At 57.7% G+C, this 115343-nt stretch carries 100 protein-coding genes; 34 read left to right on the forward strand and 66 right to left on the reverse strand.

What is annotated here, in order from left to right; genetic code table 11:
• Nucleotides 1–269 precede the first annotated feature (269 nt).
• From ACA074_RS19405 to ACA074_RS19430, 6 genes are all read left to right on the forward strand, one after another.
• Nucleotides 270–1463, forward strand: coding sequence for a DegT/DnrJ/EryC1/StrS family aminotransferase (locus ACA074_RS19405; RefSeq protein ID WP_497677620.1), 1194 nt, complete (start codon nt 270–272; stop codon nt 1461–1463).
• The gene (locus ACA074_RS19410) at nt 1460–2404 is read left to right on the forward strand and encodes a glycosyltransferase family 2 protein (RefSeq protein ID WP_497615084.1); all 945 of its coding nucleotides are present in this window, start codon (nt 1460–1462) and stop codon (nt 2402–2404) included. Before ACA074_RS19405 ends, ACA074_RS19410 begins: the two co-directional genes overlap by 4 nt.
• A complete protein-coding gene (locus ACA074_RS19415) occupies nt 2397–3353 on the forward strand; it encodes a WxcM-like domain-containing protein (protein ID WP_497615085.1) in 957 nt (318 codons plus the stop codon). Before ACA074_RS19410 ends, ACA074_RS19415 begins: the two co-directional genes overlap by 8 nt.
• Nucleotides 3350–3775, forward strand: coding sequence for a GtrA family protein (locus ACA074_RS19420; protein ID WP_497657855.1), 426 nt, complete (start codon nt 3350–3352; stop codon nt 3773–3775). Before ACA074_RS19415 ends, ACA074_RS19420 begins: the two co-directional genes overlap by 4 nt.
• Nucleotides 3772–5973 (forward strand): hypothetical protein, encoded by a 2202-nt coding sequence (locus ACA074_RS19425; protein ID WP_497677621.1) that lies wholly within the window; start codon nt 3772–3774, stop codon nt 5971–5973. The genes ACA074_RS19420 and ACA074_RS19425 overlap by 4 nt, the downstream gene beginning before the upstream one ends.
• 256 nt (nt 5974–6229) lie before the next feature.
• The gene (locus tag ACA074_RS19430) at nt 6230–8338 is read left to right on the forward strand and encodes a hypothetical protein (protein WP_497677622.1); all 2109 of its coding nucleotides are present in this window, start codon (nt 6230–6232) and stop codon (nt 8336–8338) included.
• Between the two features lie 132 nt (nt 8339–8470).
• Here ACA074_RS19430 and ACA074_RS19435 read toward each other — a convergent pair whose 3' ends face one another.
• The 5 genes from ACA074_RS19435 to gmd all read right to left on the reverse strand — a co-directional run bounded on the left by ACA074_RS19435 (nt 8471) and on the right by gmd (nt 14827).
• Nucleotides 8471–10495, reverse strand: a complete 2025-nt coding sequence (locus ACA074_RS19435) for an acyltransferase family protein (RefSeq protein ID WP_497657858.1) — start codon at nt 10493–10495, stop codon at nt 8471–8473.
• 143 nt (nt 10496–10638) lie between these two features.
• Nucleotides 10639–11757, reverse strand: coding sequence for a glycosyltransferase family 4 protein (locus ACA074_RS19440; RefSeq protein ID WP_497677623.1), 1119 nt, complete (start codon nt 11755–11757; stop codon nt 10639–10641).
• Nucleotides 11754–12899 (reverse strand): glycosyltransferase family 4 protein, encoded by a 1146-nt coding sequence (locus ACA074_RS19445; RefSeq protein ID WP_497677624.1) that lies wholly within the window; start codon nt 12897–12899, stop codon nt 11754–11756. Before ACA074_RS19445 ends, ACA074_RS19440 begins: the two co-directional genes overlap by 4 nt.
• Nucleotides 12900–13796 carry a GDP-mannose 4,6-dehydratase gene (locus ACA074_RS19450; RefSeq protein ID WP_497615088.1) on the reverse strand — a complete coding sequence of 299 codons (897 nt, stop codon included), beginning with the start codon at nt 13794–13796 and terminating at the stop codon, nt 12900–12902.
• Nucleotides 13796–14827: a GDP-mannose 4,6-dehydratase gene (gene gmd, locus ACA074_RS19455; RefSeq protein WP_489879058.1), complete on the reverse strand. Its 1032-nt coding sequence runs from the start codon at nt 14825–14827 to the stop codon at nt 13796–13798. The genes ACA074_RS19450 and gmd overlap by 1 nt, the downstream gene beginning before the upstream one ends.
• Nucleotides 14828–15149: 322 nt before the next feature.
• Here gmd and ACA074_RS19460 point away from each other — a divergent pair, with 322 nt between their 5' ends.
• From ACA074_RS19460 to ACA074_RS19495, 8 genes are read left to right on the forward strand one after another with little or no spacing between them, the layout of a single operon-like run.
• The gene (locus ACA074_RS19460; protein ID WP_497615089.1) at nt 15150–15974 is read left to right on the forward strand and encodes an ABC transporter permease; all 825 of its coding nucleotides are present in this window, start codon (nt 15150–15152) and stop codon (nt 15972–15974) included.
• 12 nt (nt 15975–15986) lie between these two features.
• Nucleotides 15987–16730 carry an ABC transporter ATP-binding protein gene (locus tag ACA074_RS19465; protein ID WP_489879056.1) on the forward strand — a complete coding sequence of 248 codons (744 nt, stop codon included), beginning with the start codon at nt 15987–15989 and terminating at the stop codon, nt 16728–16730.
• 5 nt (nt 16731–16735) lie between these two features.
• Nucleotides 16736–18034 carry an FkbM family methyltransferase gene (locus tag ACA074_RS19470; RefSeq protein ID WP_497677625.1) on the forward strand — a complete coding sequence of 433 codons (1299 nt, stop codon included), beginning with the start codon at nt 16736–16738 and terminating at the stop codon, nt 18032–18034.
• The gene (locus tag ACA074_RS19475) at nt 18031–18660 is read left to right on the forward strand and encodes an acetyltransferase (RefSeq protein ID WP_489879054.1); all 630 of its coding nucleotides are present in this window, start codon (nt 18031–18033) and stop codon (nt 18658–18660) included. The genes ACA074_RS19470 and ACA074_RS19475 overlap by 4 nt, the downstream gene beginning before the upstream one ends.
• Nucleotides 18661–18670: 10 nt before the next feature.
• On the forward strand, nt 18671–19774 hold the full coding sequence (locus ACA074_RS19480) for a DegT/DnrJ/EryC1/StrS family aminotransferase (RefSeq protein WP_497677626.1): 1104 nt from the start codon (nt 18671–18673) through the stop codon (nt 19772–19774).
• Entirely contained in the window at nt 19774–20808 is a 1035-nt protein-coding gene (locus ACA074_RS19485) for a glycosyltransferase family 4 protein (RefSeq protein ID WP_489879052.1), read from the forward strand. Before ACA074_RS19480 ends, ACA074_RS19485 begins: the two co-directional genes overlap by 1 nt.
• Entirely contained in the window at nt 20805–21842 is a 1038-nt protein-coding gene (locus ACA074_RS19490) for a glycosyltransferase family 4 protein (RefSeq protein WP_489879051.1), read from the forward strand. The genes ACA074_RS19485 and ACA074_RS19490 overlap by 4 nt, the downstream gene beginning before the upstream one ends.
• Nucleotides 21839–23140, forward strand: a complete 1302-nt coding sequence (locus ACA074_RS19495) for a glycosyltransferase (RefSeq protein WP_489879050.1) — start codon at nt 21839–21841, stop codon at nt 23138–23140. The genes ACA074_RS19490 and ACA074_RS19495 overlap by 4 nt, the downstream gene beginning before the upstream one ends.
• A gap of 58 nt (nt 23141–23198) precedes the next feature.
• Here ACA074_RS19495 and ACA074_RS19500 read toward each other — a convergent pair whose 3' ends face one another.
• The 18 genes from ACA074_RS19500 to mtnA all read right to left on the reverse strand — a co-directional run bounded on the left by ACA074_RS19500 (nt 23199) and on the right by mtnA (nt 45769).
• A complete protein-coding gene (locus ACA074_RS19500; protein ID WP_489879049.1) occupies nt 23199–24584 on the reverse strand; it encodes a glycosyltransferase family 4 protein in 1386 nt (461 codons plus the stop codon).
• Nucleotides 24581–25807 carry a glycosyltransferase family protein gene (locus ACA074_RS19505; protein WP_489879048.1) on the reverse strand — a complete coding sequence of 409 codons (1227 nt, stop codon included), beginning with the start codon at nt 25805–25807 and terminating at the stop codon, nt 24581–24583. Before ACA074_RS19505 ends, ACA074_RS19500 begins: the two co-directional genes overlap by 4 nt.
• Before the next feature lie 101 nt (nt 25808–25908).
• Nucleotides 25909–27273 (reverse strand): phosphohexomutase domain-containing protein, encoded by a 1365-nt coding sequence (locus tag ACA074_RS19510; RefSeq protein WP_489879047.1) that lies wholly within the window; start codon nt 27271–27273, stop codon nt 25909–25911.
• A 149-nt stretch (nt 27274–27422) separates the two neighbouring features.
• Complete coding sequence (locus ACA074_RS19515) at nt 27423–28865, reverse strand: mannose-1-phosphate guanylyltransferase/mannose-6-phosphate isomerase (protein ID WP_489879046.1); 1443 nt, start codon at nt 28863–28865, stop codon at nt 27423–27425.
• 183 nt (nt 28866–29048) lie between these two features.
• Entirely contained in the window at nt 29049–29939 is an 891-nt protein-coding gene (gene rfbA, locus ACA074_RS19520) for a glucose-1-phosphate thymidylyltransferase RfbA (RefSeq protein ID WP_489879045.1), read from the reverse strand.
• A complete protein-coding gene (rfbD, locus tag ACA074_RS19525) occupies nt 29936–30829 on the reverse strand; it encodes a dTDP-4-dehydrorhamnose reductase (protein WP_497615099.1) in 894 nt (297 codons plus the stop codon). The genes rfbA and rfbD overlap by 4 nt, the downstream gene beginning before the upstream one ends.
• Nucleotides 30826–31902, reverse strand: coding sequence for a dTDP-glucose 4,6-dehydratase (rfbB, locus tag ACA074_RS19530; RefSeq protein WP_489879043.1), 1077 nt, complete (start codon nt 31900–31902; stop codon nt 30826–30828). Before rfbB ends, rfbD begins: the two co-directional genes overlap by 4 nt.
• Before the next feature lie 227 nt (nt 31903–32129).
• Nucleotides 32130–32369: a LapA family protein gene (locus tag ACA074_RS19535; RefSeq protein WP_489879042.1), complete on the reverse strand. Its 240-nt coding sequence runs from the start codon at nt 32367–32369 to the stop codon at nt 32130–32132.
• A gap of 27 nt (nt 32370–32396) precedes the next feature.
• Entirely contained in the window at nt 32397–32693 is a 297-nt protein-coding gene (gene ihfB, locus ACA074_RS19540; protein WP_003189779.1) for an integration host factor subunit beta, read from the reverse strand.
• 142 nt (nt 32694–32835) lie between these two features.
• On the reverse strand, nt 32836–33114 hold the full coding sequence (locus ACA074_RS19545) for a hypothetical protein (protein ID WP_497615100.1): 279 nt from the start codon (nt 33112–33114) through the stop codon (nt 32836–32838).
• A gap of 204 nt (nt 33115–33318) precedes the next feature.
• A complete protein-coding gene (rpsA, locus tag ACA074_RS19550; RefSeq protein WP_100847732.1) occupies nt 33319–35004 on the reverse strand; it encodes a 30S ribosomal protein S1 in 1686 nt (561 codons plus the stop codon).
• 119 nt (nt 35005–35123) lie between these two features.
• A complete protein-coding gene (cmk, locus tag ACA074_RS19555) occupies nt 35124–35813 on the reverse strand; it encodes a (d)CMP kinase (protein WP_187677720.1) in 690 nt (229 codons plus the stop codon).
• Nucleotides 35810–38017 carry a bifunctional prephenate dehydrogenase/3-phosphoshikimate 1-carboxyvinyltransferase gene (locus ACA074_RS19560; RefSeq protein WP_497679338.1) on the reverse strand — a complete coding sequence of 736 codons (2208 nt, stop codon included), beginning with the start codon at nt 38015–38017 and terminating at the stop codon, nt 35810–35812. Before ACA074_RS19560 ends, cmk begins: the two co-directional genes overlap by 4 nt.
• A gap of 28 nt (nt 38018–38045) precedes the next feature.
• Nucleotides 38046–39158 carry a histidinol-phosphate transaminase gene (gene hisC / locus ACA074_RS19565; RefSeq protein ID WP_187677722.1) on the reverse strand — a complete coding sequence of 371 codons (1113 nt, stop codon included), beginning with the start codon at nt 39156–39158 and terminating at the stop codon, nt 38046–38048.
• Nucleotides 39159–39171: 13 nt separating this feature from the next.
• The gene (gene pheA / locus ACA074_RS19570) at nt 39172–40266 is read right to left on the reverse strand and encodes a prephenate dehydratase (protein WP_497677627.1); all 1095 of its coding nucleotides are present in this window, start codon (nt 40264–40266) and stop codon (nt 39172–39174) included.
• Nucleotides 40266–41351: a 3-phosphoserine/phosphohydroxythreonine transaminase gene (gene serC / locus ACA074_RS19575; protein WP_401272129.1), complete on the reverse strand. Its 1086-nt coding sequence runs from the start codon at nt 41349–41351 to the stop codon at nt 40266–40268. The genes pheA and serC overlap by 1 nt, the downstream gene beginning before the upstream one ends.
• Before the next feature lie 126 nt (nt 41352–41477).
• The gene (gyrA, locus tag ACA074_RS19580; protein ID WP_401272130.1) at nt 41478–44267 is read right to left on the reverse strand and encodes a DNA gyrase subunit A; all 2790 of its coding nucleotides are present in this window, start codon (nt 44265–44267) and stop codon (nt 41478–41480) included.
• A 425-nt stretch (nt 44268–44692) separates the two neighbouring features.
• A complete protein-coding gene (mtnA, locus tag ACA074_RS19585) occupies nt 44693–45769 on the reverse strand; it encodes an S-methyl-5-thioribose-1-phosphate isomerase (protein ID WP_016986961.1) in 1077 nt (358 codons plus the stop codon).
• Nucleotides 45770–45877: 108 nt separating this feature from the next.
• On the opposite strand from mtnA, the gene ACA074_RS19590 reads away from it, so the two are divergent.
• From ACA074_RS19590 to ACA074_RS19610, 5 genes are all read left to right on the forward strand, one after another.
• Nucleotides 45878–47212 (forward strand): TRZ/ATZ family hydrolase, encoded by a 1335-nt coding sequence (locus ACA074_RS19590; RefSeq protein ID WP_497677628.1) that lies wholly within the window; start codon nt 45878–45880, stop codon nt 47210–47212.
• A 58-nt stretch (nt 47213–47270) separates the two neighbouring features.
• A complete protein-coding gene (gene ubiG, locus ACA074_RS19595; RefSeq protein ID WP_093435309.1) occupies nt 47271–47969 on the forward strand; it encodes a bifunctional 2-polyprenyl-6-hydroxyphenol methylase/3-demethylubiquinol 3-O-methyltransferase UbiG in 699 nt (232 codons plus the stop codon).
• Between the two features lie 4 nt (nt 47970–47973).
• Nucleotides 47974–48645: an N-acetylmuramic acid 6-phosphate phosphatase MupP gene (gene mupP, locus ACA074_RS19600; protein ID WP_489879037.1), complete on the forward strand. Its 672-nt coding sequence runs from the start codon at nt 47974–47976 to the stop codon at nt 48643–48645.
• A 74-nt stretch (nt 48646–48719) separates the two neighbouring features.
• Nucleotides 48720–49460 carry a YciK family oxidoreductase gene (locus ACA074_RS19605; RefSeq protein ID WP_497677629.1) on the forward strand — a complete coding sequence of 247 codons (741 nt, stop codon included), beginning with the start codon at nt 48720–48722 and terminating at the stop codon, nt 49458–49460.
• Nucleotides 49461–49821: 361 nt separating this feature from the next.
• Nucleotides 49822–50748, forward strand: a complete 927-nt coding sequence (locus ACA074_RS19610) for a GGDEF domain-containing protein (RefSeq protein ID WP_489879036.1) — start codon at nt 49822–49824, stop codon at nt 50746–50748.
• Between the two features lie 62 nt (nt 50749–50810).
• On the opposite strand, the gene ACA074_RS19615 is transcribed toward ACA074_RS19610, so the two are convergent.
• The 7 genes from ACA074_RS19615 to ACA074_RS19645 all read right to left on the reverse strand — a co-directional run bounded on the left by ACA074_RS19615 (nt 50811) and on the right by ACA074_RS19645 (nt 58696).
• A complete protein-coding gene (locus ACA074_RS19615) occupies nt 50811–51572 on the reverse strand; it encodes an iron-containing redox enzyme family protein (RefSeq protein ID WP_497677630.1) in 762 nt (253 codons plus the stop codon).
• Between the two features lie 79 nt (nt 51573–51651).
• The gene (locus ACA074_RS19620) at nt 51652–54111 is read right to left on the reverse strand and encodes an EAL domain-containing protein (RefSeq protein WP_401270992.1); all 2460 of its coding nucleotides are present in this window, start codon (nt 54109–54111) and stop codon (nt 51652–51654) included.
• 201 nt (nt 54112–54312) lie between these two features.
• Entirely contained in the window at nt 54313–56139 is a 1827-nt protein-coding gene (locus ACA074_RS19625; RefSeq protein ID WP_497677631.1) for an ABC transporter ATP-binding protein, read from the reverse strand.
• The gene (locus ACA074_RS19630; protein ID WP_171061881.1) at nt 56132–56734 is read right to left on the reverse strand and encodes a DsbA family protein; all 603 of its coding nucleotides are present in this window, start codon (nt 56732–56734) and stop codon (nt 56132–56134) included. Before ACA074_RS19630 ends, ACA074_RS19625 begins: the two co-directional genes overlap by 8 nt.
• A 35-nt stretch (nt 56735–56769) precedes the next feature.
• On the reverse strand, nt 56770–57711 hold the full coding sequence (trhO, locus tag ACA074_RS19635) for an oxygen-dependent tRNA uridine(34) hydroxylase TrhO (RefSeq protein ID WP_497677632.1): 942 nt from the start codon (nt 57709–57711) through the stop codon (nt 56770–56772).
• Between the two features lie 151 nt (nt 57712–57862).
• Complete coding sequence (locus ACA074_RS19640) at nt 57863–58162, reverse strand: BolA family protein (RefSeq protein WP_064391455.1); 300 nt, start codon at nt 58160–58162, stop codon at nt 57863–57865.
• Nucleotides 58163–58174: 12 nt separating this feature from the next.
• Nucleotides 58175–58696 (reverse strand): DUF2059 domain-containing protein, encoded by a 522-nt coding sequence (locus ACA074_RS19645; protein WP_095189242.1) that lies wholly within the window; start codon nt 58694–58696, stop codon nt 58175–58177.
• A gap of 193 nt (nt 58697–58889) precedes the next feature.
• Here ACA074_RS19645 and ACA074_RS19650 point away from each other — a divergent pair, with 193 nt between their 5' ends.
• Nucleotides 58890–60284: a class II fumarate hydratase gene (locus ACA074_RS19650; protein WP_489879034.1), complete on the forward strand. Its 1395-nt coding sequence runs from the start codon at nt 58890–58892 to the stop codon at nt 60282–60284.
• Nucleotides 60285–60371: 87 nt separating this feature from the next.
• On the opposite strand, the gene ACA074_RS19655 is transcribed toward ACA074_RS19650, so the two are convergent.
• The gene (locus ACA074_RS19655) at nt 60372–61325 is read right to left on the reverse strand and encodes a DMT family transporter (RefSeq protein ID WP_497677633.1); all 954 of its coding nucleotides are present in this window, start codon (nt 61323–61325) and stop codon (nt 60372–60374) included.
• Between the two features lie 212 nt (nt 61326–61537).
• Here ACA074_RS19655 and ACA074_RS19660 point away from each other — a divergent pair, with 212 nt between their 5' ends.
• Entirely contained in the window at nt 61538–61732 is a 195-nt protein-coding gene (locus ACA074_RS19660; RefSeq protein ID WP_401270999.1) for a DUF6316 family protein, read from the forward strand.
• Nucleotides 61733–61844: 112 nt separating this feature from the next.
• Here the strand turns inward: ACA074_RS19660 and ACA074_RS19665 are convergent, their stop codons facing one another.
• Nucleotides 61845–63029, reverse strand: coding sequence for a thiolase family protein (locus tag ACA074_RS19665; protein WP_497677634.1), 1185 nt, complete (start codon nt 63027–63029; stop codon nt 61845–61847).
• A 102-nt stretch (nt 63030–63131) separates the two neighbouring features.
• The gene (pap, locus tag ACA074_RS19670; protein ID WP_187677744.1) at nt 63132–64646 is read right to left on the reverse strand and encodes a polyphosphate:AMP phosphotransferase; all 1515 of its coding nucleotides are present in this window, start codon (nt 64644–64646) and stop codon (nt 63132–63134) included.
• 172 nt (nt 64647–64818) lie between these two features.
• On the opposite strand from pap, the gene mnmC reads away from it, so the two are divergent.
• Nucleotides 64819–66798, forward strand: a complete 1980-nt coding sequence (gene mnmC / locus ACA074_RS19675; RefSeq protein ID WP_497677635.1) for a bifunctional tRNA (5-methylaminomethyl-2-thiouridine)(34)-methyltransferase MnmC2/FAD-dependent 5-carboxymethylaminomethyl-2-thiouridine(34) oxidoreductase MnmC1 — start codon at nt 64819–64821, stop codon at nt 66796–66798.
• Between the two features lie 4 nt (nt 66799–66802).
• Here the strand turns inward: mnmC and ACA074_RS19680 are convergent, their stop codons facing one another.
• Nucleotides 66803–71644: an NEL-type E3 ubiquitin ligase domain-containing protein gene (locus ACA074_RS19680; protein ID WP_497677636.1), complete on the reverse strand. Its 4842-nt coding sequence runs from the start codon at nt 71642–71644 to the stop codon at nt 66803–66805.
• Between the two features lie 250 nt (nt 71645–71894).
• Here ACA074_RS19680 and ACA074_RS19685 point away from each other — a divergent pair, with 250 nt between their 5' ends.
• The 5 genes from ACA074_RS19685 (at nt 71895) to ACA074_RS19705 (ending at nt 78779) form a co-directional block, all read left to right on the forward strand.
• Entirely contained in the window at nt 71895–73283 is a 1389-nt protein-coding gene (locus tag ACA074_RS19685; RefSeq protein ID WP_497677637.1) for a dermonecrotic toxin domain-containing protein, read from the forward strand.
• Nucleotides 73284–73503: 220 nt separating this feature from the next.
• Nucleotides 73504–75276, forward strand: a complete 1773-nt coding sequence (locus ACA074_RS19690; RefSeq protein WP_497677638.1) for an N-acetylglutaminylglutamine amidotransferase — start codon at nt 73504–73506, stop codon at nt 75274–75276.
• 3 nt (nt 75277–75279) lie between these two features.
• A complete protein-coding gene (gene ngg / locus ACA074_RS19695) occupies nt 75280–77028 on the forward strand; it encodes an N-acetylglutaminylglutamine synthetase (RefSeq protein ID WP_489879028.1) in 1749 nt (582 codons plus the stop codon).
• A 162-nt stretch (nt 77029–77190) separates the two neighbouring features.
• On the forward strand, nt 77191–78381 hold the full coding sequence (locus ACA074_RS19700; RefSeq protein ID WP_187677750.1) for an osmoprotectant NAGGN system M42 family peptidase: 1191 nt from the start codon (nt 77191–77193) through the stop codon (nt 78379–78381).
• 170 nt (nt 78382–78551) lie between these two features.
• Entirely contained in the window at nt 78552–78779 is a 228-nt protein-coding gene (locus tag ACA074_RS19705) for a YheU family protein (RefSeq protein WP_003192759.1), read from the forward strand.
• Nucleotides 78780–78784: 5 nt separating this feature from the next.
• Here the strand turns inward: ACA074_RS19705 and csrA are convergent, their stop codons facing one another.
• The 3 genes from csrA to ACA074_RS19720 form a co-directional block, all read right to left on the reverse strand.
• A complete protein-coding gene (gene csrA, locus ACA074_RS19710; protein ID WP_077574041.1) occupies nt 78785–78970 on the reverse strand; it encodes a carbon storage regulator CsrA in 186 nt (61 codons plus the stop codon).
• 147 nt (nt 78971–79117) lie between these two features.
• Nucleotides 79118–79450, reverse strand: a complete 333-nt coding sequence (locus tag ACA074_RS19715) for a YnfA family protein (protein ID WP_003226957.1) — start codon at nt 79448–79450, stop codon at nt 79118–79120.
• Between the two features lie 63 nt (nt 79451–79513).
• Entirely contained in the window at nt 79514–80329 is an 816-nt protein-coding gene (locus ACA074_RS19720; RefSeq protein ID WP_489879027.1) for an SDR family oxidoreductase, read from the reverse strand.
• 322 nt (nt 80330–80651) lie between these two features.
• Between ACA074_RS19720 and ACA074_RS19725 the strand changes: the two genes are divergently transcribed.
• Nucleotides 80652–80810 carry a DUF3309 family protein gene (locus ACA074_RS19725; RefSeq protein ID WP_169432680.1) on the forward strand — a complete coding sequence of 53 codons (159 nt, stop codon included), beginning with the start codon at nt 80652–80654 and terminating at the stop codon, nt 80808–80810.
• Between the two features lie 74 nt (nt 80811–80884).
• Here the strand turns inward: ACA074_RS19725 and ACA074_RS19730 are convergent, their stop codons facing one another.
• The 10 genes from ACA074_RS19730 to ACA074_RS19775 all read right to left on the reverse strand — a co-directional run bounded on the left by ACA074_RS19730 (nt 80885) and on the right by ACA074_RS19775 (nt 90320).
• The gene (locus ACA074_RS19730; RefSeq protein ID WP_497615109.1) at nt 80885–82978 is read right to left on the reverse strand and encodes an LTA synthase family protein; all 2094 of its coding nucleotides are present in this window, start codon (nt 82976–82978) and stop codon (nt 80885–80887) included.
• A gap of 316 nt (nt 82979–83294) precedes the next feature.
• On the reverse strand, nt 83295–83900 hold the full coding sequence (locus ACA074_RS19735; RefSeq protein WP_497677639.1) for an START domain-containing protein: 606 nt from the start codon (nt 83898–83900) through the stop codon (nt 83295–83297).
• Between the two features lie 41 nt (nt 83901–83941).
• Nucleotides 83942–84196 carry a YkgJ family cysteine cluster protein gene (locus ACA074_RS19740; protein ID WP_187677754.1) on the reverse strand — a complete coding sequence of 85 codons (255 nt, stop codon included), beginning with the start codon at nt 84194–84196 and terminating at the stop codon, nt 83942–83944.
• 166 nt (nt 84197–84362) lie between these two features.
• A complete protein-coding gene (locus tag ACA074_RS19745; RefSeq protein ID WP_489879025.1) occupies nt 84363–84842 on the reverse strand; it encodes a translation initiation factor 2 in 480 nt (159 codons plus the stop codon).
• Between the two features lie 78 nt (nt 84843–84920).
• The gene (locus ACA074_RS19750; protein WP_187677756.1) at nt 84921–86360 is read right to left on the reverse strand and encodes an aminotransferase-like domain-containing protein; all 1440 of its coding nucleotides are present in this window, start codon (nt 86358–86360) and stop codon (nt 84921–84923) included.
• Nucleotides 86361–86561: 201 nt separating this feature from the next.
• Complete coding sequence (locus ACA074_RS19755; protein WP_305439095.1) at nt 86562–87374, reverse strand: OmpA family protein; 813 nt, start codon at nt 87372–87374, stop codon at nt 86562–86564.
• Nucleotides 87371–87727: a DUF4398 domain-containing protein gene (locus ACA074_RS19760; protein WP_401272143.1), complete on the reverse strand. Its 357-nt coding sequence runs from the start codon at nt 87725–87727 to the stop codon at nt 87371–87373. Before ACA074_RS19760 ends, ACA074_RS19755 begins: the two co-directional genes overlap by 4 nt.
• Nucleotides 87728–87736: 9 nt before the next feature.
• Nucleotides 87737–88558 (reverse strand): substrate-binding periplasmic protein, encoded by an 822-nt coding sequence (locus tag ACA074_RS19765; RefSeq protein ID WP_497677640.1) that lies wholly within the window; start codon nt 88556–88558, stop codon nt 87737–87739.
• A gap of 80 nt (nt 88559–88638) precedes the next feature.
• Nucleotides 88639–89568, reverse strand: coding sequence for an electron transfer flavoprotein subunit alpha/FixB family protein (locus ACA074_RS19770; RefSeq protein WP_187677760.1), 930 nt, complete (start codon nt 89566–89568; stop codon nt 88639–88641).
• A 2-nt stretch (nt 89569–89570) separates the two neighbouring features.
• Entirely contained in the window at nt 89571–90320 is a 750-nt protein-coding gene (locus ACA074_RS19775; RefSeq protein ID WP_007908338.1) for an electron transfer flavoprotein subunit beta/FixA family protein, read from the reverse strand.
• A gap of 551 nt (nt 90321–90871) precedes the next feature.
• Here ACA074_RS19775 and ACA074_RS19780 point away from each other — a divergent pair.
• The gene (locus tag ACA074_RS19780) at nt 90872–92536 is read left to right on the forward strand and encodes an electron transfer flavoprotein-ubiquinone oxidoreductase (protein ID WP_497677641.1); all 1665 of its coding nucleotides are present in this window, start codon (nt 90872–90874) and stop codon (nt 92534–92536) included.
• Between the two features lie 182 nt (nt 92537–92718).
• Here the strand turns inward: ACA074_RS19780 and ACA074_RS19785 are convergent, their stop codons facing one another.
• Nucleotides 92719–93609: an AraC family transcriptional regulator gene (locus ACA074_RS19785; RefSeq protein ID WP_489879021.1), complete on the reverse strand. Its 891-nt coding sequence runs from the start codon at nt 93607–93609 to the stop codon at nt 92719–92721.
• 190 nt (nt 93610–93799) lie between these two features.
• Between ACA074_RS19785 and ACA074_RS19790 the strand changes: the two genes are divergently transcribed.
• On the forward strand, nt 93800–94852 hold the full coding sequence (locus tag ACA074_RS19790) for an NAD(P)-dependent alcohol dehydrogenase (RefSeq protein ID WP_305439102.1): 1053 nt from the start codon (nt 93800–93802) through the stop codon (nt 94850–94852).
• A 4-nt stretch (nt 94853–94856) separates the two neighbouring features.
• On the opposite strand, the gene ACA074_RS19795 is transcribed toward ACA074_RS19790, so the two are convergent.
• The 10 genes from ACA074_RS19795 to ACA074_RS19840 all read right to left on the reverse strand — a co-directional run bounded on the left by ACA074_RS19795 (nt 94857) and on the right by ACA074_RS19840 (nt 103300).
• The gene (locus ACA074_RS19795) at nt 94857–95660 is read right to left on the reverse strand and encodes an IclR family transcriptional regulator (RefSeq protein ID WP_187677764.1); all 804 of its coding nucleotides are present in this window, start codon (nt 95658–95660) and stop codon (nt 94857–94859) included.
• Between the two features lie 60 nt (nt 95661–95720).
• Entirely contained in the window at nt 95721–97031 is a 1311-nt protein-coding gene (locus tag ACA074_RS19800; protein ID WP_497677642.1) for an MFS transporter, read from the reverse strand.
• Nucleotides 97032–97127: 96 nt separating this feature from the next.
• Nucleotides 97128–98276 (reverse strand): galactonate dehydratase, encoded by a 1149-nt coding sequence (gene dgoD / locus ACA074_RS19805; protein ID WP_008085519.1) that lies wholly within the window; start codon nt 98274–98276, stop codon nt 97128–97130.
• 61 nt (nt 98277–98337) lie between these two features.
• Nucleotides 98338–98958 carry a 2-dehydro-3-deoxy-6-phosphogalactonate aldolase gene (locus ACA074_RS19810; protein ID WP_489879019.1) on the reverse strand — a complete coding sequence of 207 codons (621 nt, stop codon included), beginning with the start codon at nt 98956–98958 and terminating at the stop codon, nt 98338–98340.
• 19 nt (nt 98959–98977) lie between these two features.
• Nucleotides 98978–99967 (reverse strand): 2-dehydro-3-deoxygalactonokinase, encoded by a 990-nt coding sequence (locus tag ACA074_RS19815; protein WP_497615111.1) that lies wholly within the window; start codon nt 99965–99967, stop codon nt 98978–98980.
• A gap of 251 nt (nt 99968–100218) precedes the next feature.
• A complete protein-coding gene (locus tag ACA074_RS19820; RefSeq protein WP_401270820.1) occupies nt 100219–100776 on the reverse strand; it encodes a hypothetical protein in 558 nt (185 codons plus the stop codon).
• On the reverse strand, nt 100773–101501 hold the full coding sequence (locus ACA074_RS19825) for an alpha/beta hydrolase (RefSeq protein WP_401270822.1): 729 nt from the start codon (nt 101499–101501) through the stop codon (nt 100773–100775). Before ACA074_RS19825 ends, ACA074_RS19820 begins: the two co-directional genes overlap by 4 nt.
• A gap of 5 nt (nt 101502–101506) precedes the next feature.
• A complete protein-coding gene (locus ACA074_RS19830) occupies nt 101507–102001 on the reverse strand; it encodes a PAAR domain-containing protein (RefSeq protein WP_401270825.1) in 495 nt (164 codons plus the stop codon).
• Entirely contained in the window at nt 101998–102660 is a 663-nt protein-coding gene (locus ACA074_RS19835) for a hypothetical protein (RefSeq protein ID WP_497677643.1), read from the reverse strand. The genes ACA074_RS19830 and ACA074_RS19835 overlap by 4 nt, the downstream gene beginning before the upstream one ends.
• A gap of 160 nt (nt 102661–102820) precedes the next feature.
• On the reverse strand, nt 102821–103300 hold the full coding sequence (locus ACA074_RS19840) for a GNAT family N-acetyltransferase (protein ID WP_064588662.1): 480 nt from the start codon (nt 103298–103300) through the stop codon (nt 102821–102823).
• Nucleotides 103301–103409: 109 nt separating this feature from the next.
• Between ACA074_RS19840 and ACA074_RS19845 the strand changes: the two genes are divergently transcribed.
• From ACA074_RS19845 to ACA074_RS19860, 4 genes are all read left to right on the forward strand, one after another.
• Nucleotides 103410–104063, forward strand: a complete 654-nt coding sequence (locus ACA074_RS19845; protein WP_497677644.1) for an HD domain-containing protein — start codon at nt 103410–103412, stop codon at nt 104061–104063.
• A 110-nt stretch (nt 104064–104173) separates the two neighbouring features.
• A complete protein-coding gene (locus tag ACA074_RS19850) occupies nt 104174–105370 on the forward strand; it encodes an MFS transporter (RefSeq protein ID WP_489879015.1) in 1197 nt (398 codons plus the stop codon).
• 82 nt (nt 105371–105452) lie between these two features.
• The gene (locus tag ACA074_RS19855; protein WP_187677775.1) at nt 105453–105791 is read left to right on the forward strand and encodes a hypothetical protein; all 339 of its coding nucleotides are present in this window, start codon (nt 105453–105455) and stop codon (nt 105789–105791) included.
• A gap of 44 nt (nt 105792–105835) precedes the next feature.
• Nucleotides 105836–106090 (forward strand): hypothetical protein, encoded by a 255-nt coding sequence (locus ACA074_RS19860; RefSeq protein WP_123453211.1) that lies wholly within the window; start codon nt 105836–105838, stop codon nt 106088–106090.
• A gap of 101 nt (nt 106091–106191) precedes the next feature.
• On the opposite strand, the gene ACA074_RS19865 is transcribed toward ACA074_RS19860, so the two are convergent.
• From ACA074_RS19865 to ACA074_RS19900, 8 genes are all read right to left on the reverse strand, one after another.
• A complete protein-coding gene (locus ACA074_RS19865; RefSeq protein ID WP_497677645.1) occupies nt 106192–107121 on the reverse strand; it encodes a PfkB family carbohydrate kinase in 930 nt (309 codons plus the stop codon).
• Nucleotides 107114–108580, reverse strand: coding sequence for a purine-cytosine permease family protein (locus ACA074_RS19870; RefSeq protein ID WP_497677646.1), 1467 nt, complete (start codon nt 108578–108580; stop codon nt 107114–107116). Before ACA074_RS19870 ends, ACA074_RS19865 begins: the two co-directional genes overlap by 8 nt.
• Before the next feature lie 168 nt (nt 108581–108748).
• Nucleotides 108749–109747 carry an ADP-ribosylglycohydrolase family protein gene (locus tag ACA074_RS19875; protein WP_497615116.1) on the reverse strand — a complete coding sequence of 333 codons (999 nt, stop codon included), beginning with the start codon at nt 109745–109747 and terminating at the stop codon, nt 108749–108751.
• Complete coding sequence (locus ACA074_RS19880) at nt 109744–110457, reverse strand: GntR family transcriptional regulator (protein WP_187677779.1); 714 nt, start codon at nt 110455–110457, stop codon at nt 109744–109746. The genes ACA074_RS19875 and ACA074_RS19880 overlap by 4 nt, the downstream gene beginning before the upstream one ends.
• 246 nt (nt 110458–110703) lie before the next feature.
• Complete coding sequence (gene araH, locus ACA074_RS19885; RefSeq protein WP_103306713.1) at nt 110704–111672, reverse strand: L-arabinose ABC transporter permease AraH; 969 nt, start codon at nt 111670–111672, stop codon at nt 110704–110706.
• Nucleotides 111673–111684: 12 nt separating this feature from the next.
• Nucleotides 111685–113229, reverse strand: a complete 1545-nt coding sequence (araG, locus tag ACA074_RS19890; protein WP_401270846.1) for an L-arabinose ABC transporter ATP-binding protein AraG — start codon at nt 113227–113229, stop codon at nt 111685–111687.
• Between the two features lie 70 nt (nt 113230–113299).
• Nucleotides 113300–114304: a substrate-binding domain-containing protein gene (locus tag ACA074_RS19895; protein ID WP_187677781.1), complete on the reverse strand. Its 1005-nt coding sequence runs from the start codon at nt 114302–114304 to the stop codon at nt 113300–113302.
• 144 nt (nt 114305–114448) lie between these two features.
• Nucleotides 114449–115267 (reverse strand): SDR family oxidoreductase, encoded by an 819-nt coding sequence (locus tag ACA074_RS19900; RefSeq protein WP_489879011.1) that lies wholly within the window; start codon nt 115265–115267, stop codon nt 114449–114451.
• Nucleotides 115268–115343: the final 76 nt, after the last annotated feature.

The raw sequence follows: 115343 nt of genomic DNA on the forward strand, positions 1-115343 counted from the left end.
CAGACGGTCGACTGTGGTGAATCAGAAACACACCAGTGCAGACGGATTGGGGAAGCAGTTTATTGAATCGGCGTACGCTTGACCACTTTCAGCGAGCAGCGTTATTTCGCTGCCCAGCGCTTCGTTACTCAACTGGATATTCAGAGTCGTTTGTTTCGCGAAATCCACTCTGCCCGGTCAAACAAATTGCATAAAAGTATTTTGCTGGTTGGAGCTGGCTCAGGGTACGGATAGAATCCGTGCGGAAATGGAATGAAGGCTTTTCCTAAATGAAAAACAGCCTCTTCCCTTCCTACGCATCGAATTTCGGCCAACGCCGAAATAAAAAGCTATTGCACGCCTTTTGCTTCGAAATGGAGAGCCCCATGCAGCAAATCAACGACCTTGCAGCGAAGATAGAAAAGTTTCGATCGCAGATTAATTCTTCGGTCCAGCGGGTGGTCGCGAGCGGATGGGTGATCTTGGGGCCGGAAGTCAAACGCTTCGAAGCTGCTTTTGCACAGTATTTGAATGCCAGCCACTGCGTGACTGTTGCCAACGGTACCGATGCGATTGAACTGGCACTCAAGGCACTCGGCGTCGCGAAAGGTGATCAGGTCGCAACCGTTGCCAACGCAGGCATGTACACCACCACGTCGGTTCTGGCGATCGGAGCCGAACCGCTGTTCATGGATGTCGACGTGAACACCCAGGTGGTAACGCTCGACAGCGTGAAACATGCCGTGGATGCCGGGGCGAAGGCGGTTGTCGTCACCCATTTGTATGGTTTGGCAATCCCGGAGATCAAAGCCATCGCCCAATTCTGCGCCGAGCGCAATATCCCTCTACTCGAGGACTGTGCACAGGCACACGGTGCCGAACGTGACGGTCAACGGGTCGGCACATTCGGCGACGCGTCAAGCTTCAGCTTCTACCCGACTAAAAACCTCGGTGCATTGGGTGACGGCGGAGCGGTTGTGACCAACTCGACCAAAATTGCCCAACGCGTGGCACAACTACGCCAGTACGGTTGGTCCTCGAAATACTGCGTAGAGCTGGATGGCGCCCGCAATAGCCGCCTGGATGAAATGCAAGCGGCAATCCTGTCTGAGTTCCTGCCGTATCTCGATCAAGAAAACGCGCTCCGCCGCGCGATCGCAGCGCGCTACAGAAACGAAATCAACCACGCCGACGTCACTCATCCGCTAGATTACGACACGGCCTCAGTTGCACACTTGTATGTGATCAAGTCGTCGAAGCGTGACGCGTTGCAACAGCACTTGCGCACGGCGCAGATTGCTTCTGACGTCCACTATCCGATTCCGGACTACAAGCAGCCGGTCTTCGGCCAGCGGTTTGCCGACATGTCACTGCCAAACACCGAGCAACTTGCCAGCGAGATCCTCACGCTGCCGTGCTATCCGGGCATGCCAGATGAAGCGGTCAGCGCCGTGATCAAGGCCGTCAACGGATGGGCTGCATGAAATACTCCGTAATCGTCCCGGTCTATAAAAACGCCGACTCGATACCGCGGCTGCTTCAGGCTTTGACGGACATGAACAACACGCTCGAGAACCAGCTCGAAGTGGTTTTCGTGGTAGACGGCAGTCCCGACCAATCGTTTGCCATGCTTAAACAAGCGTTGAGCACACTGAGCTTCAGCGCACAACTGCTCGCTCACTCGCGCAACTTCGGCTCATTTCCTGCGATCCGCACCGGACTGATGGCGGCCAGAGGCGATTATTTCGGCGTGATGGCAGCCGACCTGCAAGAACCACCAGAACTGCTGATCAGCTTCTTCAAGTCGCTGTCCAACGACGAATGCGATGTCGCCATCGGCACACGCAATGCCAGGCAGGACCCGCTTTCCAGTCGCATGGCTTCATCGCTCTTCTGGGGCTTGTATCGCCGACTGGTTGTGCACGACATGCCCAAGGGCGGCGTGGACATCTTCGGCTGCAACAAGGCGTTTCGGGAACAGCTGTTGCAACTCAACGAATCCCGCTCGTCACTGATTGCCCTGATCTTCTGGCTGGGCTTTCGCCGCAAGTTCATCGAGTACGAGCGCCAGACCCGACTTGAGGGCAAGTCAGCCTGGACGTTCAAGAAAAAGCTCGAATACATGATGGATAGCGTGTTCGCCTTCACCGACTACCCGATCAGACTGCTGACCAGGATGGGCGCGATGGGCTCGCTCATTTCGCTGTTCATTGGCGCGATGGTGATCATGGCGCGGCTGTCCGGCGCGATTGAAGTTCCGGGCTACGCCGCGACAATGGTGGTGGTACTGCTGCTGGGAACATTAAATCTGCTCGGCCTCGGCCTGGTAGGCACCTATGCCTGGCGCGCCTACGAAAACAGTAAGCAGCGGCCATTGGCGATTGTCTGCATGAAGCTCGATAACCAGGAGAATCCAAGTGACTGAAGCCTTCATCCACGCGACGGCCGATGTGAAAAGCAAGAACATCGGCGAAAACACGCGAATCTGGCAATACGTGGTGGTGTTCGAGAACGCAGTAATCGGAAACGACGTCAATGTTTGCTCGCACTCCCTGATCGAGAACGATGTGGTCATCGGCGACCGTACGACCATCAAATCCGGCGTTTATGTGTGGGATGGCCTGCGAATCGGCGCCGACGTGTTCATCGGCCCGAATGCCACGTTCACCAACGACAAGTTCCCGCGCTCGAAAGTCTATCCGGAGTCTTTTTCCCAAACAGTAATTCAGGACGGCGCCTCGATCGGCGGCGGCGCAGTGATCCTGCCCGGCGTCACCATCGGCACCGGCGCCATGGTCGGCGCTGGCGCTGTGGTCACCAAGTCAGTACCGCCTTACGCCATCGTTACCGGCTCCCCCGCACGTATCACCGGATACGTGGAAAACTCAGCCTCGAGCGATGCTGCTATCCCCCCCGCACCAAAACCTGCACAGCAGGATGACGCGGTCGTACGTATTGGCGTGGGCGATGTCACGACTCATCGCTTCAAGCACGTTCCTGACATGCGCGGTGATCTTTCCGTCGGCGAGTTTGACCGAGAGATTCCTTTCACACCCAAGCGCTACTTCCTGGTATTCAACGTACCCAGCCAGAAAACCCGTGGCGAACACGCCCATCACAAGTGCCATCAGTTCCTGATTTGCGTCAAAGGCAGTTGTGCAGTAGTGGTCGATGACGGTACCAATCGTGCGGAAGTTCTTCTTGATGCACCGAACAAAGGCATTTACCTGCCACCGATGACTTGGGGCATTCAGTACAAATATTCTGAAGACGCAGTACTGCTGGTGTTCACCTCCGATTACTACGACAACGCCGACTACATTCGCGATTACTCGGAATTCACCAAACTTACTGCACAAAAATCTGCGCTGTGAGCGGACTGAAAGACAACCCGAACGTTCGTCGCTGGCTAAGCTTTCTTGCCGGCGGCGGACTTAATACCGGGCTCACGTATTGCCTGTACCTGATTTTGAGTCATTGGATCGACTATCAAGTCGCTTACGCAATTGCGTACGCGGCCGGGATAGTCTTTGCGTATTTCTTCAACTCCAAATTTGTATTCAAGGTAGAGCAGTCGCTGATTGGCATGGCCATCTACCCGACTATCTATCTGGTCCAATACATTTTCGGAGCGCTGTTGCTCAACCTCTTGGTGGAACACCTGAACCTGCACAAAGCCATCGCGCCAATACTGGTCATCTTGCTACTTCTGCCATCAAGTTACCTTTTAAACAAAGTCGTTCTGAAGGCAACTCATAAAACAAAGCCCTCGAAGGATCAACAAGGCAACCCATGACAGCGACTACACAACCGGCGATGACCAACCCGTCTTCGCTGGAAAAAACACAAGCGTTTACTTGGCTGGCCCACCTGGGACCGGCACTATTGACAGTAATTTTCATGTGGCTACCCTTTGGCTTTGCCATGACCGGGCTGCTCGAAGAATGGGGTGTAATCGGCCTATTCAGCAGGATAGGAGTGTTTTTCATCACAGACGTGAGCAGCGCGATGCCCGCCCACGCGCTGCGTCCGCTGACTATTTTCCCGCACGCTCTAGCTTATTATCTTGATCCGGATACGTTCAATTATTGGCACGTACTGCTGATCATCGCGCTGGTCATCAAGGGTTGGGCGCTCAGCGTCCTCACCACGCGGGTAACCGGCGCGGTGAAATGGGGAATGCTGGCTAGCGTCCTTGTCATCATTTTTCCTGCTGACACCATGCAGTTGTCTTTCCGCTCGATTCATATCAACTGGGCGTTGAGCCTGGCGTTGTTGGCGAGCGTCGTGTTTATGCATGCCCTGGATCAAAAAAACCGGGTTCGCTCGTTCATATTCAGTGTATTAGGCAGCCTGCTGATTGCTGCCGGATGTGCAATGTATGAAGTCTCACTGCTGCTGGCCGCCATTCCTGCGCTGGTGATCTTCATCCAGATCGGTTTCAAGGGCATCGCTGCACATGTCAAACGATATTATGGCCAGCATCTGGTGTGGGCAGCGGGTGTCCTTGCCTATGTAGCCTATGTCGTCCACACCGCCCCACTGGTACAGACTTATCAAGGGGCTGTCGTTGGTGACAATGCGCTCGCATCCCTGAAAGCCTACTATCCGAAAATTTTCACTCTTGGACTCGGACGCAGCATTTTTGGCGGCTGGGTCGATGCAATCAAGATCACACTCACGGAAATCAGCACTTACTGGTACCTGGCCCTGGCGACTCTCGCACTCCTTGCGCTGATCCAGTTTGTTGCGAGAATCTCTGCTAACTCTGCGCCTTTCTCAGATCCCAAGTCGCCAAGTCCGGTACTGCTCGCGCGCATGGTAATTGCCGGCGTGATATTGATCTGCCTCGGATACTTGCCCTTCATCTTCAACCTTGCGCACATGTCTGTGAGCCAGCGCACATTCCTGTACGCTGCCCCTGGTGCGACACTGCTCTTCGTAGCGCTGTGCGTCGCGATCAATCGTTATTCGAAAGTCGCCAGTACAGCAATCGCCGCGGGCATGATTTTCACTGGCCTTGCAGCGCAGATATTCCAGTTTCAGCACTACGTGGATATTTCGAAGAGACAACAAACTGTTCTTAAAGACATTGTTGAAAACTTCGATGGCAACGCAGTCAATAAGACCCTGGTGATACTCGACTACTCCAATGAGCTTAATCATGACTGGATGTTCCTGAATCCGAATCTGGCTTCTACCCTCTTCCATATTTACGGAAAACCTGTCGACACGCTGGAAGTTTGCTACATGCCGAGCGGTGAATGGCAGCAATCAGACTCGCTATTGCGCAAAGGCACCTGCGAGGAAACGGCTGATGGCTGGACATTCCACTACCCTACCCCGACAGGGGGCCCCGGTATGGAACGGACCGTCCAACAGCCAGATAAAAAGCTGTCCAAAGTCGAGGTTGTCACCGTTGCTGTGGGCAAGGGACTGATTACGCCGGCCAGCCCCGCGCTGGAAACATATCGGCGCAATCTCGCATCGGGAGCACTACCCATCACCGCCCGCTTGCATGGCCTCACCGAAACCGCCCCGTGGTTCGACTTTTTCAGGTTTCGCAGCCAGGAACACAAGGACGAATATTTCTGGGGTTTTGGTCGCTGGTGGAGCCTGGACTCACCGATTGCAGGCTCTGGATGGCGTAATACCGAGTGGGAAAGCAGTCGGTTTTCCCACATGTCTTCGGCCTGGAAAAATGCTCCGCGCGCCTCACTCATCTTTGACATGACGCCAACACCTGGGCCTTACAGCATCAGTGGACTGTTCAATGCTTTTGCCAACGATAAAATTCGTGGCGAGATGCAGGTACTGGTGAATGGCGCAGCGGTGCCCGTTCAATGGAGTGCAGACGGTAGCTTCGGCGGTGACCTGGACCCGCAACTGCTCAAGACCGGAAAAAACGTCATCGAGTTTGTCTCGGGAGTAGATGACAACTATTACGGACTATCGGCAAGACTGGACTGGGTCAGAATTGCCAAGCAGCACTGATAACCTGTCGAAACACTGACCAGGTGGAGTTACTCGTGAGGATCGATTGATTCTCACGAGCAACCTCTACCGCTCAAATCAACCTCCTCCGACGCATACGACACTTATGAATGCTCGGCGCGCGAACCAAGGCACACTGATGATTACAAGGCCTTCGACGGAAACGAGCCAGCCTTGTCCCGTCTCCAAAGAAACACGAACAACGCCAATACGTTCGTTGCCAGGCCACTGGCTTGCTCACATCGTTCCCGCAGCCATGGTTGTTCTGATCCTGTGGCTACCTTTCGGCTTTGCCTTGACCGGACTTCTCGAAGAATGGGTTGTTCTGGGACTCTTCATAAAAGAGGGTACGTTTTTCTTCACGGGCATAAACAGTCCGTTATCCCCTCACGCCCTGCGTCCGCTGACGATATTCCCTCAAGCCGCCGGGTATTGGCTGGACAGCAACTCGTTTAACTACTGGCACGTACTGCTGATAGTCGCTCTGATAATCAAAGGTTCTGCTCTGAGTTATCTGACCAGGAAGCTCACCGGAAGCCTGACGCTGGGAATGATTGCAAGCGTGCTGGTCATCATCTATCCAGCCGACACCATGCAGCTTTCGTTCAGGGCTATTCATATTAACTGGGCACTAAGCCTGGCGCTCTTGGGCAGCGCCATATTCCTTGGCGCGCTGGAGATGGAACGCAAGCTGGCCGCATACATGGTCAGTGCAATCGGTGCCGCACTGTTTGCATCGGCGTGCTTCATGTACGAAGCATCCTTGTTACTCGCCTGCATCCCTGCGCTGATCATTTTTTCGATGATCGGGTTCAAAGCCTTCTTGGCTCGGCTCAAGCACAAGGCAGTCGAACATAGCGTCTGGGTACTAGGTGTCCTCAGCTACGTCGCTTACGTTGCTTACACCGCTCCGCTAGTAAAAAGCTATCAAAGCAGCATCGCCGGCTCAAACATTATGAGCACCTTGCAGCTCAACATCTCGAAACTATTCAGCGTCGGATTTGTGCGAAGCACACTCGGGGGATGGTTCGACGCAGCTCAAATTACATTGCGCGAGTACGTGAATTACGGATACCTGATCGTCAGCAGTCTTTGCCTGATACTGATCATCGTTGCAATTGCCAAATTTACCTGCGCTCAACAATCAGACAAGCGACGATTCAGCGACTTGCCTCTGAATGCACGACTGGCACTGTCGGGCATTATTCTGCTGCTGCTTGGCTACGCGCCATTTCTCTTATCAGGAGCTCACGTAGCTATAAGCCAGAGAACATTCCTGTTCACAGCTCCTGGCGCAGTCCTGCTCTGGATAGCCGTGTTAAATACGGGCTACTCCCTGTCAAAAACCATCACCAATGTTTGTGTGGGTTTTTTCTTTGTCACTGGTCTGTCCTTCCAGCTCTATCAATTCCATCACTATATTGAAATCTCGAAGAAGCAAATGGCAGTTTTACAAGACATTGCCATGCAGTTCGATGGCAAGCTTGACGGTAAAACACTGCTGATTCTTGACTATGGCAACCAGCTCAACCATTCGTGGATGTTCATCGCCGACGGTCTGGTCGGATCACTGTCTTATCTATATGGAAAACCCGTCGCGAATATTCAGGTTTGTCACATGCCCAGCCGTGAGTGGCAGCAAGTCGACTCGGTACAACGTAAGGGCAAGTGCATCGAGAACGCACATGACTGGACGTTCCAGTACCCCACATCTGTGAGCGGACCAAGCCTTCCTGCCACGTCACCGGCCGACAGTATTGTGCTTGCGAAGTCAGATGTGATCGCGATAGCAATCGGCAGAGAAAACGGCGTCGGCACCATAAGCGGCGCACCGTCGGTGCTCGCCTCGAAAATCCCCGAAGGCGTGGTTGAGCAGCGCTATCGGAACGTCGTGAATGTGATCGACGAGAAAACGCGTTTCATCCGCTTCAGAGACGCTATGGTCACTGATGACTACAAATGGACTTTCGGGAAGTGGTGGAGCATGGAGATTCCAACCCAAGGTTCAGGCTGGCGGGAAGCAAGCTGGGATGTGGGGTATTTCCATCATCAGTCAACTGCTTGGAAAAGCGAGAAGCAATCCAGCCTGCTATTCAAGTTCCAGCCCAAACCCGGACGCACTTACGTACTTAAGGGCAAGTTTAGCCTGATCATCAATAACGCGGTCTTGGAGAGCATGGCAATATCGATCAATGGCTCTCCAGTTGCACTTCAGTGGGGAGCGCTTGGCAGCTTCAAAGCGACGATTAATGAAGGAGTACTGAAGGACGGCTCGAATATCATCGAGTTCGACTCAGTGACTGACGATAGTTACTTCGGTCTGTCCGCGATTTTTGAGGGCTTCCACATCTCGCGCCAGCCGTAACCGGATCGGGAGAGTCCAAGTCAGCCGCTCAAGGGCAAATCCCTTGAGCGGCTACCTCACCTACCCACAGCGCCTCAGGCTCTGAACACAGCAGAATGTGAACCACTGCCAGAACCTTTGGACTATGACCGCCTAGTGATCGGTAACTCCCAGTTCGGCTGCAATGGCCTTGACTGCGAACGCCGAACCGCGAGGAGTGAGGTGCACGATATCCAGATAGAACGCATCCCCGCTCGATGCCGACTCGCGCATCAGACATCCCTCTTTGTTGCACATCTTCTCGACTACCGAGATATAGATAGCGCCGGACTGCTGTGCGAGATTTCTCAAGTTCTGCTCCGCGACCTCAGTTCTGGTATGGGACTCAGAGCCGGACTCTTGCCCGTATTTCGAATAATCCAACCGCTCAGAGGGAACACGATGCAGCGGGTCACTGCTCCACAAGTTGAACGCGATACGCGAAGGAGTGTCTTTCCAAGCAGGAGTCGGACCCAAGAGAATAACCCTGCGAACACCAGCGGCCTGTATTTGTTTAATGGTTGCCGCTAGTAGGGACTTGTCGTATTCACCCCACATGGCAGCGAGAATCACCGTATCGGGCACCAATTCGCGAACCTTATCAATCGTCCACTGATTGTTGGACGCGCAGGCCGGATTTCCCCCATGAAACCCCACCATTGGCGCACAAGCGGAAGACGTGAATTGCGCCAGTCGGAACGCACCAGAACGATCGGCCAGCCCACGCAGCCCGGAGTAAACCGCTGCCGCACCAGAGTCGCCCCACAAGACCCAAAGAGGTTTGTCGCCTTTGTCGACGCACTCCGCAGCATACTGATTAGCGTCCTGACCAATATCCATGAAGCAAACATGGTTGCGCAAAGCTGCACGATAGCTGTCGAGATCGTACTCAGTAGCTCGCTGAATAATGTCCGGGTAGCGTGAAGCGAAGCCGCCCTGCTTGAAAATTACACCTGCGCTCAGGCCCGCCACACACATTGAGGCACAAAGTGCGAAAACCTTGATCCGGGTTCTGGAGCCTGAGCGAAACGGGCGCTCGATATAGAGATAGGTGAGAGTGGCGAGGATCGCACTCAATACCAACAACCCCAACCGCATAGACCAGCTCAACCCCTCCGGATAAGCCGTTCTGGCGAAAGTAAGGATTGGCCAGTGCCACAAATAAAGCGGGAAACTGATCAGTCCGATGGCGATCATCGGACGGCTGCTCAGCAAAACCCGATTTACCCATGCACTAGATCCCGCAGCAATGATCAATGCCGTGCCGATCGTGGGGATCAGTGCCCACTTCCCGGGGAAGGGCAAAGTATCCTTGATTCGAATAATTGCATAAGTGATGAACAGCATGCCGACAATCGACATAACCGTTCGCGCCTTCGGTCTGCCAAGAAAGCTCGCAACGACACTCAAAACCCGGTAGTGCGAAACAAATTTAAGCCCCGACGTGGTGCTCAAGCATGCCAAAAATGCACCGACAATCAATTCCCACCCGCGAGAAAGTGGCGAATAGAAAGTCGCCGTAGCATGCTCACGCACCTCAATCACGTTGAGGGCGAACGATGCAATACCGACAACGACGACGAGCAGCAACACTGGAGCACGCAGCCGCCAGGCAGCCCAAAGCAGGAGCGGCCAAACGACATAGAATTGCTCTTCGATTCCAAGAGACCAAAGATGCAATAGTGGTTTGAGTTCAGACGCCTTGTCGAAATAGCCAGCCTCGCTCCACAAAACAAAGTTTGAAACGAACGTAGCCCCACCCAAGACATGTTTCGCTAGCTGAGCCAGGTCATCAGCGAGCATCGTGTTCCAACCGAACGCCAGGCAAACCGCCAGTACTGTAAACAGTGCGGGAAAGATCCGTCGTATGCGTCGAGAGTAAAAATCAGCAATGCTGAAAGTACCCCGCTCCAGCGTCGTCAGAATAACCTTGGATATCAAGTAACCCGAGATGACGAAGAATACATCCACGCCCACAAATCCCCCGCGCAGCAGCGTGGGAAAGGCATGAAAAAACAACACGGCTAAAACGGCAATAGCCCTGAGTCCATCGATATCAGGTCGATAGCCGATGTGGCTTATGTGGTCACCGGAAATGCGCGGAGATAGCGGCAGGCTATGGGTCTCGCTTACAGTCATTGTTATTTACCAGCACCAGTTCTTATTTAAAGGAAGGCTCGGACCTAGTCCAGGTCCTGAGCAACAGAAGGATTTTTCCACCAATCAATACGTTCGAACCCCGGAGGAGCGGTCATGCCAATGCTGGTACCCGCCACAGAGCGCTAACTTCTACTGCACAGTTTCCGGTAAACCGCTGCATAGGCCGCAGCCATTTCACTCGACGAAAACACCTCTTGGTAACGCCGAAATGCCAGCCGTCCCATTTCACCGGCCTTCTCCACATCAATCCACAGGGTGCTCATTGCCGCGGCGAGCGCAACAGAATCTCGAGGTGGAACCACCAGCCCGGTCTCATTGGCAATATTGATGAAAGTCGTCCCTGAACCGATTTCACAGGAGATCAGCGGCTTCGCATACATCGCGGCCTCCAGCAAAGAAATACCGAAGGATTCCGAGCGCAGATGCGAAGGAAATACAAAACAATGGCACAACGTCAGCAAGGCGGCTTTGTCTACATCACCCAATCCGCCCAAAAAATGCACATTGGCCAGTCCTAGCCTGGAAGCCTGCTCCTTAAGCTCGTATTCCTGATGACCGCCCCCCAGAATCACTACCGGAAAACCTGTGATATGTGCGGCCTCAAGCAGAAAATCCAGACCTTTGTAGTACCGCAGAGCACCGACGAAGAGGAAAAATTTCGCGCCTACCTTCGCCCGCCATTCAGCGAGTTTCTCCGGAGAGACAATCGGATAAGTAGCCGCGTCCAGTCCGTACGGAATGATCTCGACTTTATCGCGGAACCGCGACAACACAGGACTGCTCTGCGCGTAGTTGGGCGACGACGCAACGATACAATCCACGCTGGAAAGGAAACGGTTCATCAGCGGCTGATACAACTTGAGCAGGGTCTTCTGCTTGACGATATCAGAGTGGTAACTGACCACCGAAGGCTTGCCGTGGCGTGTCGCGAAATGAACCAGATCCATGTATGGCCAAGGGAAGTGGTAATGCACTACATCGACTTCCTTTGCCAGCTCGGAAAAGTCCTTGAATGCCGACAGCGAGAAACCCGTCGAAGCCACGTGCAGATCCAGTTTCGAACGATGAGTGACGTGATTCCCGACTGTTTCATTGCGCGCCGCACCGCGCTCGCTGAGGTAGAGCACCTGCGACGAAAAGCCGTGTTCAGCACCGCCCTGGGCGATCTGGAAAATGACTTGTTCGATACCACCCATGGTTTCCGGGTAGTAGGTTTTGAAAAAATGCAGAACCTTGATCATTTTTCGCCTGATACCTTCCGGTAGACTTGCAGCGTTTCCAGAGCGCAACGCTCCCAGGAAAAACCTTGTGCATGGCGCAATCCCTTGACCACGGCGGACTCACGCCAGTCATCGTCAGTCAGCCCTCGCTCAATCAGCCTCGTCAGTTCCTCAACATCCATCGGTGCACACATCAGCGCGGCATCGCCGGCAACTTCAGGCAATGATGAGCTATTGGAGCAGACCACCGGCACGCCGGAATTCATGGCTTCGAGTACCGGCAGACCGAACCCTTCGTAGAGCGAAGGAAAGGCAAACAAACGGGCACCCGCAAAGAGCAACGGCAAGTCTTCGGCCGGCACAAACCCAAGGTAGTGGGCCCAGCCCTCACGTCTCGCGCTTTCGAGTTTCTGATGAATCACATCGTTGCGCCAGCCGTGGTAGCCGGTGAGGATCAGCGGCCACCGGGTACGCAGCGCCAGCGGCAGTCGTTCATAGGCGGCAAGCAATGTCTCGATATTCTTGCGCGGCTCAATGGTGCCGACAAACAGCGTATATCCGCTCGGCTGCAGCCCATGCCGAGCCAGCGTAACGACGAGCTCATCTGCAGGGCGCGGGTAGAACTCCGGAGAACTTGCCAGCGGCACGGCGTGGATCCGCTCAATAGGCCAGGAAAAGTAATCGGCGAGCTCACGGCGCGTGAATTCCGAATCGGTAATCAGCGCGTCAGCTCTTACCAAAGTCGTTCTCAGTTCTTTTTGCAGGTATCGAACCAGTTGAGGCGCGTGGCAGTGCGCCCAAGTGAAAGGCGACAGATCATGGAACGTCGCCACGCTGCGCCCAGGGAAGGGCGGCAGAAAATAATTGGGACTGTGATACAGAAAATCGCCATGCCCTTTCAGCGCGGCTTTGCGCAGCATCGGCATGAGCAGCCGATAGGCTTCCACGGCAAGGAAACTCTTCTGCACGGCACGCTTGAGCCCATAGCCACTGCCGGACTCGTTGGCAGCGGTGGGTAATTGCGGCAGGAAGCTGCGGCCTGCAAAGAACTGCAGGTCGCTAATATCTGGGTTTTGCTGAAGTTTCAGCGCAAGTTCGTAGGTATAGCGACCGATGCCAGTCAGCGGAAAGCGGATCGGCTCAACAGATAGCACTAGCTTCATTTAGTCCGCCGAAAGCATCCAGCTTAGAGTTTCTTCCAGTTTTGGAGTTTGCCAGCCGTTAACCAGCCCGCAAAGACGGGTGTTGTCACCGCACAGGATCTTCACTTCGTGAGTGCGCACGAATGCCGGATTCACTTCGACTTCCAGGTGATGACCAGTAAAGGCCGCGCACATGTCGATCACTTCACGCAACGAATGACTTTTGCCCGAACTGACGTTGACGGTCTGTCCCAAAGGCTTGGCCTCAATCAGGCCGCGATACGCTTTGACCACAGCCCGTACATCGCTGAAATCGCGAGATACATCGAGATTTCCGAGCTGAATCCTGCTTGCTCGCTGGCGAAAGTGAGAGACGATCTTGGGTAACAGGAAGCTTTCCGCCTGGCCAACACCGGTGTAGTTGAAAGGACGCGTGATCACGATCGGCAGACGGTCATGCCAAAGGCTGGCCATGTATTCCATGGCAAGCTTGCTGACTGCGTAATCATTGGCGGGCGCCGGCACAGTGGATTCACTCAGCAGGCCGGCCGAAGCATTGCCGTAGACGTTGGCACTGCTGGCGAGCAGCACGCAATCCGGAACCTTCCCGCAAGCGGCAATCGCTTCCAGCAAGTGACGGGTGCCGATCAGATTGACCTCGTAAAAGGGATCTGCAGCGCCGTGCCCAACGAATGCCAATGCCGCCAGATGAACCACGACATCAGGTTGAATTGTTGCCAGCAACTTGCGCAGAGCGGCACCGTCGGCCAGATCTGCCTGAAAATAGCCAGGCTCGTCCGAGGACTGAGAACCCAATCCTATCACTTCATAACCGTTGGCTTTGAGCTCAGCGGCCATGTAACGCCCAGTGAAACCTTGAATACCTGTGATCAGCGCTCGTTTACCGGCAATACTCATCAGAACGAAAACCCTTGCTCATTTCGACGAAGGTCGGCTTCGACCATCATTCGGCACAGCTCTTCAAGCGTCGTTTTCGGCTCCCAACCCAGTGCGGCCTTGGCCTTGGCCGGATCACCGATCAACAACTCGACTTCGGTCGGACGGTAGAATTTCGGATTGATGGTGACCAGAACCTTGCCGGTGGCCGCATCAGTACCTTGCTCGTCTTCTGCCGAACCGCTCCAGGTCAAAGCGATGCCGACAGCCTTGAAAGCCATGGTGACGAAATCACGCACGGTTTCAGTACGGTTGGTCGCCAGTACGAAAGTGTCCGGCTCATCAGCCTGCAGCATGCGCCACATGCCTTCGACGTACTCTTTGGCAAAACCCCAGTCACGCTTGGCGTCGAGGTTGCCCAACTCCATTTTGTCCAGCAGGCCCAACTTGATCTTGGCAACCGAGTCGGTAATCTTGCGGGTGACGAACTCACGACCGCGCAACGGCGATTCGTGGTTGAACAAAATCCCGCTGGTAGCAAAGATGCCATACGACTCGCGATAGTTGATGGTCATCCAGTGCGCATACAGCTTGGCGACACCGTAAGGGCTGCGCGGGTAAAACGGCGTGCTCTCGATCTGCGGGATCGCCTGCACCTTACCGAACATTTCCGATGTGGACGCCTGATAGAAGCGCACTTTCGGGTTGACGATACGAATGGCTTCCAGCAGGTTCACACAGCCCAGGCCGGTGATTTCCGCGGTAGTCAGAGGCTGTTCGAAAGACACGCCTACAAAACTCTGGGCAGCCAGGTTGTAAACCTCGGTTGCTTCTGTGGTTTGCAGCAGACGAATACTGGCCGACAGATCGGTCAGGTCATACTCGACCAGATGCAGGTTCGGGTTGTTCTGAATACCCAATTCCTCAATACGCCAGAAATTGACAGAACTGGTTCGACGGTAGGTGCCGTATACCGTGTAGCCCTTATCCAGCAGCAGTTCCGCCAGGTAGGCGCCGTCTTGTCCAGTAATGCCAGTAACGATAGCTTTCATGCGAATCCTCTGAACTCCATTTGAGTGCCTTTTACAGGCACTTTTGCGTTGTGTGCGCTATTGGGCTCCACGCGAGGAGCCACAAATTCTGGCAGATGATACAGAATGCGGCCCCGAACGACGATACCCAACCTGCTTGCAACACGTTTCAATACTCGTCGCGCCAGCTATTGAGGCCAGGCGGGGGTCAACGCGCAGCTGCCTTTATCGGGGTTCGTCAGCCGCAGGGCATCGGATCCCGACAGCGAGCGCCGCGCGCCGAAAGAAATCATCTAGTAATGAGTGACACTCCCCCCACCCCAGCCTAAAATGGCGTGTTTTTTTGACCAACAATCTGGTGCTTTTAATGCGCAATGGTTCAGTAAGTATCGCCGTGTCGGACATCATCGCTGCGACAAGACGGTACGCTTTGGTAGGGATGCTCGGCTGGCAAGACGTCCGGCAGCGCTATAGAAGGTCAGCATTGGGCCCTTTCTGGCTGACCATCAGCATGGGCGTCATGATTGGCACCATCGGCGTGGTATTCGGTCAGATCTTTAACTCGCCCATTCAGGAATTTCTTCCATTCCTCGCCATCGGCATGATCCTCTGGGGATTCATGTCCACAGTCATCAGTGAGGGCTGTACCGGATTTATTGCGGCCGAAAGCATCATCAAGCAACTGCCCATCCCGCTCTTCGCCCATATCATGCGCATGATATGGCGCAACATCCTCATTCTTGGCCACAACATCGTCATTTTTCCGCTGGTGTTGCTGGCGGTCGGCAAGCCCTTGAGCTTGATCGCGCTCATCAGCATTCCCGGGTTTTTCCTGGCCCTGCTCAATCTGACGTGGATTGCATTGCTGTTGGGCATCCTGTGTGCGCGCTACCGTGACCTGCCACAGATTGTCGCCAGTTTGTTACAGGTAGTGTTCTACCTCACGCCAATCATGTGGATGCCAAGCCTGCTGCCACAACGCGCCGGACTGTATCTGCTTGACCTCAACCCGGCCTATCACATCATTTCGGTGGTCCGCTCGCCGCTGATCGGCCAGATGCCGACCGCGACCAACTGGTGGGTTTCCCTGGGCATGGCCGTTGTCGGCTGGCTCGTTGCGCTGGTGGTCTATGGCCGTTACAAGCGCCGCATCGCCTACTGGCTCTGAGAAGAATTAATAATGTCCCTGATCGAATTCAATAACGTTTGTGTAGATTTCCCGATCTACAACGCCAACGGCCGCTCCCTGAAGAAGCGACTTATTCAGGTTGCCACCGGCGGGCAGCTGGGTTCAGACCAGCAAGGCCGCGTCATCGTAAGAGCCCTTGAAAACATTACCGTTACCTTGCGCAAAGGCGACCGGGTCGGACTGCTCGGCCACAACGGCGCTGGCAAGAGCACCATGCTGCGGCTGCTCAGCAAGGTTTACGAGCCGTCGTCAGGGACCGCCCGAATTGAGGGCGAAATCGGGTCGCTGATCGATCTTTCCCTTGGGACGGACCCAGAAGCTACCGGACGGGAAAACATTTACCTTCGGGGCGGTATTCTGGGCATGACCAAGGCGCAAATTACTGAGAAGATTGACGAGATCATCGACTTTACCGAGCTCGGCGACTTTATCGACATGCCAATTCGAACCTATTCGTCCGGCATGCACCTGCGCTTGGCATTTGCTGTTTCGACTACGGTATCTCCGAACATCCTGCTGATGGATGAGTGGCTCTCGGTCGGTGACGAAAACTTCAAGCACAAAGCCGAAGCCCGTATGGACGAACTGGTGAAGTCCACAGACATCCTGGTCATTGCCACGCATTCGCGTGAACTTGCCATGCACACCTGTAACCGGTTGCTGTGGCTGGAGCACGGAAAAATAAAAATGGATGGCGATCCGGCGACTGTCACCGCAGCTTATTTTGGAGCTTGAGGCTAATGAATAGCATCAAGCGCAATGGCGTGGATATCGAGGCGGCTTTCAACCTCGCCTCCAGACGTTCGATCGCGAAAACGGTTATTGATCCGGTGCCAAGCATTTCCATTGATGGAAAGGAATCCCAAACAACCGCCCAAGTGAGGACGAGCCTGATGCTGCGTCACTACATCAAGCAAATGTTGCGGCAGACAGCCCGAAGCGTGTTTTATGTAATGAGACCCTTTACCCGGCCTGTACTTTTTCGCCTGCGCAACTACTTGATATCCAGCCTTCGTCAGGAAATGCTGGAGGAATTTGGCAGGCTACAAGACCTGCAGCGCGAGCAAAACCAAATGATCACGCTGGAGTTTGAGCGTCAGGCAAATTCAGCAAAGATCCAGGCCTCAATGTCACAAAAGCTCTTCGCCCGATTATCAGCGCAGGAAAACCGCAATCAGGAACTCTCCAATAAAGCGCAACTTGATCGGATCGAGCAATACACGCTTCTGGATGTCAATCGCGTGGCCGTCAATGCAGGGCCGGACGAAACGCTCATCAAATCAACTGTGGGATACGTGCTGTGCGATGCCAGAGACCATGCATTGCTCAGCTGCCTGCTGCAGGCTGGCGAACTGGAGCCTGGTACACGTCAGGTGATTGAGCGGATCATCAAGCCTGGCGATGTCTACGTCGACGTTGGCGCGAATATCGGCCTGCACTCGATCGCCGCCGCTCGAGCCATGTCGGGACAGGGAAAAATCATCGCATTCGAGCCATTTGAACCGACCCGCAAGCTTCTCGAGAGAAACCTGTGGCTCAACGGCTTTTCAGCAATGAGTGAAGTGTCCCCTTTCGCCCTTTCGGACAGATCGGGAAGTCATAAGCTTCATTTGGGCGCCACGAGCGGCCATCACTCTCTTTATGAACTGGATAATCCGGCTTTTTCAACGTCGGCTTCAGTGGATATTAATACCACTACGCTGGACGATTTCTTGCCGCCAGATCAGGCTGTCAAATTGCTGAAGATCGACGCCGAGGGCGCGGAAATCGACGTAATCAGAGGCGCGCAAAAACTTCTTGCAAGCAACCCGAAAATGTTTTTGATCGTTGAGCTTGGCCTCTCGCACCTGAAAAGGAACGCGTTGTCGATCGAAGACTGGCTGCAACAATTCGCAACATTTGGGCTGACTTACCGTGTCATCAATGAACAGACAGGCGCGCTGGAAACGTGGTCGCTGTCGCAGATGGCGAACTCTGACTCGATTAACCTGTTGTTCTCATCGCCCGACTCGCTCGGCGAGGGAGGTACCGATGCATGAAGAGTGAAATCATCGTTATAGGCGCAGGCGGTCACGCGAAAGTCTGTATTGAACTACTTCTGGCACAGGGCGACAGAGTCGCCTGCTGCGTCGGCAATCCGGACAGCCCTGATACTTGCCTGGGCTTCACGGTATTCAAAAGCGACGAACACCTGGCGGTGTTGCGCAAAGACGGGTATGCAAAGGCGTTCATCGCCATCGGATCAAATACGGTGAGGAGCAAATTGGCCAGAAACGCCATCACCATGGGTTTTGAGCTGGTCAATGCAATCAGTCCGGCAGCCATTGTTTCGCCTTCAGCCACTTTGGGTACCGGCATCGCCGTGATGGCCGGTGCAGTGATCAATGCCGAGGCGAAGATATCCGATCTTTGCATCATCAACACCGGGGCCACCATCGACCACGACTGTGTGATCGGTCAGGCGGTTCACATCGCGCCTCAGTGCGCGCTGGCGGGCAATGTGCATGTAGGCGATCTCAGCTTCGTCGGCGTAGGCAGCAAGATCATTCCCGAAATCCACATCGGCGAGTCGGTCACGGTCGGCGCAGGTAGCGTCGTCATTTCGAACATTGAGTCGGCAACCACCGTCGTGGGCGTCCCGGCGAAAGCTTTAAACAAAATTTGAAGGAAGAGACATGAAACGTATTTCCGTTGCACAACCGAAGCTTGCTGGAAACGAACGCAAGTACGTACTTGATTGCCTGGATACCAACTGGATTTCCTCCGCGGGTAAATATATAGCTGCCTTCGAAGAAAGCTTCGCTGCCTTCTGTGGTGTCAAACACGCTATCGCAACCAACAATGGCACCACCGCGCTGCATCTGGCACTGGTCGGACTCGACCTGCAGCCAGGCGACGAAGTCATCATCCCGACCGTCACCTATATTGCTACCGCCAATGCCGTGAAGTATTGCGGTGCCACACCTGTTTTGGTCGACGTCTGCCCGGAGACGATGAATATCGATCCGCAGACCATCGAAAGCAAAATCACCGCGAAGACCAAAGGCATCATCCCGGTACACCTTTACGGTCACCCGGCACAGATGGACGTGGTCAACGACATCGCCCGCAAACACAACCTGTGGGTTGTCGAAGATGCGGCAGAAGCGCATGGCGCTGAAGTCCAAGGCAGCAAGGTTGGCAGTCTGGGGACATGTGCAACGTTCAGTTTCTTCGGCAACAAGATCATAACGACCGGTGAAGGCGGCATGATCACAACCAACGACGACGAACTGGCCGCCAAGCTGCGACTGTTTCGCGGCCAAGGCATGGATCCGAAGCGGCGCTACTGGTTCCCGGTGATCGGTTACAACTACCGTATGACCAACATCCAGGCGGCCATCGGCCTTGCCCAGATGGAAACGATAGATAAGTCCTTGGCTGATCGCGAACAGATCGCGGTCTGGTACAACGAGGCCTTGGCAGACCTTCAGGACAAGCTCGTCCTGCCAAGCGAAGCGTCTTGGGCAAAGCAGGTGTTCTGGATGTACAACATCTTTCTCGCTGACGGGGACGAACACAAGCGTGACGCGGTCATGCAGAAACTGGACGCGGCGGGTATCGAAACACGGCCAGTCTTCTATCCGATGCATGTGCTGCCACCTTACAAGGAAGACAAAACCTACCCCATCGCTGACTTGTGGTCTGGTCGCGGCATCAACCTGCCGACGCACCAGGATCTGACTCAGGAAGACATCATCAGAATTTCCGCAGCCTTGCGTGAGGTCTTGGCGGCCTGATGAAAATTGCACTGTGCTCCACATTTGTGCCTTTTGTCAGGGGAGGCGGAAGGAATATCGTCGATTGGCTGGCATCCATTCTGACTGCAGCCGGACATGAGGTCGAAGTGGTGTATCTGCCCGAACTGGATGCGCCGGAACTACTGTTCCAGCAGATGATGGCGTTGCGCTGGGTTGACCTTCAAGCAGCTGACCGGGTCATCTGCTTCAGGCCTCAGGCCCACCTCATTCCGCACCCGCACAAGATCTTGTGGTTCATACATCATATCCGTACGTTTTATGATTTGTGGGACAGCCCCTATCGGGATTTCGCGGATGACGCCAAGCATCGCGCGATCCGCGAAGCGCTGTTTGATGCGGACACCCGAGCACTGGGCGAAGCCAAGGCGATCTTCACCAACTCGAAAGTCGTGTCCGGCCGACTCAAGACCTACAACGATGTCGATAGTGAAGTGCTCTACCCTCCCGTGTTCGAGTCGGAGCGGTTCTTCAGTGCGGGTCACAACGACGAGATTGCATACATCTGCCGCCTCGAACACCACAAACGTCAGCATCTGCTGATCGAGGCGCTTAGCTATACGACCACCCCGGTTCGTCTGCGCCTGCTGGGAACCGGTGCTGGTCCCGACTATGCCATTGCCCTTCACCAGCAAATCGAAGAAAGCAATCTGGCAGATCGCGTAATCCTCGATGACCGCTGGATCACCGAAGAAGAAAAAGTCGCTTGTCTATCGACATGTCTCGCTGCTGCTTATCTGCCGGTCGACGAAGACTCCTATGGCTATCCAAGCCTGGAAGCCAGTCACGCCGAGAAACCGATCCTTACCACCACTGATTCGGGTGGCGTACTAGAGTTGGTTCAGGATGGCTACAACGGATACATCGCCGACCCTACCCCCGAGTCGTTGGCCACTGCAATGGACAAGCTCTTCACGGACAGAAACATGACGCAAGCCATGGGCAAGAATGCGAAACAGCGACTGGTCGACTTGAAAATTTCCTGGTCGCACGTTCTGGAGCGCCTGTTGGCATGAAAGTATTGATTGTAAACAACATGGCCCCATTCCTCTGGGGGGGGGCTGAAGAACTAGCGGTTAACCTGCAGAAAAACCTGATCGTCGCAGGTCATGATGCCGAAATCATGCGAATACCGTTTCAATGGGAGCCCGCATCGACAATTCCGTCGCAGATGCTGCTGGCGCGCACCCTGGAAGTATTCAACACCGATCACGTCATCGCCTTGAAATTTCCGGCGTACCTGGTTCGGCACCATAGAAAGTCATTGTGGTTACTTCACCAGTATCGCCAGGCCTATGACCTGTATGACGTCGGCCAGACGAATCTGCCGGCGGATCAGAGCGGCGCGGATATCCGTAACGCGATCATCAATGCTGACAACGAAAGCTTCGCTGAGAGCCGGCATATCTATACCAACTCCGAAATCACGCGCCAACGCCTGCTGAAGTACAACGGTTTTGACTCCAGTGTACTGCTGCCACCCGTCAACGATCCACAAGCGTTTATCGGCGGGGAATCAGGCGACTACATTTTTGCAGGTGGCCGGGTAAACGGCATGAAGCGCCAATACTTGCTTCTGCAGGCGCTGGCCAAAGCGGATAAACAAGTCAAACTGATCATCGCTGGGCCGCCGGAGTCTGCGGCCGACGCGCAAAAACTCCATGCAATTGTGGAAGAGTTCGGCCTGCAGGATCGCGTAAAACTTGATCTGCGGTTTTTACCGCGAGCGACCTACGTCGATTACGTGAATAATTCCCGGGCGGTGGCTTACATCCCGTTCGATGAGGATTCCTTGGGATATGTTGCCATGGAAGCCGCAACCGCTCGTAAAGCGTTGATTACCACCACAGATAGCGGTGGGATCCTCGGCCTTGTCAAGCCTATGGAAACCGGCTGGATAGCCGAGCCGACTGTAGAAGGCCTTGCGCAAGCGATGAACGCAGCGTTTGAGAGCCGAGTGCTAACCAAACAGTATGGCGAAGGTGCCCAGGCACTGTGGGACAGCCTGGGTATCAATTGGCCCGAGACTATCGAGGCGCTACTCAAATGAAACTTGTCATATTTGCACCAGGCATCAAATCATCGGCCATCGGCCGAATGACTCGCCTCGTGGTTCGCGCACTGCTGACTCAACGTCATGAGATTGTATTGATCCGGACCGAAGGTGCTCATTTACTGGGCAAAGAACCTCACGACTTTGGCTGCAACGTACTGTCTTGGACGGATGAAGCGCTGGTAACCTTGGAAGTTCAGAGCGCAGATTGCCTCATCTACCAGATCGGCGACAACTACGAGTTTCATGAGGGCGGCGTTGCATGGCTGCAGAAAGCTCCTGGAATTGTCTGCCTACATGATTTTTTTCTCGGCCATTTGTTCTGGGGCTGGGCGCAGCAGCGACGAGCACAAGCAAGCGACATGTTGACCCAGTGGTACGGGCCCAAGATTGCAGCCGAGTACTTCAACTTTAGCGACAGCGCGACTTTCATCGGTACGACACGGGAAACGGCACCGCTGACAGAGTGGATCAGCTCGATGGCCACTGGCGTAATCACCCACAGCACCTGGGGCTGCGACCGGGTCATGGCTGCCTGTGCAGGTCCCGTCTTTGTCACTCCGCTTGCTTATGATGCACCCGGAGCCATCGCCATTGAGAGAGAACGCAAATCCGGGGACAAGCTAAAACTGCTGACTATAGGCCATGTGAATCCCAATAAACGTGTCGAGAGCTGTATCAAGGCAATTGGCAGCAACGAATCGCTGCGCAAGGACGTCAGTTATCGACTTGTCGGAGCGATTCAGCCCGACGTTGAACAGCGCCTCAGCGAACTCGCGCATAAAAATGGCGTCGAGTTGATCATTTCAAACGAAGTAGATGATGCAGCGTTGTCAGAAGCCATCAGGGATGCCGACGTCATCACCTGCCTGCGCTGGCCAAGCCTGGAAGCAGCGTCAGCGTCCGCAATTGAAGCGATGCTATACGGCAAAGCCACGGTGGTTACAGACACTGGTTTTTACAAAGAATTGCCTAACCAGTATGTACTGAAGATCTCGGCTAACAACGAAATCGAGGATCTGAAAAGGACTTTTTTGTCGCTGCAAAGCAATCCTCCCGCCGCCGCCGCCATCGGCAAGCTTGCGCAAGCGTGGGCGAGTGAAACGTTCACGGCTGAAAACTATGTCCATATACTTGAACAGGCTATCCCTGTTGTGTTGCGAGCCCAGGTGATCATTTCAGCGGTCGATCATTTTGCGACTATCATCGGCAATTGGTCTGCCAATCCTGAATTGCTCGGAACTCCCGAAATTCTCAAGCCATTGAGTATCTTCAATACCAACACAATCGTATAACCGGAGCATGGGGTGGATCAGTCTTTGATCCACCCCATGCTCCGAGAAGGTCGTTGCGCTAGTTCAAACTTCCGAATACAAACTGCGCAGTCTCTGACCACGCAACTGGCTTGTATCCGCGCTTGATCGCTTCTTCCTTGGCCGACAGCGCCACTGGATCGAATGCATACTTCTCCAGCTCCGCCGCCCATGCCGAGACGTTCCACGGATCGAGATAATCCAGCAATTCACCCCCGACTTCCGGTATCGACGCCGCATTTGAGGCAAGACAGTACTTACCCGCTGCCAGACTCTCCGCAACCGGTAAGCCCCATCCTTCATACAGAGACGGGAACGCCGTCATCATGCAATGCCGATACAGATGCATCAGGTCGGAGTCAGAGACGTTGTTGAGGATGCGGATGTAATCCTTCGTCCGCGGATCCAGCTCAAGATCCTTCAGCAGATCGCCCACCCCCCAACCCGGCATACCTACAAACACCAGCTTGGGCAGGTCCTGCACTCCGTCATCGATCAGGCGCGTGTAGGCACGGTAAAGCACTTCATGGTTCTTGCGGCGCTCAATCGTCGAAACGAATAATACAAAGCGTTCGCTCAACAGTGCCTTGACGTCAGCGCTGATGCTGTCGCTGAGTACATGGGACAACTGACAGCCAAGCTTGACTACTTCCGTCTCGGGAATCGGTGCGCCCAGTTCACTCAGCAGCGAGACCAGATCTTTGCGGGTGCACTCGGAAATGCACAGAATCTTGTCCGCACACCAGGCGACATCGGCAAAATAGTTTGCAAACTTGGCAGCCACATCGCCCACACACAGGTGCGGAAGGCGCACAGGAATCACGTCGTAGCAGAAAAGTACAACCCGCAGACCGACCTGTTTTTTCAATTCATAAAGATGCGGCAGATCCTTGTTATCCCAATCCAGCCCAACGGAAATGTAGCTATCGCCTCGGGAGAACGGGTGGCCACTGGTACTGGCCTTGCGCAACGACGGGTTGAACACATGTCCGCGATTGGCAGGTTTGAGAAACGCCTTGGCCGCAGAGCGCAAATGGCGAACGCCAATGACTGCCTCAACGATCGAAACGCGCCGCTGCTGGAAAAACTGATAAATGCGTCCGCTGATACTGGTAGGCAGTCGGTTGAGCACTTTCATCGCTTTGCTTTTGAGGCGGGCTTCTATCGAGCTTTTGTTCGATCTGGCGCTGGCAGTCTTGCCGGAACTCGCAACATGCGCGCCCGAAATTCTCTTCAGCGTGGCGGCGACATCGCCAGCGGCGATAGCACTGTAGCCGGTAGCATGACTGAAGAAACAGAACTTGACGTCCTCACCGGCAGCGATAAGCTCAAGCGCATGGGCAGCCGCTTCTGCTTCGGTACGAATAATGCCTACAGCCGGTCGGTGCCAGCCCAGGATCGTTGTCACATCAAACCAGGTCGTCATACCTGTTGCGCCTTCTTTTCAATGACTTCTACCGCTGCACGGGGGATCGCTTCGAGACTGCGAGCCCACGTCAACGGCTCGCGGGACTCACGGTCCGGCCCTTGGCCATCTGTTGCTGCCCTCCCCGTCAGGCGATTGCGAATGGCTGCATGGAATTCGCCAGGCGTGCGTGCGACGCTGATCTCCGGCGAACTCAAATGCTGCTCGAAACCGCGAAAAGCCGACTCAGTGCCAATGACGTACTTACCCGAATAAATCGCTTCAGCGGTTTTGATGTTAGAACCACCGCCGTGTGGGATTGGCAGCAGGAAAGCATGGGCGAGGGTTTTCACCGCATCCAGATCATCATCCGGCAGCATGTACAGCAACTGCAGGCGCGACAGATTCAACTGGCCCCAACGACTGTTTCGCAGGGTCGTTTCAAGGTGCTCGCAGACACTTCCGACCACCACCAGCTTGCTATCGGGAGGGATACACGCCAAGGAACTCCCCAGGCACTCATTGAACCCCTTGAAGTTCGGCGGATGCGCACTGGCGACATAGAGAATCCACGGCGACTCGGGAAGACGTGCCTTCCAGGTCTCCAGAACTTCGGCCTTGGCCGTCCACGGCGCAATGCCATTGGGAGCGAGCAAAGGCAGTTTCGCGCCCCAAGCATTGAGTATGTCGTGATCAGCCTGAGTAACTGCCACGGCGATGTCGGCTTCGAGTGTTGCCTTGCGTTCCAGCGCTTCGATATCGGCAATCACTGAATCAGCGCCCGTAATGCCGTAGCTGTCGAGGATTTCCTGCTTCAACGGTGACTCGATATTCTGCGAACCATAAATCAAGCATGCATTACGATACTGAGGCATCTGCTGGATTTTCAGCACCAGAGGCCAGAGCCAGGGTTGCTCGACATGGATCACATCGATGACGGGTGGCAGCTTCTTGAGGATCTCGGCGAAACCGCCTTGATCCGATGCAGCGAACTCGCCCGAAAGCAGGTCGTTGATCAATGGCACATAAGTGCCCTTGTACTTTCGGAAGCGGCTGTCGACTGGAAACTTGACGTCATTGGCGCCCAATGTCGACGGCGGATACCCTTCTGGCTCGTAGACGGCCAGATGAGTGACGCTCCAACCGCTGTCTGTGAAGGTTTTAGCAATATTGGCGACCCTGACCTGACCACCGTGTCGGGGACTGGCAATAGGGTAGGTACTGAGCAGTAAAACCGTTTTCAAAATAAGAACCTATAAAATTGATACTTCACAACCCACGACCGCACCGCGATGTTTCAACTACCGAAGTACGGGCGCCGTTGGATACTAGAGAGTCGAAGCTCTCAAGCCTCTTGAATCAATGTTTCGATTTCCTTCAAGCGCATCCACATCAATGCCTGGTCGCCTTTGGCTTCAACATTGAGCCGCAACAACGGCTCGGTGTTGGACCCCCGCAGATTGAAGCGCCAATCGGCAAAAGAAACGCTGATGCCGTCGGTCTTATCCAGTTCAGGGCCTTGCGGAAGAAAATGCGTCAGTACCTTTTGCAGCATCGCGGGCACATCTTCAACGCGGTAATTGATCTCGCCAGTGCACGGATAGGCCGCGATACGCTCGTCCACCAGTTGCGCAAGTGTCTTGCCGCCGCTGGACATCAAGGCAGTCACCAATAACCATGGAATCATGCCACTGTCGCAATAGGCAAAATCGCGGAAATAGTGGTGGGCACTCATCTCACCGCCATAGATCGCATCTTCAAGACGCATACGCTCTTTGATAAATGCGTGACCAGTTTTGCACAGCACCGGTACGCCCCCCGCCTGTTCAACTTGATCGATTGTGTTCCAAGTCAGTCGCGGGTCATGAATGATCTTGCTGCCCGGGTGCTGCTTGAGCAGCATTTCGGCCAGCAGGCCCACCAGATAATAGCCTTCAATGAACCGACCTGTTTCGTCAAAGAAGAAACAGCGGTCAAAGTCGCCATCCCACGCCAGCCCGAGATCACAACCGTTATCGAGCAGCGCCTGACGTGTGAGCTCACGGTTTTCCGGCAGCAACGGGTTGGGCACGCCATTAGGGAAATTACCGTCGGGCTCGCCATTGATCAGCACCCATTCAAACGGCAGCTTGCCGATCAACGCCTGTAGAACCGGACCCGCCGCGCCGTTGCCAGGATCGGCCAGCACTTTCAACGGTTTGAGTTGCGCAGTGTCAACATAGGTCAACAGATGATTGATGTAACCAGCCTTGTCCTGCTCATGGCGAACATTGCCCGGCGTGTCCGCCAATGCGCCCAGGTCACCGCTTTCCACTCGGTCCCGGATTGCATTGAGGCCTGTATCGCCGCTGATCGGACGCGACTGCGATTTGACCAGCTTCATCCCGTTGTAGCCTTTGGGATTGTGGCTTGCAGTAATCATCACCCCACCGTCCGCATTGAACGCGCTGGTAGCGAAGTAGACCTCTTCAGTCCCGCACAGACCGATGTCAATGACGTCCGCGCCGCCCTCCAGCAAGCCACGGGTCATCGCATCCGCCAGCATCGGGCTCTCCAGCCGCATGTCCCGACCCAGTACGATGCTCTTGCCCTGCAGCTCGGTGACCATCGCGCGGCCAATCCGATAAGCCACATCTTCGTTCAGGTCGGACGGTACCTGGCCACGGATGTCATAAGCCTTGAAGCATCGGGTTTTGATAGGGGTATGCATTCTGGTCTCTTGGTTGGAAATCTGAAGACGAAACACCCGGAGCTGCCGTCGTGCGTCATCGATATTGAATGAGATGTGAGGTATATACATGCAAATAAGCCTGACCGGTCAATGAATCACCGATCAGGCTTATGACAGCCGACAGGCAATTACTGGTCGACGCGGCCGTAGATATCTTCGAAGCGCACGATATCGTCTTCACCCAGATATTCGCCGCTCTGCACTTCAATCATCACCAGGTCAATCACCCCGGGATTACTGAGACGATGTTGATGGCCTGCACGAATGAACGTGGACTCGTTGGTGTTCAACATCAGCTCCTGCTGGTCGTTGACCACCACAGCCATGCCCTTGACGACAATCCAGTGTTCACTGCGATGGTGATGCATCTGCAAGGACAGGGACGCCTTCGGTTTGACCACGATACGCTTGATCTTGAAACGCTCGCCCTCCTCCAGAGTGGTGTAGGTGCCCCATGGTCGATGGACCGTACGGTGCAGCAAGTGCACCGTATGACTGCAGGCCTTTAGCTGGTTGACGATATGTTTCACGTCCTGAGCATGATCCTTGTGGGCGATCATCACTGCATCAGGCGTGTCGATTACCAACAAGTCTTCGACACCCACCAGGGCCGTCAGGCGAGATTCGCTGTTCACATAATTGTTACGCGAACCATGGGAGAGGACTTCGCCTTCGAAACGGTTGCCGTTTTCGTCAGGCTCGGTCAGTTCACTCACGGCATTCCAGGAGCCGATATCGCTCCAGCCAATGTCACAAGGGATGGTCGCAACCTTGCTGGAACGCTCCATCAACGCATAGTCAATGGAGATATCCGGTACCTTGGCGAAGGCGTCGCTGTCCAGTGCCAGACACCGATACTTGTCGGAAGAAGTCAGGCGCGAAGCCTCGATTGTCCTGGCAACGGCTTCGACGACGTCGGGAGCATGCTGGCGAAGCTCTTCCAGAACCGTACCCACGCGGAAGCAGAACATGCCTGAGTTCCAGAAATAGTTACCGGCCTTGACATACCCCTGAGCAGTTTCCAGGTTCGGTTTCTCGACAAACCGCGCAACTTTCAGGCCACCCTCTAGCGGGGTGTCTTTTTGCGCTTCGATGTAACCGAAGCCGGTTTCCGGATAGGTCGGCTGAATACCGAACGTGACCAGCCAGCCCTCAGCGGCAAGCGCGCCTGCCTGGGCCACTGCGGCGGCAAACGCTTTTTCATCCTTGATCAGGTGATCGGCGGCCAGCACCAGCATTTGCGCATCAGCGCCATGGGTAGCTTCGAGCTGAAGGGCCGCCGCAGCGACTGCTGCCGCGGTATTACGTCCGAAAGGTTCAAGGATGAACCCTTGAGCGTGCTTGGCGGTGTTAACCACGCCGTACTCGTCTTCAGTCTTGAACAACAGTTCACGGTTGGTCACCGTGAGGACTTCGACAACGCCCTCCAGACGCGAAGCACGCAAGAACGTCTTCTGGATAAGATTCTGGCCGTCTGGCAAATCCATGAACGGCTTGGGGTGGGCTTCACGGGAAACAGGCCACAACCGGCTGCCCACTCCGCCAGACAAAATTACGGGAATCAGTTCCATGCTCGAAATCCTTAATCCCCTTTCCTGTTGATGTCATCAGAAAAGCGGGTTCAGTTATATTTTCAGTCGTTCCTGCACCGAACTCAGTGCAAAAGCATTGCTCTACCATCAAAACCTGTCAGCCATTCTACAGCGGGCTTGAATAGATAACTCGGCAAACTACCAGTCGGACGCCAACCGCCATCAAGCCGAAGGGTTATCCAGTAACTTCTGCAGGTATTGCCCGTAGCCGGTCTTTTTCAGACGCTCGGCCTGAGTTGCCACCTGCTCAGCGGCTATCCACCCATTGTTGTAGGCAATTTCCTCGAGACAAGCGACTTTCAGGCCCTGCCGGTGTTCGATTGTATGGACGAAGTGACTCGCTTCCAGCAGGGAGTCGTGCGTGCCAGTGTCCAGCCAGGCGAAACCGCGGCCCAGCATCTCGACGTTAAGCGTCTTCTGTTCCAGATAAGCTCGGTTGATATCGGTGATTTCCAGCTCGCCGCGCTCGGAAGGCTTGATGCTTTTAGCGATTTCAATCACGTCGTTGTCGTAGAAATACAGACCGGTAACAGCGTAGTTGGATTTCGGTTTCTGCGGCTTTTCTTCGATGCTCAGAGCCCTGCCTGCTGCGTCGAATTCCACGACCCCGAAGCGCTCCGGGTCGCTGACGTGATAACCGAATACGGTGGCACCCGCAGCCTGGGCACTGGCCGAAAGAAGATTGTGCGTGAAGTTCTGGCCGTAAAAGATGTTATCGCCAAGGATCAGGCAGCATGGATCTTTGCCAATGAACTCCTCGCCAATGATGAATGCCTGGGCCAGACCGTCAGGACTAGGCTGCTCGGCGTAACTCAGCTGGACACCGTAGAGGCTGCCATCACCCAACAGTTTGCGGAAATTGGGCAAGTCCTCAGGGGTGGAAATGATCAGGATTTCGCGCATGCCTGCCAGCATCAGCACCGACAACGGATAGAAAATCATCGGTTTGTCGTAAATCGGAAGCAGTTGTTTGGACACACCCAAAGTGACCGGATGCAACCGCGTACCTGAGCCACCGGCCAGAATGATGCCTTTACGGTTTGTCTTGATCATTTGTTCAGGGTTTCCCTAAGCATTCGGGTTACACCACTTTGCCAATCCGGCAAGTGCAGAGAAAAGTTGTCGCGCAGCTTCTGCGTATTCAAACGAGAGTTCAACGGCCGGCGTGCGGGTGTTGGAAAGGCCTCGGTGCTTATAGGATTGATGGCCTTGACCATGAGAGTCTCGCCAAGGCCGCGGGCGACATCAATCACAAAAGACGCATAGCCTTGCCGCGACACTTCACCGCTGGCGACCAAGTGATACACACCAGCCAGTTCGGGTCGCTGCAAAACCTGCAAGATAGCCAATGCCGTCACGTCGGCGATTAAATCCGCGCCCGTGGGTGCACCGATCTGATCCGCGACGATCTCCAGGGTTTCACGCTCGCGAGCCAGTTTGAGCATGATCTTGGCAAAGTTATCGTCGCGAGCGCCATAACACCAACTTGTACGAAAGATCAGGTATTTACAGCCGGAACCGATAATTGCCTGCTCACCTGCTGCCTTGCTCGCGCCGTACCGATTCAACGGAGCAACAGGGTCCGTTTCCAGCCAGGGCGTTGAGCCCTGACCGTTGAAAACGTAGTCCGTGGAGATATGAATCAACCATGCGCCCGTAGCCAGAGCTTCTTGCGCCATGAGCTGGCAGGCGCTGAAATTCACGAGATCCGCCAGGTCGCTCTCGACCTCCGCTTTGTCGACAGCCGTGTAGGCCGCCGCGTTGACGATGATGTCGGGACGCGTGCGCTGAATGGTGGAGCGCAATCCAGCAAGATCGGTAAGGTCGCCGCAAAGAAATTCTGTACCGTGGCGGTCCAGGGAAATCAACTCGCCAAGCGGAGCCAGAGAGCGCTGCAGCTCCCACCCAACCTGACCGTTTTTTCCCAGCAAGAGGATTTTCATGACTTGTCCGAACGGTCCGAATAATTCTGGTCTATCCACTGCTGGTAGCTACCGCTCTTCACGTGCGCGACCCAATCAGTATTATTCAGATACCACTCGACCGTCTTACGAATACCGGTTTCGAAGGTTTCTTGCGGCGTCCAGTTCAGCTCACGCTGAATCTTGCTGGCATCAATTGCATAGCGCTGATCGTGACCCGGACGATCCTGGACGTAAGTAATCAAGTCCGCATGAGGGCGATGAGCGGACTCTGGACGCAACTCATCGAGCAAGGTGCAGAGTGCATGCACCACTTCAATGTTCTGCTTTTCGTTATGGCCGCCGATGTTATAGGTCTCACCGATTACGCCTTCAGTCACAACCTTGTAAAGCGCACGCGCATGATCCTCGACGTAAAGCCAGTCCCGAACCTGATTGCCTTTGCCATACACCGGCAATGACTTGCCCTCCAAAGCATTCAGGATAATCAGCGGAATCAGCTTCTCGGGAAAATGACAGGGGCCGTAATTGTTCGAGCAATTGGTCACCAGTGTCGGCAGACCATAGGTACGGGCCCACGCGCGAACCAGGTGATCGGAACTGGCCTTGCTGGCCGAATACGGTGAACTTGGCTGATAGGGAGTGTTTTCGGTAAAGAGATCTTCCGGCCCCTCAAGATCGCCATAAACCTCGTCTGTCGAGATATGGTGAAAGCGAAAACCGTCCTTGCGAATATCATCCATATCCGACCAATAACGACGGGCCGCTTCTAGCAAGGTATAAGTGCCAATAATGTTGGTCTGGATAAATTCGGACGGACCAGAAATCGAGCGGTCTACGTGAGATTCTGCAGCAAGGTGCATGATTGCATCCGGCTGATGCTCGCGCAAAACACGGTCGACCTCATCGCGATCGCAGATGTCGACGCGCTCGAACGCATATCGCGAATCATTGCTGACTGTTGCCAACGACTCAAGATTACCGGCATAAGTAAGCTTATCGACATTGATCACTGCGTCGGTGGTACTGGAGATGATGTGACGAATGACTGCCGAGCCAATGAAACCCGCCCCGCCGGTTACTAGAATTTTCACGCGAAACCATACCCTCGAGTAGCTGACAGGGCCGCCAACCCAGCGCTGTCTAATCCATGAAAGCAAAAGCCCTTAGTTCAAATGGCTTCTGTCAAAGTCAGTCCTGAACGAAGTGCGAACATGCCACCATCAAATCAGGGCGGCATTTTACAGCTTAATGAACGATTTACGAATGGATATAGACAAGCCGTGGCGCAAATTCGCTCTCGCAGTTGCTTCCGATACAGTCAGGCAATGCGCTTGCGGGAAGCTCTCGACGAACGACCGAGAAGCCAACTGATCACTGGCCCTGCGAGCATGCCGATCAGCAGCGCCAGCATCAGTATCAACGAAACGGGTAATTGAGGGCTCGACCAACCGATGAACACAAGCGCTACCGACTGCTGATTTTCCAGCATGAAAGCCAGAACCAGCAATATAAGTAACAGAATGAAACCACAGAGAACGATGTGTTTGAATTTACGCATGCACGCTCCCTTGAGAGGCAATGGAAATCAAACCCCCTCCTCCTCTTCCTCATTCACCCGATCACGCAATTCCTTACCCGGCTTGAAATGCGGAACGAATTTACCGTCAAGGCTGACAGATTGACCGGTTTTAGGATTGCGACCAACACGTGGCGCACGATAGTGCAGGGAGAAGCTGCCGAATCCACGGATCTCGATACGATCACCGGTGGCCAGACATTGGGACATTTGTTCAAGCATGGTCTTGATGGCCAGCTCTACATCCTTGGATGAGAGCAGCCCTTGATGGGTGACAATTCGTTCGATCAACTCCGACTTCGTCATATTTTTCCCTTCTTTTTCAAGCAGCTAGATCAGCGCTTGAAAGGTTTTAGCACGCCCGGAAGATTTTGAACAGCCCAGGGATTGACATATCTTCCTCAGCGTCAAAACGCCCATTTTCAGGGCATAAAATCAACAAACAAGCTCAACGACAGATGACCAGCATGGTTCGCGTCACGTAGCCAGCTGGATTGAAGCCAAAAGGAAACTCATCTTCATCCTTGGCATCATCAGATCGGGTAATGACTTTATACCCAGCCCCTTTGCACTCCTTCGCCGCTCGCTTCTGGCACTTCTCCCAACTGGAGCCCAACCCAGAGCAGTCGACTTCGATACCGCTGACACCGCGCACCGCACGAGTCTTGGCGCTGGTGGTGCAGCCTGCCAAAACCAATACAGCCATGAGGACAATAAACTTGTTCATCCACTTCCTTATGCCAGGCGACGCCCGACTACCACACGCTTAAGACCAAGCTTAGTCGCGAATAGGCGATTGATCCGATTAAAGAAACAGACAACTCCGGAGTGAGATTGGTTTCACCACAACCCGCACAGCACACGCAACTCACCAAATCGCAGGCACAAAAAAGGGCGACCGAAGTCGCCCTTTTTAATGATCAAGCAGAACTTAGTTCTGTTTGGCCATTGCCTGGCGCAGCAGTGCCGCCATGGTGGTGTCGCCGGTAGCAGCTTCCGGAGTCTCTTTCAGGCTCTGGATAGCTTCTTTCTCTTCAGCATCATCTTTCGACTTGATGGAGAGTTGGATCACGCGGCTCTTGCGATCAACGCTGATGATCTTGGCTTCTACTTCCTGGCCTTCTTTCAGAACGTTGCGCGCGTCTTCAACGCGGTCACGGCTGATTTCGGAGGCTTTCAGAGTTGCTTCGATATCGTCGGCCAGAACGATGATGGCGCCTTTGGCGTCAACTTCTTTCACGGTGCCAGTAACGATTGCGCCTTTGTCGTTAACCGAGACGTACTCGGAGAACGGATCGCTTTCCAGTTGCTTGATACCCAGGGAGATACGCTCGCGCTCTGGGTCAACCGACAGGATAACGGTGTCCAGCTCGTCGCCCTTCTTGAAACGACGAACAGCTTCTTCGCCAACTTCGTTCCAGGAGATGTCGGACAGGTGAACCAGACCGTCGATGCCGCCGTCCAGACCAATGAAGATACCGAAATCGGTGATCGACTTGATGGTGCCGGAGATTTTATCGCCCTTGTTGAACTGGCCAGAGAAATCTTCCCATGGGTTAGATTTGCACTGCTTGATGCCCAGGGAGATACGACGACGCTCTTCGTCGATGTCCAGAACCATAACTTCCACTTCGTCGCCGACTTGTACGACTTTCGAAGGGTGGATGTTCTTGTTGGTCCAGTCCATTTCGGAAACGTGTACCAGACCTTCAACGCCTTCTTCCAGCTCAGCGAAGCAGCCGTAGTCGGTCAGGTTGGTTACACGAGCGGTAACGCGGGTGCTTTCTGGGTAACGAGCTTTGATAGCAACCCATGGATCTTCACCCAGTTGCTTCAGGCCCAGGGAAACACGGTTGCGTTCGCGATCGTATTTCAGAACCTTAACGTCGATTTCGTCACCAACGTTGACGATCTCGGAAGGATGCTTGATGCGCTTCCAGGCCATGTCGGTGATGTGCAGCAGGCCGTCCACGCCACCCAGATCGACGAATGCGCCGTAATCGGTGAGGTTTTTGACGATACCTTTGACTTGCTGGCCTTCCTGCAGGGATTCCAGCAGAGCTTCACGCTCGGCGGAGTTCTCGGCTTCCAGGACGCTGCGACGGGAAACGACAACGTTGTTGCGCTTCTGGTCCAGCTTGATGACCTTGAATTCCAGCTCTTTGCCTTCCAGGTGCGTGGTGTCGCGCACTGGACGGACGTCAACCAGGGAACCTGGCAGGAACGCACGGATGCCGTTAACGTCGACAGTGAAGCCGCCTTTAACCTTACCGTTGATAACGCCCTTGACCACTTCCTCGGCTGCGAAGGCAGCTTCCAGAACGATCCAGCACTCAGCGCGCTTGGCTTTTTCACGGGACAGCTTGGTTTCACCGAAACCATCTTCAACCGAGTCCAGAGCAACGTGAACTTCGTCACCGACATTGATAGTCAGATCGCCAGCGTCGTTGTAGAACTGCTCAAGCGGGATGAGTGCTTCAGACTTCAGGCCAGCGTGAACGGTTACCCAGCGAGCTTGGTAATCGATATCAACGATAACACCGGTGATGATGGAGCCTGCCTGAAGGTTCAGGGTTTTTAGGCTTTCTTCAAAGAGTTCCGCAAAGCTTTCGCTCATTTTAATTCCTGTAAATGAGGGCGAAGGATACGCCCATCTCCACACCCCAGACGGTGTGGGTTAGTTTCATATAGAAGAAGCGCCACAGGACTATGACTGGTCCCCTGCAACCTTCTTGGTCACCCGGCGATATCGCGAATGGCGATCTCGCTCATGATGCGTTCAAGCACCTGATCGATGGACAACTCCGTGGAATCCAGCTGTATGGCGTCAGCCGCCGGCTTAAGCGGGGCTACCGCTCGCTGGGTGTCACGCTCATCGCGTGCACGGATCTCATCTAGCAGACTCGACAGACTAACACCCTCGACTTTGCCCTTCAACTGCAAATATCGACGGCGCGCCCGCTCCTCGGCACTGGCGGTCAGGAAAATCTTCAGCGGCGCACTCGGGAAAACCACCGTACCCATGTCGCGACCATCGGCCACAAGACCCGGCGCTTCCTGGAAAGCACGCTGGCGCTGCAGCAGCGCCTCGCGCACGGCCGGCAATGCAGCCACTTGAGAAGCGCCGGAACCGACGCTTTCAGTACGAATGACATCGCTGACTTCGTCACCTTCCAGAATGATGCGCTGCAACTGACCGTCGGTCGCCGCAATGAATTGCACATCCAGATGAGCGGCAAGTGTCTTCAGCAACTCTTCATTGGTCAGGTCGACACCATGATTGTGTGCAGCGAACGCCAGCAACCGATAAAGCGCACCGGAATCCAGCAGATTCCAGCCAAGACGCTTGGCCAGAATCCCGGCTACCGTGCCTTTGCCCGAGCCACTTGGCCCATCAATGGTGATGACCGGTGCAATGTTCTTCACGACTGAGCCTCTTGTGCCACACGAATACCGACCTGCCCGCACAGCGCGAGGAAGTTCGGGAACGATGTCGCGACGTTAGCGCAATCATGGATGCGGATCGGTGCAGTGGCGCGCAGCGATGCCACGCTGAATGCCATGGCGATACGGTGATCGCCGTGACCATGCACTTCGCCGCCGCCAATCTGGCCGCCGTCGATGATGATGCCGTCCGGCGTCGGTTCGCATTTGACGCCCAGCGCCAGCAAACCGTCCGCCATGACCTGGATACGATCCGATTCCTTGACCCGCAGCTCTTCGGCGCCGGTCAGCACGGTGCGCCCTTCGGCACAGGCGGCGGCCACGAACAGCACCGGGAATTCATCGATGGCCAACGGAACCAGCTCTTCCGGAATCTCGATACCTTTGAGTTTAGCTGCCCGCACGCGCAGGTCAGCCACAGGCTCGCCGCCGACTTCACGCTGGTTCTCCAGAGTGATATCGGCACCCATCAGGCGCAGGATATCGATGACACCGGTACGGGTCGGGTTGATGCCAACGTGTTCCAGCACCAGCTCCGAGCCTTCAGCGATCGAAGCCGCGACCAGGAAGAACGCCGACGACGAGATGTCGCCCGGCACTTCGATATGGGTCGCCGTCAACTTGCCACCGGATTCGACCGATGCAGTCGCGCCATCAACGTTTACCGGATAGCCGAAGCCACGCAGCATGCGCTCGGTGTGGTCACGGGTCGGCGCAGGTTCGGTAACGGTGGTCTTGCCTTCAGCATACAGACCGGCCAGCAGCAGGCAGGATTTCACCTGAGCACTGGCCATCGGCATGGTGTAGGTCAGGCCTTTGAGCTTGTGGCCACCACGGATAGTCATCGGCGGACGACCTTCGGCAGCGGTTTCGATCACGGCGCCCATTTCACGCAGCGGATTGGCCACGCGATTCATCGGACGCTTGGACAGCGAAGCGTCGCCGGTAAGAGTGCTGTCGAAGTTCTGCGCGGCCAGCAGGCCGGACAGCAGACGCATGGACGTACCGGAGTTGCCCAGATAGATCGGGCCCGGCGCAGGCTTCAGACCGTGCAGGCCAACACCGTGAATGGTCACGCGGCCGTGGTGCGGACCTTCGATGACCACGCCCATGTCGCGGAATGCCTGCAAGGTCGCCAGGGCGTCTTCGCCCTCGAGGAAGCCTTCGACTTCGGTGACGCCTTCGGCCAGCGAGCCGAGCATGATCGAACGGTGGGAAATCGATTTGTCACCCGGTACGCGAATCCGACCGGACAGGCGGCCACCAGGTTGAGCCAGGAAGATCAGATCGTTGGAATTCATAGCGTCCACATAGGCCCTGCGGGCCAGGATTTTACTGAAATGCTCGCGGGCAACCCGGGCGCGAGTGAAAACGCCCAACAATTGGTGCCCATCCCCTGCATCGACCGCGTCGCGCAAGGCGTCGAGGTCGCTGCGAAATGTATCAAGTGTGCGCAGAACAGCCTCGCGGTTGGCGAGGAAGATGTCGTGCCACATCACCGGGTCGCTTCCGGCGATTCTTGTGAAATCGCGGAAACCACCGGCAGCGTAACGGAAGATCTCAAGGTTTTCATTGCGTTTGGCCAACGAGTCGACCAGACCGAAGGCCAGCAGGTGCGGCAGATGGCTGGTCGCAGCCAGCACTTCATCGTGACGCTCGACCTGCATATGCTCCACATCAGCACCCAGTTCACGCCACAGACGATCGACCACAGCGAGTGCCGCCGGATCGGTTTGCTCAAGCGGCGTCAGGATCACTTTGTGTCGACGGAACAGCTCGGCATTTGAGGCTTCTACCCCACTCTGCTCGGATCCAGCAATCGGATGCCCGGGCACGAAGCGCGCCGGCATACCGCCAAAAGCCTCGGTCGCCGCGCGCACCACATTGCCTTTGGCGCTGCCGACATCGGTCAGAATCGCCTGCCCCAGATCCATGCTCGCCAAACGCGCGAGCACTTTCTCCATGGCCAGAATCGGCACCGCCAACTGAATCACGTCCGCGCCTTGGCATGCAGCTGCCAGGTCATCCTCACAGCGATCCACCACGCCCAACTCGACCGCCAGCTTGCGCGATTGCGGGTCGAGATCGACGCCGACCACTTCGCGGCACACGCCGCTTTCACGCAAGCCTTTGGCAAACGAACCACCGATCAATCCCAGACCGACCACCACCAGGCGACCGATCATAGGTGCAGCAGATTGCAGTGCAGTGACATCACCCACGAGCCAGAACCTTACGCAGCGCGTCGAGGAAGCGGCTGTTTTCCGCCGGCAGACCGATCGTCACCCGCAGGTGGTTCGGCATGCCGTAATTGGCCACGGGACGCACGATCACGCCTTCGCGCAGCAAGCCCTGGAACACCGGAGCCGCCACCTGACCGAGATCGACGCAAATGAAGTTGCCCTTGGACTCGATCCAGCCCAAATCCAGCTCCCGGAAACCGGCTTGCAGTTGCTGCATGCCTGACTCGTTGAGCTGACGGCTTTGCGCCAGATACTCTTCGTCTTTCAACGCCGCACAAGCCGCAGCCAACGCCAGGCTGTTGACGTTGAACGGCTGGCGAACACGGTTCAGCACATCCGCCACTACCGGAGTGGACAGGCCATAGCCAACGCGCAACGCCGCCAGACCGTAAGCTTTGGAGAAGGTGCGCGAGACCAGCAGGTTCGGATACGCCGCAAGGAAATCCAGACCATCCGGCAAGTCGCTGCCTTCGGCATACTCGATGTACGCCTCGTCCAGCACTACCAGTACATGCTCCGGAACATCCTGCAGGAACTCGTCCAGCGCTTCGGCGCCGAACCAGGTACCGGTCGGGTTGTTCGGGTTGGCGATGAACACCACGCGGGTGTTGGCGTCGATAGCCGCGAGCATGGCAGGCAGGTCGTGCCCCCAATCCTTGGCCGGCACCACTTTAGCCTGCGCACCGACTGCCTGGGTGGCGATCGGATACACCGCGAACGCGTGCTCACTGAACACGGCATTAAGGCCCGGCGCCAGATAGGCGCGCGCGACCAGTTCGAGAATGTCGTTGGAGCCGTTGCCAAGGGTGACTTGGTTCAGCTCAACGCGGCACTGTTCAGCCAGCAAAGACTTAAGCGCAAAGCCGTTGCCGTCAGGATAACGGGTCAGCTCGGCCAGCTCTTCGCGGATCGCCGCCAAGGCTTTTGGACTGGCGCCCAGCGGGTTTTCGTTGCTGGCCAGTTTGACGATTTTCGCCGGATCCAGATCCAGCTCGCGCGCCAGTTCGTCCACAGGCTTGCCCGGAACGTACGGCGAAAGTTGTTGCACGCCCGGCTGTGCCAGAGCGAGGAAATTGCCACTCATTTACTACCGCCCCTTACAGAACTGCTTTCGGGTAGGAACCCAGCACTTTGAGTGCTACTGCTTCCTGACTGATCTTTTCCAACACACCTTTGATCAACGGATCACGGTGGTGGCCGACGAAGTCGATGAAGAACACGTAGGTCCACTTGCCGCTGCGCGACGGACGGGTTTCGATGCGGGTCAGGTCGATACCGTTGTCATGGAACGGCACCAACAGCTCATGAAGCGCGCCGGGCTTGTTGCTCATGGAAACGATGATCGACGTCTTGTCGTCGCCGGTCGGCGGCACTTCCTGGTTGCCGATCATCAGGAAGCGCGTGGAGTTGTCCGGGCGATCTTCGATCTTCTCGGCCAGACGGGTCAGACCATAGAGGCCAGCCGCCATGTCACCGGCAATCGCCGCCGAATTCCACTCGCCTTTAACCCGCTTGGCCGCTTCGGCATTGCTCGACACCGCGACGCGCTCGACATTCGGGTAATGCGCGTCCAGCCACTTGCGGCACTGAGCCAGCGACTGCGCGTGGGAGTAGATGCGGCTGATGCTGTCGGTCTTGGTGTTTTCACCGACCAACAGGTGATGGTGGATGCGCAGCTCGACTTCGCCACAGATCACCATGTCGTGTTCGAGGAAACTGTCCAGCGTGTGGTTGACCGCGCCTTCAGTGGAGTTCTCCACTGGCACCACGCCAAAGTTCACCGCACCGGCGGCCACTTCACGGAACACTTCGTCGATCGCCGCCATCGGCTTGCTGATCACCGCGTGACCGAAGTGCTTCATGGCCGCCGCTTGGGTAAAGGTGCCTTCAGGGCCGAGGTAAGCCACTTTCAGCGACTGCTCCAGCGCCAGGCACGAAGACATGATTTCGCGGAACAACCGCGCCATCTCTTCGTTGCCCAGCGGCCCCTGGTTACGCTCCATCACCCGCTTGAGCACCTGAGCTTCACGCTCGGGACGATAGAACACCGGCACTTCGCCTTCGGCCAGCGAGGCCATCTTTACTCGCGCGACTTCCTGGGCGCAACGCGCACGCTCACTGATCAGCTCCATGACCTTGGTGTCCAGAGCGTCAATGCGAACGCGCAGTGCCTTGAGTTCTTGCTCGGACATCAGCCGTGTTCCTTCTCGAATTCAGCCATGTACGCCACCAGCGCATTGACGGCGGTGATGTCGACGGCGTTGTAGATGGAGGCGCGCATGCCGCCCACGGAGCGGTGGCCCTTGAGGTTGAGCAGACCGCGCTCCTCGGCACCGACCAGGAATGGCTTGTCCAGACGATCATCGGCGAGGCGGAACGGCACGTTCATCCACGAGCGATCCGACTTGTTGATTGGGTTGCTGTAGAGGCCGCTGGCATCGATGAAGTCATAAAGCGTGCGCTGTTTGACGTCATTAAGTCTGGCAATCGCTTCGACGCCGCCCTGCTCTTTCAGCCACTGGAACACCAGACCGGACAAGTACCAGGCCAACGTCGGCGGGGTGTTGTACATCGAGCCGTTATCGGCCGCGACTTTGTAGTTGAGCATGGTCGGGCACAGCGAACGCGCCTTGCCCAACAGGTCTTCGCGGATGATGTTGACCACGATGCCGCTCGGGCCGATGTTCTTCTGCGCGCCCGCGTAGATCATGCCGAAACGCGAAATGTCGACTGGACGCGAGAGGATGTCCGAAGACATGTCAGCAACCAATGGCACGTCGCCGGTTTCCGGGATCCACTGGAATTCCAGACCGCCGATGGTTTCGTTCGGTGCGTAGTGAACGTAAGCGGCATCCTTGGACAGGTTCCACTCGTTCTGACCCGGGATGGCGAAATAGTCATAAGGCTTGGCGGTAGCGGCAACGTTGACGTGACCGTAACGCGAAGCTTCTTCGATGGCTTTCTGCGACCAGATACCGGTGTCGATATAGTCAGCCGAGCCGCCTTCAGGCAACAGATTCAGCGGGATCTGCGCAAACTGCTGGCTGGCGCCACCCTGCAGAAACAGCACTTTATAGTTCGAAGGGATATTCAGCAGGTCACGCAGATCCTGCTCGGCCTGATTGGCAATGGACACGAACTCATCGCTGCGATGGCTCATTTCCATAACCGACAGACCCTTGCCGTGCCAGTCAAGGAGTTCACCTTGGGCGCGTTGCAGGACAGCTTCGGGAAGCGCCGCAGGGCCGGCGCAGAAGTTATAGGCTCGCTTGCTCACATCCAATCTCGCTCTGACTTGGTGATACACAATAAATCTGTAATTCGGTAACTCTGCACTTCAGAAACTTTCATACCGGACAAATAACAAGGGGGCGAATTCTCATCCGCCCCCTCGCTTGTCCGCTTATTCCTGCGGTTCTTCGTCAGCTGCGGCGTCAAGTTGCTGGTCTTCGGCAACGTCGTCAATCACGACCTCCGCGCCAGACACCAACCCTTCTTCACCTTCGAGCTCTTCGCCCTCGACTTCCGACGGCTCCTGAACCCGCTCCAGACCGACCAGCGTTTCATCAGTGGCCAGCTTGATCAGGGTCACACCCTGGGTGTTGCGACCCAGGCTGGACACTTCATCAACACGAGTCCGCACCAGTGTGCCCTGGTCGGAAATCAGCATGATTTCCTCGCCTTCCTGCACCTGGATCGCACCGACGAGTTTGCCGTTGCGCTCTTTGGTGACCATGGCAATCACACCCTGACCACCGCGACCGCGGCGAGGGAATTTGCTCAGGGCGGTGCGCTTGCCGAAACCACGCTCGGAAGCGGTCAGAATCTGCGCGCCCGACTCAGGAATCAGCATGGAGATCAGCTTCTGATCCTTGAGGATCCGCATGCCGCGAATACCGCGTGCACCACGACCCATTTCACGCACTGCGGCTTCAGCGAAACGAATCACCTTGCCAGCGTCGGAGAACAGCATGATTTCTTTCGCGCCATCAGTGATGGCAGCCGCGATCAACGTGTCGCCTTCCTTCAACTTCAAGGCGATCAAGCCATTGGAGCGCGGACGGGCGAAGCGTGCCAGCGGGGTCTTCTTGACGGTACCGGAAGCCGTGGCCATGAAGATGAATTCGCCGGTCGGCTCAGCCACCAGTTCGGCTGTTTCGCCGTCGATCTCTTCCAGCTCGGCAGCTTCTTCAGCTTCGACTACTTCGCCTTCGATGATCACATCGTCAGCATCATCCTCATCGTCAGCACCGGCACGTTTTTGCAGGGCCTCGAGATCGATCTGCAGCATGGTGGTGATGGTTTCATCGGCTTCCAGCGGCAGCAGATTGACCAGCGGACGACCACGTGCAGCACGCGATGCTTCAGGGATTTCGTAAGTCTTCAGCCAGTAAACCTTGCCTTTGCTGGAGAACAGCAACAGCGTGGAGTGACTGTTGGCAACCAGCAGGTGAGCAATGTAGTCCTCATCCTTGACGCCGGTCGCCGACTTGCCTTTACCGCCACGACGCTGAGCCTGGTACGCAGCCAGCGGCTGGGTCTTGGCGTAGCCACCGTGGGAGATGGTCACGACGCGCTCTTCTTCCGGGATCATGTCGCCCAGAGTCAGGTCGAGGCGTGCATCGAGAATCTCGGTGCGACGCTGATCGCCGTATTCGGCGCGGATCACTTCCAGCTCTTCGCGGATCACTTCCATCAGGCGCACGGCACTGTTGAGGATGCGGATCAGCTCGCCGATCTGGTTGAGGATCTCTTGATACTCGGCCAGCAGCTTCTCGTGCTCCAGACCGGTCAGACGGTGCAGACGCAGTTCCAGGATGGCTTGCGCCTGCTCTGGCGACAGGAAGTACTTGCCTTCGCGCAGACCGTATTGCGGATCGAGGTTTTCCGGACGGCACGAATCGGCACCGGCACGTTCAACCATCGCCACTACCGCCGAGGATTCCCAAGGGGTGCTGATCAGCGCTTCCTTGGCTTCCGATGGGGTTGGCGAAGCTTTGATCAGGGCGATCACCGGGTCGATGTTCGACAGGGCAACGGCCTGGCCTTCAAGGATGTGACCACGCTCGCGCGCCTTGCGCAGTTCGAACACGGTACGGCGGGTAACGACTTCGCGACGGTGACGAACGAAGGCTTCCAGCAGATCCTTGAGATTCAGAATCCGCGGACGGCCGTCGATCAGCGCAACGATGTTGATACCGAATACCGATTGCAGCTGGGTCTGGGCGTAGAGGTTGTTGAGGATCACCTCGGGCACTTCGCCGCGACGCAGCTCGATCACGACGCGCATACCGTCCTTGTCGGACTCGTCGCGCAGTTCAGTGATGCCTTCAAGCTTCTTCTCTTTTACCAGCTCGGCGATCTTCTCGATCAGACGCGCCTTGTTCAACTGGTAAGGGAGTTCGGTGATGACGATCTGCTGACGACCGCCGACCTTGTCGATGTCTTCAACGATCGAACGCGCACGCATGTAAATGCGCCCACGACCGGTGCGGTAGGCTTCGATGATACCGGCGCGACCGTTGATGATCGCGGCGGTCGGGAAGTCCGGACCGGGGATGTATTGCATCAGCTCGTCGACAGTCAGCTCGGGATTGTCGATGAGCGCCAGGCAACCGTCGATGACTTCACCGAGGTTGTGCGGCGGGATGTTGGTTGCCATGCCCACAGCGATACCGCTGGAACCGTTGACCAGCAGGTTGGGAATACGGGTCGGCATGACCGCCGGGATCATTTCCGTGCCGTCGTAGTTCGGCACCCAATCCACGGTTTCCTTGTGCAAGTCAGCCAGCAGCTCGTGAGCCAGCTTGGTCATGCGCACTTCGGTGTATCGCATGGCTGCAGCGTTGTCGCCGTCCACCGAACCGAAGTTGCCCTGACCGTCGACCAACAGGTAGCGCAGGGAGAAAGGCTGAGCCATACGTACGATGGTGTCGTAGACGGCAGTGTCACCGTGCGGGTGATATTTACCGATCACGTCACCGACAACACGGGCAGATTTCTTGTACGGCTTGTTGAAGTCGTTGCCCAGCTCGCTCATCGCGAACAGCACGCGGCGGTGCACGGGCTTCAAGCCATCGCGCGCATCCGGCAGTGCACGGCCGACGATCACGCTCATCGCGTAATCGAGGTAGGACTGTTTCAGCTCGTCTTCGATATTGACCGGGAGGATTTCTTTGGCCAGTTCGCCCATGAGAAGCCTGATTCCTTTTTCTGGTGAAACCTCGTCATATCCATAGGGATCACGAAGCTCGTCGATGCAGACTGAGTGCCATACGCCGACTTACGACAAATCAACAAGTTGAACCCTGGATTTGCGCAGTGAAGACAACCCTGTGGGACTGCCTCGGAAAACGCCGGATGCTACCACAATCGCCGCCACGCACCTATCCCCCACAAGCGCATGGAGCATAGTTAGTTGACCGGTAATCGCCTGAAAGGGGGACGAGAGAGGCTTAGAGAGTTATTGAATAGAGATTTCGAGCTGGGTTTACGCTTGTTTATTGACTTATAGCGCCTCATTGCCAGCAGCTTGGTTTGCACATTGATTTGGGTCGATCACAAATCCTGTGGGGGCCAGCCTGCTGGCGATGCCGTCTTTTCAGGCGCCAGTGACAATTAATGCAGGCGCTTGCGGCACATCAACTGCGCCATTTTCGCGGTGTCCGGACGCTCGACGATGCCCTTCTCGGTAACAATCGCATCGATCAAGTCTGCCGGCGTCACGTCAAACACTGGGTTGAACGCTTCAACGTCCGCCCCGACACGCTTGCCACCGACTTCCAGCAGCTCGGCGCCGTCACGCTCTTCGATCGGAATGTCATCACCACTGGCCAGATTCATGTCGATGGTCGAACTCGGCGCCACCACCATGAAACGCACACCGTGGTGCATGGCGTTGACCGCCAGTTGATAGGTGCCGATCTTGTTGGCCACATCACCATTGGCGGTAATGCGGTCAGCGCCGACGATCACCCAGGTCACACCTTTGGTTTTCATGATGTGCGCGGCGGCGGAGTCAGCATTGAGGGTCACAGGAATGCCTTCGTTGGCCAGTTCCCACGCGGTCAGGCGCGAGCCTTGCAGCCAAGGCCGGGTTTCGTCGGCATAAACGCGTTCAACCATCCCCTCAAGGAAAGCCGCTCGAATGACCCCCAGCGCCGTGCCGAAACCGCCGGTGGCAAGGGCACCGGTGTTGCAGTGGGTGAGAATCGCCTGCGCGTTGCCCTGATGCTTGCGGATCAGATCGACACCCAACTGCGCCATCGTCAGGTTTGCTTCGCGGTCACTTTCATGTATGGCGATAGCTTCGGCTTCCAGAGCCGCAAGAGGATCGGCATTTTCTTTCAGACGATCCAGCCGATCGTGCATGCGACCCAGCGCCCAGAACAGATTGACTGCGGTCGGACGGGAATCGGCCAACAGGGCGAAATCCTCTTCCAGCGCCGCATACCAGTCGCCACCTTCGGCAATCCGTGCGCGGGCCGCGAGCACGATGCCATAAGCCGCGCTGATACCGATGGCCGGCGCACCACGCACCACCATCGAGCGAATCGCCTCGGCCACGCCGGCGGCGCTGGTGTAGGCGATCCAGGTTTCCTCGAACGGCAAAATACGCTGATCCAGCAGGTGGAGCGCGCCATCTCGCCAATCGATGGCCTTTACTTTCTCCGCAGCCAACAGTCGATCGCGCATCCCTCACCCCGCACTCATGAACAAAAGCCGCCGATTATAGCGATCCCCCCGCGAAGACGCTCGGGTATACTTCGCCATCCTTTACAAAAGCACTGGAACCGACCCTCGATGCCGAAACCTGCCATTGCGCTCGACTTATTATTGCTGCCGACCTGGCTGGTACCCGTCGAACCCGCAGGCGTTGTGCTCAAGGAGCATGGCCTGGGCATCCGCGACGGTCGCATCGTGTTTATCGGCCCACGCGCCGAAGCGTTGAAGTGTAATGCCACGCAAGTGCGCGAATTGCCGGATGTTCTGCTCAGCCCCGGTCTGATCAACGCCCATGGCCACGCCGCAATGACGTTGTTCCGCGGCCTGGCCGATGATCTGCCGCTGATGACCTGGCTGGAAAACCACATTTGGCCGGCCGAAGCCAAATGGGTCGATGAAGACTTCGTCCGTGATGGCACCGACCTCGCAATCGCCGAGCAGATCAAGGGCGGCATCACCTGCTTTTCGGACATGTACTTCTTCCCGAAAGTTGCCAGCGAGCGCGTGCACAACAGCGGCATCCGCGCACAGATCGCCATTCCGATCCTCGACTTCCCGATTCCTGGCGCCAGCAACGCGGATGAGGCCATTCGTCAGGGCGTCGAGTTGTTCGGCGATCTGAAGCATCACGAACGGATCAAGATCACCTTCGGCCCTCATGCACCCTACACCGTCGGCGACGAGAACCTTGAGAAAATCCGCGTGATTGCCGAGGAGCTGGACGCGTCGATCCACATGCACGTCCACGAAACCGCCTTCGAAGTGCAGCAAGCGGTTGAACAGCACAGCGAACGGCCACTCGCCCGCCTCGGCCGTCTGGGCCTGCTCGGCCCGCGCTTCCAGGCCGTGCACATGACCCAGATCAGCGATGAAGACCTGGCGTTGCTGGTAGAAAGCAACACCAACATCATCCATTGCCCGGAATCGAACCTGAAACTCGCCAGCGGCTTCTGTCCCGTCGAGCGTCTGTGGCAAGCCGGGGTCAACGTTGCGGTCGGCACTGATGGCGCGGCCAGCAACAATGATCTGGATCTGCTCGGCGAGACCCGCACCGCTGCCTTGCTGGCCAAAGCCGTCGCCGGCTCGGCTACCGCGCTCGATGCCCATCGCGCCCTGCGCATGGCCACACTGAACGGCGCACGCGCCTTGGGGATCGAAAGCGAAACGGGCTCGCTGGAAATCGGCAAAGCCGCGGACATTGTCGCCTTCGACCTGTCTGGCCTGGCGCAGCAACCGGTGTACGACCCGGTTTCACAGCTTATATACGCCACCGGTCGCGATTGCGTGAAACACCTGTGGGTCGCCGGCAAACAATTGCTTGACGAACGGCGCCTGACCCGCATGGATGAAGAACAGCTTGGCGCTACTGCGCGAGCCTGGGGCCAGCGCATCAGCGGCCACACCGAATCGTAAACATCCCGGCACACACGCCAGGGCTACAGCCTTTTTCAAGTTTTTCGAGGAATTGAACATGAGCAACGTCGACCACGCTGAAATCGCCAAATTCGAAGCCCTGGCCCATCGTTGGTGGGATCGCGAAAGCGAATTCAAACCGCTGCACGACATCAACCCGCTGCGGGTCAACTGGATTGACGAACGGGTCAATCTGGCCGGCAAGAAAGTCCTCGACGTTGGCTGCGGTGGCGGCATCTTGAGCGAAGCCATGGCGCAACGTGGTGCCACCGTGATGGGTATCGACATGGGCGAAGCGCCACTGGCAGTTGCGCAACTGCATCAGTTGGAATCCGGCGTCAGCGTCGAGTACCGCCAGATCACCGCCGAAGCCCTGGCCGAAGAGATGCCTGAGCAGTTCGACGTGGTGACCTGCCTGGAAATGCTTGAGCACGTACCGGACCCTTCTTCGGTCATCCGCGCCTGCTTCCGCATGGTCAAGCCGGGCGGCCAAGTGTTCTTCTCGACCATCAACCGCAACCCGAAGGCCTACCTGTTCGCCATCATCGGCGCCGAATACATCATGAAGCTGTTGCCGCGCGGCACCCACGACTTCAAGAAATTTATTCGTCCATCCGAGCTGGGCGCCTGGAGTCGCATGGCCGGCCTGACCGTCAAGGACATCATCGGCCTGACCTACAACCCGCTGACCAAGCACTACAAACTGGCCAGCGACGTTGACGTCAACTACATGATCCAGACCCTGCGCGAGGAGTAAGCCGATGGCCATCAGAGCAGTTCTTTTCGACATGGACGGCACCCTGCTCGACACCGCGCCGGATTTCATCGCCATCTGCCAGGCGATGCGCGCGGATCGTGGTTTGCCGCCGATCAACGACAAGCACATCCGCGACGAGATTTCCGGCGGTGCGATGTCCATGGTTGCGGTGACATTCTCGATGGACCCGGAATCACCGGGCTTCGAAGATCTGCGCCAGGAGTTTCTCAGCCGCTACCTCGTAGGCTGCGCTGTGCACAGCAAGCTGTTCGACGGCATGGAAGAACTGCTGGCCGACATTGAAAAAGCCAACCTGATCTGGGGCGTGGTCACCAATAAGCCATTGCGCTTCGCCGAGCCGATCATGCAACAGCTGGGGCTGGCCGAGCGTTCGGCGCTGCTGATCTGCCCGGATCACGTGAAGAACAGCAAACCGGACCCGGAGCCGCTGATCCTTGCGTGCAAGATGCTTGATCTGGATCCGTCGACGGTTCTGTTTGTGGGCGATGATCTGCGCGATATCGAGTCGGGGCGTGATGCCGGGACCAAAACGGCCGCAGTGACCTATGGCTACATTCACCCGGACGACAACCCGCGGCATTGGGGTGCGGATGTGGTGGTGGATCATCCGCTGGAGTTGCGCAAGGTGCTTGATAGCGCGCTTTGCAGCTGCTGAGACCTGACGCAGAGCGTCATTGGCTGCATTCCTTTGCTGCGCATGGGAACGATCTGACTGTTGATGAGGTGTTTATGTTTGATTACTCCGCTCGTCCCGAATTGCTCAAGGATCGGGTCATTCTGGTCACCGGTGCCGGTCGCGGTATCGGCGCGGCTGCCGCGAAAACCTACGCGGCTCACGGCGCGACAGTCCTGCTGCTGGGCAAGACCGAAGCCAATCTGACACAGGTCTACGACGAGATCGAAGCTGCGGGCCATCCGCAACCGGCAGTGATTCCCTTCAACCTCGAGACCGCCCTGCCCCATCAGTACGATGAGCTGGCAGCGATGATCGAGACCGAGTTCGGCCACCTCGACGGCCTGCTGCACAACGCCTCGATCATTGGCCCGCGCACGCCGATCGAGCAACTGTCGGGCGAAAACTTCATGCGCGTCATGCAGGTCAACGTCAATGCGATGTTCATGCTGACCAGCACGTTGTTGCCGCTGCTCAAGCTGTCGCAGGATGCTTCGGTGGTGTTCACCTCCAGCAGCGTCGGCCGCAAGGGTCGCGCTTACTGGGGCGCTTACGGTGTGTCGAAGTTCGCCACCGAAGGCCTGATGCAAACCCTGGCCGACGAAGTCGACGGCGTTGCTCCGGTACGCTCCAACAGCATCAACCCGGGCGGTACTCGCACCAGCATGCGTGCGCAGGCTTATCCGGGGGAAAACCCGCTGAACAACCCGACGCCGAAGGAGATCATGCCGGTCTACCTCTACCTGATGGGTCCGGACAGCACCGGGATCAACGGCCAGGCATTCAACGCGCAGTAATGCCATACGTCGCATTTGTTGCCGTGGCGGATTCCCGTCGCGGCAGTCATTTAACGCAATTAGCCGTCACAATATAGTCAAATATCCAGCACCGCTCTCTCTCATTTACGTTCAACCCTTTGATTCATAACGGGTTAAATAAAAACGAACCGAATGGCACGACTTTCGCTCTAAATTTCCTCAAAGCATGCCGTGTGAAGGCAATGGGGCAAGGCTTGGTTCGATAGCTTACTAATCGTCATCAGGCAGACTAGACTTACGTCAAATGTCCTACGGGACTGATGGATCAGTACGACACGCAGCCCAAAGCCGCTCTCACCCAGCCTGTAAGACAGACTTACTGCTTAGGGGCTCACGCCATATGAAATCACCTTCCCAGACCAATGCAATTGACTTTGACAGCGCCAAATTGCAACGCCTGGGTTTCGGTCAGCAGCCGCCTCTTCTGGAGCGGCCCGCCAGTCTCGCGCAATTGCGCCAGCAACTGAGCCTGCAACTGCAAACCAGTCTTGAACCACAACGCATCCTCGGTCTGTTTTTCCGTGAAGTTCAGCGTCTCGTGCCGCTGGATGCCTTGAGTTACGTGCACCAAGGCAGTGACCTGCGCCTGGAGTTCGGCGCTCGCGGCCATCATTCGGTCAGCTACACCTTGAGCCACGAAGGTGAGCATATGGGCGAACTGATGTTTCGCCGCAACCAACGTTTCAACGAGCAGGAACAGGGCAATCTAGAATCGCTGCTGTCGTCACTGCTGTATCCGATGCGCAACGCTCTGCTGTACCGCGCCGCCACCCAAAGCGCCCTGCGCGATCCACTGACCGGCGCCGGCAACCGCATCGCGATGGAGCAGACACTGCAACGCGAGATCGAGATGTCCCGCCGACACCTGCAGCCGTTGTCGGTGTTGATGCTGGACATCGACCACTTCAAACGGGTCAACGACAGTCATGGTCACAGCACTGGCGATGACGTGCTTAAAGCCGTGGCCGCGTCGATCAAGGGTCAGTTGCGCAACGTCGACATGGTGTTTCGCTATGGCGGGGAAGAGTTTCTGATCCTGCTGTCCAATACCAGCCGGGAAGCGGCGGCGATGGTTGGCGAGCGTCTGCGTTATGCGGCGCAGGCGGCGGAGTATTACGCCGATGGAAAGTTGATAGAGCTGACGGTCAGCCTGGGCTGCTCGACCCTGCTGCCGGGTGAGTCGGCAGAAAGCCTGTTGCGCCGCGCTGACAGCGCGCTTTACGTGGCCAAGCGCGAGGGGCGGAATCGATTGGCGATGGCGGGCTGAGTTTCAAAAATCAATGTGGGAGCAGGCTCGCTCCCACATTTTTTTGCGCAGTGTTGTCAGGTTCAGCTCTCGACCACAGTCCTGCGCTCACGGGTTACCAGCAAACGCTCGGAAGTCTCAAGCTGCATGCACCGCTCCAGGAACAGGTACATGTAGTCGTAGCTCTTGCAGATCGCTTGGCGCAACTCGGCCTGCAAGACCTTGCTCGGGTTCATGCCCGCCAGGGTGCAGATGATTTCCAGCGCTTCCCACGGATGAGCATCGTCATACTGGGCATGCATTTTCAGCCATTTCATCGCACGCTTGCGGTCTTCTTCGGGGAACGCTGCGGCGTACACCCCGGTAGAACAGACGACCGCCGACCACTCCCCGGTCGCACCCTCGATGGCATAGTTGGTGGCGGCAATGGCCACAATCAGTGAGTCGGCGGAGCTGGTGTGCCAGCACCAATGACTCAAGGCATGCAACTCAGGCGGTACGTGCTGGGCCTGGAGATCTTCCAGACTCACACCGTGTGCGCGACTCCAGTGCACCCAGTAGTCAGCGTGATTGAGTTCAACGCGAATGTTGCGCATCAGCCAACGCCGCGCCATGTCTTCACCGGGGTGACGGGCGAATTTGGTTTTGGTCAGGTTCTGCGCCATGTACAACGCGAACTGCTCAACTACCGGCCAGCCCCCGATCAGGTACTGGCGCATGGTTTTGGCGCTGAGTTTGTTATCACGCATGCGCAGGTAAAGTTCATGTTCGACAACCCGGCGCTTGCTCTCGCTGCAATCCTCAATGAGCTGTTGTGCCCAGACAGGATAACTTGCAGCTTCCATGAGTGGTCCGGTTCGGTTGAATGTGTCGATCACTGTTCGGCTCCTTTTGATTTGTGATTGTAAGGATCGGCGAGAGACTTCAACGGAACGTGCCAGGCGCTTTGAATAACAGCGGCTGCGGCCTGGCGGGCCGACTTTGCAAACTGTCGCAGGTAAACAATTGCGGGCGTTCGATAACGTAACCCTGAGCGTAATCCACACCAATTTCAAGCAGTGCCTGCTCGATCTGGGTTGTTTCAACAAACTCGGCAATTGTCTGCTTACCCATGACATGCCCGATGTGATTGATCACTTCGACCATTGCGCGGTTAATCGGATCGTCCAGCATATCCTTTACGAAACTCCCGTCGATCTTCAGGAAGTCTACAGGCAAATGTTTCAGATAAGCGAATGAAGACATTCCGGCACAAAAGTCATCTAACGAAAAATAACAACCTAAGCCTTTGAGTTCATTAATAAATCTAATTGCACTGCCCAAGTTTGAAATTGCACTGGTTTCAGTAATTTCAAAACAAATCATTTCAGGCGGTATCGAATAGTTAACAAACTGTTCGCGCAGAAAGTGCAAAAACGCGTCATCTCCTATAGTAATGCCTGACAGATTAATCGCACACATCGCTAATGGCCCTTCATGTTCTTGCGCAATACATTGAGCAATAACCTTGAATACGTTTTGCACTACCCAACGATCCAGTTGACTCATCAAGCCATAGCGTTCGGCGGCAGGAATAAAACTGTTCGGCAGAATCATCCGACCGGCTTCATCGTGCAGACGCAGCAGGATTTCAATGTGTCCTCTGTCGCCGCCACCCTGTTTCAACGGCGCGATTTCCTGGGCATAAAGGCAGAAGCGATTCTCTTCCAGCGCCATATGCAAACGTTGCACCCAGGCCATTTCACCAAAGCGCAGCGAGAGTTCGGAGTCGTCAGGGTGGTAAACCTGGACCCTGTTGCGGCCTTTTTCCTTGGCCATGTAGCAGGCCATATCGGCAGCACGCAGCGAGGCTTCAAGCGTCGTCGGGTTTTGTGCAACATGCACCAGACCTATACTCACCGTGGTCAGGAATGGCCGCCCTTTCCAGACAAAGTGCAGGTTCTGCACGGTCTGGCGCAGTGCCTCGGCGATCTTCTCCGCCGCTTCCGGCGCGCAGTTTTCCAGCAGAATGCCAAATTCGTCACCGCCAAGCCGCGCCAGCGTATCGCCTTCGCGCAGCCCCGATTGCAGCAAGGTGCAGATGTGCCGCAACAGCTCATCGCCCGCAGCATGGCCGCAGGTATCGTTGACCAGTTTGAACTGATCCAGATCCAGGAACATCAGCGCATGCCGCCCGGACTGGCGCGTGAGGTTGTGCAGCGCCTGCTCAAGGCGATATTCAAACTCACGACGATTCGCCAATCCGGTCAACGCATCATGGGTGGCCTGCCAGGAAAGGTTGGCGATGTATTGCCGCTCCTGGGTCATGTCGTGCAGCACCAGCACCGTGCCACTGACCTTGCCGGCATTGCGGATCGGCGCTCCGACCAGCGTCACCGAAAGCGTGCTGCCATCCAGGCGCTGAATCAGCTTGGAGTGCTCGCTGCCGCCGCTGAGCTGGCCGCTGAGAATGTGCTCGATCAGGGTCAGGCCTTCGGCCTGGGCGTTGTCGTCGAGCAAATTGAACAGCGCCGCCAAGGGCAAACCGGCGGCCTGCTCGGCCTTCCAGTGAGTCATGGCTTCAGCGGCGGGGTTCATGTAGTCAATGGCGCCGGTCACGTCGGTGGTGATGACACCATCACCAATTGATTGCAACGTCACATGTGCACGATCTTTTTCCATCTGCAACGCCTCGGCAAAGGCATGGCGCTGCTTGAGCAATTTGTGGGTACGCCACAAGGCCAGCACGATCAGCCCAAGCGCCGTGGCAAGGTTGGTGAACAGCAGCAGCCGCAGGATCATCCGCGAGCCTTCGCCCAGGGCATCGCTGAACGCTTTCGCGGCCGGGGTCACGCCATCGTTGATCGCAAAGATCCGCGCCTTCCAGCGCTGGATATCAGCCTCGGTAGCAGCATTGTCGACGATACGTTGATGCATCTCGCGCGCCACGTCATGAAGTTCGATCAGATAAGCATCACCGACCGTCCAGCGATCAATAGCGGTTTCCAGGTAACTGAAGTGACGGAAGTTGAGGTACAGCCAGATCACGCTGGAGACGTCGTCAGGATGGTTGCCGCCCTTGAGAATGCCGTCACGCGCCGATTGCAGGTCCGGCGGCTGACGGTCCAGCGCCACGCGCAACTGATGACCGCCCTGGGGCACGGCAATCGCACTTTGGTATTTGAGAAAAATCGCCTCGTCACGACTGTCGGCGTACAGATTGAGGTAGTAAATGGCGTCTTTCTGGCCCTTGGACCAGAGACTTTCCCCCGCCACGTAACCGCGAACGGCCGAGAGCACGTAAAGACTCACCCCGCCCAACAACGCCTGAAACAACACGACGGCAATAAATGGCCAGACGATGCCCAACAACCGTGGCGTTCCGAGAGTCCGCTTTTGCTTCATGAGATCCCTTGCGCAAGCACTGCCAGATGAGCACCGGAAAATACCGCTCCTGACAGCTCAGCCTAGGCTAATTTTCGACATGTCCAAGGGACAGCTGTGCCGTCCTCTATGCCGATCATGCAACCTGGCTGTACGGGGAGGTAATCCGGGTGTTTTTATTCGAAGCAATTCAAGCACTAAGCACAGAAACGCGGACAAAACTCAAGGGCGCTGGATTTGTTGCAAGTGACCGTAGAGTTTCGCGTACAGCCCGCCGTCGGCAATCAACTGCTGATGATCGCCGTCTTCGGCCACTTGCCCGCCGTCGAACACCAAGACCCGATCCGCTTGCTTCACCGCCGACAAGCGGTGGGCGATGATCAGCGTGGTGCGACCATTGAGGAACCGCGCCATGGCCTGATGCAGGTTGTATTCGGTGGCGGCATCAAGGGCTGAGGTGGCTTCGTCGAGGATTACCACTTTCGGCTCGGCGAGGATCATCCGTGCAATCGCCAGACGCTGGCGCTGACCGCCAGACAAGCGCACGCCGGAACGCCCGACGATGCTGTCCAGGCCATCCGGCAAGGCGCGGATGGTGGGTTCGAGCTGAGCGATTTCCAGTGCCTGCCAGCAGGCTTCGTCACTGCGCGTGCGGCCCATGGTCAGGTTGGCGCGCACGGTATCGTTGAACAGCGCAGGGTGTTGCAATACCACCGCGACGTTTTCCCGAACGGTCTCCAGCCCGATTTCCTGCTGGGTCGAACCGCCGAAACGGATGGTGCCCGCCAGCGGCGTGTACAACCCAAGCAGCAATTGCACCAGGGTACTTTTGCCGCCGCCGCTGGCGCCGACAATCGCCACTTTCTCCCCCGGGGCGATGGACAGGTTCAACTGATCCAGTACCAGTTCATCGCCGTAACCGAAGCTCAGGCCTTGCACCTGAATGCCCACGGTGTCGCGGCCCTTGAACGGATCAACACCACCCGGATATTGCGGCTCATCAGCCCGGGCCAGCAATTCATTGATCCGTGCCAGCGCGCCGCCGGCCGCGTAGTAGGCGTATTGCAGATTCAGCAGTTGCTCCACGGGGCCGATCATGAACCACAGGTAACTGAATACCGCGAGCATCTGACCGATCGACAGGTCGGAGAACAACACGGTGAGCATCGCCGCTGCGCGGAAAATGTCGATGCCGAACTGGAACAGCAGCCCGCTGGCGCGGTTGGAGGCATCGGTTTTCCACTGCGAGTTGACCGCGTAGTTACGCACCTCTTGCGCTCGCAGGCCGAGCCGGCCAAGGAAGTAACCCTGACGGTTGCCCGCGCGCACTTCCTGAATCGAATCGAGGGTTTCGCTCAGCGCCTGAGTGAAGCGCGCCGTACTGTCGTTCTCCAGTTTCTTGAGGTGTTTGACCCGTTTGCCCAACTGCACCGTGGCGTAGATCACCAGCGGATTGAACAGCAAAATCAGCAACGCCAGTTTCCAGTGCATCCACATCAGGATGCTCGCAGTGCCGACCAGCGTCAGCATCGCCACCAGAAAACGGCTTAGGGTTTCGCCGACAAACTTGTCGAGGGTGTCCAGATCGGTAACCAGGTGCGTGGTCACCGTGCCGCTGCCGAGACTCTCGTATTCGCCGAGGGAAATGCGTTTGAGCCGTTCGATCAGGCGCACGCGAATGCGATAGACGATGTCCTTGGCCAGGCGGGCGAACAGGCGCGACTGCAACACACCAAAGCACAACGCGCTGCAACGCAGAGTCAGGGTGAGCACCAGCATCAAGCCGATATAACCCGCTGCTTGCTGCCACATGCTCGGCAGTACATGGTTCATGATTTTCAGCGCGGCGTCGCCGTGACCGAGCAGGACTTCGTCCACCAGCAATGGCAGCAGCAACGGAATCGGCACGCTGCACAGCGTCGCCAGCACAGCCACGCCGTTGGCGATCCACAGGGATTTTTTGTGATGGAGTGCCAGTCGCCGGACTTCTGCCCAGCTCAGCCGGTCGACACGCTTTACGGCTGGCGTGTCATCGGCTCGGTCAGGCACAGGCTGCGCGCTCCAGCCAACGACCGAGCAGTGGCGACAATTCGCTGAGCGGTTGATAACCGTTGGTCAGCAACGCCAGTTGGCCGTTGCGTTCGGCGAGCAAGGTCGGGAAACCGGCGATGCCCAGATCCTGCACCCAACTGAAATCAGCCTGAGTCGCTTTGTGTTGATCGGCATGATCGAACAACGCAGCAAATTCGATACGCGGCACACCGGCCTGCTCTGCCAGTTCGACCAGCACGCTGGCCTGGGTGACATCGCGACCTTCAGCGTAAAACGCCTGCTGGATCAGTCCGACCAGTGTCCACGCGCAATCCGGCGCCAGGCTACGTGCCGTGACAATCGCCCGGCAAGCAGGCTCGGTGTCGTAGACAAAACCATCGGGCAGCGCGCCGTCGAACTTGAACGGCTGGCCGGTGGCCTCGGTGACGGCCTGCCAGTGTTCAAGAATGTAGCGTCGGGTGGTCGGCTCCAGCGCCGCACCGCTGCCCGTGCGCAATCCGCCAACGACAAGATGCAACTCGACCCCGGCTGCCTGCGCCTGTTCGACCAGTGCCTTGGCCACCGGAGCGAACCCCCAGCACCAGGAACACATCGGGTCCATTACATAGAGCAGGCGCGCAGACATGGTTAAGCCTCGGTGGATGCTTGCTTATAGTTGTAGCCGATCGGGTGCGGCTGGTTGCGGGCCTTGGCCAGTTCAATCTGCTTCTGCCGATCGATGGCGCTGCGGCGGGTTTTCTCGCTCAGGGTGTCCCAGCAGTGCGGGCAACTGACGCCGGCCACGTAATGCTCGGAGGCACGATCCTCAACGCTGACCGGTGTGCGGCAGGCATGACATTGATCGTAGTCGCCTTCGCTGAGGTCGTGTCGCACGGTCACACGGTTGTCGAACACAAAGCAGTCGCCCTGCCACTTGGTTTCTTCCTGCGGCACCTCTTCGAGGTACTTCAGAATGCCGCCCTTGAGGTGATAAACCTCTTCGAAACCCTCGCCCAGCATGTAGCTCGAGGCCTTCTCGCAGCGAATGCCGCCCGTGCAGAACATCGCGACCTTCTTGTGCACGGCCGGATCGAAGTGTTCTTTGATGTAGTCGGGGAATTCGCGAAAACTGGTGGTTTTCGGATCGATGGCGCCTTCGAAGGTGCCGATCGACACTTCGTAATCGTTGCGGGTATCGATCAACAGCACTTCAGGGTCGCTGATCAACGCGTTCCAGTCTTGCGGATCAACGTAGGTGCCGACCTTCTTGTTCGGGTCGACGCCTTCGACACCGAGGGTGACGATCTCTTTCTTGAGCTTGACCTTGGTGCGGTAGAACGGCTGCTCGTCGCAATACGATTCCTTGTGATCGATGTCGATCATGCGCGGGTCGTTCTTGAGCCAGGCGAGCAGGCCGTCGATGCCTTCACGCGTGCCGGAAACCGTGCCGTTGATGCCTTCTTCGGCGATCAGCAGGGTGCCTTTGATGGCATTGTCGACCATCGCTTGCAGCAGTGGCTCGCGCAGGTTGACGTAATCTTCGAGGGTGACGAACTTATACAGTGCCGCCACGACAATCGGTTGTGTCATGGGTATTTCTCCAGGTGGCTACCCTCGCAAAGGGTGAACCGGATACGAAAAAAAACGCGCCGGGTGAGCGGCGCGTTGCGGATTCTAGCAAAAACATCACCCTCTGCGGCAGCCACCTGTAGGAGCTGCCGCAGGCTGCGATCTTTTGATCTTAATGTTTGCTACCGCCGGCACAGGTCGGCGACGCCGGGGCGGCGCCGATCTCTGCCCATTCCTGCGGGGTGTAGGTGTGCAGCGCCAACGCATGGAACTCGCCCATCAGCTCGCCGAGCGTGCCATAGACTTTCTGGTGGCGCTTGACCCGGTTCAGGCCGTCGAACTGCGCGCTGACCACCACAGCCTTGTAGTGGGTCTGCAACCCGCGACTGTGCATGTGGCTTTCATCCAGCACTTGCAGATGCTCAGGCTGAAGCAGGGCCAGCGTCGATTCGATGCGTTGTTGCATGGTCATCACGAACTCCGCTTATGGCTTTTTCTTGGCCGGAGCAGCGCCTTTCGGTGCCAGCTCGTTGGTCATGTCTTCGAGCAACTTGTTAACGACAGGAACGGCGCTTTCCAGCTTGGCCTGGGTCATCTGGGCCGATTGCTGGGTCAGCTGCGGCATTTTTTCCAGGACTTTCTTGCCCAGTGGCGACTTGTAGAAAGCGACCAGGTCTTTGAGCTCGGATTCGCTGAAGTTGCTGGTGTAGAGCTTGACCATGTCGGGCTTCAGCTTGTTCCAGCCAATGGCCTGATCCAGGGCAGCGTTGGCTTTGGCCTGGTAGGTTTCCAGCGTGGCTTTCTTGGATTCCGGGGCCTTGGTCTGTTCAAAACGCTGGGCGAACATTTGCTGCACTTGCATGTACACCGGAGTGCCCAGTTTGTCAGCGTGCGCCAGGGTCAGGAAAGCTTCGGCACTGGCGTTGTGGCTGGCGGTATCGGCAAGCACCTGGCCGCTGGCGCAAACCAGTGCAACCGCGGTACAGATGGCACGAAGACGAGTCATCGAGTTTCCTTTTCTAGCTAACGAGGTAAAACCCCAAGGGCGACCATTCTGCGCCTAAAAAACGCTATGGCTCAACCCCCGCGCCTTGCCGCGCTTGATTGGCGGGGTTTTACCGGTCAACAATCGGATTGATGGAACCACCTGGGCCGACGCCGGCCTAATCAGCGCAAACAGACCAACAGGAGTGTGCACGATGAGCCGTATCGAAACCGACAGCCTGGGCCAGATCGAAGTCCCGGACGACGCCTACTGGGGTGCTCAGACGCAACGCTCGCTGATCAACTTCGCCATTGGCCAGGAGCGCATGCCACTGCCGGTGCTGCACGCTCTGGCCCTGATCAAGAAAGCCGCCGCCCGGGTCAACGACCGTAATGGCGACCTGCCCGCCGACATCGCGCGCCTGATCGAACAAGCCGCCGACGAAGTGCTCGACGGCCAGCACGACGATCAGTTTCCGCTGGTGGTCTGGCAGACCGGCAGCGGCACCCAGAGCAACATGAACGTCAACGAAGTGATCGCCGGTCGCGCCAATGAACTGGCCGGCAACCCGCGCGGCGGCAAAATCCCGGTACACCCGAACGACCACGTCAACCGCTCGCAAAGCTCCAACGACTGCTTCCCCACCGCCATGAGCATCGCCACAGCGAAAGCTGTACAGGAACAACTGTTGCCAGCGATCGCCGAGCTGTCCGGCGGCTTGGCCGAACTCGCTGCGCGGCACATGAAGCTGGTGAAAACCGGCCGCACGCACATGATGGATGCGACGCCAATCACCTTCGGCCAGGAACTGTCCGGCTTCATCGCGCAACTGGATTACGCCGAACGAGCGATCCGCGCGGCACTGCCGGCAGTCTGTGAACTGGCACAGGGCGGCACCGCCGTCGGCACCGGACTGAACTCGCCGCACGGTTTTGGCGAGGCCATTGCCGCAGAACTGGCGGCATTGTCCGGTTTGCCCTTCGTCACCGCACCGAACAAGTTCGCGGCGCTGGCCGGGCACGAGCCGCTGACCAGCCTGTCCGGCGCCTTGAAAACCCTCGCCGTGGCACTGATGAAAATCGCCAATGATCTGCGTCTGCTCGGTTCCGGTCCACGCGCAGGCTTTGCTGAAGTGCGGCTGCCGGCCAACGAACCGGGCAGTTCGATCATGCCCGGCAAGGTCAACCCGACCCAGTGCGAAGCGCTATCGATGCTCGCCTGCCAGGTGCTGGGCAACGACGTGACGATCGGCATTGCCGCGAGCCAGGGCCACTTGCAGTTGAACGTGTTCAAACCGGTGATCATCCACAATCTGCTGCAATCGATCCGCCTGCTCGGCGATGGTTGCAGCAACTTCCAGCAGCACTGCATTGCCGGGCTCGAACCGGATGCCGACGTCATGGCCAAACATCTGGAACGTGGGCTGATGCTGGTGACGGCGTTGAATCCGCACATCGGTTACGACAAGTCGGCGGAAATCGCCAAGAAGGCTTACAGCGAAGGAAAGACTTTGCGTGAGGCGGCGCTTGAGTTGGGTTATCTGACCGATGAACAATTCGATGCGTGGGTGCGTCCGGAGAACATGATCGAGGCCGGGGCCAAGGGCTAACAGCAAAAAGATCGCAGCGTGCCGCAGCTCCTACAGGGAAACGCATTCCAAATGTAGGAGCTGCGGCACGCTGCGATCCTTTGATCTTCAAGCCATGCGCAGCCGCCGCGCCTTCAGCCCGGCGATCAACGAAGGCCCCAACGCCACCAGCGCCGAGCCCAACACCACCAGTACCGCCCCGCCATAACCCAGGCCGTTGATCTGCTCGGCATGCACATAGTCCGGCCATATCCACGCCGCAATCGCCACTGCACCGAACGTCACCAACGGCGTTATCGCCAACGTCGCACTGACCCGCGATGCCTCCCAATGCGCCAGCGCTTCGGCAAACGCGCCATAAGCGATCAGCGTATTCATGCAGCATGCCAGCAGCAGCCAGCCTTGCAGCGGACTCAATTGCAGCGCTTCGAGCGGATGCACCCACGGCGTCAGCAACAACGCGCAGAACAGGTAGATCACCATCATCACCTGCAGCGAATTCCACACCGTCAGCAATTGCTTCTGGCCCAGCGCATAGAAGGTCCAGACCGTCGACGCCAATAACACCAGCAACACCCCGGCGGTGTAATCCGACAGCGAAGTCAGCAACTCCGCGAGACGCTGATTGAAGAACAACACAAAACCGATCAGCAACACTGCCAGACCGACGCCCTGACCGATACTGAATCGCTCCTTGAACACGAACAGACTGGCGATCAGCAACATGATCGGCCCCATCTGCACCACCAGTTGCGCGGTGCCGGGGCTGAGCAGATTGAGGCCCATCAGGTACAAAACGTAGTTGCCGACCAGCCCGAGCACCGCCATCAGCACCAGCCAGCCGCCCTTGGGGCCGAGCACTTTACGACTCGGCAGGCGTCTGGTCGAAGCCAGATAGATGAACAGGCAACCGCCGGACACCAGCAAGCGAAACCACGTCACGGTGACCGGGTCCATCACCAGCAGTACCTGTTTGAGTTTGATCGGCAGGATGCCCCACAAAAATGCGGTCAGCAGCGCCAGGCACAAGCCATATACCCAGCGCCCCGATGAAATGTGCATGCGAACTCCGACGGCTGCTGACAAGAGCCGTCATTCTAGGCGCAGTGCCGAACGCGACACAGGGACAGTTGGAGACACGCCGCGAATGAAACTGTGCAGGTCGCAGCATTAAATTGACGAGGCGCCGTTGATCGGCTGGGCAGGCAAGGTAAGTGCTTCAGGCATAAGCTCATTGGATCCACTCGCAATCAATGCACGTCAGGAGACCCGTCATGTTAGGCATGCGCGCCCAAGACCCTGCCCCCGCCACACAGTTTCGCAGCGACCGCGTATGCCGGGTGAATGGCGAACTGTTTTTCAGCACTCGGGAAAACACCCTGGAAGGGCCTTTCGACAGTCACGAGAGCGCCGAGCGGGGGATAAAGGCTTATATCGCGCGGATGCAGGTTATGGATTCCAACAGATAAACTGCGGTGCTTCCTTCGCGAGCAGGCTCGCTCCCACAGTTGAAATGCATTCCAAATGTGGGAGCGAGCCTGCTCGCGAAAGCGCTAGAACGAACAACAAACTCTTTGGAGCCTAGCGCACAGCCTCAAACAACCCCGTAGCACCCATCCCGCCGCCAACACACATGGTGACGACGCCGTAACGCAGATTGCGCCGCTGCAACTCCCTCACCAGATGCCCGACCTGCCGCGACCCGGTCATGCCGAACGGGTGGCCAATGGAAATCGACCCGCCATTGACGTTGTATTTGTCATTTTCGATCTCCAGCCGATCCCGGGCGTACAGGCACTGCGAAGCAAAGGCCTCGTTCAGTTCCCACAAATCGATGTCCGCCACTTGCAAACCCTTGACCTTGAGCAGTTTCGGCACCGAGAACACCGGACCGATGCCCATTTCGTCCGGCTCGCAACCGGCGACGGTGAAACCACGGAAAAACGCTTTCGGCTTGAGCCCCAGTTGCAGGGCCTTTTCCAGGCTCATGACCAAGGTCATCGATGCACCGTCGGACAGTTGCGACGAGTTGCCCGCCGTTACCGAACCGTCGTCAGCAAACACCGGCTTCAATCCGGCGAGGCTTTCGTAAGTGGTGTCCGGACGGTTGCAGTCGTCGCGCTCGACGATGCCATCGAGGATCTGCACTTCGCCGCTGTTCTTGTCCTCGACCCGGTACTTCACCGCCATCGGCACGATTTCATCATCAAACAACCCAGCCGCCTGCGCCTGCGCGGTGCGCAGCTGACTTTGCAGCGAATAGCGATCCTGGGCTTCGCGGCTGACGCCATAACGCCGTGCCACCACTTCAGCGGTCTGGCCCATCGTGTAGTAGATGCCCGGTGTCTGCTGCTTGAGCAACGGGTTGATCAAGTGATCGGTGTTGACGCTTTTCAGGGTCAGGCTGATCGACTCGACGCCGCCGGCGACGATGATGTCGCTGCAACCCGAAGCGATCTGGTTGGCGGCGATCGCAATCGCCTGCAAACCGGAAGAACAGAAACGGTTGAGGGTCATCCCGGCGACGCCGGTGCCCAATTGCGAGAGCACCGCGACGTTGCGGCCGATGTTGTAGCCCTGCGCGCCCTCGTTGGAACCGGCACCGACGATGCAGTCCTCGACGCTGGCCGGGTCGATGTCGTTGCGCTCAAGCAGCGCATTGACGCAATGCGCTGCCATGTCATCGGGACGGGTCTGGTTGAACTTGCCGCGAAAGGACTTGGCCAGCCCGGTTCGTACGCTGTCGACGATCACCACTTCACGCATGGCATACCTCATTGTTGTTGTCGGTTGAGAGTGGCTCGAGCATAAGCCCACCAAATGACCGACCGCGACAATCATTCACCCCGCGTATGCGTGCCCATCGCTTCAGTCCTTGTGCTTTTTGGCCTTCTTGTCGGACTTCTCGAAAGCCTCTTCCAGCGCGAGGTTGATCGTGCGCAACACCTTGACCCGCGCCCAGCGTTTGTCGTTGGCCTCGACCAATGTCCACGGAGAAATCTCGGTGCTCGTGCGGTCGACCATGTCGCCCACGGCAGCACGGTAGGCGTCCCACTTGTCGCGGTTGCGCCAGTCGTCTTCGGTGATTTTGAAGCGTTTGAACGGAATTTCTTCGCGCGCCTGAAAGCGCTCCATCTGCGTGTCCTTGTCGATGGCCAGCCAGAACTTGACCACGATCACCCCGGCGTCAGCGATCTGCTCTTCATAATCATTGATTTCACTGTAGGCGCGCAGCCAGTCGGCCGGGCTGCAAAAGCCTTCGATGCGCTCCACCAGCACCCGGCCATACCACGAGCGGTCGAACACGGTGAACTTGCCCCGCGCCGGCAGATGCCGCCAGAAGCGCCACAAATACGGCTGCGCCCGCTCCTCTTCGGTCGGCGCGGCAATCGGCACGATGCTGTACTGGCGTGGATCAAGCGCCGCCGCCACCCGGCGAATCGCCCCGCCCTTGCCCGCCGCATCATTGCCCTCAAACACGGCAACCAAGGCGTGGCGGCGCATGCGTTTATCGCGCATCAACCCCGACAGTCGCGCCTGCTCGGTGATCAGTTGCTCTTCGTAGTCTTTCTTCTCCAGGCGCTGAGTCAGGTCGAGGCTGTCAAGCAGGTTCAACTGATCGACCGCCGTGCCCAACGGTGCGGCGTTGACTTCCTCGGCGTGCACATCCGGGCGCTTCAGGGCGTTTTGCAGGCCCTCAAGGAGAATCTTGCCGACCGCCAGACTGCGGTAGTTGGCGTCCATGCCTTCAATGACATGCCACGGTGCGTAGTCGCGACTGGTGCGGCGCAGCACGCGCTCGCCGTATTTGACGAACTTGTCGTAGGTTTGCGATTGCTGCCAGTCCAGCGGGCTGATGCGCCAGCTGTGCAGCGGGTCATCGGCGAGAGACTTGAGCCGCGCTTTCATCTGCTTCTTGGACAGGTGAAACCAGAACTTGAAGATCAGCGCGCCTTCATCGCAGAGCATTTTTTCCAGGCGTTCGGCGGCGTTGATCGCCTGATCCAGGCGCGGATCCTTGAATAAACCGTGCACCCGCCCCTGCAGCATCTGGCTGTACCAGTTACCGAAGAAAACCCCCATACGCCCCTTGGCCGGCAGCATCCGCCAATAGCGCCACGCCGGTGGGTGCGCCAGCTCTTCATCAGTCTGCTGGTCGAAGGTGCGCACCTCAATCAGGCGCGGGTCCATCCACTCGTTGAGCAGCTTGACCGTCTCGCCCTTGCCCGCACCTTCGATGCCGTTGATCAAAATGATCACCGGGAAACGCTTTTGCTGCTGCAATTCGAACTGGGCTTCCAGCAACGCCTCACGCAGCGCCGGGACAGCGGCCTCGTAAGTGTCTTTGTCGATGGCGTGACCGATTTCAGCGGATTCAAACATTGGACGGCTCCTTCCAGGGTTCAGCAAGACTAGCGGATTGGGCACGGACGAGGCACAGAAATTCCCGCGGGTGGCGGATTGTCCTCGGGTCATCGCGAGCAAGCCTTGCCATGGATCAAGCAGCGCCTGCGCGATCGGCTAGAATGGCCGCCTTGTCGTTGCCGAGCCTGCCATGAAACCTGTAATGCCCCACGCCCAACTCGACTGGGATGATCAGGGACGCCCGCGTTCGCGAGTGTTCGATGACGTGTATTTTTCCGACAAGTCGGGGCTGGATGAAACCCGTTATGTGTTCCTTGAACAGAACCGTTTGGCCGAGCGTTTTGCCGCGTTGCCGGAGAATGGGCGCCTGGTCATCGGTGAAACCGGGTTCGGCACCGGGCTGAATTTTCTCTGCGCCTGGCAACTGTTCGAGCAACACGCGGTGGCGGGTTCCAGGCTGCATTTTGTCAGTGTCGAAAAGTACCCATTGAGCCCGGCCGACCTGCAACGCGCGTTGGCCTTGTGGCCAGAACTCAAACCGCTGGCCGATCAGTTGCTCAATCATTACGTGGCCATTCATCAAGGCTTCCAACGCGTCACGCTGGCCGACGGTCGGGTGACGTTGACGCTGCTGATCGGCGATGCCCTGGAACAATTGCCACAGCTGGATGCACAGATCGATGCGTGGTTCCTCGACGGTTTTGCCCCGGCAAAAAACCCGGACATGTGGACCGCCGAGCTGTTCGTCGAACTGGCCCGACTGGCGGCCCCCGGCTCGACCATCAGTACCTTCACCAGCACCGGTTGGGTGCGGCGCTTGCTTAACGCTGCCGGGTTCAAGATGAAACGCACGCCGGGCATCGGCCACAAGTGGGAAATCCTGCGTGGCGAGTTCCTCGGCTGGCCACCGGAAGTGCCACCACCAGCCCCCGAGAAACCCTGGTTCGCGCGCCCTGCCCCTCTGACCGGTGAGCGCCGGGCGCTGGTGATTGGCGCAGGTCTGGCGGGCTGCGCCACGGCGGCCAGCCTTGCAGCCCGCGGCTGGCAGGTGAGTTTGCTCGAACGCCACGACGCCGTGGCGCAAGAAGCCTCGGGCAACCCGCAAGGTGTGCTGTATCTGAAACTGTCGGCCCATGGCACCGCACTATCGCAACTGATCGTCAGCGGCTTCGGTTACACCCGCCGCCTGCTCGAAAGTCTGCAACGCGGTACCGACTGGGACGATTGCGGCGTGCTGCAACTGGCGTTCAATGCCAAGGAAGCCGAACGCCACGCTCAACTGGCAGAAGCCTTCCCGACAGACCTGTTGCAGTGGCTCGACCAGCCTCAAGCGCAGGCCCGCGCCGGCGTGGGTCTGGAGCATGGTGGTTTGTACTATCCCGAAGGGGGTTGGGTGCATCCACCCGCGCTGTGTCAGGCACAGGCCATGCAACCGAACATCGAATTGCTCAGCCATCGCGAAGTGCTGGAACTGCGCAAGGTGGATGATCAATGGCAAGCCTTCGACGGTGACCGTTTGCTCGCCAGCGCTCCCGTCGTGGTGCTGGCCGGTGCTGCCGAGATCAAACGTTTCGCGCAAAGCGCCGAGTTACCGCTCAAGCGTATTCGCGGACAAATCACACGCCTGGCGCAGACGGAACAAAGCCAGGCACTGGCCACAGTGGTGTGCGCTGAAGGCTACGTCGCACCCGCACGACTGGGTGAACACACCCTCGGCGCCAGTTTCGATTTCAACAGCGACGACCTGACCCCGACCACCGCCGAACACCTGGGTAATCTGGCGATGCTCGAAGAGATTTCCAGCGACCTCGTCTCACGCCTGATCATTAGTGAACAGGATGTTGAGAGCCTGCTGGGCCGCGCGGCTTTCCGCTGCACAAGCCCGGACTACCTGCCGATCGTCGGCCCCCTCGCCGACCGTGCTGCGTTCACTCACGCGTACGCGGCGCTGAGCAAGGATGCCCGACAAGTGCCGGACATCGCCTGCCCTTGGCTCGACGGTCTATACGTCAACAGCGGCCATGGCTCGCGCGGGCTGATCACCGCGCCACTGTCCGGCGAACTGCTCGCGGCCTGGTTGAACGATGAGCCGTTGCCACTACCAAGAAGCGTTGCCGAGGCCTGTCACCCCAATCGTTTCGCCTTACGTCAGCTGATACGCGGCAAGTAAAGCTTCAATCACCGGGCATCGCACAGATGCCCAGGTCCATCAGCCGTATCGCATCGTTGGTCAGGCGGGTGACCACTGTTCCTTCGGCCTCCTCGCGTTTGAGTTTGATCGCATCCATCTGGTTCAGGTAATCCCCGGTGGTCAGCTTGGTTGCCTGATCAAAAACGGCATCGATTTGCGATGCGAACGTTTGCTCAATGCTGTTGAACGATCGCGGAAACGTGCGCTTGAGGTACTCGCACCAGAATGGCTGACGCAGCATGAATGTCAGCCATTCGGAGGACAGTTCAGCGGTATTGACCGCATTTTTTGCCGTAGCCAGATCCGCTTCGGTCACCCCGCCCAACACGGCAAACCGCATATGCCGAGGCTGCCCCGGCAGATCAAGGTCATCGGCAAGGCCCGTACGATACGCAAGGCTCACCTCAAGCGGATCGGCAGTCGGGTTCTTGCGCACATGCTCTTGGGCGATGTGGTCCAGTTTGTCCAGCCGGAACAGGCCCCTGCCCAGTTGGAGCAAAGGCTTCGCACTGGTGGTTCGGCCGCCGGCGAGGCTGGTCACCCTGTCGACTTCCACGGCGACTTCAATATGGCTGAAATTCATCGCCGCCGTATCCGTACAGTTGATCGGGTTGGCGGCCAGATTGAGCACTTGCTCGCATAACTCTGCGTCGGATTCCGCGGCTTCAAGGATCGCCCAAACCCGGCGATGCATGTCATCGCTGACCTTTTCAGAGTCGGCCGTATTGCCGACCTCCGCCAGCAAATGAAACAGGCCCTCGGCCCGTGGATCGTCCTTGAAGGCTGTCCAGATCCGGTTACGCCGGCCCCAGTCCTCTCCGGCTCCGTCCTTAAACCACAGTGAGCGCGCCTGCTGTTCATCGAGTCGAGCGATATCGTCTTCCAGATAGCCCATGCCGATACCGACGTTGTTTCGATAATCGGCCAGATGAGTGGCGCTGGTGCTCGACAAGGGATTACCGCGCAGGTTGACGGCCTGACTGAAACGTTTCGATGTTTTGAACAGCCAGTTCGGCAGCTCCTTGATGTCGTTGTTGCGCAGATCCACCCAGTCCAGATAAGGCAGGCGTGCAAGGCCTTTGGGTAATTCGGTGGCACCCGTCTCACGCAAGGACAGGGAGTGCAGGTCAAACATCTTGCTCACGTCCGGGGTCGCGCCCAACGGGTTACTGCTCAGGTTCAAGTTGCACATTGTGCGTATGTTGCTCAGCTTCACCAGAGACTGTTCGGTCAGCTTGATCTGGTTACCCGCCAGACTCAACCGGGCGAGATTGGGCATGTGCGACAGAATCTCGGGCAGCCGCGTGAGTTTATTGTTGTCGAGTTGCAGGGACTCGACCTTTTTGAATGACTTGAGGAAATAAACGAGATCATCGCCCTGCGCCATGTTTTTCATCGACAACTGTTGAATATGATCGAAGTTCAACTCCGGCGGTAACGTGGGCAATGCCCCCACCCGCATTCCGTCGAGATTCAGCACACAGACCGATTGGCCACTTTCATCGGTCGCCAGAAACAGCCGCCGAAACCCGTCTTCAATCAGCCCTGCCGTCAACTTGCGGCTGTACCACTCTTCACGCAAGTCACCGCCCAGCGCCCTCATCGCAGCTATGTCCTCACTCCAGACGTCCAGCACCTCACGCAATTGCAGCAGTTCATGGCGCAGACCTTTGACCCGGGCCGCGCGTGTCAACGGGTCGTCGCCCAACTGATCGATAAGCTCGATGGCCTGCGCTTGGGAGAAACGTGGATAGAGTTTTCTCACCTTGCGGATCAGTGCTCGCGGATGCGTGGTCGCCGTCGCTGCATGGTCATGGTCAGCTTGAAAACAGCCGAGTTCAGCGCTCAGCGGTGCAAACTCGCCGCCGGCCAATAGCTGGGCACTGGTCTCACGCTCATCCAGCGCAACGTTGAGTAATTTGCTGCGCAGCCGCGCACTGTCGGCGTCCACAGGATCGGCGAAGCCGGCGGCGATGCGCTGGCGCGGAGGGAGTGCCTTGAGGATCGCGGCATAAAGGCTGTCGGGACCTGCTGCGGTAATCCCGAGGGATTTACCGTCCCCGCCAAACGCTTCGTAGCCGTTGCTGGATTTGACCAGCGTGCAGGTGTTCAGGGGTGTCGCCGATTCATTACCGATGGCTTCCAATATCGGCCCGGTCAGTGTCTTGTCACGCACCGACAGGCGCAGTTCAGCGTCCCATCCACTCAAACGAGGCAGCAACTGGATGGCCAGTTTTTCACAGTCGGCATTGGCGATCTGCGGTACGTGAAACCCGCTTAGCGCGCGATCGAGTCGCACTTGGGCGCTAGCTTCGCGGGCTTTTTGCGCCAGCCGCAAGGGCACCCGCCCGGTGGAGCGCAAATGCAAACGATCAACACTCGACGCCTGATCAATCAGGCGTTGCGCATAGCGCGCGGGGATATCGGCGAACACGCTACGCAGCTTCTTCACCTCGTCCGCATCACTCTGGTCATGTCGCTGGTACATTCGCTCAAAAACCGCGCGACGATCAGCCTTGAACGCCGCCCCCAGTTTTTTCGCCAACGCTGGCCTTTGCGACTCAGGGCTGACCCTGGCTCCCAGCAACGTATCGACCTCGTGCTGAAACAGGCCATCGATTACCGTCTGGAGCAACTGCCCCTCCTCCAGTTGATCCTGGCTGACAGCCACGCTGAGTTCTTCATCGAGGAGGGTGGTCGTAGGATAGGTTGCAGTGATTGTGCCTTCGGGATCACTGACTGCGATGTAGCGATCAGTAGGCCAGCCCGGCAGTTTCGGCAGGCCGTGCAACTGCTCCGGCAGTGGCTGGCCAGCGTGGGTTTCGCCGCTTTGCAGTTCGATGATGAATTGGCGTAACTGACGCTCGATCCGCAAGCGCTCCACGGTGTCGCGTAACCGGGCAGGCAAGACCAGGTTGTCAGTAAAGGCGCGCTGCAATTCATCGTGCGGGATGTTGCTGATTCGGCGAATCATCTCCAGATCCGTATCCCCGAACTCGCTCAGATGCGGATCAATGCGTTTGAGGGTATAGGGCGCGCTTTTCCACTTTTCGACATCTTCAGCCGCCAGGCGCCAGCCACCCTCGATGTGCCGTTCAAGCTCGGCGGCATAGGCTTGAGGGCGCTCAGGATGGTCAAGACGCCAGACCCGACTGACTGGATCGATGCTTCCGGAAAATATCCGATGGTCAACCCGAGCCACGGTTTTGTCCCGGATCTGATAGAGCTCCTCAGAGCCATCCGCCACCGTAAATCCCGATGGAAGCTGATGCTCATACGTCCTCAGATCGGGCTTCCACAGGCGTGGTTTGCCGGTCGGGTCGAGAATCGCGGTGAACTGGTCGAAAAACTCCGGATGGGCACGAACCAGTTTGCTTCCCAACGCACCGACCGCCTTCTGCGCACCGGCGAAAACGCCCATCAGCAGAATATTTTCGACCACGCTGAGCACATGTGACAAAGCCTCCTGCTGATCGCCCCGACGCCAGTCTTCGACCCCTTCGTACACCTCCGCCAACAGTTGCCCGAGCGCGACCCCCATCATCAATTGGCCGACTACCGGAACGAAAAAACCTGCCACCGTCGCAATCGTCACACCCAGTTCGAGAAAATCGAGAAAGCGTTTCTGACGCACCTCTTCATCAACATCGGCGGTCGGCACGGCGAGCTTGCGAGCGTCGATCTGCATCTTGCCGACGTGACTTTGCACCATGAACTCGAACAGTGGCACGGTGATCGGCAACTGCCGGATGTGGCCCAGATCAGCTTTATCGGCGAAGGTTTTGAAGAAGTCGGCCTTGTCATCTTCGTCAAGACTGTTGGCGAAATAGTCCTTGTAGCTTTTCACATTCAATTTCTGCGTGAGGTACTGCTTGAATGCGTTGAAACTGGCGTACTCGTACAAAGGCCTTTGCGGCTCGTTGGCCATGTACACCAGGCACCATTCGTCCGGGTACAACTCGAACGACCGGACGGAAAACACCACAACACCCCAGACGCAACTGTCGAGCACCTCAATGCCCTGCATGAGCAATGCACGCTTCTTGTAATGCAGGGTTTTCGACGAGACCTCGCCATCAGCGGCAATCAGCCTCTGGATCGTTTGCAGGCCTTGCGGCGTGATGTGCTGCCTTAGCCCGGCCAAATGCATATCCAGTTGCAGCAGGTGCTTTTTCAGCGTCGCGATATCGCGAGTCATCGGGCTGGTCGCAACCACTTTGCCGTCGCTGTCGGCCAGGCCGAACACCTGCTGGAAATGTTCCTGGTAGCGTTTACCCAGATCCAGTTCGCGACAGAATCTGGCGAACGATGCAGGGGTCAACCCGGCCACGCCTGAGGGTGCGCCATGCACCTGGATCAAACTGCCGACAGGATAATTGTCGGCCTCTTCGTCCTCGCTGAAGTTCTGCATCGCCGCGTGCAGCAATGTTTGTGAAGCGTGCGCAAAGGTTTCAATACCTTGGGCGTCGGTTGAGGTCGGCAGGCAACCGCAATCGATCCCCGGCAGACTCAACAGATCCTTCTCGACATTGAAGCTCGCCGACCACTTGCGACTCAACGCCTTGGTCAATTCGGCAATGCAGAAGCTTTTCAGGGGTTTGAGCAGCAGTAGATCCTTCTCGACCTTGAGCTGAGCGGCGTGCAGGTCGCGCGCGGTCTGGTCGAGTGCGGCCAAAGTGGCGACCGAACTCTTGAGCAGCATATCGGGCAGGTTTTTTTGCAGCGCCTCGGCGCTGTCCAGGTCGCCTGTGGCTTCGAACAAGGCGCTGAGTACTTCATTTTGAGTCAATGCGCGCGGTGCGGATTTATCCTGTGTGGTGTTCATCGGCAATAGTCCTTTATTGCAGGATTGAACTTCAACCTTATCCACACTCACTACAAATTAAAACATATAACCCTAACTCATTTAAATTACATTACAGCAAACACACCTCACCAAAGACCGTGCGGTATATATTTATATTAAACATTCAAATACTAAAGCAAAGCACACAAGAAACCATTCAATAAAAGAACTTTTTTATCACGACAGCCGAACATAACATGGCATCTCATATAAAAAAGAGACTTCCATCATGACTTCACCTACAAATAACCCGCCCGCCACGATATCGGACGCTGACGCCATCGGGAACATCTTCGATGTCGTCAAAGATCAGGACAAGGCAACTGCCGTGCAACGATTCATCACCCACGGCATGGCAAAAGACGACCCCACGAGGCTGGGCGGTTTTCGCGCAACGCTCGATGAAGCGCTGCCCTATCAGGATTATATTGATGAGTTGGCAGGCAAACTGGAAACACTGGAGAATTTCTGCAGACGCGAACTTCGCCATGAACTCAAGCAAACCTATGGGACACGCTTCAGCGTCAACGACAGCATCAGGCTCAAGCCTGAAAACACTACGGATGTTGCGTCCTATACCTACACCCTGCTGCAGGCGGCGATGTTGAATTTCACCGACGAAGAAGCGGCTCCCGGTTATTTCTCGAACGACAGCGAGATTTTGGACATTCTTGGCCAGGCAACAGGCGACGCCCCTGACGCGATCAAGGTATCCGCACAAGAGTTTGCTACTCTGAGTCGCAAACTGGATCTGGGAGGTCAATACCAGAAACACATCGCCAGAACGTTTAAAGTTTCAACTATTGAATTGATCGGCACGCGCCTGCACAAATTCAACATGAAACTCAGCGGCTATGAAAAGTACTTCAAAAATCCCGATTTTCCTCTGCACCGGCTTTTCACCCTGTTGGATCTGACCAATGGAAACGGAGATATTTTCTATGGTGCCAATTTTAATAACGGCAAAATAGAACTGCAGTCGATACAGTTATTTGGCAAGTACACCACCGATGCAATTCTGATCACATGCCGGACTGACCAATCGCCAAAAGACCATCACATCGTATACATCCCCAACGACACGGGTGACGGCTTCTACACAGACGATAGCGAAGACCAGTCAAAATATCGATTCGCCATCAACTTCCTTGCAAATAACGAATTCCAAACACTCATCTTCTCCCAACTTACCAATACCGAACAAAATGAAATAAAGGCAAAGGACCTGACTAACATTTCGGCTGTCAACGACATAACGTTTATCCCGCTAAAGAAAGGGCTGTGCAAACATCTCTTCGACCGCTATCTGGATAAGTTGTCCGCAGATGCCAGGGACATTGCCGTGCCACTCGCCAATGTCAACGAGCCCGCCTACGCCAACAGGCGCGACGTTCATACCTTGGGTAAGAGCGAGCGACTTTCCACCAGCCCGACCCATAATTTCAGCAGCCGCTTGCGCACTTACGCCACAGATGAATTGCTGGGCTCCGTGTTCGCCGGTCTGGGCAGTTGGACCGCCATCGAGAAGTACAATGCCCTGTCACGCCTGCTGGATCTGAAAAAACGATTGTCCTCGTCTGATACCGATCTCGAGGGTTTGCAGGTAGACGCCGACTGATAACCCGCTACAAAACCATCGTCGATCAAACCCTTCAGTTATCAGCAAACAGCGAAGGGTCAACGCCCGCTTATTCCGAAGCGCGGATAGATACAACATTGGCCTTATAACTTATCGTTCTAAAACTCCACTTACCGGGGCGGGTCAGTTTCTGAGTGCCTGCCCTTTTGGCGAGGCATGGCTTGACCCCCTCCCCAACGGAAAAACCGGTAAGGATTTTATGTGCGGATTAGCTGGCGAGTTACGTTTTGATCAACAACCTGCAGACCTTGCAGCCATTGAGCGAATCACCCATCACCTGGCCCCTCGCGGCCCTGACGCGTGGGGCTTCCACGCCCAAGGGCCGATTGCCCTGGGCCATCGTCGCCTGAAAATCATGGACCTGTCGGACGGCTCGGCGCAGCCGATGATCGACAGTCAATTGGGCCTGTCACTGGCCTTCAACGGCGCGATCTACAACTTCCCGGAGCTGCGTGCCGAACTTGAAGCGCTGGGCTACGCCTTCTATTCCGGTGGCGACACCGAAGTGCTGCTCAAGGGTTATCACGCCTGGGGCGAAGCGCTGCTGCCAAAACTCAACGGCATGTTTGCATTCGCCATCTGGGAGCGCGATGCGCAGCGTCTGTTCATCGCCCGTGACCGTCTCGGCGTGAAGCCGCTGTACCTGTCACGTACCGGCCAGCGTTTGCGTTTTGCCTCGGCCCTGCCGGCGCTGCTCAAGGGTGGCGACATCAACCCGATCCTCGATCCCGTCGCGCTCAACCATTACCTGAACTTCCACGCCGTGGTGCCTGCGCCACGCACGCTGTTGGCTGGCATCGAGAAACTGCCGCCAGCGACCTGGATGCGCGTTGAAGCGGACGGCACCACCGAGCAGAAAACCTGGTGGACCCTGCCCTACGGCCCACACGAGGACGAGAAAAACCTGCAGCTCGAAGACTGGGTCGACCGCGTACTCGACAGCACCCGCGAAGCCGTGGCAATTCGTCAACGTGCGGCAGTGGATGTTGGCGTGCTGCTGTCGGGCGGTGTCGACTCGAGCATGCTCGTCGGTCTGTTGCGTGAAGTCGGTGTAGAAAATCTGTCGACCTTCTCTATCGGTTTCCAGGATGCCGGTGGCGAGCGCGGCGACGAATTTCAGTATTCCGACCTGATCGCCAAACACTACGGCACTCAGCATCACCAACTGCGTATCGACGAGAAAGAGATCATCGAACAACTGCCCGCCGCATTCCGCGCGATGAGCGAGCCGATGGTCAGCCACGACTGCATCGCTTTCTATCTTTTGTCTCGCGAAGTGGCCAAGCATTGCAAAGTGGTGCAGAGCGGCCAAGGCGCAGATGAACTGTTCGCCGGTTATCACTGGTACCCGCAAGTGGACGGCGCGGCCAATCCTTACGCGGCCTACCGCGAAGCGTTTTTCGACCGCAGCTATGACGACTACGCCGCCACCGTGCAACCGAAATGGCTGACCGCCAATGACGCCGCCGGTGACTACGTGAAAGAGCATTTCGCCCAACCCGGCGCCGATGCCGCGGTGGACAAGGCCCTGCGTCTGGACAGCACCGTGATGCTGGTAGACGACCCGGTCAAACGCGTCGACAACATGACCATGGCCTGGGGCCTGGAGGCGCGCACGCCGTTTCTCGACTATCGACTGGTCGAACTGTCGGCGCGGGTTCCCGGCAAATTCAAGCTGCCCGATGGCGGCAAACAAGTGCTGAAAGAAGCGGCGCGACGGGTCATTCCAAGCGAAGTGATCGACCGCAAGAAAGGCTACTTCCCGGTGCCCGGCCTCAAACATTTGCAAGGCGACACCTTGAACTGGGTGCGCGAACTGCTGCTCGATCCAAGCCAGGATCGCGGCCTGTTCAACCCGGCCATGCTCGACAAATTACTGACTGATCCGCAAGGCCAACTGACGCCGTTGCGCGGTTCGAAACTGTGGCAACTCGCGGCCCTGAACCTGTGGCTCAGTGAACAAGGAATCTGATTGATGAAACCCCACGCCACGGCCATTAACCAACGCCTGATACGCGGCCAGACGCCGTCGTATGAGCGTTTGCAGGCGCGCCTGGCCGAAGACGGCAGCGAACTCGCAACTGCGCCGATTGCAGTGCATTGCGGCTGGGGCCGGTTGCTGATCGGCCACACTTTTCCCGACCCGGCAACACTGGCCCGAGAGCTGCTCAACGAGCAGCCCGGCGAGCGTGACATTGCCCTGTACGTCGCCGCACCGCAGCAGATTCTCGGCCTCGAACCGACGCAACTGTTTCTCGACCCGTCCGACACCCTGCGCCTGTGGTTCAGCGACTATCGCCAGGCCACCCGCGTGTTTCGCGGCTTTCGTATTCGTCGTGCACAAAGCGAAGCAGACTGGCAGGCAATCAATCACCTGTATCAGGCGCGCGGCATGCTGCCGATCGATCCGGCGCTGCTCACCCCGCATCATCAGGGCGGCCCGGTTTACTGGCTGGCCGAGGATGAAGACAGCGGCGCGGTGATCGGCAGCGTCATGGGCCTGAATCACCACAAGGCCTTCAACGATCCGGAAAACGGCAGCAGCCTCTGGTGCCTTGCGGTGGACCCGCAGTGCTCGCGCCCCGGTGTCGGCGAAGTGCTGGTGCGCCACTTGATCGAGCACTTCATGAGTCGCGGCTTGAGCTATCTCGATCTGTCGGTGTTGCACGACAACCGTCAGGCGAAAAACCTCTACGCCAAACTCGGTTTCCGCAACCTCTCGACCTTCGCGATCAAGCGCAAGAATGGCATCAACCAGACGCTGTTCCTGGGTCCCGGGCCGGAAGCCAATTTCAATCCCTATGCGCGAATCATCGTCGAAGAAGCCCATCGCCGTGGTATCGACGTGCAAGTGGATGACGCCGAGGCCGGACTGTTCACCCTCAGCCATGGCGGGCGCCGCGTGCGTTGCCGCGAATCGTTGAGCGATCTGACCAGCGCGATCAGCATGAGTCTGTGTCAGGACAAAAGCCTGACCCACAAAGTGTTGAAGGCTGCCGGACTGAAGCTGCCCTCGCAGCAATTGGCGGGCAACGCCGATGACAATTTAGAGTTTCTCGATGAGCATCAGCGGGTGGTGGTCAAGCCGCTCGATGGTGAACAGGGTCAAGGCGTGGCAGTGGATTTGCAGAGCATCGAGGAGGTGCAGCAGGCCATCGAAGCGGCCAAGCAATTCGATAGCCGAGTGCTGTTGGAAAGTTTCCACGAAGGTCTGGATCTGCGGATTCTGGTGATCGGTTTTGAAGTGGTGGCGGCGGCGATTCGTCGTCCGGCGGAAGTGATCGGTGATGGTCAGCATTCGATTGGTGCGCTGATCGAAGCCCAGAGCCGACGCCGGCAAGCGGCCACGGGCGGCGAGAGCAAAATCCCGCTGGATCACGAAACCCAGCGCACCTTGCATGCGGCCGGTTACGACTACAGCAGCATTTTGCCGGCGGGCGAGCATTTGTTCGTGCGGCGCACGGCGAATCTGCACACCGGTGGCACGTTGGAGGATGTCACGGCGATTCTGCATCCGACCCTGATCGATGCCGCCGTGCGGGCGGCGCGGGCGCTGGATATTCCGATGGTCGGCCTCGACCTGATGGTGCCGGCGGCAGATCAACCGGAGTACGTGTTTATCGAAGCCAACGAGCGGGCCGGTCTGGCCAACCATGAACCGCAACCGACAGCCGAGCGGTTTGTCGATTTGTTGTTTCCGCACAGCAAGCCGGCAGTTTCTTGATCATGTGGTGCATCTACTGACGCCTTCGCGAGCAGGCTCGCTCCCACATTTGAAATGCGGTCCCCTGTGGGAGCGAGCCTGCTCGCGAAGGGGCCGCCTCAGGCGCTACAAATTTTTCTCCTCATCGAAACCATCGATGTGCTCAACCCATCAGGAGTTTCCATGACCACGCAAATCCCCGAACCGGATCTCAACTACCTGCAAAAAGTCCTGCTGGAAATGCTCGCCATTCCCAGCCCCACCGGGTTCACCGACACCATCGTGCGCTACGTCGCCGAGCGTCTGGAAGAACTCGGCATCCCTTTCGAAATGACCCGGCGCGGTACCATTCGCGCGACGCTCAAGGGTCGAAAAAACAGCCCCGACCGCGCCGTTTCCGCGCATCTGGACACCATTGGCGCTGCTGTCCGGGCGGTCAAAGACAACGGTCGCCTGACCCTTGCACCGGTCGGCTGCTGGTCGAGCCGTTTTGCCGAGGGCAGTCGCGTCAGCCTGTTCACCGACAACGGCGTGATTCGCGGCAGTGTGTTGCCCCTCATGGCTTCCGGGCATGCGTTCAATACCGCGGTGGACGAGATGCCGATCAGTTGGGATCACGTCGAACTGCGCCTGGACGCCTACTGCGCAACCAAGGCCGATTGCGACTCGCTGGGTATCAGCGTCGGTGATGTGGTGGCGTTTGATCCGCTGCCGGAATTCACCGAAAGCGGCCATATCAGCGCCCGTCACCTCGATGACAAGGCTGGCGTCGCCGCGTTGCTGGCGGCACTCAAAGCCATCGTCGATAGCGGTCAGGAACTGATGATCGACTGCCACCCGCTGTTCACCATCACCGAGGAAACCGGCAGCGGTGCGGCGGCGGCTTTGCCGTGGGACGTCAGCGAGTTCGTTGGCATCGACATTGCGCCGGTCGCGCCGGGGCAGCATTCCAGTGAACACGCGGTGAGTGTGGCGATGCAGGATTCCGGCGGCCCATACGACTATCACCTGTCGCGCCACCTGCTGCGTCTGGCCGGTGAAAACGAACTGCCGGTGCGCCGCGACCTGTTCCGCTACTACTTCAGCGACGCGCACTCGGCGGTGACTGCCGGCCACGACATCCGCACTGCCCTGCTCGCCTTTGGCTGCGATGCGACCCATGGTTATGAGCGCACGCACATCGACAGTCTGGCGGCGCTCAGTCGCTTGCTCGGGGCTTACATCCTGAGTCCGCCGGTATTTGCCAGCGACGCGGCGCCGGCCAATGCATCGCTGGACCGCTTCAGCCATCAGATCGAGCACGACACGCAGATGGAGAGCGAAACGCGAGTGCCGCCAGTGGACAGTCTGGTGGGGCAGCGTTCCGACAGTTAAATCATTGTTGGCAGAACCATCGCCTTCGCGAGCAGGCTCGCTCCTACAGGGAAACGCATTCCAAATGTGGGAGCGAGCCTGCTCGCGAAGGGGCCAGATCAGGCAACACAAAACTGGCAGGCAACCATCAATCGCCGTAGCATCCCGCCATTGATTCAGCCGAGGTGCCCATGCTCATCCCTTACGACGCTCTTGAAGTCGACACCCTCACCCGCCTCATCGAAGATTTCGTCACACGCGACGGCACCGATAACGGCGACGACACGCCGCTGGAAACCCGCGTATTGCGCGTACGCCAGGCTCTGACCAAGGGCCAGGCGCTGATTGTCTTCGACCCGGAAAGCGAACAGTGCCAGTTGATGCTCAAGCACGACGTGCCCAAGCATCTGTTTGACTGAAAACCTCAGCGGACCTTTTGCGTAGCCTGTTTGCGCTGGATCCGCTCGTAGACCTCCGCACGATGCACATTGACTTTCTGTGGCGCCTCGACGCCGAAGCGCACGCTGGAGCCGTTCACTGACAGAACGCGCAAGGTGATGTCATCACCGATTGAAATCAACTCACCAACGACACGGCTGAGTACAAGCATGAGATTCGTCCTTCAGGGTTAGCGAACCCTGAAGATGCGCGGCTTGCGGCGGCTCTACAATGCGTTGCGGGCAAATCAGTAATGCCCTACAGCGTCAGGCGCGCTGACCTTCAGACATTTCCCGCAAATCGTTAAACAGCCTTCCCCTCAAGCGGCGGAAAAGCGTGGGCCGAACAGAATCACGCTGGCACCGATCACGCACAACGCCACGCCGATCCAGTCCGAACCCAATGGACGAACTCGCTCGACCACGGCCAGCCAGCCAATCGAAGCCACGATGTAGATCCCGCCATAAGCGGCATAGGCGCGACCGGCGTAGGCCGCTTCGACGCGCGTCAACAACAGCGCGAACAGGGTCAGACTGAGCAGCGCCGGGATCACCCACAGGGCACTTTTGCCCTGACGCAGCCACATGAAGAAAGCAAAACAACCGGCGATTTCAAACAGCGCCGCAAGGAAGAACCACAAATAATTGAGCATTGACACGTCTCGACAGGGTGACCATTGCGGCCACCCTAACCACGCCGCACTTCAGGGGCAAGTTCAGCCGTTGCTCTGTTTGGCCTTGGCGCGCATTTTCTCGGCCATTGACGTCATTTCGTTGTAAAGCAGTTGCGGGTTCTTCTGCTTGATCGCCCAAGCCATACGGCCCTGTTCGTGAGGCAGGATCATGAATTCGCCAGCAGCGACTTGCTGATAGATGTAGTCGGCTATGTCGGCTGCACTGATCGGTGAACTCTCCAGCAACTTGCCAACCTGGGCTTTCATCGCCGGAGTCGGGCCACGGAAAGAATCAAGCAGATTGGTCTGGAAGAATGACGGGCACACCACATGCACGCCGACTTCCTGCTGCGCGAGTTCGATCAACAGACTCTCCGACAAGGCCACCACGCCCGCCTTGGCCACGTTGTAGTTGCTCATCGCCGGGCCCTGCATCAACGCGGCCATGGAGGCGATGTTGATAATCTTGCCTTTGCTTTGTTCAAGCAATGGCAGGAACGCTTTGCAGCCCTTGACCACGCCCATCAGGTTGATCGCGATCTGCCAGTCCCAGTCTTCCAGCGACAGTTCGCTGAAGAACCCGCCAGAGGCCACGCCAGCATTGTTGACGATGATGTCGATGCCGCCGAGTTTCTCTTCGCAGGCCTGGGCGAACGCAGTGAGCTGGCTGTAATCACGCACATCGCAACGCTGAATAAACCCGTCGCCGCCCGCCTCGCGCACCATTTTCAGGGTTTCTTGGAGGCCGGGCTCGCTGACGTCGGACAAGGCCAGTTGCCAGCCTTCACGCGCCCAGCGCAGCGCGATTTCGCGACCTAAACCTGAGCCCGCGCCAGTGATCATCATGCGATTTTGCATAGCAGACAGCCTTGTTGTTCCGGGGAAGATGCGCGGAGTGTAGCGAAGGTTCGGCGCGCGCCCACGCTCCATCAAGTTGCTGAATGGAGGATCAAAAGATCGCAACCTTCGGCAGCTCCTGGACTGATTTCTGTAGGAGCTGCGCAAGGCTGCGAGCTTTTGATCTTTTGCTTTAAAGGAAATAAGGACGCAATCCAAATACATTAAAAAAACATTGAATTTTCTTTCATTCGCACCGGTCGGAATTTATAAGCTGCCTGGAATTACTTAGTCTCCAGTCGCCCTTGAACACCAAGACTTCTCGAACACTTTCAACAAGGAAATAGACATGGGCACAATTCTTATCATTATCCTGATCCTGTTGCTGATCGGTGGTCTGCCAGTCTTCCCACACTCCAGAAGTTGGGGTTACGGTCCATCGGGCATTATCGGCGTGGTGTTGGTCGTGCTGCTGGTGCTATTGCTACTCGGTCGGATATAACGATTCAAGCGTAAAAAAAGAGGCCCTTTTCAGGGCCTCTTTTTTATTGCGCGCAGCTTTCTTTTACAGATCGATCAGTCCGGCTTGCCGTGGATCACACCAGCGGTGTTATCCATCAGGCTCTTGGTCGCCGTTTGCAGGAACGCCTCGAGTTTGAGTTTCAACTCGGCAGTGCGCGGTGCATTCGGAACGACCTCGGCGTGCGGATTGGCTCCCAGTTGGTACTGCCACATCTTCGGACCCATGTCCTTGTCTCTCGGCAGCACCAGAATCTGGTCGGCAGTAACGATCGCGGTGGTCTGCTCGCTGCCCGACGGCTTGATCACACCAAAACCGGTGTCGCCTTCCGGCAGGTTGAGCAGGTCACGACCCCAGCACTGATGGCGCACTTCACCACCCAGACGCCCCATGATGGTCGGCACGATGTCGATCTGCGTGCCCACGGTGTGGTCACGGGTACCGAACTTCTCCTGGATGCCCGGTGCGATCATCAGCATCGGCACGTTGAAGCGGCCCAGGTCCATTTCAGTGATCTGACGCTCGTTACCGAAACCGTGGTCGCCGACGACTACGAACAGGGTCTCTTTGAAGTACGGCTCCTTGCGGGCCTTCTCGAAGAACTGACCCAACGCCCAGTCGGCGTAACGCATGGCGGTCAAATGCTCGTTGAGCGAGCCACGATCGGTCACGCGCTCGACCGGCAATGGCGTCGGCAAGGCGTACGGCGTGTGGTTGGACAGGGTTTGCAGCAGCGCGTAGAACGGCTTGCCGTTTTCCCGCGCCTTGAGCTCCTGCAGACCACGGTCGAACATGTCCTGGTCGGACACGCCCCAGGTCGGATCGGAGAACACCGGGTTGACGAAGTCATTACGGCCAACGAAGTTGGTCATGCCCTGGTTGCTGAAGAAGCCCGACTGGTTGTCCCAGGCGAAGTCGCCGTTGTAGACGTACACATCGTCGTAATTACGGGCGCTGAGCACCTGCGGCAGGCCAGACAGCTTGTGGCTGCCTTCCGGCGTCTGCATCAGGTATTCGAAGCCCGGCAGGTTCGGGAAGCAGGCCATGGTCGCGAACATGCCCTGGTGGGTATGCGTACCGTTGGAGAAGAAACGGTCGAACAGCAGGCCTTCCTTGGACAGCTTGTCCAGGTAAGGCGTGATGTTGCCCGGAGCGCCCAAGGCGCCAACCGAGTGACCGGCCATGCTTTCCATCAGGATCACAACGACGTTCTTGATCGGCAGGGTCTTGTCGGTCGGCGGCGTGTAATCACGGCGCACGGCGGCAATATCGGCTTCGACCAGTTTTTCGTCCGGCATCACCAGCATGTCGCGTACGATTTTCTGAGCTTGCTCCTGCGGCAGCGTGGCTTTCCAGATGTTGTCGCGATCCTCGCCCATGCGGGACTTGGCGGCCTCGATCAGCGACAGCGTGGCGTTAAGGCCGAGCTGGTTGGCGAAGTTGGAATCGGTGGTGTAGACATCACCCCAGCGCATCGGCGGACCTTGGCGCAGAGTGCCACGGGCCGCGACAACGCAGATCAGCAGGCAAACCACGAACACCGCAAGGCGCGTATACCACGGCGCCACTTGGCGAGTGCTGACGCTGCCACCGCTGAATGGCCCGCGTGGACGCGTTGCACGGTCGGCGCCTTTGAACGCCAGAGTCAGGATCACCGTGCCGATGACCCAGGCCAGCAGATAGCGCACCACCGGGAAACCGTACCAGAGCATGCTCATCACGGTTTTCGGGTCTTCCTTCACGTACTGGAACACCAGGCCGTTGAGGCGCTGGTGAAACTCGCGGTAGAAGTCCATCTCCATCAGGCCGAGGAACAGCGCGATGCTCGAGGCAACGGTCAGCCACAGACGGAAGAAACCGCGCGCTGCCATGGCCCGCGCACTGAACAGTGACAGCACCAGCGGAATGCACAGGTAGACCACCAGGCGCAGGTCGAAACGCAGGCCGTTGGCGAAGGCTTCGAGGAACGTCGAAGCCGGGGTATCGAGGATCATCTCGCGGTTGTAGACCAGCAGCGCGAGGCGCAGCACGGAAAACATCACCATCATGACCAGCGCACAAAGCAGCGTGTAGGCCAGATGCGATTTGACGGTCGGTTGCAGCAGGCGACTGGAAGATCGCTGCTGATTCAGGGCGTCCGGGTTTGCCATGTCGTTTTAGGACCCATTGGAAGTTGAAGTTGCAAAAATACAGCGGCGCCATGCCCTCTATTGGTCATTCCCGACCCTGGGGCGTGCGCGGTGCGCAAATGTTGCACGATCACCCGCGCCATTGCCATTGATTACTACCACGCCGCCGGACACTCTCATTTAATGCCGCAGCAGACAGGTACAGCATGCAAACAGCGCGGGCGAATTGTCTTGAACGCATTGTGAAAATTTCGTTCAACGCATATCTGGAAACACAATAAAGCTCTAAAACAAAACGCCCCGAATTGTTCGGGGCGTTTTACTGCAAGCGCGGCGATTACTTCTCGGCACGTTCTTTCAGAGCTTTAAGGGTGTTGAACGGGGCGTCGACGACAAACTTGTTGGCAATCATCGACGGCACACTGCCGCCTGGCTCGGTGTGCACCTGGTAGGTCACTTCGACCTGATCGCCCTTGGGCACGAACTTCCAGAAACCCTCGACCTTGACCACGCGGACAAAACCTTTCTCTTCAGGAATGTACTTCGGTACGCCTTCAAGCTTGCGGGTCAAGCTGCCATCGGCGCCCTCAACAGTGGTGATGCGCAGCACCGAATCACGCGGGGTGACTGGCCAAGGCGTGTTGAACTGGCTGTAAGTCCAGCTCTGATCGCCCTCGTGCTTGAGCAGTTTCTGGGTCTTGCACTCGTGAATCCAAGCGCAGGCACCGGAGACGTCTTCCTGCAGTGCGCGCAGTTTGGCGATGGTGGTCTTCATCAGGGCGACGCCCTGATAGGACTTGTAGTCCGAACCCGGCACTTCACTCAGGGAAACCTTGATGCCGTCCTCGTTCTTGGCGACCTTCCAGTCTTCAGCCTGAGCGGCCGAAGTCGCCAGCACGGCAGTCAAACCACACAACACAGCGATACGGTGCAGCGAACCCATAGTCTTATTCCTTATTGTTGAAGTTCCGTTCGTTTGACACATCACGCCGCCGTCATTTGCTCCCACCAGCCGATCAACCTGATCGCTTCTTCCGAACTGCTGCCACACACCTCGACATCGGCAGCGAAGCCGGAACAGACTGCCGGGCGCTCCGGGCGGCCGAAAATGCTGCACAGGTTTTCGACCGAGAGTTGCACGCAACGTTCGCCGGCAGGTTTGCCATCAGGCATGCCGGGAATCGCCGAGCTGATGGAAGGGGCAATGCAGCAAGCGCCACAGCCTTCACGGCATTTCATGACGAACAAGTCCTCGCAACGGGTAATGTGTAAAAAGAGACGCGGACAGGGTAACCGCTAAAACGGCTGTTTCAAATTCCCTGAACCGGGGTTTTTACGGATAAGTGAAAATGACTGACCAGTCTCCGACAAAGCGTCTGCTTCGCGGGTCACAGATGGGTGGCTTTTACTGTTTGAATTCGAAATCCAGCGCCGCGCCTTCCACGTCCCGGCGCTCATCGTTGCGCAACTGCAGCTGCATTTCGTTGCTGAGCAAACGGCCGTTGAGCTGGAATCCGCTGTTTTTCTCGCCAAACATCTGCGGCAGGATCGCTTCACGTTTGGGCAGCGGGACAGTGCCTTCAGGTTTCAATTCCTGGACCATGTCCCTGGGCAGACTCAGATCCAGTTTGGCTGGCGGCAACTTGGACTTTGCTATTTCACTGGCGGGTTTGGACTTGGAAGCCACCGGCTTGCGTTTCTTCACCGGCGCGGCTTTCTTGGGTTGCGCTTTTTTTACCGGGACGGCTTTTTTGTTCGCCGCCGGCTTTTGCGCCGGGGTCGTCGCTGCCGGTTTATCCTGAACCGCAGCCGCCATGACCTCTGGCGCATGACTGATCATCAGCGAAAAAATCACAATCCCGGCGGCAGAAAAAATCGCTTTCATGGACCCAACGACACTAACGGCAGAGGGCCATATGCTCGCTTGTTGAGCGCCACAAGACAAGCATCACCGGCCACTCGTTCAGAATCCGCCAGCCGTTTCCTGGCACAGTTGGGTTGCCAGCAGGCCCAGCGTCATCAACGCCCTCTCCGCTTCGCGGTTCCACGGAATGCCGCAGTTCAGGCGGATACAGTGGTTGAACTGCTCGGTATTACTGAAGATCAGGCCCGGTGCGATGCTGATGCCCTGCTGCAATGCGCGGACATGCAATTCCTGAGTATTGACCCGTCCCGGCAGACTCACCCACAGGATGAAACCGCCCGTGGGCCGGGACATCTGCGTGCCTTCGGGGAAGTACTGCTGCACCGCCAGCTGGAAAGCGCTGAGGTTTTTTCGGTATTCCTGGCGGATGTACCGTAAATGCCGGTCATAACCGCCGTTTTCCAGATAAGCGGCAATCGCCATCTGCGTCACGCTGCACGCCGAATGCGTGCTGAAGGTCTGCAAGCGCTGAATTTCCTGCTGATACTTGCCGGCGATCATCCAGCCGATGCGTACACCGGGCGACAGGGTTTTGGAGAAGCTTGAGCAGTAGATGACTCGGTCAAGCCGGTCGTAAGCCTTCAGCGCTTTGGTGCGGCCCTGTTCGAACATCAATTCGCCGTAGATATCGTCTTCGACGATCTGAATATCGAAATCCGAAGCCAGGCGCAGCAGTTGTTTCTGCCGCTCTTCAGGCATGGTGCCGCCCAGCGGATTGCTCAGGCGTGTGGTCAGCACAAGCGCCTTGATCGACCACTGGTTGGCGGCCAGTTGCAGTGCTTCGAGGCTCATGCCGGTGGCAGGATCGCTGGGAATCTCGATGACTTTCAGGCCCAGCAGGTCGGCCAGTTGCAACAGTCCGTAATAGGTTGGCGACTCGGCGGCGATCAGGTCGCCCGGTCGGGTCAGCACGCGCAATGACATCTGCAAGGCATCGACACAACCGTGGGTGATCACGATTTCCGAGGGATCAACCACCACGCCCGCGTCGCGCATGCGGATCGCCACTTGCCGGCGAAGCGGTTCGAAGCCCGGGCTGAACATGTAGCTGAAGGCCCGTGGACTGTGGAAGCGAGTGACTTTGGCCAGTTGCTGATGCAGCGCGCGCACTGGCAGATAGTCAACGCTCGGTACGGCGGCGCCCAACGGGAACACACCTTCGCGGCGCGACTCGACCAGAACTTGTTGGATGATGCTGCTGCGCGTGACCAGACCAGGCCGTTCGACCCGGGCTATATCCGGCGTAGGCGCCGTCAGCGCCGGGGTCTGGTGCACGTAATAACCGGACTGTGGCCGCGCGCGAATCAGGCCCTGATCTTCGAGGTTGGCGTAAGCCTGCAACACCGTTGCATGGCTGACGTTGAGCTGCGAGCTCATCTTGCGCACCGATGGCACGCGTTCTCCCGGTTGGTAGACACCACGGCGGATGTCTTCGGCCAGTTGCTGAGCAATACGTTGGTAGAGCAAGAGATTGGTCATGACGCAGCACTCGATTTCACGGGCATTTTATTCTTGTATGAAACAATACCGGAACAGTTTAGAAGTGTACTGGGACAGTTGTCACTCTAGTCGACCATACAGTGCAGTGTCTGCCACAACTGTATTGATTTGCGAGCTATTCGACAGACGTAAAAAAGCCCGGCGCTGCATGACAGCCCGGGCTTTCCAGAGACGCAACCCTCAACGGGCGGCGCCGAGCTGGCCTTTTTCGTCGGAGAAGACAATTTCCACCCGACGGTTCTGTGCGCGTCCACGCTCGGAAGCGTTGGCATCCACCGGGTATTCGTCGCCGTAACCTTCGACCTGAATGCGTTTGTCGTCGATGCCCAGGTCCATAAGCACATCGGCTACCGACTGCGCGCGGTCGCGGGACAGCTTGAGGTTTTCCTGTTTGCCGCCGGTGCTGTCGGCGTAACCCTCGATACGCACCACGCGTTTCGGATTCAATTGCAGGAACTGCACGATCTTCAGAACGACGCGGTTGGCCGAGTTTTTCAGCTCCGCTTCACCCGTATCGAACAGCACATCGCCGAGAGTCATCACCAAACCGCGATCAGTCTGCGTGGTGGCCAGAGCGACGATCTGTTCTTCAAGCCATTTGCCCTGCTGCTGAACGCTCAACAGTTTCGATTCGCGCAGCGCCAGTTGAAGGCGCTGACGCTCCAGTTCGAGTTTGGCTGCGCGCTCTTCGTTGAGCACCTTATTGGTGTGTTCGCGAGCAATTTCGCTGTATCGCTGACTCAGGTAGGCGTAATGCACCACGTCCGAACCGCTGCCCCAATAAGTGGACAGGCGATCGGCACGGGCCAGGGATTCGCCGGCGCGTATCACGTCCTTCGGCGCGATACGCAGCACGTTGGAATCTTCCTTGACCTTCTGGAAGTCGGCGCTGGCCTCTTGCAGAGCGGATTCGCTGTGTTGACCGGCGCAGCCATACAGGCTGGCGCAACCGGCGAGGATCACACCCCCGAGAACTTTGGACTTGAGGCTCATTGGGCATCTCCCAGTTGCTTGCGCAGACGGGTGATGCGGGTGTTGAGCACGTTCAGTTGTGCTTCGCTCTTTTGCGTCAGCACTTTGGCTTCTGCCAGACGCGCGTCGAGTTCGGCCTGTTCGGCGCGCATGCGCGCGTTTCGGTAGGACTCATCGGCCATGCTGCCCTTGGCCCGGTTGTACTTGGTTTCGGCCAGTTTCATTTCCGGCACATCATCGGCGGTCGCGCCGACGGCCTTGGCCTGGGCGATGGTTTGTTCGGTCAGGCGCATTTGTTCATTGGGTGCCGGATCGGTCGCGCAACCGGCCATGGCCAGAACGGCCATCGCCGCGAAAAGAGGTCGAATACTCACTAAGAATCCCTACTGTTTTGGGGCACTGACAGGTTGTTGCGGCTGTTGCTGCTGCGCCTTCCAGCGCTCGATATTGCGTTGCAGCGCGGTTTCCGTCAGTCCGGACGCGGGCAATTCTGTCATCTTTTTGGCCAACTGTCCGCGCAACCACGGATCGTTGCACGCCGAGTTATGAGAAACCGCCAGATACAGCCCCGGTCGATCAATGGGTTGCTCGAAGGCCAGCAAGTCATTGGCCATGCCCAACGCCTGCGCGGCGGCCATGCCCGAGTAACGTCCGGCGAGTACATATTCCACCTCTCCCAGGAGCAATTTCTGAAAGGCCTGGGTGAGGTTTGCTGTCCGGGTAAGGGTCAATTGCCGATCGGCGAAGGTGCCAAATGCCTGGGTCATTCGAGACTTTTCCGACAAGCCACCGGAATGGCCGTGCAGGTCTTTGGCTTCGGTGTAGGCCAGAGTCGAGCCTTTACGTGTCCACACCAGGTAATCGTTTTCCAGCAGCGGCGGATGGATGTAGTCGAAGTTTTCCAGCTCGTTGAGGGTCAGTGGCGCATCGGCCAGCATATCCATACGGCCACTGCGCACTTCATCGAGGGCCTGTGATCGTTTGCCCGCGTAGAGCAACTCGACCTTGATACCCAGGTCTTTGGCCACTTGCTGCAACAGATCGGCACTGGCACCGATCAATTGCTTGGGATTCTGCGGATCCTGCCACAGGTACGGCGGCGCGTCCGGGCTGCCGGTGACGACGAGGCGCTCGCACTTGCCGGCGGCCGTTGCCAACCCAGGCAATAGGGCCAATCCCAATAACAATCCGCAGCGCAGATCCATGGCAAAACGCTCCCACTCAGAACCGAGACAAAAAAAAGCCCGACCAAAAGGTCGGGCTCTTTATAAGTGAAGCCGCTGGATTAGACCAGCTTCTCCAGCTCAGGTACGGCTTCGAACAGATCTGCCACCAGACCGTAATCGGCCACCTGGAAGATCGGGGCTTCTTCGTCCTTGTTGATCGCAACGATCACTTTGGAGTCTTTCATCCCGGCCAAGTGCTGGATCGCGCCAGAGATACCGACCGCGATGTACAGCTGTGGCGCAACGATCTTGCCGGTCTGACCGACCTGCATGTCGTTCGGTACGAAACCTGCGTCGACCGCGGCGCGCGAAGCACCGACGGCAGCGCCCAGCTTGTCTGCCAGGGCGTACAGGTGTTTGAAGTTGTCGCCGTTTTGCATGCCGCGGCCGCCGGAAACGACGATCTTGGCAGCGGTCAGTTCTGGACGATCAGACTTGGCCAGTTCTTCGCCAACGAAGCTCGAAGTCCCAGCGTTGTGCGCAGCAGCAACCGCTTCAACGGCAGCCGAACCACCTTCAGCAGCAACCGGGTCGAAACCGGTGGCACGCACGGTGATCACTTTGATCGCAGCGGTCGATTGCACGGTAGCGATGGCGTTACCGGCGTAGATCGGGCGCTTGAAAGTATCAGCGCTCTCTACCGAGATGATCTCGGAGATCTGGTCAACGTCCAGCGCAGCGGCAACGCGCGGCAGGATGTTTTTGCCGTTCGAAGTGGCGGCAGCCAGGATGTGGCTGTAGCCAGCGCCGAGTTCGGCAACCAGAGGAGCAACGTTTTCCGGCAACTGATGCGCGTAAGCAGCGTTGTCAGCGTTCAGGACTTTGCTCACGCCCGCGATTTTCGCAGCGGCTTCAGCCACGGCGCCAGCGCCTTGGCCGGCAACCAGAACGTGGATGTCACCGCCGATTTTGGCAGCGGCAGCAACAGTGTTCAGCGTGGCCGGAGCCAGCACTTTGTTGTCGTGTTCGGCGATTACCAAGATAGTCATGATTAGATTACCTTCGCTTCGTTTTTCAGTTTCTCGACCAGTTCAGCCACGGACTTGACCTTGATACCCGCGCTGCGTGCAGCCGGAGCTTCGACTTTCAGAGTCTTGTTGGTGGAGGCGGTGGAAACGCCCAAAGCATCCGGAGTCAGCACTTCGAGAGGCTTCTTCTTGGCTTTCATGATGTTTGGCAGGGACGCGTAGCGCGGCTCGTTCAAACGCAGGTCGGTGGTGACGATCGCTGGCAGTTTCAGCGAAACGGTCTGCGCGCCGCCGTCGATTTCGCGGGTCACGGCAACGCTGTCGCCGGAGACTTCGACTTTCGAGGCGAAAGTGCCCTGACCGTAGCCGCTCAGTGCAGCGAGCATCTGGCCGGTCTGGTTGTTGTCGCTGTCGATTGCCTGCTTGCCCAGAATCACGAGCTGAGGCTGTTCCTTGTCGACAACCGCTTTCAACAGTTTGGCAACGGCCAGGGACGTCAGATCTTCAGCGGATTCGACGAGGATGGCGCGGTCGGCACCCAGAGCCAGTGCGGTACGCAGCTGTTCCTGAGCAGTGGTCGGGCCGATGGAGACGACGACGATTTCAGTCGCAACGCCTTTCTCTTTCAGGCGCACGGCTTCTTCCACTGCGATTTCGCAGAACGGGTTCATCGACATCTTGACGTTGGCGAGGTCTACGCCGGAATTGTCCGCCTTGACGCGAACCTTGACGTTGTAATCCACAACGCGTTTGACAGCTACAAGAACCTTCATGGATTCCTCGTTACTCTCCGGTGAAAAGAAAGTCGCCTAGGCGAACCTGGCGGATGATGCTCATCGGGCTACAAGGGCACCTCTAAAAACGCCGGCTTGTGTATAGGGTGATTCCACGCTGCGAAGTGCGATGACCGTTCGTCAGTGGTGACCGACAAGTCATTGATCTTCACGGTGTGTAAACTGCGCTCCAGACCTGCGCTGCGCATCACCTTGTACTGCCTACGCCCTGTCTTTAGAGGTGCTCTTGAAACCGCCAGTCTGCCTACGGCGAGCGCAAAACCGCCCGTATATTGACCGGAACGCCTATTCCGGTCAATACGGCAAAATGGTCACTCATAAGCCGCGCTTCTTTGATTTCTCTGGGCTGGAGCCAATTCAAACAAACGTTTGTATTGGACGCTCAGAGTGGTGTAGATATAATGCGCCCCCTAGAGAGAAAGGTGGGTTTTCCATTACTGCCCTTGACGTTAACGTAAAGGCAATACGGATGCGACACCGAACCTCCAAATTAGAAAAAAAACTGTTGAGCCTTGAGTAGGAGATAGCCTGTGGAACGCGAATACATGGAATTCGACGTGGTCATCGTCGGTGCCGGCCCCGCTGGCCTGTCCGCCGCCTGCCGTCTGAAGCAGAAGGCCGCCGAAGCCGGTAAGGAAATCAGCGTCTGCGTGGTCGAAAAAGGCTCCGAAGTCGGCGCACACATCCTTTCCGGTGCCGTGTTCGAACCACGCGCTCTGAGCGAATTGTTCCCGGACTGGAAAGAACTCGGCGCCCCGCTGAACACGCCAGTCACCCGCGACGATATTTTCGTGCTGAAAAACGCCGAAAGCGCGCAGAAGATTCCTGACTTCTTTGTGCCCAAGACCATGCACAACGAAGGCAACTACATTATCTCCCTCGGCAACCTCTGCCGCTGGCTGGCCCAGCAGGCTGAAAACCTGGGCGTGGAAATCTACCCGGGCTTCGCTGCTCAGGAGGCGCTGATCGATGAAAGCGGCATCGTGCGCGGGATCATCACCGGTGATCTGGGCGTTGACCGCGAAGGCAATCCGAAAGAAGGCCTGTACACCCCGGGCATGGAACTGCGTGGCAAATACACGCTGTTCGCCGAAGGCTGCCGTGGCCACATCGGCAAGCAGCTGATCAAGCGCTTCAACCTCGACAGCGATGCCGACGCCCAGCACTACGGCATCGGCCTGAAAGAAATCTGGGAAATCGATCCGGCCAAACACCAGCCAGGCCTGGTGGTGCACACCGCCGGTTGGCCGCTGGACATCATGGGCACCGAGAACACCGGTGGCTCGTTCCTCTATCACTTGGAAAACAACCAGGTGGTGGTCGGTCTGATCGTCGATCTGTCCTACAGCAACACTTACCTGTCGCCGTTCGACGAGTTCCAGCGCCTCAAGCATCACCCGGTACTGGCTCAGTACCTGGAAGGCGGCAAGCGCGTCAGCTACGGCGCCCGCGCGATCTGCAAGGGCGGCCTGAACTCGATGCCAAAAATGGTCTTCAAGGGCGGCGCGCTGATCGGTTGCGACCTCGGCACCCTGAACTTCGCCAAGATCAAAGGCAGCCACACCGCGATGAAGTCCGGCATGATCGCCGCTGAATCGGTGGCTGACGCGCTGTTCGCTGAGAAGGACGGCACTGAAGAGCTGACCACTTACGTCGACGCCTTCAAGAAGAGCTGGCTCTACGACGAACTGTTCGCCAGCCGCAACTTCGGCCCGGCCGTCCACAAGTTCGGCGCCATTGTCGGTGGCGGCTTCAACTGGCTGGACCAGAACATCTTCGGCGGCAAACTGCCGTTCACCCTGCACGACACCAAGCCGGACTACGCCTGCCTCAAGCTCGCGGCCGACTGCAAGAAGATCGACTACCCGAAACCCGACGGCAAGCTCAGCTTCGACAAACTCAGCTCGGTGTTCATCTCCGGTACCAACCACGAAGAAGAACAGCCGTGCCACCTGAAGCTGACCGACCCGAGCATCCCGATCAGCAAAAACCTGCCACTGTACGACGAACCGGCGCAGCGCTACTGCCCGGCCGGCGTATACGAAGTCATCACCAAGGAAGACGGCGAGAAACGCTTCCAGATCAACGCCCAGAACTGCGTGCACTGCAAGACCTGTGACATCAAGGACCCTTCGCAGAACATCACCTGGGTCACGCCGGAAGGCGCCGGCGGCCCGACCTATCCAAATATGTAAGCCGAACCGCTGAACATCAAGGCTCCCGAAACGGGGGCCTTTTTGTTGCCCAAAATTTTTGTCTCACCAAAAACAACTGTAGGAGTGAGCCTGCTCGCGATAGCAGTAAACCAGTCGACATCATGTCATCTGGTACGCCGCTATCGCGAGCAGGCTCACTCCCACAGGGATTGTGTAAATCCTCAGGCCGCGCGCTCCTCTCCGGGGCTGCGCTCAAAGTAACGCTTATATTCACGGCTGAACTGCGAAGTACTCTGATACCCGACCCGATGCGCCACCTGCGCCACACCCAGGCCCTCCGCCACCAGCAGCGTTTGCGCCTTAAGCAAGCGCAGGCGCTTCAGATACTGCACCGGCGACAACAACGTGCTGCGCTTGAAATGTTCATGAAACGTCGAAACGCTCATGTTCGCGCAACTGGCCAGGGTCTCGACGTTCAACGGCTCGGTGTAGTGCGCGTGCAAATGACTGATCGATGCCGCGACCCGGGCAAACTGCCCCTGCTGCTCGACCAGCGCCCGCAACACATCAGCCTGCGGACCGCGCAGGGCGACGAAGAGCAATTCGCGAATCCGCGCCGGCCCCAGAATCTGGCACTCCAGCGGATCGTGCAGACATTGCAGCAGCCGCTCGACGCAACCCCGCATGTCATCGTCAAGCACCACCGAGGTCATCGACTCAGGTGTCTGCGCTGGAATATGCCGCCCCGGCGCCAGCCCCATCGCCAATACCAATTCACCCAGCAAGACACGGTCGATCGCCACCGAAATCCCCAGTAACGGCGCATCCGGCAAGGCAAAGGTTTCGCATTCGAAAGGCACCGGCAGCGCCTGAATCAGATAGTGCCCGGCGCCATACTCCATGGTGCGCGGCCCGAGAAACGCCAGTTTGCTGCCCTGGGCGATGATCATCAGGCTCGGCTCATAAATGTGCGGGCCACGGGCAACGTCGCAACTGGCGCGCAACACCTGCACACCCGGCAGCCCGGTCTGGGAATAACCGTCGCGCAGCGCCAGCGGTTCGATCAACGAAACCAGCGTGGCGTTGGCATCAAGGTGACGGGTCAATTGCATCGACATGTTCTTCACAAAAACCACGGAAAAAGGGATGAAAGCATCATCGCAGATCCTTTTGCCAATGCGACCGATCAAAGCCGCATGCCGGAGGATTAGGCATGAGACCCGGAGGAATCGTCATGGCCGGACAGGCGGACGGCGCCCAAAATGCGCCGCCTCACTTGTTACTGCTTTTGCGAGGTTTCACATGTATACCGCCATCGGCTATGCCGCCCAATCGGCCACCACGCCCCTCGCCCCGATGAAATTCGAACGCCGCAGCCCTCGGGCCGACGACGTGGCGATCGAGATCCTGTATTGCGGCGTCTGCCACTCCGACATTCACCAGGCGCGCAACGAATGGGGCATCGCTGTTTACCCGTTGATGCCCGGCCACGAGATCGTAGGAAAAGTCACCGCCATCGGTGCGAATGTCACTAAACACAAAGTAGGCGATCTGGTCGGCGTTGGCTGCATGGTCGACTCCTGCCGCTCCTGCGAAGCCTGCCAAGCGAACCTTGAGCAATACTGCCTCGAAGGTCCGACCATGACTTACGCCACCCCGGACCGGGTCGACGGCAGCAACACCATGGGCGGCTACTCCGACAGCATCGTCGTCAGCGAGCACTTTGTTGTACGCATTCCGGAGCGTCTGGCGTTGGCCAGCGCCGCGCCGATCCTCTGCGCCGGCATCACCACTTATTCGCCGCTCAAGCACTACGGCGTGAAGGCTGGCGACAAGGTCGGGATTCTCGGCATGGGCGGCCTCGGCCATATGGGCATCAAGTTCGCCAAGGCGATGGGCGCCGAAGTGACGCTGTTCACCCGTTCGGCAAGCAAAGCTGAAGAAGGCCGTCGTCAGGGCGCCGATCATGTGATCGTGTCCACCGATGCCGAGCAGATGAAAGCTGCGGCGGGTTACTTCGACTTCCTGCTCGACACCATTCCGGTGCAGCACGACCTGAACCCGTACCTCGACACCCTGCGTTTCGACGGTGTGCACATTCTGGTCGGTCTGATCGAGCCGGTTGATCCACCGGTACACGCCGGCAAACTGGTGATGAGTCGCCGCGTGCTGGCCGGTTCGCTGATCGGTGGCGTCGCCGAAACTCAGGAAGTGCTGGATTTCTGCGCCGAGCACAACATCACCTGCGACATTGAAATGCTCGACATCCGCGAGATCAATGAGGCGTACGCCCGCATGATTGCCGGTGACGTGAAATACCGCTTCGTGATCGACATGGCGACCCTGAAAGTCTGATCCTTCAGACCTTCAATCCCAGCTCCGCCGATAGCCGGGCTGTGACCCCTTTGATCAGGGGAATCAGCTCGGCCATTTTTTCCAGAGGCATATAAGGCACAGTGCTGGCGATACTGATCGCCGCCACAATGCGCTTGCTCGCATCACGGATCGGCGCCGCCACACAACGAATCGACGGTTCGTTGTCTTCCAGATCGAACGCGTAGCCACCGACCACATACTCGGTCATCCGCTGTTCAACCTGTTCCCACGACTGTTGTGGGTGCTGCGGCCAGAACTGACTTTTCCCACCCGCCGGAAGACTGATGTCGTACAGACGTTGCCAATCCTGCGGCGTGTCGTCGAGCATCAACGCCTTGCCGATCCCGGTGCGTGCCAGAGGCATGCGATGGCCAACCCGCGAACGCATCTCCGGGCCGTTGCGCCCTGGATTCTTCAGCAGATACAGCACTTCGTCGCCTTCACGAATCCCCAGGTGAACCGTGTCACCGGTCAGTGCCGACAACTCATCCAGATACGGCCCGGCCAACGTCACCAGCGGCAACTCTTCGCGTGCCTGGAAACCCAGCTCGATCAGCTTCGGCCCCAACAGATAACCGATTTGCGGCACAACACGCAGATAACGCTCATCCACCAGACAACTGGCCAGACGATGGGTGGTGCTGCGTGTGGTGCCGATCAGCCGGGCGATCTCCTTGAGATCCCGCGCGCCACTGGCCACGGCCTGCACCACACCCAGCCCGCGAAGTAGCGTCTGAGTGCCGGTGGGCGCGGCGTCCTTGGTTTTTTCCGGGGCGTCTTCCTGCATATCCAGCCTTTACCGTTGAGCGAGGGAACGGGCGGCATTATGGTCGCCCGACGCTGAGCACTACAACTCGATACGTTCGACCTTGCCCACCAGCAGCACGTAGGACAAAGCGCCGATCAATGCGAGAACCGCGATATAAGTGATCGCCGGGGCAAAGGAATCACCGCTGGCGAGGAATCCGATCACGATCGGCGTGGCAATCGCCGAGAGGTTACCGATGAAATTAAACACCCCACCGGTCAAGCCGAGCAGGCGTGCCGGTGCCAGTGTCGACACCAGCGACCAGGTGATCGACGCCAACCCATTACCGAAAAACGCCAGCGCCAGAAAGGCAATCACCAGCGGCGTCGACTCAACGAAGTTGGCGCCAATGATCGAGGTGGAAATCAGCAGCCCGCCAATGATCGGCAACTTGCGCGCGAAACCGACGGTGTAACCACGGCGGATCAAAAAGTCGGAAAAGAACCCCGAACACAACACGCCAACGAACGCTGCGAGAAACGGCAGCGACGCCAACAGGCCGGATTTGATGAAGTCCATGCCGCGATATTTCACGAGGTAGGTCGGGAACCACGTCAGGAAAAACCACAGCGTCGAGTTCAGGCAGAACTGGCCGAGATAGATGCCCCACAACTTGCGTTTAGTGAGAACGATGCCGAGATCGGTCCAACTGAATTTGGCTTTGACCTTGGCGCTCTCGGCCTGAATATCCACCAACCCGCCGCCCTCGCGGATCAGGTCGATTTCTGCATCGTTGACGCCTTTGAAATCACGCGGCTCGCGATACACCGCGTACCAGATCGCCGCCCAGACAATGCCCACCGCGCCGGTTGCAATAAATACCATGTGCCAGCCGAATTCGTGTTGCAGCCAGGCTAGCACCGGGGTGAGGAACGCCAATCCGACGAACTGTCCAGACGTGTAGAAACCAATCGCCGTGGCGCGCTCGCGCTCGGGGAACCACGTCGTGACCACGCGGCTGTTGATCGGATAGGCCGGTGCTTCCAGCGCACCGACCGCCATGCGCAACACGAACAGCGCGATGAAACTGGCAGCGAAACCAAGCATCACCGTGGCCAGTGACCACAGCAGCAATGCGACGCTATAAAGGATGCGCGGCGGCACCCGGTCCACCAGCCAGCCGCCGGGAATCTGCATCGCGGCGTAGGTCCAGCCGAACGCCGAGAAAATCAGGCCGACATGAATTGGATCGATGCCCAGCTCACTGGTCAGCGCCGGTGCGGCAATCGACAGGTTACTGCGGTCGAGGTAGTTGATGACCACGGTGATAAACAGCAACACCATGATGAAAAACCGCTTACGGCTAGGCGTGACTAAAGACGCCTGCCCGATGAGGGTTTGCGGTTGCATGGGGAGTGCCTCTTTTTATGTTTATTGAGGTCAGAAGATCGCTCCCACGCAGAGCGTGGGAACGATCAGCACCGCCAGCGGTGGGTCAGGGATGACTCACCACTCGGCAAAGCTGCCATCGGCATGGCGCCAGATCGGGTTGCGCCAGCGGTGACCGACGGCCGCACGCTCGATCACGTATTCCTCGTTGATCTCGATGCCCAACCCCGGCCCGTTCGGAATCTTCACGAAGCCCTTGTCGTAATCGAACACTCGCGGATCCTTCACGTAGTCGAGCAAGTCGTTGCTCTCGTTGTAATGGATACCCAGGCTCTGCTCCTGGATAAACGCGTTGTAACAAACCGCGTCGAGTTGCAAACACGCTGCCAGTGCAATCGGCCCCAGCGGGCAATGCAGCGCCAGCGCCACGTCGTAGGCTTCGGCCATGTTGGCGATCTTGCGGGTTTCGGTGATGCCGCCGGCATGCGACGCATCCGGCTGAATGATGTCGACGTAACCTTCACTCAACACCCGTTTAAAGTCCCAGCGCGAGAACAGCCGCTCACCGAGAGCAATCGGCGTGCTGGTCAACGGCGCCAGTTCTTTCAGTGCTTCGTAGTTTTCGCTAAGCACTGGCTCTTCGATAAACATCAGTTTGTACGGGTCGAGTTCCTTCATCAGCACCTTGGCCATCGGCTTGTGTACCCGGCCATGGAAGTCGACGCCAATGCCGACGTTCGGCCCGACCGCATCACGCACGGCGGCCACGTTAGCCAAGGCGAGGTCGACTTTTTCGAAAGTATCGAGGAACTGCAGCTCTTCGGTGCCGTTCATCTTCACCGCGGTAAAACCACGGCTCACCGCTTCTTTCGCCGCGCGTGCGGTGTCGGCCGGACGGTCGCCGCCGATCCACGAATACACACGGATCTTGTCGCGCACCTGACCGCCCAGCAGATCGCTGACCGAGACACCGAGCGCCTTGCCCTTGATGTCCCACAACGCCTGGTCGATACCGGCCAGTGCGCTCATGTGAATCGCGCCGCCGCGATAGAAACCGCCGCGGTACAACACCGTCCAGATATCTTCGATGTTGCGTGGGTCTTTGCCGATCAGGTAGTCGGACAATTCTTCAACGGCAGCGGCAACCGTGTGCGCGCGACCCTCGACGACAGGCTCGCCCCAACCGGTCACGCCCTCATCGGTTTCAACCTTGAGGAAGCACCAGCGCGGCGGGACGATGAAGGTGGTGAGTTTGGTGATTTTCATCTCTGCTCTCTTTTTGTAAATGCAGCTCTTATAGATGCAGCGCACGCAGCGCCAAAAGTTCTTAGCGAAGGGCTTTCCAGGCAGCAACGTAGGCCTTGGCATTGACCGCAACCTGCTGCGGCGTCATCCCCGGTTTGAACAGGCCGGAACCGAGTCCGAAGCCTTTCACACCCGCGTCAATAAACGCTTGCATGTTGTCCGGCGTGATCCCGCCGACCGGCGCCAGCACCGTTCCAGAAGGCAACACCGCCAGCCAGGCTTTAACGACTGCCGGGCCCATCTGCTCGGCCGGGAACAGCTTGAGAATGTCCGCGCCCTCCTCCAGCGCCGCGAACGCTTCAGTGGGTGTGGCCACGCCCGGCGAGAGGAACAAACCCGCCGCTTTTGCTGCGCGCAAGACCTTGGCATCGCTGTGCGGCATGACGATCACTTGGCCGCCAGCCGCTTTCACTTGCTCGACCTGCTCCGGGGTCAACACCGTGCCGGCGCCGATCAGGCAATCGGCGGGCAACGTCGTGCGCAGGATGCGGATACTTTCGTACGGCGAAGGGGAATTGAGCGGTACTTCGATGACGCGAAATCCGGCGGCATACAGGACTTCTCCGACAGCGGCAGCTTCCTGCGGATGCAGGCCGCGCAGAATCGCGATCAGACCGTTTTGTGCCAATGCTTGCTTGAGCATGTCAGGCCTCCAGTCAGGGTTAACGGGATGAGGAATCGATCAGTCCGGCGGCCAGCGCCAGTTGCCATAAGCCACGCTCGGTGGCCTGCTCGGCCAGCGTCACCTTGGCGAACCCGCAGGCATCGAGGGCACGGCTATAGCGCGCGCAGAGTTGCGCGTTGCCGATAAGGACGATCGAAGGAAGGTGCACGCTGTTGCGTCGATGCCGCTGAACCGTGGCGAGTGCCGCCAGTTCATGGCCAATCATCAGGCCCGACAGGTAATCCGCTTGCGCCGTCGGGCTGAGTTCACCGGTCAGGCCCAGCGTTCGCGCACTGAATAAAGTCGAGAGCACGCCGAGCTCACCGTCCGCCGACAGCGCAACCTGCACGCCCCGGTCAAACGCCTGACCATCGAACGTCGCGCCTTGCTGTTGAGTACGGCCGAGGATGCTGTGATCACTGAGCACGGCGAACACTTCGCCGGTCATGAAGGTGTCGAAATGCGTGATGCGGCCATCGACCACTTCCACCCATTTCGAATGACTGCCCGGCAGGCCGATCAACACTTCGTTGCCCGCCTCCACCGGAAGATTCTGCAGAACACCGAGGACTTGAGTCTCTTCGCCACGCATCACATTCGGCAGTCGCGAACGCTGAATCACGCCCGGCACGATATGCACCCGCGTGCCGCGAAGACTGACAACTGTTTGTAGGGAGTTTCCGAGATTGGCGACGTTCGCCGGCGTTTCGCAGTAGGCCGCTTCACGCCAGCCCTGCGCGCTGCCGACCATGCCGCAGGCGATCACCGGCAGATCCGGCTGTGCATCGAGCCAGTCGCCACAAGCCTCGTCAAAGGCCAGTTCAAAACCGTCGGCACATTCGCGACCGTTGATGACTCGCGGGGTCTTCGGCAACTGCATGATCCCGGACGACAGCGAACGCTGCTCCAGCACCACACCGCCCGCCGCGAGTTTGTAAGCACGTAATGAGGTCGTCCCCCAATCGAGCGCGATCAATTGCGCCAGCATCGCTTCACCTGTTTTGTTTTTGGCAGTGAGTGCGACGGACTATAGACCTCTCAAACAGTAAATCTCAATATGTAATTTTACATCCCATATTTTGGGATGAAATCAGTTCATTTTGTCCACCGCTGAACGACGTCCAGATTCTTGTTAATCAGGACCCTCACCGTTTCGTGCTCGCTGGAACCCACCTCATGTGTGTGGCCTTTGTCGTCAGTTATTCCGGGCTCCTGGCGTCCGTCACCGCGGATGATGGATTACTCGGACGCGGGGGATACCGTTTCACCTTTGACTGAGTCGTCCACCAAGGCAGACAGAATGTCTGCAACAGGAATAAACATCGATTGCGTGTAGTAAGCCTTATAACCTGTGGCCGTGATGACCACCTTGCATGGAATACTTTGCTTACCTACCAATAGTTTTTCCAACTCCTCCCGACTCAAATACGTCGACGATCTTTTCTTTTCTGCCACGTTCTTGACGGCAATCCTTGCCGTGTAAGCAAATCCTGCTTGCCTCAAAGGTTCTTTGTTTTCTTCGATTAACCCCATCGCGGCTTTTGAAATCGTGTGTTCAACAGAGAAATCCGTATCCTCGCCTAACGCACAGATGAAAACCTGGTCATAGCTGTTCGCTTTCTTTTCTCGCCTGAAAAGCTCCAGCAATTCCATATCCGAATAAAAATTCACATCAAAAAAAATGTTTTCCGAACGAGATTGAATCGATTCGAATTCCAACTTCGCCGACCTTATGTCATGGGACTTTGCGCAGGACACGCACAGCAGCGACGCCACGATCAGCAGTGCAAATCTCATGCTCCTTCTCCCAAATAACCAGCGATAGAGTCCGCAGATAAGTCCAAAGCAGATTGCCCGCACTCCAACCGGGTTTCATACAGAACTCTCGCCGAATAGTGGTTGAACCTGACAATCCCCATGACATCCGGACCTGACTCGATATCCCACTTACCCCCCATCCAGGCAACGACGTCGGTCCGATCCATCTCAACAGGCTCGGCTCGAACATTGATCCATTTTTCAGCCTTGGGTGTTGGCTCCGACCAATAAATATCCGAGATCAATGCAACCATCACTCCTTCACCAACGGGGTCCAACGTAACGAGCATTTTAACGATGTAACCTTTGTCGGTCAGAATCTGAGACAAATGCGCGCCGTTCCATCCACCCAGGCTGTGACCAACGATGTACACGTGCGCGGACTTGTGAGGAAGCTTGGAAAACACAAATTCCTCAAGATCGGAATCCCCTTTGACGTCGTTGTAGCCCATGTAATGCCGTTGGAATTTATCGCCGTATTTCGGCCCCAGTCGCCCCTCCAACGCCTCCATGGCCCTTAAGGTGTAGTTACTCGGACCATCGCCATAGTAACTTTCCGAATCACCTGCCCCACCGATGAAAAACGCTACGACTTCTCTCGCAAGCGTCACAGGTTTGGCGGTCTGGTCTTCTTTGGTTGTGAGTTCGTGGCTGGCTACCAGTCTCCCGATGCATCCTTGAACGGCTCCGGCTTGGGCTCCCATCGGTGTTACTCCACGTACAGTTTGATTGTTTCTTTGAGATGCGAGCTAACAGTGTGGGTGTGCCCCGCTGCGTCGGTGACGCCTCGCTCCAGCGTTCCATCCGCCCGCTCGATGACATACGCGATATAGGAAAGCGGTTCGCCGCTGGTTTCATCAACGATCTGCATCCGATCATTAAAATGCACCGGCATCGGCAACAACCCACTAAACGCCGCCCCGCCGCCGCTCTGGCCAATAATCACAGTCCCTGAGCCACCGACGACGACATTGCCATGCCCGCCGGTGCTGTCGAGCGTGGCGGCGTTCAGGCCGTTGATGAACACAGTGCCGGAGACAGCGCCAGTAATCGGACTGCCACATGCTGACTTGTCGGTCATGCGCGCAGCGGCGAGGCCGTCGAAGAAGACGTTCGGCGAGCCGGAGACGATCGGGTTGGTGCCATGGCCAGGCAGTGGGCAGGCGGTCGGGTCGGTGACGCGTGCGGCGGGTTTACCACTCAATTCAAAGCTCCTTGCTTCAGAGGTTCCGGGTGCGGCTGATGGATATCGATGTCGGTCGCGGCGAAGCGCCAGCGATTGTCGACGGGGTCGAACAGGGCGTGGCAATGCTCACGGCTGTCGGGAGATGCAGCGGTTTGCAGATGTCGCCAGGCTTCGTCGGTTTGCCAAAGCAAATCGGCGGGGGTGGCGTCGTCGAGTTCGTTGAGCCAAGCGTTGTAATTGTGCAGGTGAATCAGGTCGTAGGTTGATTGCAGCAACTCGGCCATTTGCGCGCCGAGGTCCAGATGATGTTCGGCAGTCCACTGGCCAATCTCGGAGTAGACGTACCACCCCATCGGCATCAGCGCGCCGTCCTTGAGCAACGAATGACCGGCCGGGGCGACGAAGCCGCAGCAAATGTGCAGCGTCAGCCAGCCTTGTTGGACGTCGATAAACACTGTGGGATCAAAGCTGCGCAGGGGGATCACGCGATAAGCATCGAGCCCTTCGCTGCGCGCCATCAACTCGGCGTCGAGCCGAGACACAAACGCACGGATGGCTTTGCCGCCCGTGCGACTGACGACGCAGAGGATGTCTACCGGTTGACGCTGGGGGTTGTCGCTGGAGCCCGAGTTTTTCACCAGGCCATACAAACGCATTGACGCCCGTAATCCGCTCATCGCCGGTCACTCATTGACACAGCGAAGGCTCCACGGGCGTGGAGAAATTTTGCCAGAGGCATTGCAGGTGTCGTCCGTGAGCGCGCAAAAATGGCGCGTAGAATGCCGGACTAGAGGGCTGGCGACAATCGAATTAGCACTGGATCGCCATCATTGTTGTTCAGCCCTCGGCGAACTCGCGCAACACCTTGCCATCCATGCGATACCTCACCCATTCTTCCTGCGGCTGGGCACCGAGGGATTTGTAGAAGTCGATGGCCGGCGTGTTCCATTCCAGGACACTCCACTCGAAGCGTCCGCAGTCGTTGTCGCAGGCGATTTTTGCCAGATGGCGCAGCAGGGTTTTGCCGGCGCCGCCGCCACGTTGCTCGGGGGTGATGTAGAGGTCTTCGAGGTACAGGCAGTTGCTGCCGAGCCAGGTGGAGTAGCTGAAGAAGAACACGGCGAAACCAATGGGCAGGCCGTCGCGCAGGCAGATCAGGCCATGGGCGGTGGCGCCTTCGCCGAACAGGCTGCGCTCGATGTCGGTAACGCTGGCGATAACTTCGTGGCGGGCTTTTTCGAAATCTGCCAGTTCGGTGATGAACGCGAGGATTTGCGGAGCATCGCTGGGGGTCGCCGGGCGGATCTCGATCGTCATGGACGGGCCTTGTTGGAAATGGAAAGCGCCATACTAAGGCGCCATTGCTTTTGTGGCGAGAGAGCTTGCTCCCTCGCCACAGACACCCACCTCAACTGAAAGAGTGTTTATGTCTGCCAGCGCTTTTACTCCACTGATGACTCTTGCGGAAGATCTGCTACCCCACGCGCTCGAACCCTCAGACGACGGTGCTCACGACCTCGCCCACCTGCAACGGGTCTGGCACAACGTGCGTACGTTGCAGGCCGAGGAAGGCGGGGATCTTGAAGTATTGCTGGCGGCTGTGCTGTTGCACGATTGCGTCGCCATTGAAAAGAACTCGCCGTTGCGCTCGCAAGCCTCGCGCCTGGCAGCGAAAAAAGCTTGGGCAGTGTTGGCCGACCTTAAATGGCCCGAAGACAAAATCAACACTGTCGCCCACGCCATCGAAGCCCACAGCTTTTCCGCCAACATCACGCCAATCACCCTCGAAGCAAAAATCGTCCAGGACGCCGACCGTCTCGATTCCCTCGGTATGCTCGGCGTCGCCCGCACCTTCTACGTGGCCGGGCGCATGGGATCGGCTTTGTACGACCCGCAGGATCCAGAGGCGAAATATCGCGATTACAACGACACACGGTTCTGCCTGGATCACTTCCAGACCAAACTGCTGCACCTCGCCGACGGTTTCCAGACCGCCGCCGGCCAGCGCCTGGCGCAGATTCGTCATCAACGCCTGAAAGGCTTCATGGAGCAGTTCAAGGAAGAGATTGGTATCGCCTGAACGCATTACTCCGGCCCGCAACGATCCTGACTTCACCAAGCTCAGACCTAAGCCTGGCGCCGGGCGTGTTAGATAGATGACGCTCAATGCTCCGGTCAAGGAACGCGTCAATGTCTCAAGCCACACCCAAGGTGTCGGGCAAGCTGTTCGGCCTGTTCTGCCTCGCCAGTTACCTGCTGTCGCTGTCCTACGGTTCGACGTTTCTGCTGTCGTTGTTGATCGGCTCGCGCGGCGGCAATGAACACGACGCCGGCAGCGTGATTTCTGCGGCGATGTTCAGCACGTTTGCGGCAGTGCTGGTGTCCGGGCACCTGTCGGATCTGCTTGGCGCGGCGCGTTCGATTGCGTTGTTCGGTCTGCTGCTGGTGGCGGCCAGCCTGGGCTTTGCGATGACGCCGGGGTTCGGTCATCTGTTGCTGTTTTTCGGTTTGTTGCTGGGGTTGGGCTGGGGGGTGTTTTACACCTTGGGGCCGATCATTGTCGCCAGTCTGGTGACCCCGGCGCAGCGGGCGAAATATTTTGCCTTGCTGTCGGGGAGCATGATGACCGGGATCGGCAGCGGCCCGTTGCTCGGAAGGATGGCCGGTGCGCTGGGCTTGCCGGTGACGTCGGCGTTCTATCTGGCGGCACTGGCGAGCCTGATCGGCGTGTTGTTGTTCTGGCGGCTCGGTGCTCGCCTGCAAAGCCCCCAAACCATGTCCTCCGCCAGAATCACTTGGCGAGCGACCACTCAAGTACTCGGTTCCCGCGCGCTGTTTCCGATCATCATGGTCGGTCTCGGCGGTTGCGTGTTCGGTGGTCTGTCGAGCTTCCAGACCACTTATGCCGCTACCCGCTCGCTGGATTATTCGCTGTTCTTTCTCGGCTTCATGAGCGCGGCAATCAGCAGCCGGATGCTGATCGCCGGCTTCGTGGTCAAGCGTGATCCACTGCGTGCGTCGTGTCTGCTGTCGGGGCTGATGCTCGGCTCGATTGTGCTGTTTGCGTTCGGCGTACACAGCGGTTTCGCTTATCTGCTGGCGGCGGTGATGCTGGGTGTCGGTTACGGACTTACTTATTCGGTGATCAACGGACTGGCCGCCAACGAAGCACCGAATGGCACGACTTCGCAGGCGTTGCTGCTGTTCAGTCTTTCCTATTTTGTTGGCGTTTTTGGCTTTCCATTATTGGCCGGGAAAATCATCGTTGAACACGGCATGGCGACGCTGCTACTCACGGTGTTGGCGGTCGCGCTGCTGAACTGGTTGATCACCCTCGGCCGATTACTCTGGCGCCGGATCAATGTCAAAACCGCACAAGCGATGTAGACCGTTCGTCGATCATCAGGCACCAATCCAAAACCAGGGCAGACCAACACAAGGTAAGGATTCCAATCACTGGAGAAGCCCTATGATTCCGTCAAGGTTGACCGCTCTTGTCTTCACCGCCCTGCTCTGCCCCGCAGCCTTCGCTGCAACCGCGGCAGGTACCGGCCCTACCGATCCGACCCCTCCGCGAGCCCCCGCCATCAACAGTGCCCCCGGCATGAATACCGATGGCTCGGGTGTTCCGTTGATCAACCAGCCCCCAGCCACCGGCACCGATCCTCGCACGCAAGGCAGTGATCCCGGTCGCCAGGGCGGCATGAACACCCCGGATTCCCCTGCAACGCCAGACAACGCCGGCCCCGGCGTCGGCTCGAAAACCACCACCGGTGGCTCGGGTTCCGAAGGGTCCGGTCAGCAGTAGTTCGCCGACGCGAGCGTCCTATTCACATCCATGAAGAGGTAACCATGAACGTCGATAAAAACCTGGAAAAAGAAGTCCTCACCCGCCTGCTGCACGCTCACCCGAGTGGACTGGGCAAGGAGGTGCTGGACAATTACCGGGGCGAGAAAGTCGTGGCCAGCGCCCTCGCCGCTTTGCAGGAACGTGGACTGATTCACCATGGTCATGTGACCTGCAACGAGGCCGGCGAACATTCATTGCACCTGCCGATCAAGCTCAGTGCCGCCGGGGTTGAAGCGGCGCGCAAACTCGATAGCTGACACCGTCTGACCCTGTAGGAGTCGCCGCAGGCTGCTCCTACAAGGGCCTGTGATTGGCAAAGATGCAATGTGGGAGCTAGCCTGCTAGCGATAGCTATGGATCAGTCACCGCAGGATTCGCGGATTAACGCATCAACCTCAGCACTCCCCGGCGATGTAGCCGGCCCCCACCGCGTCACCGCCAGTGCCGCCGCCGCATTCGCCCGCCGCGCCGCTTCATGGGCTGACAACCCTTGCGCCAACCCCGCGACAAATACTCCCGCATGGGCATCTCCGGCACCATTGCTGTCCACCGCTTTCACGGCAAAACCCGGGACATGCCGACGCTCGCCACGCTGGTGAATCCAGCAACCCTGCGGCCCATCGCGCACCACCATCAGCGCCTGCTTAGGCAGATGCTCGGCCAGACGATCCAGCGCCACGCCAATGTCTTCAGCCCCGGTAAACCGCAACGCCTCGACACTGTTGCTGGTCCACACATCGATGCGCGGCAGCAATGCCTGCATCAACGGTGAATCCGGCGACTCCACCAGCGGCCCCGGATCGAACACCACGTTGATCGTGGCCGGCAACGCCAGTGTCCAGTCGAGCAACGGCTTAGCCTTGCCTTCATGCAACAGGCTGTAACCGCTGACGTAGACATAATCCCCGGCCTCGGCGGGGACGCTGTTCAAATCCTCGACCGTCACCTCACCTTCAGCGCCGATGTAGGAAATGAAACTGCGCTCGGCCGACGCATCGGTCAACGCCACACACAAACCAGTGTCGCGTTGTGCAGGTGTGCTGATGCCTATGTGAATACCTTCGGCGTTCATCGCCTGGCGCGCCAGATCACCGAAACGTCCGGTGCCATGGCGACCGAGATAAACCACCGGCAGGCCATTACGCACTGCCGCCGCCATTACGTTGAAGCCGCCGCCGGCCTCGAAACCGGCGGACTGCGCCAGCACGTCGCCGCCGATTTGTGGCAGTTTATCCACGGCCATGACCAGGTCGATGATGACCTGGCCGGTGTGCAACATCTTAGGCATGAGCATTCTCGGTTTGCGCGGCACGGCGATCTTTCGCCCCGCCCAGTACAAAGTAAATGCCACCGGCGACCACGAACGTCACGATCCAGCCGAGGCCGTTGTGGCCCAGCCACGAGTCGGACAGGAAGCCTTTGAACCAGACATTTTCCGCGGTGGTGCCGATGGTGGTGAAGCTGAAACCGAGCACGATAGCAATCGCCCACGCGCCGAACGCACGCCACTCGACGCCGCCGCGATACCAGTAAGCGCTGCTCGGGCTGACGTCGAGCAAGTCTGTCGGGCTGTAGTAGTGACGGTGAATCAAGTCGACCACGAAGATCCCGACCCACGCCGTGATCGGCACCGCCAGCAAGGAAATGAAAGTGATGAACGGGCCGTAGAAGCTGTCGGCGATCAACATGAAGTAGATCGAACCGGCAAAGATCGCAACGATATCGACCACCACCGCGTAGACGCGTTTGACCTTCAGGCCGAGGGTCAGCGTGGTCAAACCGGCGGAGTACACCGACAGGTTGTTCGACAGCAGCAGACCACCGAACGCGGTAATCAGGTATGGCACGGCCATCCAGGTCGGCAGCATGTCGCGGATCGCCACGATCGGGTCAGTCGCCGACGCGAGGTCGTTGTTGCCCACCGAGAGCAGGCCGCCGAGGGTGATCAGCAGCACCAGCGGAATGCCGGCGCCGAACGCCGCCGAGGCCACCAGACGCGCGGCTTTGACGCTGCGATGTTGATAGCGCGACATGTCGGCGCCCGCGTTGGCCCAGCCGATACCAGTGCCGGCGGCCATGGTGCCGATGCCGATGATCATTGCGCTCATCGGCGCAGGTGTAGCGTTGAACACCGCGCTCCAGTCGATGGTCGCGCAGAGGAAGCCGCCGACCAGAATGTTCAACGCGCCGAACACGTAGGTCGCCCACTTCTGGATCACCAGCAAGGTCGCGTGGCCGAGGCCGGAGACCGACAGGGTCAGCAGGACGAAAATCGCGATGAAGATCAGCGTCAGCACCGGCGCACTTTTCGCTTCAACCGGCGAGCCGAACAGGATCGAGCACAGCGACAACAAGACGAACGCGGCGGTGGTGGTGTTGACGGTTTCCCAGCCCAGCCGCGACATCAGCGAGACCAGCGTCGGGCCGATGTTGCCGCGCATACCGAAGATCGCTCGCGACAGGGTCAGGCTCGGCGCTCGACCTCGACGGCCAGCGATGGAGATGATCCCGACCACCGCAAACGAACCGGCAGCGCCGATGATCGCGACGATGATCGCCTGCCAGATCGCCAAGCCGCGAAACGCAACCAGCGTGGCACCCAGCGGCAGGCCGAGAATGGAAATGTTAGCCGCAAACCAGACCCAGAACAGTTGCAGCGGATGCCCGTTGCACTCGGCTTCCGGGACCGGCTCGATGCCGCGGGTTTCCAGTTGCCCGGCGCTTTGCCCGGCGTTTGATGAACTCATGAAAGTGCTCCTGTTGCCTTTTTTGTGTTTATGGGCAATTCAATAACCTGCACATCCCCTGTAGGAGCTGCCGCAGGCTGCGATCTTTTGACCTTGATTTTGTGGCGGGCTGAAGACTGTTGAAGATCAAAAGATCGCAGCCTCCGGCAGCTCCTACACAGGGGGTGCTCAGCGCAGAGTAAGGAGTCCTTGCACCAACGGTTCCAGCTCAAGAGCATTGACGGTTTTCACCGTCTCGATCATCGGCGCAGGCCAACTCTCAAGACCCAGGCAGGCCCCAAGCATTGCCCCGAGTATCGCGGCGATGGTGTCAGTGTCTCCGCCAAGACTGGCAGCCATGCACAACGCATCAAACGCGCTCATCTCACCGACGGCCACTTGCTGCGCCAGCGCGAACGACACCACCACCGATTCCTGCGACGCCACCGACGTGCCGATCACGTCGTACAGCAGATCCGCCAGCAACGCTTTGTCGCTGTCGACGCTGATGCTGCGTGCCCAACTGATGCGCGACGCGATGCGCCCACCGGCCACCCAGTGCCCGTGCGACTCCGCTTGTTGAGCAATCTGCTGACCGAGGTTCAACGCCTCGCCCAGATCCATGCCATTAATGCCGGCGGAAACCACTGCCGCCACCGCCGCCGCACTGGAAATCCCCAGCGTGGTGTTGTGGGTGACCTGACAGGCCTGCACCACCGCCGCGATAAAGCGCTCGGGATCGGCAACGTCCGCCGCAATCCCCACCGGGGTGATGCGCATCGCCGCGCCATTGGTGGTGCCGTAGCGTCCGGCCTCTTCCGGTGAATGGCCGGCGAGGATCATTTCAATAGCGCGTTTGGTCGACGGGCCAAGCAAATCCTGCGAGCCCTTGGCCTGCATCTCGGCTTCCCATTCGATCAGCCGTTGCGCAAGGATCGCCGGCTCGATCCGGCCCTTGCCTTCGATCAACAATTCGCCAACCAGAATCGCCTGTTCGGTGTCATCGGTGATCGAGCCTTTGGGCATGTTTGCAGCGATCGGTTGCAGCGGGCCAGCATCCTGCAGATCGGTGATCTGGCCGAAGCGGGCCTTGATCGTTTCGCGGTTCAGCGATTGCGTCGGCATGCCCAGCGCATCACCGAGGGCCAGGCCATAGAAAGCGCCAAGGGCACGGTTAAGCGTGGTCATTTTGATTCTCCAAATTGCAGGTGCATGCGGAAATGCACCGGATCGAGCAGGCTTTCGACCTGCTCCATGAAACGGTTCTGCCGGTCGTAAGTGGTACGCAAGGCTTTGAGGAATACGGTGCCGACCGGACGGCCGAGCAGCTCGGCATCTTCGGCATTCAACGGTTCGGCGCCGATCCACTGATCGCCGCGCTCGCCGATGTAGCCGTAGGCGGCCAAGGTGATGGTCAGGGAATTATCGATCAGACCGACTCGCGGCAGGCTTTCCAGGCCGCCGGTGGCCGGCATCAAAGAACGTTCGAGGGACACCAGCGTGCCGTCGTTGGAACGGCGACGGCGGTCGAGGGTGATGAATTGGTCGGTGCCGAAACGCGACAGCAAGTCAGTCCGGGTCACGGCTTCCAGGCGCAACACTTCGGTATTGACCAGCGCCCCGCTGTCGGCCAGCGCCTGCGCCCAGCCGCTGCGCTGGTCGAGCACAACACCGTCAAACGTGACGATGGAGCCGACCCCGCTTTGCGTGGCGATGTATTTGCGCCGCTTCAATTCGGCCAGCGCTTCGCGCAGCGTGCCACGGCTGACCTTGAATTCTTGAGCCAACTGATGCTCGCCGGGCAACAGAAAGCCATCCTCCATGAGGCCGCTTTCGATGCGCCGGACGAGTTCGTCGACCACCCGTTGTTTCTTGTCAAATCGTACCTGTCTAATCATGTACAAATTGATAACCGAAACGGGGTTGTGTGGGCAAGAGATATTTTTTGGGAGTGATCACCCTCACCCTAGCCCTCTCCCGGAGGGAGAGGGGACTGATTGGGGGATGCTTCAGAGATACGCCGACCTGAGCGTGCTTTAACGAATCCACAATCGACTGGATTCTTCAGGTCAATGTAGAGCGCAAGACACCTCGGTCGGCCCCCTCTCCCTCCGGGAGAGGGCTGGGGTGAGGGGCTTTTGGTCTCAGCGCTGTTTCAGACGGTCAATAACCACAGCCAACAACAAAATCGACCCACGAATCACATACTGATAAAACGTATCGATATTCTTCAGGTTCATCGCATTCTCGATGATCGCCAGAATCAACACCCCGGCAATCACATGCCGAATCATGCCGATCCCGCCGCTCAGCGACACCCCGCCCAACACGCAAGCCGAGATCACCGTCAGCTCAAAACCCTGACCGATCATCGGCTGCCCGGAGGTCATCCGCGACGCCAGAATCACCCCGGCCAACGCACCGATCACGCCATGCACGGCGAAGATGATGATTTTGGTCCGATCAACGTTCACACCCGCCAGCAACGCAGCTTCCTGGTTACCGCCGATGGCCATGGTGTTGCGCCCGTAGGTGGTGTAGTTCAGCAACCAGCCGAAAAACAGGAAGCAGACGATGGTGATCAGGATCGGCACCGGCACGCCGAACAACTGGCCATTGCCGAAGACGAAGAACGATTCCTGCGACACGCCTACCGCTTTGCCGTTGGCAAAAATGTAGGCCAGACCACGGACAATCTGCATGGTCGCCAACGTGGTGATCAACGCATTGACCCGTAACTTGGCAATCACGATGCCGTTGATCAGCCCGACAATCAGGCCCATCACCAGCGCCGCACTGACGCCGAGGAACACGCTGTTGGTGTCACGCATGACCACCGCCGCGACCACGCCGGCGCAGGCAATCACCGAGCCTACCGACAAGTCGAAGTGCCCGGACGCCAGGCAATACAGCATGGTGCACGCGGCAATCCCGGTGGTGGAAATCGCCAGGCCAAGGCCACGCATGTTCAGCGGCGAGAGAAAGTTGTCGATCAGCAGCGTGCAGGCCACGAAGATGCCGACGGCTGCCAACAGCATGACCCAGTCATCGAGGAAGCGCCGCATATCCAAAGGTTTGCGCTCGGTCGGCAGGGTTTCTTTCTGGGTTGTCATCATAGTCACCTCTCAGTTCGCCACGCCGTCAGCGCGGTGGCGTGGCAAAGCCAGTTGCAGCAGGTTGGATTCATTGGCCTGGTCACGGCTGACTTCGCCGCGCAGGGCGCCTTCGCACAGCACCAGGATGCGGTCGGAAATGCCCATCACTTCCATCAGGTCGCTGGACACCACGATCACCGAAATGCCGTCAGCGGCCAGGTTATGGATGATCTGGTAGATCTCGGCTTTGGCACCGATGTCGATGCCACGGGTCGGTTCGTCGAGCAGCAGGACTTTCATTGGCATCGACAACCAGCGGCCGAGAATGGCCTTCTGCTGATTGCCACCGGAAAGGAATTTGATCTGCTGGCCGGCGTGGGGCGTTTTCACTTTCAGCGCCTTGATCTGCTTCTCGGCGTTGGTCTTTTCCCAGAGTCCGCGCAACAGGCAACCGAGACCGGAGTGCGCGCCACGGGCGCTGATATTGATGTTCTCGGCGACGCTGGCCAGCGGGATGATCCCTTCCTTTTTACGATCCTCCGGGCACAGCAGAATCCCGGCAGCAATCGCATCGCGGGGTGAACGTAACTTCAGCTCGTGGCCACGCAGTTCGAGGCGTCCGGCGGTATTGCGCTCCAGGCCACTGAGCAAACGAAACAGCTCGGTGCGCCCTGCCCCGACCAGTCCGAACAACCCGAGAATCTCGCCTTTGTGCGCCTCGAAACTGATCGGCTCGCGCAGGCCCGGCCCGAGTAAGCCGTCAACTTTCAGCGCCACCGCGCCGCGCGGGCGATTGCGATAATCGTAGATGTCCTGAATGTCGCGTCCGACCATGCAGGTCACCAGTTGATCGTGGGTCAACTGGCTCATGTCCTCGAAAGTACGCACGTAGCGACCGTCCTTGAACACGGTCACCGCGTCGCAAATGCGGAACACTTCTTCCATGCGATGCGAGACGTAGAGCACGACTTTACCCTCGTCACGCAAGCGCCCGATGATCGCCATCAAGCGGTCGATCTCACGGGCCGAAAGGCTGCTGGTCGGCTCGTCGAAGGCGATGACATGGGCGCCGCGCGACAGGGCCTTGGCGATTTCCACCAATTGCCGCTGGCCAAGGGACAAGCGTCCGACCTTGGTCTGCGGATCGATTTCGTCGGCCAGGCCTTTGAGGCAGCTCAGGGCTTGCTGACGTAAAACGCCGCGATTGATCAGGCCGAAACTGGCGGGCAAGTGACCGAGAAACAGGTTCTCTGCCACGGTCATTTCGGGCACCAGATGCAGTTCCTGGTGAATCACCGCCACGCCGCTGCCGATGCTGTCGGCAGTCGATTTAAACGCCATCGTCTGCTCGCCGATCTGCAACTCGCCGCTGCTGGGGATGTAAGCGCCACCGAGGATTTTCAGCAGGGTCGATTTACCGGCGCCGTTCTCGCCCATCAAGGCGTGGACTTGGCCGGGATGGGCGACGAAGCTGATGCCGTCCAGCGCTTTCACGCCGGGAAAGGTTTTACCGATCCCGTTGAAGCGCAGGCTGCCGCCAGCGTTGTGTTGTGTTGTTTGTACTTGCGCGTGCATTTAAGCCACCTCATCGCCGTGTTCATAACGGCCTGATCAAACGGCCCGGTTGCCCGGGCCGGCGTTGCCGTCAGTTCCACAAGCCGATTTTTTCCAGCTCTTGCTTGAAGTTCTCGCGGGTGATCAGGGTGACGTCGTCCATGGCGGTGTACTTCGGTGGCTCTTTGCCGGTGGTGACCCACTCGTACATCATCTCGGCAGTCTTGTAGCCTTCGATGTGCGGGCTCGGCAGCATGGAACCGTAGAAGCCGCTGTTGGGCTTTTTCAGTTCGCCGATGGCGTCGGTGCCGTTGATGCCGATACCGATCACGTTGGCCGCAGCAAACCCGGCGGCTTCGGTGGCGCGCACGCCGCCAAGCACGGTGTTGTCATTCATGCCGCCGATGATCAGGTTCTTCGCCGCACTCGGCAGTTTCACCAGCGCCGAGTTGGTCGCGTCCATGCTGCCCGGCACGTCGAGGGTTTTCAGGGCGGCGAAGAGGATGTGGTCTTTCGGCATGCCGGCCTCTTCCAGGGCTTTGACCGAGCCGTCGGTGCGCTTCTTGCCGGTGTCGAGTTCGTTGTAGGTGTTGACCACCGCGTAGGTGTCTTTCCAGTCCCAATTGCGTTTCTTCGCTTCGGCGGCCATCGCGGCGCCCTGCTTCTGACCGACTTCGAACGCGGCCATGCCGAGGTACGGCACGTCTTCCATGAACTTGCCGTTGGCGTCGACGAAACGATCGTCGACAGCAATCACTTTGAGGTCATTGAGTTTGGCTTTAGCCATGATGGCCGGCCCGAGGGAAACGTCCGGTGGGCAAATCACAAAGCCCTTGGCGCCATTGGCGGCCAGGCTATCGATGGCCGACAACGTCTTCTCGCCATCCGGCACGGCGATCTTGATCAGTTCAAAACCCTTGTCCTTGGCGGCTTTCTCGGCGAATGCCCATTCGGTCTGGAACCACGGTTCTTCGGCCTGTTTGACCAGAAAGCCGATTTTCACGGTATCGGCAGCGAGCAGCGCACTGCTCAGGCTGAATGCGCTGACCGCCAGCGCGGTAGTGCACAGGGTACGAATCCCGAAACGACGTTTCATAAGCTGACTCCTTGTTATTTTTTTTGAGCAATATTTGAAAAGCGTTAATGCGTTTGAAGCGTCTTACTGCAAAGCCTGTCGAAAATAGTCATATCGTATGATGATTGGATTTCAAGCGGACTTATCCGCCTGAAACCCGTTCGCTCAGTCGTGGTACATCACCGAGCGACCACCATCAATGGTGATGCATGAAGCGTTGATAAAAGGTGCTTCGTCACTGGCCAGAAACACTGCCGTCATCGCCACTTCCAGCGGCTGGCCAATGCGTTTCGGCGGATGCAGATCGAAGGCGCGCTGACGCTCGGCGTGCGGGTCGGCGAAACCGTTCCAGTAATCAACGTTGAGTTGGGTTTCGATGTAGCCGGGCGCGATGGCATTGACGCGAATGCCCTTGGCCGCGTATTCGATGCCCAGCGCACGGGTCAGACCGAGCAGGCCGTGCTTGGCCACCGGGTACGGGAAGCAGCCGGGAATGATGTGTGAAGAATGGGTCGAGGCGATGTTGATGATGCTGCCGACGCCCTGCTCGATCATCTGCGGCAATACCGCTTTGCAACCGTACCAGGCGCCGTCCAGATCAATGGCGAAACAGCGATGCCAGTCTTCTTCGCTCATCTGCAGCGGATCACGGAACACGTTGACGCCGGCGCAGTTGACCAACACGTCGATGCGCCCATGCCGTTCGACGGCGAGTCTTGCCATGGCGTGGAGATCCTGCTGGCGCGACACATCTGCCTTGAGCGCCTGCACGTCCGCGCCCTGCTCGCGCCAGTGGGCGGCAACCTTCTCGACCTTCTCGACTTGAATATCGCTGATCAGCAGTTTCGCTTGCTGCGAGGCGAAGGCCGCGACGATGGCTTCACCGATGCCTTGGGCAGCGCCGGTCAGCAGCACGACTTTGTTTTTCAGGCGCTCACCCTTGGGCGGTGCGGGCACCGGCGGCAGGGAAAGAGGTTCAGCCATGAATCAGGACTCCTGTTCGCAAGCGCAAAAAAACCGGGCATCTGACGATGTCCGGTCTGGAAAGCGTTTGAAACAA

The sequence above is a fragment of the Pseudomonas sp. LBUM1655 genome (genome assembly GCF_059716085.1).

Bases quoted from the DNA above. Each gene is read 5' to 3' on its own strand.
- ACA074_RS19405 (WP_497677620.1), top strand. From the start codon at position 270: ATGAAAAACAGCCTCTTCCCTTCCTACGCATCGAATTTCGGCCAACGC.
- ACA074_RS19410 (WP_497615084.1), top strand. From the start codon at position 1,460: ATGAAATACTCCGTAATCGTCCCGGTCTATAAAAACGCCGACTCGATA.
- ACA074_RS19425 (WP_497677621.1), top strand. From the start codon at position 3,772: ATGACAGCGACTACACAACCGGCGATGACCAACCCGTCTTCGCTGGAA.
- ACA074_RS19430 (WP_497677622.1), top strand. From the start codon at position 6,230: ATGGTTGTTCTGATCCTGTGGCTACCTTTCGGCTTTGCCTTGACCGGA.
- ACA074_RS19435 (WP_497657858.1), bottom strand. From the start codon at position 10,495: ATGACTGTAAGCGAGACCCATAGCCTGCCGCTATCTCCGCGCATTTCC.
- ACA074_RS19440 (WP_497677623.1), bottom strand. From the start codon at position 11,757: ATGATCAAGGTTCTGCATTTTTTCAAAACCTACTACCCGGAAACCATG.
- ACA074_RS19445 (WP_497677624.1), bottom strand. From the start codon at position 12,899: ATGAAGCTAGTGCTATCTGTTGAGCCGATCCGCTTTCCGCTGACTGGC.
- ACA074_RS19450 (WP_497615088.1), bottom strand. From the start codon at position 13,796: ATGAGTATTGCCGGTAAACGAGCGCTGATCACAGGTATTCAAGGTTTC.
- gmd (WP_489879058.1), bottom strand. From the start codon at position 14,827: ATGAAAGCTATCGTTACTGGCATTACTGGACAAGACGGCGCCTACCTG.
- ACA074_RS19465 (WP_489879056.1), top strand. From the start codon at position 15,987: ATGTCCCTGATCGAATTCAATAACGTTTGTGTAGATTTCCCGATCTAC.
- ACA074_RS19470 (WP_497677625.1), top strand. From the start codon at position 16,736: ATGAATAGCATCAAGCGCAATGGCGTGGATATCGAGGCGGCTTTCAAC.
- ACA074_RS19475 (WP_489879054.1), top strand. From the start codon at position 18,031: ATGAAGAGTGAAATCATCGTTATAGGCGCAGGCGGTCACGCGAAAGTC.
- ACA074_RS19480 (WP_497677626.1), top strand. From the start codon at position 18,671: ATGAAACGTATTTCCGTTGCACAACCGAAGCTTGCTGGAAACGAACGC.
- ACA074_RS19485 (WP_489879052.1), top strand. From the start codon at position 19,774: ATGAAAATTGCACTGTGCTCCACATTTGTGCCTTTTGTCAGGGGAGGC.
- ACA074_RS19490 (WP_489879051.1), top strand. From the start codon at position 20,805: ATGAAAGTATTGATTGTAAACAACATGGCCCCATTCCTCTGGGGGGGG.
- ACA074_RS19495 (WP_489879050.1), top strand. From the start codon at position 21,839: ATGAAACTTGTCATATTTGCACCAGGCATCAAATCATCGGCCATCGGC.
- ACA074_RS19500 (WP_489879049.1), bottom strand. From the start codon at position 24,584: ATGACGACCTGGTTTGATGTGACAACGATCCTGGGCTGGCACCGACCG.
- ACA074_RS19510 (WP_489879047.1), bottom strand. From the start codon at position 27,273: ATGCATACCCCTATCAAAACCCGATGCTTCAAGGCTTATGACATCCGT.
- ACA074_RS19515 (WP_489879046.1), bottom strand. From the start codon at position 28,865: ATGGAACTGATTCCCGTAATTTTGTCTGGCGGAGTGGGCAGCCGGTTG.
- rfbA (WP_489879045.1), bottom strand. From the start codon at position 29,939: ATGATCAAGACAAACCGTAAAGGCATCATTCTGGCCGGTGGCTCAGGT.
- rfbD (WP_497615099.1), bottom strand. From the start codon at position 30,829: ATGAAAATCCTCTTGCTGGGAAAAAACGGTCAGGTTGGGTGGGAGCTG.
- ACA074_RS19535 (WP_489879042.1), bottom strand. From the start codon at position 32,369: ATGCGTAAATTCAAACACATCGTTCTCTGTGGTTTCATTCTGTTACTT.
- ihfB (WP_003189779.1), bottom strand. From the start codon at position 32,693: ATGACGAAGTCGGAGTTGATCGAACGAATTGTCACCCATCAAGGGCTG.
- ACA074_RS19545 (WP_497615100.1), bottom strand. From the start codon at position 33,114: ATGAACAAGTTTATTGTCCTCATGGCTGTATTGGTTTTGGCAGGCTGC.
- rpsA (WP_100847732.1), bottom strand. From the start codon at position 35,004: ATGAGCGAAAGCTTTGCGGAACTCTTTGAAGAAAGCCTAAAAACCCTG.
- ACA074_RS19560 (WP_497679338.1), bottom strand. From the start codon at position 38,017: ATGATCGGTCGCCTGGTGGTGGTCGGTCTGGGATTGATCGGTGGTTCG.
- hisC (WP_187677722.1), bottom strand. From the start codon at position 39,158: ATGAGTGGCAATTTCCTCGCTCTGGCACAGCCGGGCGTGCAACAACTT.
- pheA (WP_497677627.1), bottom strand. From the start codon at position 40,266: ATGTCCGAGCAAGAACTCAAGGCACTGCGCGTTCGCATTGACGCTCTG.
- gyrA (WP_401272130.1), bottom strand. From the start codon at position 44,267: ATGGGCGAACTGGCCAAAGAAATCCTCCCGGTCAATATCGAAGACGAG.
- mtnA (WP_016986961.1), bottom strand. From the start codon at position 45,769: ATGCGCGATCGACTGTTGGCTGCGGAGAAAGTAAAGGCCATCGATTGG.
- ACA074_RS19590 (WP_497677628.1), top strand. From the start codon at position 45,878: ATGCCGAAACCTGCCATTGCGCTCGACTTATTATTGCTGCCGACCTGG.
- ubiG (WP_093435309.1), top strand. From the start codon at position 47,271: ATGAGCAACGTCGACCACGCTGAAATCGCCAAATTCGAAGCCCTGGCC.
- mupP (WP_489879037.1), top strand. From the start codon at position 47,974: ATGGCCATCAGAGCAGTTCTTTTCGACATGGACGGCACCCTGCTCGAC.
- ACA074_RS19605 (WP_497677629.1), top strand. From the start codon at position 48,720: ATGTTTGATTACTCCGCTCGTCCCGAATTGCTCAAGGATCGGGTCATT.
- ACA074_RS19610 (WP_489879036.1), top strand. From the start codon at position 49,822: ATGAAATCACCTTCCCAGACCAATGCAATTGACTTTGACAGCGCCAAA.
- ACA074_RS19615 (WP_497677630.1), bottom strand. From the start codon at position 51,572: ATGGAAGCTGCAAGTTATCCTGTCTGGGCACAACAGCTCATTGAGGAT.
- ACA074_RS19620 (WP_401270992.1), bottom strand. From the start codon at position 54,111: ATGAAGCAAAAGCGGACTCTCGGAACGCCACGGTTGTTGGGCATCGTC.
- ACA074_RS19630 (WP_171061881.1), bottom strand. From the start codon at position 56,734: ATGTGTTCCTGGTGCTGGGGGTTCGCTCCGGTGGCCAAGGCACTGGTC.
- trhO (WP_497677632.1), bottom strand. From the start codon at position 57,711: ATGACACAACCGATTGTCGTGGCGGCACTGTATAAGTTCGTCACCCTC.
- ACA074_RS19640 (WP_064391455.1), bottom strand. From the start codon at position 58,162: ATGACCATGCAACAACGCATCGAATCGACGCTGGCCCTGCTTCAGCCT.
- ACA074_RS19645 (WP_095189242.1), bottom strand. From the start codon at position 58,696: ATGACTCGTCTTCGTGCCATCTGTACCGCGGTTGCACTGGTTTGCGCC.
- ACA074_RS19650 (WP_489879034.1), top strand. From the start codon at position 58,890: ATGAGCCGTATCGAAACCGACAGCCTGGGCCAGATCGAAGTCCCGGAC.
- ACA074_RS19655 (WP_497677633.1), bottom strand. From the start codon at position 61,325: ATGCACATTTCATCGGGGCGCTGGGTATATGGCTTGTGCCTGGCGCTG.
- ACA074_RS19660 (WP_401270999.1), top strand. From the start codon at position 61,538: ATGTTAGGCATGCGCGCCCAAGACCCTGCCCCCGCCACACAGTTTCGC.
- ACA074_RS19665 (WP_497677634.1), bottom strand. From the start codon at position 63,029: ATGCGTGAAGTGGTGATCGTCGACAGCGTACGAACCGGGCTGGCCAAG.
- pap (WP_187677744.1), bottom strand. From the start codon at position 64,646: ATGTTTGAATCCGCTGAAATCGGTCACGCCATCGACAAAGACACTTAC.
- mnmC (WP_497677635.1), top strand. From the start codon at position 64,819: ATGAAACCTGTAATGCCCCACGCCCAACTCGACTGGGATGATCAGGGA.
- ACA074_RS19680 (WP_497677636.1), bottom strand. From the start codon at position 71,644: ATGAACACCACACAGGATAAATCCGCACCGCGCGCATTGACTCAAAAT.
- ACA074_RS19685 (WP_497677637.1), top strand. From the start codon at position 71,895: ATGACTTCACCTACAAATAACCCGCCCGCCACGATATCGGACGCTGAC.
- ACA074_RS19690 (WP_497677638.1), top strand. From the start codon at position 73,504: ATGTGCGGATTAGCTGGCGAGTTACGTTTTGATCAACAACCTGCAGAC.
- ngg (WP_489879028.1), top strand. From the start codon at position 75,280: ATGAAACCCCACGCCACGGCCATTAACCAACGCCTGATACGCGGCCAG.
- ACA074_RS19700 (WP_187677750.1), top strand. From the start codon at position 77,191: ATGACCACGCAAATCCCCGAACCGGATCTCAACTACCTGCAAAAAGTC.
- ACA074_RS19705 (WP_003192759.1), top strand. From the start codon at position 78,552: ATGCTCATCCCTTACGACGCTCTTGAAGTCGACACCCTCACCCGCCTC.
- csrA (WP_077574041.1), bottom strand. From the start codon at position 78,970: ATGCTTGTACTCAGCCGTGTCGTTGGTGAGTTGATTTCAATCGGTGAT.
- ACA074_RS19715 (WP_003226957.1), bottom strand. From the start codon at position 79,450: ATGCTCAATTATTTGTGGTTCTTCCTTGCGGCGCTGTTTGAAATCGCC.
- ACA074_RS19720 (WP_489879027.1), bottom strand. From the start codon at position 80,329: ATGCAAAATCGCATGATGATCACTGGCGCGGGCTCAGGTTTAGGTCGC.
- ACA074_RS19730 (WP_497615109.1), bottom strand. From the start codon at position 82,978: ATGGCAAACCCGGACGCCCTGAATCAGCAGCGATCTTCCAGTCGCCTG.
- ACA074_RS19735 (WP_497677639.1), bottom strand. From the start codon at position 83,900: ATGGGTTCGCTGCACCGTATCGCTGTGTTGTGTGGTTTGACTGCCGTG.
- ACA074_RS19740 (WP_187677754.1), bottom strand. From the start codon at position 84,196: ATGAAATGCCGTGAAGGCTGTGGCGCTTGCTGCATTGCCCCTTCCATC.
- ACA074_RS19745 (WP_489879025.1), bottom strand. From the start codon at position 84,842: ATGAAAGCGATTTTTTCTGCCGCCGGGATTGTGATTTTTTCGCTGATG.
- ACA074_RS19750 (WP_187677756.1), bottom strand. From the start codon at position 86,360: ATGACCAATCTCTTGCTCTACCAACGTATTGCTCAGCAACTGGCCGAA.
- ACA074_RS19755 (WP_305439095.1), bottom strand. From the start codon at position 87,374: ATGAGCCTCAAGTCCAAAGTTCTCGGGGGTGTGATCCTCGCCGGTTGC.
- ACA074_RS19765 (WP_497677640.1), bottom strand. From the start codon at position 88,558: ATGGATCTGCGCTGCGGATTGTTATTGGGATTGGCCCTATTGCCTGGG.
- ACA074_RS19770 (WP_187677760.1), bottom strand. From the start codon at position 89,568: ATGACTATCTTGGTAATCGCCGAACACGACAACAAAGTGCTGGCTCCG.
- ACA074_RS19775 (WP_007908338.1), bottom strand. From the start codon at position 90,320: ATGAAGGTTCTTGTAGCTGTCAAACGCGTTGTGGATTACAACGTCAAG.
- ACA074_RS19785 (WP_489879021.1), bottom strand. From the start codon at position 93,609: ATGCAATTGACCCGTCACCTTGATGCCAACGCCACGCTGGTTTCGTTG.
- ACA074_RS19790 (WP_305439102.1), top strand. From the start codon at position 93,800: ATGTATACCGCCATCGGCTATGCCGCCCAATCGGCCACCACGCCCCTC.
- ACA074_RS19795 (WP_187677764.1), bottom strand. From the start codon at position 95,660: ATGCAGGAAGACGCCCCGGAAAAAACCAAGGACGCCGCGCCCACCGGC.
- ACA074_RS19800 (WP_497677642.1), bottom strand. From the start codon at position 97,031: ATGCAACCGCAAACCCTCATCGGGCAGGCGTCTTTAGTCACGCCTAGC.
- dgoD (WP_008085519.1), bottom strand. From the start codon at position 98,276: ATGAAAATCACCAAACTCACCACCTTCATCGTCCCGCCGCGCTGGTGC.
- ACA074_RS19810 (WP_489879019.1), bottom strand. From the start codon at position 98,958: ATGCTCAAGCAAGCATTGGCACAAAACGGTCTGATCGCGATTCTGCGC.
- ACA074_RS19815 (WP_497615111.1), bottom strand. From the start codon at position 99,967: ATGCTGGCGCAATTGATCGCGCTCGATTGGGGGACGACCTCATTACGT.
- ACA074_RS19820 (WP_401270820.1), bottom strand. From the start codon at position 100,776: ATGAGATTTGCACTGCTGATCGTGGCGTCGCTGCTGTGCGTGTCCTGC.
- ACA074_RS19825 (WP_401270822.1), bottom strand. From the start codon at position 101,501: ATGGGAGCCCAAGCCGGAGCCGTTCAAGGATGCATCGGGAGACTGGTA.
- ACA074_RS19835 (WP_497677643.1), bottom strand. From the start codon at position 102,660: ATGAGCGGATTACGGGCGTCAATGCGTTTGTATGGCCTGGTGAAAAAC.
- ACA074_RS19840 (WP_064588662.1), bottom strand. From the start codon at position 103,300: ATGACGATCGAGATCCGCCCGGCGACCCCCAGCGATGCTCCGCAAATC.
- ACA074_RS19845 (WP_497677644.1), top strand. From the start codon at position 103,410: ATGTCTGCCAGCGCTTTTACTCCACTGATGACTCTTGCGGAAGATCTG.
- ACA074_RS19850 (WP_489879015.1), top strand. From the start codon at position 104,174: ATGTCTCAAGCCACACCCAAGGTGTCGGGCAAGCTGTTCGGCCTGTTC.
- ACA074_RS19855 (WP_187677775.1), top strand. From the start codon at position 105,453: ATGATTCCGTCAAGGTTGACCGCTCTTGTCTTCACCGCCCTGCTCTGC.
- ACA074_RS19860 (WP_123453211.1), top strand. From the start codon at position 105,836: ATGAACGTCGATAAAAACCTGGAAAAAGAAGTCCTCACCCGCCTGCTG.
- ACA074_RS19865 (WP_497677645.1), bottom strand. From the start codon at position 107,121: ATGCCTAAGATGTTGCACACCGGCCAGGTCATCATCGACCTGGTCATG.
- ACA074_RS19870 (WP_497677646.1), bottom strand. From the start codon at position 108,580: ATGAGTTCATCAAACGCCGGGCAAAGCGCCGGGCAACTGGAAACCCGC.
- ACA074_RS19875 (WP_497615116.1), bottom strand. From the start codon at position 109,747: ATGACCACGCTTAACCGTGCCCTTGGCGCTTTCTATGGCCTGGCCCTC.
- ACA074_RS19880 (WP_187677779.1), bottom strand. From the start codon at position 110,457: ATGATTAGACAGGTACGATTTGACAAGAAACAACGGGTGGTCGACGAA.
- araH (WP_103306713.1), bottom strand. From the start codon at position 111,672: ATGACAACCCAGAAAGAAACCCTGCCGACCGAGCGCAAACCTTTGGAT.
- araG (WP_401270846.1), bottom strand. From the start codon at position 113,229: ATGCACGCGCAAGTACAAACAACACAACACAACGCTGGCGGCAGCCTG.
- ACA074_RS19895 (WP_187677781.1), bottom strand. From the start codon at position 114,304: ATGAAACGTCGTTTCGGGATTCGTACCCTGTGCACTACCGCGCTGGCG.
- ACA074_RS19900 (WP_489879011.1), bottom strand. From the start codon at position 115,267: ATGGCTGAACCTCTTTCCCTGCCGCCGGTGCCCGCACCGCCCAAGGGT.